The organism is Microcoleus sp. Pol10D4 (assembly GCF_036701555.1).
Classification (GTDB): domain Bacteria; phylum Cyanobacteriota; class Cyanobacteriia; order Cyanobacteriales; family Microcoleaceae; genus Microcoleus.
In genome coordinates, this window is the sequence record NZ_JAUBRA010000003.1 from 5,001 (window position 1) to 119,399 (window position 114,399).

Genomic DNA, 114,399 nt, shown 5'->3' on the forward strand with positions numbered 1-114,399 from the left:
CGTTAAATCGTCCTCCCACTGCTTGTAAGCTAACGGTTTCATGTTCTATTTCACTCCCCTTCCGGGGTTCTTTTCACCTTTCCCTCGCGGTACTGGTTCACTATCGGTCACACAGTAGTATTTAGCCTTACGAGATGGTCCTCGCTGATTCACACGGGATTTCACGGGCCCCGTGCTACTCGGGATACAGTCACGCTCTTTTCTACTTTCGACTACAGGACTTTCACCTTCTCTGGTGCAGCTTTCAACTGCTTTGTCTAGCTTGAAGATACGTTAATTGACTGTCCCACGACCCCAGAAGTAAAAACCTCTGGTTTAGGCTGTTTCCCGTTCGCTCACCACTACTTGGGAAATCGCTATTGCTTTCTCTTCCTCCAGCTACTAAGATGTTTCAATTCGCTGGGTTCGCTGCTATCAGTCTATGTATTCAACTGATGCTTACTGGGTTGCCCCATTCGGACATCTCCGGATCAATGCTTGCTTCCAGCTCCCCGGAGCTTATCGTCGGTCGCCACGTCCTTCTTCGCCTCTGTGTGCCTAGGTATCCACCGTTAGCCCTTTGTAACTTGACCACTTGATTTTTTCATGGTGGTCGCTTGTCAGATACTCCGATTGCTCGGATGACTGACACGCTTTGATGACTTAATTTCTATGCAGTTTTCAAGGTTCTGACTAGAGTTCTAGACTCCAGCATTCCGACTTCTTTTTTGAGCTTCTTTGACAAAGTTAGTCTGGGTGCTGATTTCTATTTATTTGAGTTTTTTGTGTTGGTTATAGTTAGTGAGAGTGGAGGTAAGCGGACTCGAACCGCTGACTTCCTGCGTGCAAGGCAGGCGCTCTACCAACTGAGCTATACCCCCACTAAGCAAGTTCTGATTTTGATTTTATGAGTCCTGAATTCATCTAAGATGATCCATTACTCATTACTGACAATTCATCACTTTTTTCCAGGTGGGCCATCCTGGATTTGAACCAGGGACCTCACCCTTATCAGGGGTGCGCTCTAACCAACTGAGCTAATAGCCCGCGAGTTCCGAACCAGTTAATAGTTTGAAAGCTTTGACATCTATTCCTCGAACGACCAGGGATAACTGACAACGACCTATTGTTTAGGTTCGGTCGACTATCAGATGGTCTCCCTAAAAGGAGGTGATCCAGCCACACCTTCCGGTACGGCTACCTTGTTACGACTTCACCCCAGTCATCAGCCCTGCCTTCGGCATCCTCCTCCTCGAAAGGTTAGAGTAATGACTTCGGGCGTGGCCAACTTCCATGGTGTGACGGGCGGTGTGTACAAGGCCCGGGAACGGATTCACCGCAGTATGCTGACCTGCGATTACTAGCGATTCCGCCTTCATGCAGGCGAGTTGCAGCCTGCAATCTGAACTGAGGCAGGGTTTACGGGATTAGCTCGCCCTCGCGGGTTGGCTGCCCTCTGTCCCTACCATTGTAGTACGTGTGTAGCCCAGGACGTAAGGGGCATGCTGACTTGACGTCATCCCCACCTTCCTCCGGTTTGTCACCGGCAGTCTGTTTAGAGTGCCCAACTTAATGATGGCAACTAAACACGAGGGTTGCGCTCGTTGCGGGACTTAACCCAACATCTCACGACACGAGCTGACGACAGCCATGCACCACCTGTGTTCGCGCTCCCGAAGGCACTCCTCTGTTTCCAGAAGATTCGCGACATGTCAAGTCCTGGTAAGGTTCTTCGCGTTGCATCGAATTAAACCACATACTCCACCGCTTGTGCGGGCCCCCGTCAATTCCTTTGAGTTTCACACTTGCGTGCGTACTCCCCAGGCGGGATACTTAACGCGTTAGCTACGGCACTGTCCGGGTCGATACAGACAACACCTAGTATCCATCGTTTACGGCTAGGACTACTGGGGTATCTAATCCCATTCGCTCCCCTAGCTTTCGTCCCTGAGTGTCAGTTATGGTCCAGCAGAGCGCCTTCGCCACCGATGTTCTTCCTGATCTCTACGCATTTCACCGCTACACCAGGAATTCCCTCTGCCCCTACCATACTCTAGCTGTTCAGTTTCCACTGCCTTTCCGAAGTTAAGCCCCGGTCTTTGACAGCAGACTTGAACTGCCACCTGCGGACGCTTTACGCCCAATCATTCCGGATAACGCTTGCATCCTCCGTCTTACCGCGGCTGCTGGCACGGAGTTAGCCGATGCTGATTCCTCTGGTACCGTCAGGTTGCTTTCACAACTTTCTTCCCAGAGAAAAGGGGTTTACAACCCAAGAGCCTTCTTCCCCCACGCGGTCTTGCTCCGTCAGGCTTTCGCCCATTGCGGAAAATTCCCCACTGCTGCCTCCCGTAGGAGTCTGGGCCGTGTCTCAGTCCCAGTGTGGCTGATCGTCCTCTCAGACCAGCTACCGATCGTCGCCTTGGTGGGCTCTTACCCCTCCAACTAGCTAATCGGACGCGAGCTCATCTTCAGGCTATAAATATTTTCCCTTTCGGTACATCGGGGCTTAGCAGTCGTTTCCAACTGTTGTCTCCGTCCTGAAGGCAGATTCTCACGCGTTACTCACCCGTCCGCCACTAAGTATTTCTACTCCGTTCGACTTGCATGTGTTAAGCAGACCGCCAGCGTTCATCCTGAGCCAGGATCAAACTCTCCGTGTTGGATTGTTCTTTTAAGGCTCGTCAAGTTCTTTCCACTCAGCACAAATGCTAGTTTTTTTCCCTTGACTTTTTTCTCGTTGTTTGCGATATTAAGTATTAGCTCTCGCTTTTACTCTCTATCTTGATTTTTTTGACGAGGTTAATAGTGCTTTAAGCTTTCAAACTATTCTTTTTTCTAGGTTCAGTTTCTTGCCTTTTGTTCGTGGTTCAGTGAACCGCTTCCCTTCTGGCGCTTTATTAATGTATCAACTCTCCCCAGGGTTGTCAAGCGTTTTGCGAAAATATTTTTGACTTTTTTTTAAAGCTATACACACCAAGGCTTTCGACACTTATTGTCGGCTCCGGTATCCTCTGCCTCACTCCTCTTTAGGGATTGAGTCTGCTTTTTGACCCAGAAATACGCTTTGGACCGGGACTCTCCGGCGAATCGGTAGAATATTTGCACATATAGATGTTCTATATAGAGATGGTCTATATATATGTGTTCGATCGCCCGCTCATGAAAAAACCTGCCCCTCGCCCTAGTGCCTTGTTCGTTACCTGCGCTTCACTGCTGATGGCTTGCACTCAGACGAACACTCCCCAGACATCGACTACATTATCTCCAGGTACTTCGCCCTCTCCGGGAACTTCGCCACAGGGTTCGGCTGCGGGGAACTCTACCGCTATTCCCGTTGGGGTTGGGGTGGCGCAAACTAGCAATGTGGCTTTACTCGGTCAGGAACAGGTGGCTGGGGCAAAAATTGCTGAGAAGTATTTCAACGATAAGGGCGGTGTGGATGGGACGCCGATTAAACTGGTGTTCCAAGATACGGGTGGAGATGAACAAGGGGCGATCAATGCCTTCAATACTCTGATTAATCAGGATAAGGTGGTGGGTATTGTGGGCCCAACTCTCTCGCAGCAGGCTTTTAGTGCCGATCCGATCGCCGATCGCGCAAAAATTCCCGTACTCGGACCATCCAACACCGCTAAAGGCATTCCCCAGATTGGCGATTATGTGGCTAGAGTCTCGGCGCCTGTCGCCGTGGTAGCACCTAATGCGGTTAAGGCGGCCCTGAAGCAAAATCCCAATATTAAGAAAGTAGCCGTGTTTTTTGCTCAGAATGATGCTTTTAGCAAATCTGAGACTGAAACTTTTCAGACAACGGTTAAAGATATGGGACTGGAATTGGCAACAGTCCAAAAATTCTTGACTACTGATACAGATTTCCAATCTCAAGCCACTAATGCGATCAATGTCAAGCCCGATTTGATAATTATTTCTGGGTTGGCCGCAGATGGAGGCAATTTAATTAAGCAGTTGCGGGAGTTGGGCTACAAAGGCGTTATCATTGGGGGCAACGGTCTGAATACTTCCAATGTATTTTCGGTTTGCAAGGCTCTTTGCGAGGGGGTCTTAATTGCCCAAGCATACAGCCCGGAATATCAGAATGAGATTAATAAGGCTTTTCGTGATGCTTATCGCGCTCAATTTAAGAAGGAACCTCCTCAGTTTAGCGCTCAAGCTTTTACTGGCGTACAAGTTTTTGTTGAGTCATTAAAAGAAATTAATGCTAAGTCTAAGGTTAGCCAAAAGCCTTTGGCAGAATTGCGTACAAATTTGAATCAGCAGTTGTTGAGTGGAAAGTACGATACGCCTTTGGGGGAAATTTCTTTTACGCCTGAAGGTGAAATCAATCAGAAAGAGTTTTATGTGGCACAGATAAAAATGGATGCTGATGGTAATAACGGTAAATTTGAGTTTTTGAAATGAAGTCAGTCACGACACAGATACACGGATGAGTTATTGAGTGTGAGTCTGAAGTCTCCCCCCCGGCTCCCCCTTGGGGGGAAGTCAGAAGTCAGAGTAAAAATTGTATGTTTTTTGTTGTAGAATGATTTCGGTGTGAGGCTCAATTCTTAACTGGTGATGGACTTAACTCTGTTTCTGCAACAATTTTTGAATGGTTTATCGATCGGCAGCGTGTATGCTATTTTTGCCCTGGGATACACCCTAGTGTTTTCTATTCTCGGAATTATTAATTTTGCTCACGGTGCAGTGTTTACTTTGGGTGCTTATTTCACTTATGCGCTGATGGGCGGTGCTTTTGGTTTTAACGGGTTGTTGGCTAATGCGAGAATTCCCGTACAGTTTCCTTTTGCTGTGGCCATAATTTTGGGCAGTACGCTGGCTGGTTTGGTGGGAGTAATTGTTGAAAGAGTTGCTTTTTTGCCTTTGCGCCGCAGAAACTCAGATCCTCTGCTGACGGTGGTTTCTAGTTTGGGGGCGGCGGTGGCGATCGCCAATATCATCCAGTATCTTGTCGGTGCTGAAATTTACACTTTTCCTACTAATACTTACGGCAATTTGCCGGCAGCTATTAACTTTGGTACGGCAGATAAACAGATTCCTATTCGCACTGTTCAAATACTGATTTTTGGCGTAGCTATTGCGATTGTTAGTCTTCTAACTTACTTAATAAATTTCACTAAATTTGGTAAAGCAATGCAGGCGGTGGCTGAAGATGCTACTACTTCTAGTCTGTTGGGTATTGATACTGACAGATATATTGTTTTGACGTTTTTTGTGAGCAGTTTTCTGGCTGGTTTGGCGGGGAGTTTGGTGGGTTCTAGTGTGAGTATTGCTGGGCCGTATTTTGGTATTGCTTTTGGTTTGAAGGGTTTGGCGGTGATTGTACTTGGTGGATTAGGGAGTATTCCTGGGGCTGTTTTGGGTGGGTTTTTAATTGGTTTGGTGGAGGCTTTCGTACCGGGGGATTTTTCGGCTTATAAGGATGCTGTGGCTTTTGCTATATTGTTTATTATGCTGTTGGTTAGGCCGCAGGGTTTGTTTGGACGACGTTTGATTCAAAAAGTGTAGAATTATTTGCCATAACTCTAGTGCCTCAGTTGCTAAATGGATATTATATGAAATTAGAAGTTCCATTAATTGTAAGCGATCGCCTTTTGTTGCGATTAGCAAATCAAGACGATATCTGCGAAATTATTAAATTTTATAGTGAAAATCAAAAGTTTTTTACTCCCTGGCACCGACATTGGGCGGAGGACTTTTTAACGGAAAGTTATTGGCAAAAACAAGTAGAGAAAGATTTCCAAGGATTTGAGTCTGACAAATCTTTAAAGCTGTGGATTTTTGATAAGGCTAATCCTGAGTATCTTCTCGGCAACGTTAACTTTGATAATTTTGTACGAGGTGCCGGTCAGTTTTGCTTTTTGGGATATAATCTGGCAGAAGCGCAACAAGGTAAAGGTTATATAACGGAAGCTGTGCGAGTTGCAATTCAATATGTTTTTGGAGAGTTAAATTTACATCGCATTATAGCAAATTATATACCTCACAATCAGCGTAGCGGTAATCTACTTAAAAGATTAGGATTTATGGTAGAAGGTTACTCTAGAGACTATTTGTTGATAAATGGTCGGTGGGAAGACCATATTCAGACTAGCTTAATCAATCCAAATTGGAAACCAAGCTAACCCGATTTTCCTTAATAAATTCTAATCTAAAATATCTAAAATCAAATGGCTACATTTTTTACTACTTATGGGTTTCTGATTGTCTCGATGTTGCTGGGTGCAATGTTGGGAATGTCACTGTATTTGCCTCTAATGACTGGACAGTTGTCTCTGGCTAGCCCTGGTTTTTATGCTTTAGGCGGGTATATTGCGGCGATTTTGTCTACAACGGTGTTTCAACAGACAGGGGGTTTGTTTCCTCTGCCATTGTTGTTATTGGAGATGATAATTGCAGGGGCTGTTTCGGGGTTGCTGGGGATTTTAGTGGGAATTCCGGCCCTGCGGTTAAGTGGCATTTATTTGGCGATCGCAACTATTGCTTTTGTGGAAATTTTGCGGGTTTTATCGCTGAATTTAGATATCACTGGCGGGGCTGTGGGGATTTTTGGGATTCCGCAACCGTTTGCGACGCCGATCGAGTATTTGTGGATTGTACTACCTTTACTGTTGGTAAGTATGGCGATTGTGTATCGGCTGGAACGGATTCGGGTGGGGCGGGCTTTTGCTGCAATCCGCGCTGATGAGTTGGCGGCTGATGCGATCGGCATTAACCCAACTTTTTATAAGGTTTTGGCTTTCACGTTAGGTGCTGTTTTAGCTGGGGTTGTGGGTGCAGTTAGCGCTCATTTCCTGAATACTTGGAACGCCCGTCAAGGTACTTTTGATGCTAGTATTATTTACTTGACTTCTGTGTTGATTGGTGGTAGCCGAACGTTTCTGGGAGCAGTTTTGGGTGGGATGGTGTTTACTGCTTTGCCGGAGGTTTTGAGGGGAATGGCGACTATTCAGGGATTGCCGCTTTGGTTGGCACAATTTCTGCGGGATGGACGGTTAATTATTTTTGGGTTGCTAATTGTTTTGGGGACGATATTTTTTCCGCAAGGTTTGGTGACGCCGGAGTTGTTGAAGAGGTGGAGGAAGGGCGATCGTACTTCTGTTTAAAATTCATAAATCATCTGGAGTTAGGGAAAAAATCCCGCGCCATAAAACTTTTTATACAAAATTATTAGTCAATAAAGACAAAAATCCTTACTAAAAACGCTTTTGATTGCGGGCAATTAAACCAACGTCATATTCTGCCAAATCTTAATACTTTTGTCACTGCTGCCGCTAGCCATAAACTCTCCTTCCGGGCTAAAATTAACAGAATAGACCGAGTTATTATGACCCGCAATATTACAAATTTCTTGACCGTCTTTCACTCGCCAAATCTTGATAGTTTGATTGCTGCTGCTAGCCAGAATCTCGCCATCTGGACTAAAAGCAATAGAATCAACATACCAAGAATGTCCTGCGATAGTTAAAACTTCTTGCCAATCTTTGACCCACCAAATCTTAATAGTATTATCGTGGCTGCCGCTAGCCAAAAACTCTCCATTGGGACTGAAAGCTATGCAGCGAACGGAGTCTGTATGACCTGTAAGTGTGCGAATTAGCTTCCCATCTTTAACTCGCCAAATCTTGATTGTTCTGTCCCAACTGCAACTAGCAATAGTTTCACCATCAGGGCTAAAAGCAACAAAATAAACTAAATTAGTGTGACCCGCAAGGGTGCGAACTTCTTGCCCGTCTTTGACGCGCCAAATCTTGATTGTTTTGTCCCAACTGCTGCTAGCAATCAGAGTTCCATCTGGACTGAAAGCTGCGCCGTAAACTGAGTTACTGTGACCAATCAGGGTGCGGATTTCTTGTCCATCTTTCATCCGCCAAAGTTTGACAGTTTTGTCGTGGCTGCTGCTGGCTAGCATTAGTCCGTCCGGGCTGAAAGCTACTGTATAAACCGAGTTAGCGTGTCCTGTGAGGGTGACAATTTCTTGCCCGTCTTCAACACGCCACAGCTTGATTGTTTTGTCATCGCTGCCGCTGGCTACAACTTCTCCGTTGGGGCTGAAAGCAACAGAGTAAATTAAGTTTTTGTGACCTGTTAGGGTGTGAATACATTGCCAGTTATAGGTTTGCTGTTGGGGCGGGGTGGGAGTTTTTCCGGGTTTAACTAACTTGGAATTTGTTTGAGGAATTGCTAGATCGATCGCAATTTGGGGATTAATTTCTTTTAATACTTCAACAGCCGTTTGATAGCGGCGGTTAGTAGCATTGGCAATCATTTTGTCTAAAATTTTCCCTAGTTGTTCACTCACGGGGTTGTTAGCCAAATACTGTCGCCATATCCAGGAATCTTCACCAGGATCGAACAGGTCAAAAGGGGAAACTTGAGTTAGCAAATACAAACAAGTTACACCTAAACTGTACAAATCGCTGGTAAAAAATGCTTTGCCTCTAGCTTGTTCGGGGGCGATGTATTCGGGGCTGCCGATGCTGGTTCCTGTTTTGAGTAATGCTGTACCTGTAGCAATTTTGGCGGCGCCAAAGTCTACTAGAACTAATTGTTTGTCGGCGCGGCGGATGATGTTTCCGGGTTTGATGTCTCGGTGAATAACGTTGTGGGAATGGATGAAGTGAAGGACGGGTAATAAGCTATTGAGTAAGTCTTGAATTTGATTTTCTGTAAATCTGCCTTCTGTTTCTACAATTTGTGCTAAATTTTGCCCGTCGATAAATTCTTGGACTACATATTGTCTGCTGTCTTGGATGGAATAGGCTAATAGTTCGGGAATTTGAGGGTGTTTGCCCAATTCGTCTAATCGCATTGCTTCTTGTTCAAAAAGTTCGGCTGCTTTTTTGCTGTTGCGATTGCTTGCTGATGGGATGAGTGGGGTTTCTGGGGGTAAAAATTGTTTGATGACGCAGCGGGGTTTTGAGGGTTTGTCTTCGTCAACGGCGAGGAATGTTCTACCAAAACCGCCTTGTCCGATCGCCTTTATAGCCCGGTAGCGATCGCGCAGCAGCAGTTTTGAACGGCAATTTCGACAAATTTTAGCGGCGGGAGGGTTTTGTGGCTTGGAACAGTTGGGATTTAGGCAGTAACTCATTCGATTTTAGATTTTGGATTTTAGATTTTGGATTTTAACTTTTTGAATATTTCCACAGCGCAGTAAATATTATACCTCTTGCACAAGTCACACTCCTATCGACTTGTAGGGTGCGTCAGACGAATTTCTAGGATGATTATCTAGGATGTATGTTCTGACGCACCTTACTATATATGCCAGTTGCGTCAGTTCTGTTTTAGAAGTTCCACATAACGGGGTTATCGTCTAAATGATCGGTGACTTTTCGCCCGATCGCGTCAATTTCTTTTAATTCCTCTTCACTCAATTTTACCTCAGCAGCTTTAGCATTTTCGGCTGCTTGTTCCCCGTCGCGCGCGCCGACAATGGCATTTGTTTGTGGCTGGGAAATCAACCAGGCTAAAGCTAAGTTGCCCAAGCTTGTCTGGTGGCGATCGGCAATTGGCCTGAGTTGATTTAATGCTGTTTGCACTCGGTCGTAATTTTCTTTGATGAACAGCTTATTTTTGGCGCGGTGGTCGCCTTCTTCAAACTTGTGTTCTGGCCCGAATTTACCTGTCAATATTCCTTGAGCTAGAGATGAATAGGCAATGATGGAGATATGATTGTCCACACAATAGGACATAGCATCTTTTTCTACCCAGCGCCAAAACAGAGAATAGGGCGGTTGCAAGCTGTCGATGCGTCCGTATTGGGCGGCTTCTTCTATTTGGGCACGGGAGAAGTTGGAAACGCCGATCGCCCGAATTTTTCCCTGTTCTTTTAACTTGTTCAGGGCGTCCATTGTGTCTGCAATTGGCACTAACTCGGAATTCCAAGTGCCAGCGGGCCAGTGGATTTGGTAAAGGTCGATATAATCGGTGTTGAGGTTTTTTAGCGATCGATCGCAGGCTTCGATTACCAAATCGGGTTTCAGGTGGTTGGCGAAAACTTTGCTAGCATAAACTACTTGCGATCGCACATCTGAAAGTGCTTGACCGATAATTTGTTCCGAATGCCCTTCTCCGTAAACCTCAGCCGTATCAAAGGTGGTAATACCTGCCTCAAAAGCGGCGCGCATTGCTTTGACAGTTTCAGCATCCTCAATTCCCACCCACATCCGCTTGCCAGCTTGCCAAGTCCCCATAATTATCGGGGTAATCTGAATTTGTGATGTCCCCAATTGTCGCTTTTCCATAACCTAAGTCCTCATTAAATTTTTTAGTATTTACCCTCAAGCTCTCTAATTTTAACAGAGAAAAGTTGGGTAGTCATGCACAGTAATGCTATTGTTTTATTCTGCAATAAATAGTGATGTACAAAGTTAAAAATTTAAAAGGCGAGCATTTCAATGAAAGCAGCCGAACTAGAAATTGAAGTTAGGAGTCAGGAGCCAGGAGAAAAGCTTCAGAAGTAAGAAGCCAGAATAAGTGTTTTTACAAATATGAGATGCTCCTCTTATGGTAGTCTAAAACTACCTTGTAAAGCAAGAATTTAATACTCTAAAATCATTTTGGCATTTTGTGTTGCTTGAGAACTTTAGCGGGACTAATAAATGAAATGCCCTGAGAAAAAGAGGTACTGATCATGACAGCTTCAATGACAGGCTCATAAACCGTTTTTTCTGCAACCCACTCCACAATAAAGTTGGCACCTGAGCCTCCACTTGTATCATTTGCTGCAATGAAAAAGTGTGTAGAAGCAAGCGGCTTGAGTTCTACAGGACTCTTAATATCCTGCCTAATCAATTTCCCATCGCTATCGTAGTAACGCACAGAAGTGATAATAATCGAATTTGTCAAATCCGTATTGCGAATACTGAGCGTGGCTGACAACTCCATCACCTCATCCTGGCTATTGTAGTGATAAATATGCGAGTAAATAGGGACATATACGGTTTGTCCCATCACAACTTTTGTTTTATCTAACGTGACCGATCTCAGTGAGGTTTCACGTTTTGTATCAGGTTGTTGCCTTTGTGAGGTTGTCTGCTCAGAACAAGAGGTAATGACGATCGCGGCGATCGCCCAACCAACCCAGAAATCATGTTTCAGCTTCATCGGCATTCATCCAAATACACCACATACATTGCAGTTACGTCTAAAGCAGAGTGCACCTTCTATCTCGTTTGAGGCGGCTTAGTGATAAGGTTTGAGCGGCAGTTCAATCTGAAACGTTGAGCCTTTGCCCACTTCACTCGTCACATGAATTTTTCCACCATGGGCCTGGACAATCTGTTGGACGATCGCTAACCCCAGCCCAAAGCCTCCACTCTCCTGCGAGCGATCGGTGTCCACCCGATAGAAGCGATCGAAAATATAGGGTAAGTCCGCTTCTGAAATACCGATTCCCGTATCGATTATCTGAATAACTGCCAAATTGGAATGAAGAACTAGGCGTATCTTTACAGTTCCGCCAACGGGAGTATATTTACAGGCATTGTAAAGCAAGTTTTCGACTACTTGCCGCAGCAAATCAGGATCGGCCAATAATTCAATCCGTTGTGCCGATGATTCGCAGGTGAGTTTGATATTTTGGGGTTCTGCAAGTGCGACAAACTGGGTTGCTAAATTGCTCAGCAACTCGTTGAGATTGATTAACTTGAGCGATTCCGGCGCAAGTCGCCCTTGATGACGAGCCAACAGCAGTAAATTATTCACCAGCGCTCCCATTGATTTTGCGCTATCTACAATGTTTTGTAAGGAAGGATGGTAACGTGAATCATCACCCGCGATCAGCAACCCAAGCTGGGCATTAGTGAGAATGGCAGACAGGGGCGATCGCAACTCGTGAGAGGCATCGGCTGTAAAGCGCTGAAGCTGCTGATAGGCTTGCCGAATCGGTTGCATGGCCAGCCCACTGAGAAACCAACCTGTGAGGGCAATTAAGCCCAGTGTCAGGGGGACAGCGAGAGTTAGCACAATCTGAAGCTCAGTGAGCCTGTTTTGAGTTTCTGTCAGGGGAGTTGCAACCTGAAGATGACCGAGTACCCCTGTTCTACCTTCAACGGGTAATGTCACCTGACGCAGCCAGATTCCTTTTCCCAAAAGTGGATCGGTCGATCGAACTGTGAGATAACCAAAGGGCGTATTTAACTGATCGGCAGGAGAATTCCCAAAAAAACGAACTAGCCGCCCTTGTGCGTTATACCAGCGCACGTAAATCAGATCTTCCGCAAGGGGATGGGAACCACTACCTAACAAGGAAACATGACTCAGATCGACCTGGTTCTGGTTTTGGCGAACTTCATAATGCACGCTGGCAGCCATGATTCGAGTTTTGTCATACAGCAGTCGATCGAGCGCCTCTAGTTTATCTTTTACCTCAATCTGATAAATCACCCCAGCAAACAGCACAAGAATGCTTCCCATTGAGAGGGTGAACCAACGAGCCAGATTGCGACGACTTTGATTAAACATGACTTGGCTTTCCAATCATCACTTGAGAGGGGAAGTGAGGCGATAACCCATACCGTAAATGCTCTCAATCCAGTCTCCGGCTCCTACAGCCTGCAAGCGTTGGCGGAGTTTGCGAATGAGAACCGCGATCGCATTGCTCTCTGGTTCAGTCCCCCATTCCCACACGCCTTGTTGAATCTGATTCCGAGTCAAAACCTGTCGGGGATGACGCATAAAATACTCCAACAACTGAAACTCTCGACTGGAGAGGGAAACGGTTGCACCTTGTCGCTCAACAGTAAGAGTATCGAGGTGGAGGTGCAGATCCTCAAGGCTGAGCGTATCTCCTTGCCAAAGGGGCGATCGCCGTCTTAATGCCCGCACTCGTGCCATGAATTCAACCAAGTCGATCGGTTTCACCAGGTAATCATCTGCACCTGCGTCTAACCCGGTCACTTTTTCCGGCGTGGTATCTCTTGCGGTGATCATCAAAATCGGCGCTGTTTTCCCTGCCGATCGATATTGACGACAGAGGTTTACCCCACTGATATGTGGCAACATCCAGTCCAAAATCAACAAATCATATTCTTTTTCTGATAACAGCCACTGTGCCGTCTCTCCATCTTTTACCCCATCCACGCTATGCCCTGCTTGAGACAGCACTGTTTGAAGTGGCATCAGTTGCTTTGGATCGTCCTCCACGAGCAAAACTCTCATATCTCTGATCGCCTCCTTCGCAGCTTGCAGTTTTCAGAATTATTAGAGTTTGAGGTGATTCGCGCATCTTCTTTAAGCTAGATTTTAGGAGCAAGTTCTATTAAAGTGCCAATAGATATTATTAGCCTCAGAAGGGATGGGAAAGAATAGCGGATGATTAGACGTTGGCTAAAAGCATCAGGCGCAGAGTTTTGGTTGCCATTGCCGTTTGTGGCGATCGCGTTTTGGGTTAGCTCCAGTTTCCTAATGGCTCAAGAATTACAAAAACCCCAGATCGCAAATAATAAACTTCAGGCAGATACCCAGCTTAAAGCAACGGTGTCTGTCAATATATTGCTGATCAACGCGGTGATTAACCGAAAACAAGGAACCACCCAGGTTGCGGTAGAAACGGCAGAACCGATTTTGAAGCGATTGGAATTAGAATTGCCAATGACTGACGCAACCCAGATAGAGGCAGCGATCGCCCAAGAACTCCAGTTATCACGTCAAAATGTTCGCCAGTTAGTTCGTTACGAAATTGTTGAATAAGTTTATTGTTTCAATATTGCGATCGCATCCAGTCAAATAAGGTTGTTAAATTTATAGGTTTTCTCGCTGCGATCGAGCAATTCCTCAAGCAGCAAGAAGCGTCCAATACTCTTGCTGCTTGAGGATTAAAACTACTGAGTAACGATTTCGTTATTGATGGAAACATTCGCTGCAGTTTGCCGAGCAATTTGTTCTGCCAATGCTTTTTGTTCTGCCGTTTGAACGCGCCCTGTTAACACAATCGAATTATCCCGATCGTCTGCGTCCAAATCGAATTGCTTGAGGGTAATATCGGAGTCTAAAGCCTCTTCTACGCGATCGGCAATATCGTCAATGTCTTGATTCTGAGGCGTCTGTGCGGTCGTGGTTGCAGGCACTGGAGTGGTTGGAACAGTCGTATTTCCAGTGGCAGTTGTGGGAGCAGAAGTAGATGGGACAGTTGTCTGTGGAGTATTGGGGGGGGTGCAAGCACCTAAACCCAAAACTGCAACTGTGCTGACGCTGATTCCTTGCACCAATAGCTTTAATAATTGCATATTCTTTGTTTGTTTTGTTTGTTGTGAAACGCAATTTTGCCCATAAACCTCAGCATGAAGTTTTTGAGCTTTCAAATTAACAAGTAAATGTACCATAGTTCATCTATCAAAAGTAATGCTTTTGACAACCCTATTAATAAAAGGCAACAATCAATCAAATCCAGTGAACTAAGGTTGGCAATTCTATAAGTTATCTTAATCGGTTCTCTGCCTCAGTATAGGAAGCAAATGTGATCCAAATATGATTAACAGAAATCAGTCCATCACTTTTGGCTCACATTCATCAATAACGCTAGAAACAAGACGAAATAACAGATAAGCACTTGGCTTGACAAGAAACGTTAAGCTGTTCAGCATTTAAATTTTTTGCCTGAAAGCCAGGGTGCAAGGAGTCTAGGGTTCAAAAATCCCAATTTAAATGCGTATCAGCTTATGACTGCAACCAATGTAGAAAAATTAGTAGAACACTCTTGGCACCACCTCTCTGTCGAGAAAGTGGCTCAGATTTTAGAGACTGACCTGGAAATAGGTCTATCTTCTGAGGTGTCAGCCGAACGGCGCGAGATCCTCGGCCCCAATCAACTAACGGCTCAGAAGCAGCAAAGTGCCTGGTTGCGATTTTTTCAGCAACTGAATCAGCCGCTAATCTACATTTTGTTAGCTGCTGGGATAGTAACAGCATTTCTGAAAGAGTGGATTGATTCAGGGGTAATTTTTGGGGTTGCTCTGACGAATGCCACCATTGGTTTCGTTCAAGAGTCAAAGGCAGAGAATGCGATCGCCGCTTTAGCAAAATCTGTTGCAACTGAGGCAACCATTCTCCGCAATGGTCAAAAGCAAGTGGTTTCATCCAGTGAACTGGTTCCTGGCGATCTCGTCTTGCTGTCTTCAGGGGATAAAGTGTCTGCAGATCTACGGCTGATCGAAGTCCGTGACTTACAGGTCGATGAGTCAGCGTTAACGGGAGAATCTGTCCCGGTTCAGAAGCAATCCCAGGCGCTAGAGGCAGACGCTGCACTGGCCGAGCGCACGAATATGGCGTATACCGGAAGCCTGGTAACGTTTGGACAGGGACGCGGACTGGTCGTCAGCATTGGTGACATGACCGAGACCGGACACATCTCCCAACTCATGCAGCAAAGTACCACACTGGAAACCCCACTGAGTCGCAAAATTGACAAATTTAGCAAAACCTTGCTCTATGTCATTTTAGGTTTGGCTGCCTTCACCTTTGCTGCAGGCATTGCCCAGAGATTTTCTTGGGTTGAGGTGTTCAAGGCATCTGTGGCGCTTGCGGTCAGCGCGATTCCTGAAGGCTTACCCGCGATTTTAACGGTGACACTGGCGATCGGGGTTTCCCAAATGGCAAAGCAGCACGCCATTATTCGCAAACTTCCGGCAATTGAGACACTCGGCAGCACCACCGTGATTTGTTCCGACAAAACTGGAACCTTGACTGAGAATCAAATGACAGTTCAAGAGATTGATGCCGGTGGAAAGCGATATCGGGTTAGCGGTGGAGGATATGCACCAGACGGGGAAATTTCTGTAAATGGACATTCCGTTGACTTGACGAACGCACCTGCCTTATATGAATGCCTGCAAGCAGGATTGTTGTGCAACGATTCGCATCTAGAAGTGCAAGACGGGAACTGGACTGTAGTCGGTAGTCCAACGGAAGGGGCGCTGGTTGCGGTAGCCCAAAAAGCGGGGTTAATTACTGAGAAACTGGAGGAATCGCTTTCCCGGCTCGATACACTGCCGTTTGAATCTCAGTTTCAATACATGGCAACCTTACACGACGATCGCCCACAACGGTTGATTTATGTCAAGGGTTCGATCGAGGCAATTCTCAAACGGTGTCGCCAGATGCTCGATGAAGAGGGAGAGGCGAGATCCCTCAACCCCGCGCCGATCGAGCAAACAGTGGACAGAATGGCGAAAAAAGGGTTACGAGTTCTGGCACTTGCCAAGAAAGTTGTACCCGCTTCTCAATCTTCAATTGAGCATTCTGATATTGAGGAAGGGTTAACTTTTGTGGGTCTGCAAGGCATGATCGACCCGCCTCGCCCCGAAGCGATTCAAGCGATTCAAGCCTGTCGGTCTGCGGGAATTCAAGTCAAGATGATTACGGGCGACCATGCCAAAACAGCAGCAGCAATCGCGCAACAAATGGGACTAAATCAAACCCAAGAGGCTCCCGTTTTTACAGGTCAAGAACTCGCTCAAATGAATCAGCAGCAATTAGCCAATGCTGTTGAACAAAGCTGTGTATTTGCTCGTGTCGCACCAGAGCAAAAGCTCCGTATTGTCGAAGCACTTCAGTCTAAGGGTGAGATTGTGGCGATGACTGGAGATGGAGTTAATGATGCTCCTGCCCTGAAGCAAGCTGACATTGGGATAGCGATGGGTATTACAGGCACCGAAGTTACAAAAGAAGCAGCGGATATGCTGTTGACAAACGACAACTTTGCTTCGATCGAGAAAGCAGTTAAGGAAGGGCGCACGGTTTATAAGAATCTGCTGCGGGCGATCGCCTTCATCCTGCCCGTGAATGGTGGAGAGTCCATGACCATCTTGATTGCCGTACTTCTGGCAACCCCACTACCCATTTTGCCAGTACAAATTCTCTGGCTGAATATGGTCAGTTCAGTTGCATTGAGCTTACCGTTGGCATTTGAGCCGCCCTCTCCCAATGTCATGCAACAGCCGCCTCGACCTGCCAATGAACCGCTTCTGTCTCGTAGGCTGACTGCTCGGATTCTGACAGTTTCGGTATTTAACTGGATTGCGATCTTTGGGATGTTTGAATGGATCGTCCAAACCACAGGCAATGAAGCTCTAGCCCGGACGATGGCAATTCAAGCATTGGTGGCGGCCGAAGCTTTTTACCTGTTAAGCATCAGTCGCTTCGTTCCGGCGATCGTCGCCAAACTACGCGGTAAAGATGAATCAGTTAGCTATGCTGTAGCGATCGGCATTGGGGCTATTTTCATTCTCCAATTCCTGTTTAGCCAATGGGGCATGATGAATCTGTTATTCAACACTGAAGCTTTGAACACAATCCAAGGCTTAATTTGTATCGGATTCGGACTGCCAATGATTGCTTTGTCAGCTTTGCTAAAGCGTTTTGCACCTTTGAACTAAGCGGTTTTTGTGATGCAGTCATTGCAAGCGACTTTACACACTATTTACCAACTTTGTAGCGTTGAATATTGAATATTTCTCATGAATTACCCAAATCTCAAACGTGCTAGCGGCCTCTTTACTAATCATCGAAACGCAAAGCAGGCGCTAGTTGAGCTAAAAAGCAGGGGCTTCCCCATGCACAAGATCTCAGTGATTGCTAAACCTTCTGACAATGATGATTTGGACTCTCTGGGCGTGCAGCAAATTTTAATGACAAGAGCAGCAGGCGCACAAGTAGGCGCAATCTTAGGCAGCATACGACTAGGTTCAGTAGCCTTAATTGTTGGACTCAGCAGCCTGCTAATTCCCGGTATTGGTCAGGCAGTAGCGGTGGAAAGCATTTTAGCAACTTTCTTTGGAAGTGGGATTGCTGCAACTGCTGGCGGTCTATATGGCGCACTTCAAGGATGGTTGGTGCCAGAAGAACAAGCAAGAATGTACAATGACAGATTTAGCCAGGGAGATTATTTGCTCGTCATAGAGGCAATAGAAAATGAGATCGTGATTGCTGAACCTGTCCTTAAACGTTGGGAGATTCTGACGTGGCGTGTCTGTGATGCTACCTAAATTCAAGGTCAGAAAGGAGGATTACCTTCGAGGAATTTAGTCCCGCAAAACATAACCTCTAAAACCACTTAAAAATGTGACGATCGATGATTTTGGGCAATCGCTATCCTATTCCTGACATACGGATAGACAACTTCCAGTACCCGCCGATTCGGCAACCGCGATCGGGTCGGCAACACTTCAGAAGAGACTGTTAAAAACATTAAATACCAGCACAATTAAGAGCAATTAGCATCCTGTAAGGGTTTGGAAATCATCCAGATCTACAAAAAAAATTGCACTTTAAAAACGCTCAGATCGCCGAACCAAACCAAAAATGCTGTTTCAGCTTCATCGGCATTCATCCAAATAAACCATATAAATTGCAGTTACGCCTACAGCATAGTGAACCGTCTCCTGTAGACTAAAACCGTAGTTAATCTGTCAATTTCTGTGAGGAAAACGAGTTTATGACAGGAGTATCGGTGATCGAGTCGATTGTAGCGCAACCAACTCCCTTGGGCAGCGATCCTGCTACAAATAGCCAAACAGCAGGAGTTATTTCTGAATTGGTCATCATCTTGATCATTCTGCTGCTGATTGCAACTGTTGTGGCACTCGTAACCCAACGGTTGCGAATTCCCTATGTGACGGGCTTAGTGTTAGCAGGCTTGCCCATTACGGAGGTATTGTCACGTCGAATTGGTTTAGACCCCTCTTTAGTATTAAATCTTTTCCTACCAATTCTGATTTTTGAAGCAGCTATCAATACTGATATCAGCCGTCTCCGCAGCACCTTTAAGCCGATCGCCCTGCTGGCGGGCCCAGGCTCGATCTTATCTTCAGCAATTATTGCTGTTCTGGTTAAATTTGGGCTAGGACTAGACTGGATTCCGGCGTTGCTGATCGGAGTCATTCTGGCAAACACTGATACAGTCTCAATGATCGCGGTTTTTAAAGAGATTCGTGTGCCTTCCCGGCTATCCACCATCGTGGAAGGAGAAACCCTGTTCAATGATGCGGCTGCCCTGGTTTCATTCAATTTGATTCTAGTCGTTTATGCTACAGGTTCTCTTACCGTCGTAGGAGGACTTAAGGAACTGCTCGTGGTTGCCTTGGGTGGGGGACTCGTGGGTGTCATCTTAGGTTACTTGAGTCTGCCGATATTTGTTCGATTAAATGACCCGTTGAGTAGTCTCTTGCTGACCGTGGCGCTGGCGTTAGGAACATTCCAAATCGGGCAATTTTTGGGGGTATCCGGTGCGGTGGCGGTGGTGATCGCCGGACTTATTTTTGGCAATCTGGGGCTTTCTCGCACTACATCAGCCTCGGATCGAATTACGCTACTGAGCTTCTGGGAGTACGCTGGTTTTGGGGTCAATACATTTATTTTTCTGCTGATCGGCATTGAGATTAACCCGCTGACACTGTGGAGAATTTTGCCATCCATTCTGTTCGTTATTTTGGCGTATCAACTGGCACGGATTCTCTCGGTATATCTGTTGTTAGCGGCGCTGCGGTGGTTCGATCGTCCGATTCCCCTGCGCTGGCAACACGTTCTGTTTCTGGGAAACATCAAAGGCTCACTCTCGATGGCACTGGCGCTTAGTATTCCTCTGGGATTGACAGGACGAGATAACATCATTGCGCTGGTTTTCGGTGCAGTTTTATTCTCCTTGGTAGGACAGGGATTAAGTTTACCCTGGCTGGTAAAACGGTTACAAATCAGCCGTGTTTCTGATGTAATGCAGGAAGCTGGGCAGTTACAGATTCAGTTGATTGCTTCCAAAGCGGCTCAAGATGAGCTAGATAGTTTGCTGAAATCTGGCGTGTTGCCGAAGGCAGTTTACGAAGAGTTATGGGCATCGTATCAAGCACGAGTAGCACAGTCTGAGCGAGTGCTGCGCGATCTCTACAATCAACATCGGGCCGGGCAAGTACAGGACGATCGCAGCGGGCTAGATACGATTCGGCGGCGATTGCTTCTAGCAGAAAAAGGAGCAGTTAGCGATGCCCTCCGCAAGCGAATTGTCCCAGAGGATCTGGTTCATCCTTACATCAAAGATTTGGATGAGAAACTTCTAACGTTGGCAGATGACTAGCGCGAATGCCGAGGTAATCAATCATCTGGTGAACTAGCTCTGGACGGGTGACGACCAAGATGGTAGAGCCTGCTTCAAGAACTGTATGACCGTTCGGAATCTCCAGATTGGCGCAGGCATGGCATTGATAACCAATAATCAGCGAACCTTTTGGAAAACGAGGGTCTTGAGCAATTTGAGCAACGGTGCGACCTGCCACCTTGCAATCGCCTGGAACTGGCAGCTTTAATACCTCGACTTGCCCGTGTTCAAAGTGCATCATAGATTCGATTTGGGGATATTCAATCGCATTCGCCATTGATGCAACTGCCAAATCAATCGTACTGATGATGTGACTGGCCCCGGCAAGTCGATAGGCTTCCAGGAATTCGCGATCGCGCATTCGCACCACAATATGGGAAATGCCATAGCTTCTGGATAGGGTGATCAGCGCTAAATTCAGTGCATCATCCCTGAGTGCTGCAACGACTGCGTTTGCTTGTTTAATTCCCGCTTCCAGAAGAACCGTTGTACTCACCGCACTGCCTTCAAATGCCATTACTCCGATTTTTTCACGAGCAAAGCGACAGGCCAGCGGGTCGGCATCGATGATGGCAACCGTATGACCGACTTTTAATAGCTGCTGGGCTAAACCCAGCCCCATCATTCCTGCTCCACCAATTAATACATACATGACTATTTGTCACCCCAAGAATGAACTTTACAAATTTATCCCTATGAGTGAGATTGTTTTTGGTTTCTATCAGTTTAATCGGCTTGTGGGGTGGCTTTTACCGGGCTTACTTATTACCTGTTCCACACTTAGTTTAATCTGCTTGTGGGGTTGGCATGGGAGCCAGCCCCTCAAGTGATTTTCCTCAGTTAAGTATGCAGCGGGAACCTTACATAATCTTAGGCACTTTGAAAAACTCCCCATCGCGATCGGGAGCTCCCTCCAAAATACTTTCTCCCTTAGCAAAGGGTTGCAAATCGTCCGATCGCATTACATTACTGACATCGATCGCCCGCGTTGTCGGCTGCACCTTACTCGTATCCAGTTCACTCAACTGCTCGAAATAATCCAAAATACCGTTAAGTTGACCAGTAAACTGCTCTTCTTCTTCCGGCGTTAATTCCAATCTCGCTAAATTCGCTACTTTCCGAACTTCTTCTCTGTCAATCATAAAAATTGGGAATTGGGAATTGGGAATGGGGAATTGGGAATTGGGCATAGGGAATGGGGAATTGGGAATTGGGCATAGGGAATTGGTTATTTGTTATTAAAGAAACGACTAACTACCAAATATTAACTACTAACTATGCCCCATGCCCCATGCCCCATGCCCCATGCCCATCCTAGTTAAAAATACACATCAATTTGCGATCGGCCTGTCGTCTTCAGCCAATTTTGTACCTCAATGTAATTGTTTGGGGCCAAGCGAATAGCCTCTTTCCAATAATCTGCAGCTTTATCAAACAGCCCTTCCGCCCCTTCAATATTGCCAGCTTCCTTTTCCTTTTCTCCTTGATAGTGGTAAATTACAGCAATATTATTCAGTGCTTGTGGCATTCTCGGATTGAGATCCAAAGCCTCGCTGTAATATTCCAAAGCTTTATCGTGTTCGCCGTTGCTAGTATGGATCAGTCCCATATTGTACAAGACATAACTGCGATCGTAAGGATCTTCCTCCAGCTTCAGCGCTTCATGATAATTGTCCAACGCTTCAGCATATTCGCCATCTGCTTGAGCTGACATACCATCCCGGTAATAAGCAAAAGCTTCCTTAGCCTGCTTTTTTGCCGGCATAATCTTTAGGATGATATCAGCCATTACCGTGAAACTTTTGTCAATAAAGTTATCGTTGCGTTGAGTTCTTGGCATATGCGATTCTTTGGCTAGTGGCTAATCAGAAAAATTAGCCTGTAAAGTTTTCCTATTAATAATTGCGCCACTATTGTAGTGGGCCGTTGTGTTGAGAGCGCTAAAAGGTTTAGTCGATCGCACCTGCGAACCTTAAAACACGCCCTTGGGTTTAACACCCGCGCAAGCTCTATCTATTTTATATAAGTCTTGCAAGACTGGCAAAAAAACTAGATTTCTTTAACATATCTCTGGCACTCTACACAAAACTTACACAAACCCGCGCCGAAGGGAAAACTTCTGCTGGAGGGTGCAGGGGCAATCCTCTCCTCTTTGATGGCTTACCTTCGGATTGCTTTGGTAACGCCAACGGGCGATGATTGCACACCGTACCCTACTAACTGTACCCATAATCCCCCCTCCTTGACCCTCAGAGCCAACAAACAAATAACCTGCCGAAGAGAAATTCAATCACAAAGTTTTATTAAGCTATCCGAGTTTAGCCCATACTTAAAAGTTATTCGGCAAAACACTAGCAATATTTTGCCCAAAAGTCAATCGATTTTAGATTTTAGATTTTAGATTTTAGCATTGACCCCACGGATAAATTCGGGGGGCAAGTTTCTCGGATACAGGTTTTTTATTTCTGGGTCCTGAGTCTCCGAAGGAATGAATCCGGGGGCTTGTATCCTGGATGCTTGATTGTCAAGGGCAGCCTCAAAAAAAATCAGAAAGTCGATCGCCAAAACCAGCTCGAATTCCCGCAATATATAATAAAAATAACCGGGTAATTTTCACAGAGAGAAACCTATGGCTCCGAATCCCACCATTATGCAAGCCGTCGAACAACTTGGCTACCGCGTTACGGTTGGAGACGTGGCGGCAAAAGCTGGATTAGATGTCAATTTTGCCCAGCGAGAACTGTTAACCCTCGCCTCCGAAACAGGCGGCAACCTCCAAGTAGCAGAATCCGGCGACATTGCCTACCTATTTCCCAAGAACTTTCGAGATATTTTGCGAAACAAATTCTTGCGATTGCAGTTGCAGGAATGGTGGCAAAAAATCTGGCGAGTTTTATTTTACCTGATTCGGATATCTTTTGGCATAGTGCTGGTAGCTTCCATCCTCTTAATTTTTGTTGCTATCACTATTTTAATCTCCAGTTTACTCTCCAGCAGCGACAGCAATAACGGGGGAGGAGGAGACGGTGGTAGCGGGGGCGGCAGCGGCGGCGGCTTTTCGTTTTTTCCCTACTTCTGGAACGACTTAAGCGGGATATTTTACTGGAACCACGACCAACGATACCACCAGCAGCGATCGCGCTTAACTGGCCAAAAGCCCGAGATTAGTTTTCTGGAAGCAGTTTTCTCCTTTCTCTTTGGAGACGGCAATCCCAATCACAATCTAGAAGAGCGCAAGTGGAGCGATATTGCCGCCGCAATTCGCAACAACCGAGGCGCCGTCGCCGCCGAACAAATTGCTCCATATCTAGATAATCTCGGACAAGGATACGCCCGAGAATACGAAGAATATATGTTACCGGCTCTCGCCCGTTTTGACGGCCGTCCCGAAGTCAGCCCCGAAGGGCAAATAATTTACCATTTTCCGCAATTGCAAACCACAGCCGTCCAGAAAAATCCTCAACCAGTAGCAGCTTATTTGCGAGAAATGCTGTGGCGTTTCAGCAACGCCAGTTCCGGCAAAATCATGCTGGCAGCAGGGTTAGGAGCTGTTAATCTTGTCGGTGCATTAGTTTTGGGTAATCTATTAACTAATAATTTAATTGCCGGTGGATTTATCGGTTTCGTCAGCGCTGTTTATCCCATAATCCTGATTTACGGCGTCGGATTTCTCGCCATTCCTTTAATTCGCTACTTCTGGATTCAGTGGAAAAATAGCCGGATAGAATCCCGCAATCAAGAGCGTCAGCAGCGAGCAATGTTATTAAACGAACCCGATGCCAACTTGCTCAAAAAACTGACCTACGCCCGGGAATTTGCAGCAGAAAACGTTCTGACTGGAGAAGACTTAGCTTATACAACAGAAACAGAATTAACCCAACAAGAACTAGAACAGTCAGGCAAAATAGATGCGGAATGGCAGCGCCGGATTGGTCGCTCGGACAACTTGTAATACTAATGAAAAAAAACAGTTTTTTGTTGTTAAGTTAGGTTGCACTAAAATCTTGCACCCTTTTCAAGAATAGACAGGATGCCAGTTCCACAATAAAATATCTTTGTTGGGGAACGGGCTTTTACCTTATTGCTAATAATTGTGGAAAATATCAATCTTTATTGATGTCAGAAGTTTTTATACTCCGAGTTTTATTAAATAAGCTTAGGGCGTTTAAAAATCAAACAATTTTGGTCATATTTCGAGTCGTGATCCAGAGCCACAAGTTCCCATCCTTCCTCCCCCAAATGGTTGACAAATTGATGCAGCGAGCCTTGTTTCCAATCTCGCTGTTCTTCACCGTTTACATATAAACTAATCAGCTTGTTTCCAAAAGGATACATATTCGCATCCACAAATAAATACTCCCACTTTTGCATAGCAATCCTTAATGTAGTTAGTCATTAGTCATTAGTCATTAGTCATTAGTCATTAGTCATTAGTCATTAGTCATTAGTCATTAGTCATTAGTCATTCCCAATTCCCAATTCCCAATTCCCAATTCCCAATACTTCGGCCACGCGATTCCTGGCCTGCCACTACGCGGTTCCTGAGCGTAGTAGAAGGGCCGTACAAGTTCCCAATTCCCAATTCCCTGTATTCAAGACACGGAAGTCACGGATACAGGAATAGCTGTTTTTCCCTTCTTCCTTCTTCCTTCTTCCTCCTTCCTTCTTCCTTCTTCCTTCTTCCTTCTTCCTTCTTCCTTCTTCCTTCCCCTTGACATCCGTTACATCCGTTGCCGAACTTTCTTGCCCATTCCCAGCAGTTACTGGACTGCAATTCTAGCCAAAGTAGTACCTCGGTAATAGTGCAACAAAATCTGCTGGTAGCCGTATCCCTGTCTGGCCAAATTGTAGGCCCCCCACTGACTCATTCCAACAGCATGGCCGAAACCTTTGCCCGCAACTTGAAAACCGGTAGGAGCTTGGCCACTGTTCCTTGGGTTCCCACCGCCCCCATACTGAGGAATCACGGTAAACCGCGTACTCCTCAAATTTAAAACCCGGCGTAAATCTGCGCCAGTCATGACTCTAGAACCGCCATCTCCAACTACTTTCATCCTCAAAACGCTGCCGTAAGCGGTAGTGCGTTCTGGCTTCATCGAGATCACATTGCCCACGCCAGAAATCTTACTGCTGATTTGAGCGCGAGAAAAATTTTCTTTCCATTGGTAAACCGGCGCCCCTTGGTCGAAGTCAGGAACAGCACGCAGGTAAGGCAGGGGTTCTGTCCAAACATCTTCGACATTTTCAGTATGTCCCCCAGACGCAGAGTGGAAAGCGGCTAAAATAATTTGACCGTTGTAGGCCAGAACTTGACCAGCGGTTGCATCGACTGCGGAATAAGTGCCAGAAGATTCTGTTTGCAGTCCTTTGTAAACCTGCGAAGACTGAGTGTTGTCCACGTCGTAAAGGTCGGTTTCGCTTTTGAGGCGCTGGTGGATAGCGTAGGAACGGGCGGCGACTGCTTGGGCTTTCAAAGCCTCTTGAGGCCAATTGCCACTCATTTCGGCGCCGAGAACGCTGTAGAGATATTTTTCGATATCGACGTAGTTGATGGCAGTCAAGCCTCCTTTTTGGGGAACGAGAAGCGTGCGTCCCCGATACCAATGATCGCCAATCCAAACATAACCGTTCCCCGTCGGCTCGATCCAAACTTGGTTGGCGGCCCAGCGACCAATTGCTACTGTTCCCGATCGAAATTGAGCCGACTGAGAACTATTTGCCGACAGTTCGCCCAAATTGCGCCCGCTACCGTCGCGGATTGCGGCCTTAGTAGAACTGCCGACTTTTATCTGACTTGCCCCGTCTTGTACCGCCACTCGCAAGATCAGCGCGGCCTGTGCTGGGGCTACCATTGCCAGCCAAAACAACAGCGAAATCCAAAAGTAGCGTTTTTTTAATGTCGAAAAAACGGAACCAAAAAATACTCCTGACTGCATTTGAAAATTTTCCTCCTGTGCTGTATGAGTTTAAGAATTTTTAAGGGAAGGCAAGGGAAAAAGGAAGGGGAACGGAAGAAACAAAACGTTAGAATTGGGTGGATCGCTCTGTACGCTTGTCAAAAATGATTTTAGCGAAGAGATGTTCGCAGGAACAGCGATTTATCTCGGTTCCTGCCTGCGACTATTTCCTATATGTCGGATTTGTCGCACTCTGGATATATGTAACATATTTTTTAAGACTTAATTGAGGTGATTTGACTCTTGCAGATTACATTTCTCGGAACTAGCTCCGGCGTACCCACGCGATCGCGCAACGTTTCCAGCATCGCCCTGCGCTTGCCCCAGCGAGCGGAACTCTGGCTGTTTGACTGTGGCGAAGGAACTCAGCACCAGTTTCTCCGCAGCGACCTAAAAGTCAGCCAACTAAGCCGCATTTTCATCACTCACCTGCACGGCGACCATATTTTCGGCTTAATGGGTTTGCTGGCTAGCTGCGGTTTGGCGGGGAATGTCAAGCGCATCGATCTTTACGGGCCTCCGGGACTTGAAGAATATTTGCAAGCTGGTGTTCGGTATTCTCAAACTCATTTTTCTTACCCGGTTAAGGTACACAAAATTCACGAGGGAGTCATCTATGAAGATGACGAATATATTGTTAGCTGCGGTCCTTTGAAGCACCGAGTTACTGCTTTTGGTTATCGAGTAACTGAGAAAGACCGTCCGGGACATTTTGATGTAGAAAAAGCGAAGGCTGTGGGTATTCCTTCCGGGCCTGTTTACGGTCAATTAAAACAAGGAAAGACGGTAAAGTTAGAGGACGGGCGACAGTTTAAAGGTACTGATTTTTGCGGCCCGGATCAAGTCGGGCGGAAGTTTGTTTATTGTACTGACACGGTTTTTTGTGACGGGGCCGTGGAATTAGCGAAGGATGCTGATTTGTTGGTGCATGAAGCTACTTTTGCTCATCAAGATGCTCAAATGGCATTTGATCGCCTGCATTCAACTTCCACAATGGCGGCTCAAGTTGCTTTGATCGCTGGGGCGAAACAGCTAATTATGACGCATTTTAGCCCGCGTTACGCTCCGGGGAATGCGATCGTCCTGGATGATTTGCTCAAGGAAGCGCAGGCTATTTTTCCGAATACGAAAATGGCCTATGACTTTTTGACTTATGAAGTGCCGCGGCCTGTTTAAAACGAGGGTTAATTTGATCTGAGATGTGACAGCTTTTTCAATAAGGGCGATCGGGCGGGATCTGGGGTCCAACCCCCTACTCCCGACAAAAACATTAACCTCTTGTGGAACAGGCATCTTGCCTGTTGCTGAAATTAATCCAACAAAAACATTAATCTATTGTGGAACAGGCATCTTGCCTGTTATGCTCTGCAATTGTCAATAAGCACCGATACCTGAGCTGCGCCCTCGCTCACATTCACCAACTTCAATCTAAAATCTAAAATCTAAAATCCAAAATCGGTCGCTCGCCCGCAGCGACGGCCCAGGAGAGCCAATGGTTGCTACAATCGGAAAAGGTATATGTTGTGGCTAACACTACAGCCCGTAACCCTGAAAGCTAATAGCTAAATTATTAAAAATCTGCCTCTCCTGCCATGTTTAAAAATCTGCTAGGCGATCCCAACGCGCGCAAACTGAGAAAATTTCAGCCTTGGGTAGCTGATATCAATATTTTGGAAGAAGACTTCCGCGCACTCTCAGACGACGGCCTCAGAGGAAAAACGGCCGAGTTTCAACAACGTCTGGCAAAAGCTAAATCTCTCAACGAAGAAAAAGAGATCCTAGACGAAATCTTGCCGGAAGCTTTTGCAGTGGTGCGGGAAGCGGGACAGCGGGTTTTGGGGCTGCGCCACTTTGATGTCCAACTCCTCGGGGGCATTATCCTGCACAAAGGCCAAATTGCCGAAATGAAAACCGGTGAGGGCAAAACTCTCGTGGCGACGCTGCCGGCTTACCTCAACGCCCTCAACGGTAAAGGCGTACACATCATCACTGTCAACGATTATCTCGCAAGACGGGACGCGGAATGGATGGGACAGGTACACCGCTTCCTGGGATTGACTGTGGGACTGATTCAGCAGGGCATGGATCAGGTGGAACGAAAGAAAAATTATAGCTGCGATATTACCTACGCCACTAACAGCGAAGTCGGCTTTGATTATTTGCGCGACAACATGGCTACTGTCATGGAAGATGTAGTGCAGCGTCCTTTTAATTTCTGTGTGATTGACGAGGTTGACTCGGTGCTGATTGATGAAGCACGGACGCCTTTAATTATTTCCGGCCAGGTGGAACGCCCCAGTGAGAAGTATATACGGGCGGCTGAGGTAGCTGCTGCTCTGAGAAAGGAAAATGAAGAACATTACGAGGTTGACGAAAAGGCTCGGAATGTGCTATTGACCGATGAAGGGTTTGGTGAAGCGGAGCGGTTGTTGGGTGTTACGGATTTGTACGACCCGGCTGATCCTTGGGCGCATTACATTTTTAATGCGATTAAGGCGAAGGAATTGTTTATTAAGGATATTAACTACATCGTCAATCCCGATCGCGAAGTCGTGATTGTGGATGAGTTTACCGGCCGGGTGATGCCGGGACGCCGCTGGAGTGACGGTTTGCACCAGGCGATCGAAGCGAAGGAACGGGCGGAAATTCAGCCGGAAACTCAGACGCTGGCGACGATTACTTATCAGAATTTCTTTTTGCTTTATCCGAAGCTGTCGGGGATGACTGGGACGGCAAAGACTGAAGAGACAGAGTTTGAGAAGATTTACAATCTGGAAGTGACGCTGATTCCCACTAACCGCATTACCAGCCGGACAGACCTTTCGGATATGGTTTACAAGGCGGAGGCTGGGAAGTGGAATGCGATCGCCCAAGACTGCGCGGAAATGCACGAGATCGGTCGGCCGGTGCTGGTGGGCACTACGAGCGTGGAAAAGTCGGAGTTGCTGTCGCGGCTGCTGCTGGAGAGGAAAATTCCTCACAATTTGCTCAATGCTAAACCGGAAAATGTGGAGCGGGAATCGGAAATTATCGCTCAAGCCGGACGCAAAGGCGCTGTGACGATCGCCACAAACATGGCGGGACGCGGTACTGATATTATTTTGGGCGGTAATTCTGAGTACATGGCGCGCCTGAAGTTGCGGGAGTATTTTATGCCCCGGATCGTGCAACCCGAAGATGACGAGGGGTTTTCGGTGGTGCAAGTACCGGGTATTAGTGGTCGCTCCGCACCTCAAGGTTTTGATCCGACTAAGAAAAAGGTAAAGTCTTGGAAAGCTTCGGCGCAGATTTTCCCGACGGAACTATCGAACAATGCCAAACAAATGCTCGTGGCGGCCGTGGAATTGGCGGTGAAGGAGTACGGCGCGCGATCGCTCTCGGAATTGCAAGCCGATGATATCGTGGCTATAGCTTCGGAAAAAGCGCCGACAAAAGACCCGGTAATTCAAAATTTGCGGGAAGCTTACAATTTAACTCGCAGCGAATACGATGCTTTTACCAGCACCGAACATGATGAAGTCGTGCAGTTGGGAGGCTTGCACGTCATCGGTACGGAACGCCACGAATCGCGCCGAATCGACAATCAGTTGCGCGGCCGGGCGGGACGCCAAGGAGACCCGGGTTCTACGCGGTTTTTCTTGAGTTTGGAAGACAATTTGCTCAGGATTTTCGGCGGCGAACGGGTTGCCGGTTTGATGAAGGCTTTCGGTGTTGACGAAGATATGCCGATCGAATCTAAAATGCTGACTGGTTCCCTCGAAGGCGCTCAGAAAAAAGTCGAAACCTACTATTACGATATCCGCAAGCAGGTATTTGAATACGACGAAGTGATGAACAATCAGCGTCGAGCAATCTATGCGGAACGTCGCCGAGTATTGGAAGGTTTGGATTCCAAAGAACAGGTAATTAGATATGCCGAACAGACGATGGACGACATCGTGGGAGCATACATCAATCCCGATTTACCTTCGGAAGAATGGGAACTCGACAAACTTGTGAGCAAGGTGAAGGAATTTGTTTATCTGCTCGCTGACATGACACCGGATCAGCTAGAAGATTTGTCCGTTGAGGAAATTAAAACATTCCTGCACGAACAAGTCCGCAATGCTTACGACATAAAAGAAGCGGAAGTTAATGCAATCCGAGCTGAATTGATGCGAGATGCGGAACGGTTCTTTATTTTGCAGCAAATTGATACTTTGTGGCGGGAACACTTGCAACAAATGGATGCTTTGCGCGAGTCTGTAGGGCTGCGCGGTTACGGCCAGAAAGACCCGTTAATCGAGTACAAAACTGAAGGTTACGAGCTGTTCTTGGACATGATGACTGATATCCGCCGCAATGTGGTTTATTCGCTGTTCCAATTCCAGCCGCAGCCGGCAATGCAAGTTTCGCCAGAGATGGTTTGAAAATAGTTAACTGTTGACTGTTGACTGTTGACTGTTGACTGTTGCTGGTTCCCAGGCTCTTCCTAGGAACCAGTTGATTTTACACCGCCCGTATTATGGAAGAAGAATAAAAGAAAACCAAATACAGATATTCGCATTGAAATATTGTATAACCTGCAATTATGCCAACTATTTTACGAATAGGCCCTTACCGACTTTACTTTTACAGCCATGAACCAAATGAACCACCTCATGTTCATATTGACAGAGACAAATCATCGGTTAAATTTTGGTTGGAGCCAGTCAGTTTAGGAAACAACCTTGGTTTTAGTGCTAAAGAACTTCGTAAAATAGAGTCGGTAGTACAAGAAAATAAACAAACGCTATTGGAGGCTTGGTATGGGTATTTTGGCGATTCGAGCGGACGAGAGAGTTAAGCACATTCATTTTACAGAAGAAACCATTAGTGTTGATTTGATGGATGGACGAATCATTACCGTGCCTTTAATTTGGTATCCAAGATTGTTTCATGCAACGCCTGATCAAAGGGAAAAATGGGAAGTATGTGGAGGAGGCTATGGCATTCACTGGGAAGAAATTGATGAAGACCTCAGTACAGAAGGAATGCTGCGAGGTGCACCGGCTCCGAGGCCTAAAATTACTCATTAATTTCGATCGCTAGTTCACTTCTAAGCTTTCATAATATAGCCTTTTTCATGTAAGAGATAGAGCAGGTATTTAAGCGAGATTTGAGATTAAACCCAATCTTCTTGATCGCTTTTTTGTTTCCTGTAAACCTCACCTGTGGCGTGAATTTTACGGGTTTTTTCGTAAAGAGTTTCTTCGGTATGATTCCATTTTTGCAAGACTTTTTTTAAGTCTAATTGAATATCTCTAGCACCGGGAAAGCCTCGGTAGCGAATTATTAATCTTGCTAATTCCGATAAATTGTAGTCGGTTGCTTCTCCTGCTAATAAAGTATTGACACTGGCTCGATCGCGCTTGTATTGCGGATGCTGCTGATCTTGTTTTTTTTCTACTGAATCCATACTATTTTATGTTTCCCAATCATCTAAAAATGTTGCTACAAGCAACCGCAAAAAAAAAGCGCGGACCTAAATAACTATCATGAATAGACTCTTAAATCCGCGCCTCATAAACGGTTTGATTCGGGTATCATAACTGTCAACTGTTAACTGTCAACTGTTCAGTCATTCCCAGAAATTTTTGTGTTTGTTCAGTAATACCAAATAGTCGATCGCCGTGACAAAAGATTTCCCAGGCACGAATTCCCATAAAACCAATACCTGCAACCGCCAAGGGCATCGCTGCTGCACCTAAAAGCGCAGCAATGGGGGGAAATATCATGCACAGTGTTAACAGAATGCCAGTAATAACACCACCAGCAATCCCAGCTTTGGCGGTGGCGGTGGCAACTTGTTCGACTAACTCTGACTGGGTAATTTTGCCTTCCACGCACAATAGCGAGTTTTCTAAGATAGAAAATATTAACTCAATTACTGCTGCGGCGATCGCCCCTTTCATTGCAGCCCCAACGATTTCCGCAACTGCTGCTTTAAACGCTGCATCCGCTAAAACTTGCTTAGCGACTGCTAATTCTGCAGCAGTCATGTCTTTACCACCGCGAGCACGATTTACCCAAAAATATTCAAAAATCCCGTTAGCAGCTTCACTTGGGCCTCCATTGACGTGGGCTTGGATGTGACTCCAATCTTTATCTTGACAGAAGTTGCGAATTGCTTCTGGGCCTTGGGCACGAATTTGGGCGGGTATGGATTCAAATACTTTTGCTGCTTCTTGCACATCTCGCATTCCGTCACGCATCCCAGCCCTAGCAAATTTGGATTGCAGATTTCTTGGCAGGTTCTCAAAACGGATGTTATGTGCTATTTTAAAAGCTTCTTGAGTGGCGATCGCCCCGGCACTAACAATTGAACTTGGCGCTGATTGTCCCCACGCCGTTAATACAGTTGCACTTTCCTCAACTTTAGCAGCGATTTCGTTGGCTAAGTTTTGGGTATCGGCAACAGCTTTTTGTACTTTAGCCGTTAGGAATTCGAGCGGATTCTGGTTAATTTCCATTTCGATCCAGCTTGCATCGTTAATGATTGAATTATTCCGACTATAGCATTCCTATTCAGTAAGTGTGATTTTTTACTAAATTGCTTCTACCTTCTAACTCCGGCTGTAAATTAAGAGCTTTTTTTTGATAAAATAAACCTTCATTGATTCGACCTTGCTCTTCCAAACTTTTGCCTAAATTCCAATAAGCGACGGCTAGATCGGGTTGAATAACAATAGATTTTTGATAGTAAGTTATGGCGTCATCGAGCTGACCTTGTTTGTAAAACATACTGCCCAAATTAACATATGCTTCGACAAAATTAGGGTCGAATTCGATCGCCTTTGAGTATGCACGAATCGCCGCGTCTATTTTGTCTTGGGCTTGCAGGATATTGCCTATAGTTTTGTAGGCGGCGGCGAAATTGGGTTGCTGGCGAAGTGCTTGGTAACAGGAGGCGATCGCCTCGGCAAATTTTTGTTGAGCATAGTAAACTTCAGCGATCTTGTTGAGCGCGATCGCACTATCCGCTTGAATGGCTAGTAATTTTTGATATTGAGCGATCGCCTCGTCAAGTTTTCCTGATTTCTGGAGGCTGTCGCCTGCGGACAAATACTGCTCTGCTAACTCGGAATTTACGCTCATAGATTTTACTTTAACAGCCGACACTACTTTACCACAAGTGTTAGTTAGCAACCGCGATTTCTAGGAAAATTATGGCTATTAGAGAGTTTAAATTTGTTTCTCTACCGGAATGCGGAAAAAAATAGTATGATTATTTTGAACCAGCATCAACGCTAATTGCAGAGGAAATCTCATGGCATCACTAGCAGGAAAAGTGGCAATAGTGACTGGTGCATCGCGGGGAATTGGACGCGCGATCGCCCTCCGATTATCCCAAGAAGGCGCATCAGTTGTCGTCAACTACGCCAGAGGCGCAGAGCAGGCTAAAGATGTCGTGTCAGCAATTGAAGCAGCAGGCGGCAAAGCATTAGCCGTGCAAGCCGATGTCAGCAAAACCGCAGAAATTCGCGATTTGTTCGATCGCACTCTGGAAACCTATTCACAAGTCGATATTTTAGTCAATAATGCGGGAGTAATTCTTTACAAACCTGTAGCGGAAGTTACCGAAGCAGAGTTTGATAATCTTTTTGCAATTAACGTCAAAGGTACGTTTTTTGCTTGTCAAGAAGCTGCTAAACGGATGGCAGACGGAGGAAGAATTGTCAATTTTTCCAGTTCGACAACGGTGATGCTACTGCCAACTTACGGGGCTTACGTGGCGACAAAAGGCGCGGTGGAACAGCTAACTCGATCGCTGGCGAAGGAATTGGGCGATCGCCAAATTACAGTTAATGTGATTTCTCCGGGCCCAACGGATACAGAACTTTTTACAGTCGGCAAAACCGCCGAACAAATACAAAGATTTACTCAAATGGCTGCTTTGGGAAGACTCGGAAAAGTTGAAGACATTGCCGATGTGACGGCTTTTTTGTGCAGCGAACAAGCCCGGTGGATTACCGGACAAAATATCCGCGTTAACGGCGGGACTGCCTAAATATATACTTTAGTCAGCTTGGAGTGGATAAAAGTTTGTACACCAGCAGCGATTTCAATCGCCGATTATCATAATCCCCAACCAAAATTAAAGATTCTGGTTGGGGATTCTAATAATTTTATAGCGCGGACAATCGAACAAATTAAGGAGACAGCCGCCACACCTTAATCGTGTCGTCAAAACTGCCGCTGATCAGAGTTTTGTCTTGAGGATTAAAAGCCAATTCCACCCAAGTAGAATGACCCTTCAGCGTGCCCGTCATTTCGCCCGAACCCATCCGCCACAGCTTGATAGTCCCGCTCAAATCGGCGCTGGCTAGCTTGTCTCCGTCGGGACTGAAAGCCAAGGACTTAACCTTGTCGGAATGGCCGATCAAAGTCCGCAGCAGATAACCGTTGGGCTGCCCGGACTGATTATTGGGGCTGATATCCCACAACTTCACCGTCTTGTCCCAACTGCCGCTGGCGAGAGTTTGACCGTCCGGGCTGATGGCCAGAGACCAAACTCCCTCGGAATGACCCGAAAGAGTTTCTTTCAATTCCCCAGTCTGCCAGTTCCACAGGCTGATCTTACCGTCGCTGCTGCCGATCGCCAAGGTTTCTTGATCGGGACTGAAAGCCACCGACTGCACCTCGTCAAAAACCCGCTTAAGAGTTTCCAACTCAGTCCCGCCTTCGACTTGCCACAGCTTCAAAGTTTTGTCCTTACCGACACTGGCTACGGTTTTGCTGTCGGGACTGAAAACCACCGAGAACACGCCGTCTTGGTGTCCGTCCAAAGTCTGAATTAACCGGCCAGAATAGAAATTCCACAATTTAATCGTACCGTCAACGCCGCCGCTGGCGATCGTCCTGCCGTCGGGACTGACGGCCACCGACCACACAGGCCCCAAATGTCCTGCTAAAACCTTGAGCAGCTTGCCGTGACGCTTGTGCAGCAGGTGAATTGTGCCGTCGTTGTTCCCGCTGACAATCACGCGACCCTTGGGAGCGACTGCTACCGCCCAAACCGGGTTTTTGTCTTGATCCGCCAGAGTCCGCACTGCTGGCCGTGACTGCGATGCCTGACCCCGGAAATCCTGCATCGGGGGCGGATTGAACCGAATTTCGGGAATGCTAGAAACAGGCTCAGAAGAAGTGAAAGCCTGCGGTGCTGGAGATGGCAAGCGAGAACCCAGCACTACGGACAGCAGGGCAACCGTACTTGCTCCCCACATGGCCAAAGTCCACTTGGGTTTGCTGAGAATCACGTCTACCGGTGCCGGGCCGTATTTCATGTCTGTGAGAATAGCCTCGGTTGATCGATAGCGTTTTGATGGTTCTCGCTGCACCATTTTATCCAGAATGCGGCCGAGTCGCGCCGAAACTGGTACTTTCAAATAATGCCTCCAAGCCCAACTCTCGGCTTTGATGTCAAACAAATCAAAGGGCGACATTCCCGTTAACAAGTGAATGCAAGTGACGCCCAAACTGTAGATGTCGCTGCTCTTAATCGCTTTGCCTTTAATTTGTTCCGGGGCCGCGTATTCCGCAGAACCTGTCACCGTTTCTGTTTTGAGCGGCCCGCTGTTTGCCGGAATTGCCGCGCCGAAATCGACTAAAACTAGCCCAGAGGCACTTTCCTGAGACACGGAATGTAAATCCTCTTTCCCTGCCAAAGCTGGGGATGCTTGGGGAGTTTTCCGGTGAATAATATTGGACGGTTTGATATCTCCGTGAATCAGTTGATTTTCGTGAACAAATTGCAGGACTGGCAACAATTCGCTCAGCAGATACCAAATTTGAATTTCTTTAACAACGCCTTTTTCTGAAAGCCGATCGGCTAAATTGCGACCTTCGATGTATTCTTGCACCAAATACTGGCAACCTTCGAGTTCAAAAGATGCCCGCAGTTTCGGTATTTGGGGATGTTTGCCCAACTCATCGAGAACTGAGGCTGAGCCGAGAAATGTCCGGTTTAGCTGGTTTTGACCGTCTGCGGCTGCTGATCCGCAGAACTGTTGAATGACGCAGCGGGGCTGCGAAGGTTGGTCTTCATCGACTGCTAAGAAGGTGCGGCAAGTGAGACTTTGACCGAGGGTGTGAAAGACTCGGTAGCGACCTTTTAGCAGCAAATTCGACTCGCAACTTTTGCAGACTGTCGCGCGATCTAGATTTTGGGGGTTCTGGCAATGGGGATTGATGCAGTAACTCATTTATCTTTCCGCTGGAGACCCCCGTCCGACATGGTTGCTGGTGGGGGAGGAAAGCGGGGCGGTGCGTGCCGCTTCCTGTGGACAAACTAAATAATTAATTGGAATCTTTGCTTGATCATAATTGTTTCCCAGATTTTCGCCACAATTGCTGCCGTCGATCGCGCGTAAATTATTGCTGACTTTCCTGCGAGCGAGGTTTAATAGGTTGATCGTACCGAGCTCATTCGAGCGATCGGCGGGATTCGCTGTTACCGAATTACGTTATACTGTCATTGCGAATACTTTCAGTGCGCTCGCACCAAATCAATCGCGAGATCTTGTCAAATATCCGCGATTCTTTGTTCAATGGAGTGAATCTAAAAGTTCAAAATTCCCATCTCAAATCGACTAACAGATTAAAACTTAGGCAACTTTCGTCCAACTAACTACTAACTTTTAGCTATTACTTATGCCTTTAATTCGCGTTCCCAAATCTTGGGAAATTCTCGAACCCCAAATTACCCCAGAAACAGCCTTTCTCAACCGTCGCCGCTTCATGACAAATTTAATTGGTGCCGGCGTGACAGCTTCGCTGCTGCCGCTGACAGGCTGCCAAAGCAATACTAGCTCAAAAACTGCTCTGGATCAAAGCTCAACCCAAGCATATTCGGGCTTGAGCCGGAATCCCGACTTTGCGAAAGTCGATCGAGCGATTACCGACGAAGCCTTAGCTACAAAATACAACAATTTTTACGAATACGGCGGCACAAAATCTATTTGGCAAGCCGCTCAAGCTTTGCCAACAGAAAACTGGAAAGTAGAAGTAGGCGGTTTAGTAAAAAATCCCCGCACTTATGATATTGACGACCTCAACAAAAAATTTCCTATCGAAGAACGAGTTTATCGATTTCGCTGTGTAGAAGCCTGGGCGATGGTAGTTCCTTGGGTCGGATTTCCCATGAAATTACTGATGGCTGATGTCGAACCGCAATCGAAGGCTAAATTCGTTCGCTTTACCTCATTTTACGACCCCAAAATTACTCCCGGCCCCGGTTTGATGTCGCAATTTTATCCTTGGCCGTACACCGAAGGCCTACGAATTGAAGAAATGGCCAACGATTTAGCATTTTTTGCCACAGGCTTGTACGGCCGACAATTACCTAAGCAAAATGGTGCGCCACTGCGCCAAGTGATTCCTTGGAAATACGGTTTTAAGGGCGCAAAGTCGATCGTAAAAATTGAATTTGTCGAACAACAGCCAGCCACTTTTTGGAATACAGTCGGTCCTAACGAATACGCCTTTGAAGCAAATGTCGAACCCGACAAACCTCACCCCAGATGGTCGCAGGCCAGCGAACGCATAGTCGGTCCCGGTAGCAGTTGGTCGTGGGAAACTCGACCAACTTTGCCCTATAACGGTTATGGCGAATATGTGGCGAGTTTGTACAGTTAATTGACGGATTTCCCCTCGTTTCCCCTCGTTTCTAGGCTCTGCCTAGGAACGCAGATCAGGAGGCTCTGCCTCCCTATTCCCCCGAGGCTGAGCCTCGGATTCAGGCATTCCCAGGCAGAGCCTGGGAACGAGAAAAAATATTTTATTACCGTCTACAATAAAAATTGATGAAGCTACCAAGGAATGGTTAAATGGTAACAACAACATCAACTCCCGTAGAGCAGCAAACTACCCCAGAAAACCGCGTTATTTTAAAAGGTGTCAGTTGGTCAACTTTTAAAGCATTGCTGGCAGATGTTGGGGACGATAGAGCTTGGAGAATTGCTTACGATGGAGGAGTATTAGAAATCAGGATGCCACATCTAGAACATGAAGTTCCGAAAGGACTGATAGAAAGCTTTATTGAAGCTACAGCAGACGAGCTAGAAATCGAAGTGATGAAAGCTGGTTCTCTGACTCTGGAACGGGAAGATTTAACTCGTGCTGTCGAACCTGATACTTGTTTCTACATTCAAAATGAAGCCAGCGTCAGAGGTAAAAGAGATATCAACCTCCCAAATGACCCGCCGCCGGATTTAGCTATCGAGTCGGATTACACGAATTCATCTGTGAATAAGTTTACACTTTATGCTGCAATTGGCGTGCCCGAAATTTGGAGGTATCGCCGGGAATCTCTGCAAGTTTATCAACTTGTACAAGGGAAATATGAAGTGTGCGAGATCAGTTTAGCTTTTCCCTTATTACCCGTTGCCGAAATTCCGGGTTTCATCGAACAAAGCAGAACAGTCGGACAGCGGGCGGCTGTGCGTTTGTTTCGGCAAAGAATTAGAGAGATTTTACTCAGTCAAAGTTAACGTAAAAATCCCACTTACTTTAGTTAAAAAACTAGCAAGTCCCTTTAAATTACATCAGCGTTAATCAGCGTGCATCTGCGGTTAAAAAATCTTTAATTTAGACATAAAATCAATTAATAAACTCCTGCACTCTCTGCCAAACTCGCTCCAATAAATCAGGCGTGCTAACATCAAACCATTCAATTTCAGGATAGGCCCGAAACCAGGTGCGCTGTCTCTTGGCAAATTGCCGCGTGTGCAAAATTGTTAATTCTTTGGCTTCTTCCAGCTTAATATCGCCAGCCAAATATTGTTTCATTTCCTGATAACCCAGTGTGTTCAATAGTGGCAAGTCGCAGCCGTATTTTTTACACAAATATTCTACTTCAGCAATCCAACCGCGTTCTAGCATTTGTTCTGTGCGCTGTTTGATACGATCGACCAAAACATCAATATCACAATCCAACCCAATTTGTAAAATAGGATAATTGGGAGGATTTTCGCCCTGCTGTTCCGATATAGGGCGACCAGTGACATAAAATACTTCCAGTGCTCTTAAAGTTCTTACTGGGTCATTGAGGTGAATTTTCTTAGCGGCAGAGCGATCAACTTGCTGCAACATCGCGTAACATTGAGATTGTCCGAGTTCCGCAAGTTGCGATCGCAATTCGGGCATCGGTGCTACCCTCGGAATTTTCAAACCCCTGACTACAGACTTAATATATAAGCCCGTCCCTCCCACCAACAACAGGGGGGGAGAAACAGGAAAATCGACAGCAGCAATGAAATTTTGAGCTTGTTGCTGGTAATCTGCTAGTGTCAGAGTTTCTGTGGGATCGTAGATGTCAATTAAGTGATGCGGTACACAGGCGCGATCGACCGCCGTCGGTTTTGCGGTTCCGATGTCAAATTCGCGGTACACTTGACGCGAGTCCGCACTCAGGATCGAGGATTGCAGCCGCCCCGCCAAAGCCAAAGCCACTCCCGACTTCCCCGTCGCCGTCGCCCCGCAAATCGTAATTAATCTAGGCATAAGCTGTCGCACATTTCCCTATAAAAACTCTCAAATCCTCTCCTATCAATGCTTTCCCCTGTCTCCATTCACTGATTCACCGCGATCGGCCTGGGCAGTCCTCAACCAATCTCAAAACTATTCCCCTCCCTCCCCACGATAAATTTCCCTTCAGAAAGCCCTAGCATCGCCTTTAACGGTTTTGTGCTATAATTTTAGGAGTTTTCCCATTTTAGAAGCTTTCGGGGCTTTAGGCCTCATTATTGGAGCTATTTTTGTATGACCAGCAGCTACAGCGCCGACCAGATTCAAGTTCTCGAAGGTCTCGAAGCAGTCCGTAAACGGCCGGGGATGTACATCGGTACCACCGGCCCGCGAGGACTCCACCATCTAGTTTACGAGGTTGTGGACAATTCCATAGATGAGGCGCTGGCTGGCCACTGCACTCACATCGAGATTGACATCAACGCCGATGGTTCCGTTACCGTGACAGACGACGGCCGGGGTATTCCGACCGGCATCGTTGCCAAGACTGGCAAATCGGGAATAGAAACAGTAATGACTGTACTTCACGCCGGCGGTAAATTTGGCGGTGGTGGCTACAAGGTTTCGGGAGGATTGCACGGTGTAGGTATTTCTGTTGTTAACGCCCTGTCCGAGTGGGTAGAAGTGACAGTTTGGCGCGACCAAAAAGAACATTTACAGCGCTACGAAAGAGGCAATCCAGTTACTGAACTTAATGCCAAGCCCAACAAAGGCACTCGCACCGGCACTTCAGTTTCTTTCTTGCCAGATACTCAAATATTTAGCACAGGCATTGAGTTTGATTACACTACACTCGCCGGGCGCTTGCGAGAATTGGGTTACTTGAATGCGGGCGTGAGAATTACGTTTAGCGACCACCGTTTGGAACTGCTCAAAAGTAGCGAACCTCGCATCGAAACATACTGTTATGAGGGCGGAATCAAGGAATATATTGCCTACATGAACCGCGAAAAGCAGCCTCTGCACGAAGAAGTGATTTACGTGCAAGGAGAACGCAACAACGTGCAGATAGAAGTGGCTTTGCAGTGGTGCGTCGATGCTTTTAGCGACAATGTTCTCGGTTTTGCTAACAACATTCGGACGATCGACGGTGGCACGCACTTAGAAGGTTTGAAGGCTGTTTTGACGCGGACGATGAATTCGATCGCCCGCAAGCGCAACAAAATCAAAGAAAACGAGCCTAACCTCGCCGGCGAAAACGTTCGCGAAGGTTTGACAGCAGTGATTTCGGTCAAAGTCCCAGACCCGGAATTTGAAGGCCAAACTAAAACTAAACTGGGCAATACCGAAGTCCGGGGAATTGTCGATTCCTTGGTAGGCGAAGTATTGACAGAATATTTAGAGTTTCGCCCCCAAGTAGCCGACGCTATTTTGGAAAAAGCAATTCAGGCATTTAAGGCCGCTGAAGCAGCCCGTCGTGCCCGCGATTTAGTCCGCCGCAAATCAGTCTTAGAATCGTCTCCTTTGCCTGGAAAATTAGCGGACTGTAGCTCCAGAGACCCCGCCCTGTCTGAGATATACCTGGTCGAGGGCGATTCCGCGGGGGGCTGTTTTTTTTCGTCTCAAGAAATAAAATTAGCTGACGGTACGACAAAAACTATCAAACAGATAGTTGACGAACAAGCAGAAGGCAAAGAACACTTTTGCTACACCATTCGCGAGAGTGGAAACATCGGGTTTGAGCGAATAACTAATGCTCGGATGACTAAAGCAAATGCTGAAGTTGTCAAACTGACATTAGACAATGGGGAGACAATAACTTGCACTCCCGACCATCCATTCATGTTGCGGGATGGCACTTACAAAGCAGCCGCCATGCTGACACCGGAAGATTCATTAATGCCGTTCCACAGCAAGTTGTCGGAAAAAACCAAACAGGGTCAGGGACTTAACGGTTACGAAATGGTTTGGAATCCCAACAGTGATAAGTGGATTTACACCCATCTTTTAGCGGATTTCTACAACCTGAAACACGGCGTTTATCTCGCATCTGACGGCAATCACCGCCATCACGTTGACTTTAACAAACTCAACAACAATCCGACAAATATTCAGCGATTGCCTGCTGAGGATCACTTGGCTCTTCACCGCGCGAACCTTGAGAAAACCTTGCACAGGCCCGATGTCATTGAAAAGAGCCGTCAAGCTCACATGACCGATGAATTTCGGGCGATGATGAAAGAGCGGATGCGGCAGCCCGAAACGCGACAAATTCTTTCAGAACAGGCGAAAGCTCAGTGGGAAGATGAAGAGTATAAAGCTTACATGACGAGCAAGTGGCGGGAGTTTTACGATACTGATGAAACTTATCGCCAGCAGAATAATGAACTGCTGAACCAAGCCCAGCAAGAGTATTGGAGTTCCGAAGAAAACCGTTTGGCTCAGTCGGAACGGGTTCGCAATCATTTTGCTAACAATCCTGAAGCGCGGCAGACTAATTCGCAATTTGCGAAAGAGCAGTGGCAAGATGAGAATTTGTTGGACTGGCGGCGCGAAAAAACTAAGGAACAGTGGACGCCGGAGTTTCGCCAGAAACGTAAAGAAGCTTTGAACGAAACTTATTACCGCAAAACTCTTGAAGCTTTGAAGGCTGTTGAGATGAAAATGGGGTGGATTGATGTTGATTATTACAATATCTACCGCCGCACGAAAAAAGATAAGTGTTTGTTGAAGTATGAGAGTTTTTGCGATCGCTACTTTAATGGTGATGCACTATATGCTCGCCAAGCGGTTCGGAATTACAACCACCGGGTTGTCAAGATCGAACATTTGGAGGAGCGGTACGATGTCTACGACATCGAAGTGCCCAACAGTCACAACTTTGCATTAGGGGCGGGAATTTTTGTCCATAACAGTGCCAAACAAGGGCGCGATCGCCAATTCCAAGCAATCCTGCCTTTGCGCGGTAAAATTCTCAACATTGAGAAAACCGACGATGCCAAAATCTACAAAAATAACGAAATTCAATCGTTAATTACAGCCCTGGGTTTGGGCATCAAAGGCGAAGAATTCGATCCGGGTCAATTGCGGTATCACCACATCGTAATTATGACTGACGCTGACGTGGATGGTGCCCACATCCGCACGCTATTGCTGACTTTCTTCTACCGCTATCAGCGGGCACTTGTAGAACAAGGTTACATCTATATTGCTTGTCCTCCTCTCTATAAAGTGGAACGGGGACGCAATCATTACTACTGTTACAGCGATCGCGAAATGAACAATCTCATCCGCAATGAATTTCCGGCGAATGCTAACTACACCATTCAGCGGTTCAAAGGTTTGGGTGAAATGATGCCGACACAGTTGTGGGATACGACGATGAACCCAGAAACTCGGACGCTGAAACGGGTGGAAATTGAAGACGCTGCTGAAGCCGATCGCATCTTTACGATCTTAATGGGCGATCGTGTCGCCCCCCGCCGCGAATTCATCGAAACCTACGGCCCCAAACTCAACCTCCTCGACTTGGACATCTAAATTAGCCATTAGTCGTCAGTCGTTAGCTAACAGCTAATAGCTGAGGACTAATGACTAAACTTTTGCGGCCCTGATGCCTTCTGCCCTTTCGGGCGATCGGACATCAGGGCCGTTTAATTTCTCTAGGTTTTGTTATAAAAATTAATACAATCTCTCATCAAATCGATCTAAGGTAAACACTTAGGTAAATTTTAGATTTTTGGCGCATCCATCAACTACCACAAAAATAGAAGGTTGGACAATATAGCATGAGCATCAATTTAGCGACCAAATTGCGTGAGGGAACGAAAAAGTCCCACACAATGGCAGAAAACGTCGGTTTTGTCAAGTGTTTTTTAAAAGGCGTTGTAGAAAAAACTTCTTACCGGAAGTTAGTAGGAAACCTCTACTTTGTCTACTCGGCAATGGAAGAGGAAATGGAACGCCAAAAGCAGCATCCGGTTGTTTCAAAAATTAACTTTTCTGAGTTGAATCGCAAACAAAGCTTAGAGCAAGATTTATTTTACTACTACGGTGCGAATTGGCGGGAACAAGTAGCTCCGTCAGCCGCAGCTAAAGCTTATGTGCAGCGCATTCACGAGATTTCTGCGACCGCACCGGAACTGTTAGTAGCTCACTCTTACACTCGCTACCTTGGCGATTTATCCGGCGGACAAATCCTCAAGGGAATTGCCCAGCGCGGGATGAATCTTTCCGAGGGAGAAGGCACTGCTTTCTATGAATTCCAGGATATTCCTGATGAAAAAGAATTCAAAGCTAACTACCGTCAGGCAATGAACGAACTGCCGATTGACGAAGCAACAGCAGAGAGAATTGTTGACGAAGCTAATGCAGCTTTTGGCATGAACATGAAGATGTTTATGGAGTTAGAAGGCAATTTAATTAAAGCTGTCGGTCAGATGCTTTTCAATACCCTGACGCGGAAGCGCGGTGGCGCCAGTACCGAATTGGCTACTGCTGATTGAGTTAAAGCTCACTGGGGATAATTTGAGCCTCGTTTAAGAGGAAAAACTTAAATCCTGGGGGTTTGATGGCTGCTTTTACAGTCACCAAATCTCCGGGATTTTGCATTGTGGGCGATCGACTTTTTAACTCACAACTCAACACTATCACCTTCCCACCCCGCGATCGGGAGGCTCCTCGTCCGGGACAGGCAAAGAAGTGGGTCTTACTTGCCGCTCCAAATACTTGCTCAAAGCGTAAGCGATATCCCCACGAGTCATCGGTTTCAAAGGATTAATCTTATTAGTTGCCAGATCAATGTTAACAAACCCTTCATAAAGTGCAGTAGCCATAGACTTTCTAGCCCAATTAGGGATTTCGCCTGCATCTGGATAGTTAGCTAAAATTTCGGAAATGCTGGGATCGGGAAATTGAAAAACCCCGTAAGCTTGAGCAAAAATCGCCAAAGCTTCAGCGCGAGTCACCTTTTGATTTGGGAAAAACATTCCGTCGCGATATCCGCTCATCGTTCCCGTTTTCAAAGCAGTTTGAATCGCACTGTAAGCCCAGTAACTTTTCGGTACATCCGGCAATTCCCTATCCGGTTTCTGAGCGGTTTTCCGCCGTTCCAAACCAAAAGTTTTTACTAAAATCATCGCCAAATCGGCGCGACTGACAATGCCATCAGCATTAAAATTACCACTAGCATCTTTATTCATCAATCCTGCACTCACAACCCTATCGATCGGGTCAATTATTTGTTGAGATTGAACCGCCATTGGTACTCCTTGCGCTAGCGCTATCGCCCAAAAAATAATCACTAACTTTTTCACGATTTTAATCCTTTCTGTCGCTAAAACCATCATGAAAACAGCAGTAATATTTTTTATGGTTCCATCGGTATTATTCTGTGGTTTCGGCGGTGCGCGAGATTTGGGGATTATATATTAAAATCAAAGATTGGATTCCGGCAAAGCGCCCTGCATTTTACCCAGCCAATCAATCAAATTATCCAATTGCTTTTGGGCCGTCAAAACCGCCATACCCCGAATAGTAACCTTCCCCTTGCTGTAGACAAAACGAGAGCGCAAATGTTCCGGCAAATTAGCCTTGAGCAAATTCCAAGCAGGCTCTTCCATCGCAGTTTCCAAAACTATGTTCTGCTTATTCTCCGGTTTGATCCGAGAAAAACCGATTTTTTTAGCGATTTGTTTGAGTTCGACAACACGGATAAGTTGCTGGGCTGGCAGAGGAATTGGCCCATAACGATCGCACCAATCAGCCTGAATCTGCTGTAACTCTTCTGAGTTATTAGCAGAAGCCACAGATCGGTAAGCGCTCATCTTTTGATCCAAATCTGCGATGTAATCGGCAGGAATAAATGCCGTCAAAGTGAGGTCGATTTGCGCGTCCTCAACTTTCGGAATTTCCTGACCCTTAATTTCCCGAATAGCCTCCTCTAACATTTCAGCATACAAATCAAAACCGATCGCCTCCATTTGACCCGACTGTTCAGTACCCAAAACATCACCCGAACCACGAATTTCCATATCTCGCACAGCTAACTGATAGCCTGATCCCAACTGCGCGAACTCTTGAATTGCCCGCAGCCGCTGCCTTGCAGCATCAGACAGTTGGTTCTGCTTCGGATAAAACAGCCAAGCATGAGCTTGAATCCCCGCGCGTCCCACCCGTCCCCGCAACTGGTAAAGCTGACCCAAACCAAACTTCTGCGCGTCTTCAATTAAAATGGTATTTACTCGCGGAATATCCAAACCCGACTCAATAATCGTCGTGCACACCAAAATATCGAAATCTGCCGCACTGAAAGTCAGCATGACCGATTCTAATTCCGAAGCATCCATTTGACCGTGGGCGATCGCAATTCTGGCAGACGGAACCATCTCCTGCAACTGAGTGGCCAACTCATCAATCCCCTCAATCCGCGGCACCACATAAAACACCTGGCCGCCCCTGTCCAATTCTTGACGAATTGCCGATCGCACCGTTTCCGGGTTATAGGGAGCCAAATGCGTCTGAATCGGGCGCCTGCTGGGAGGCGGAGTCGAAATCAAACTCATCTCGCGAATCCCCGACAGCGACATATACAAAGTCCGGGGAATCGGCGTTGCTGTCAGAGTCAGAACATCTACCTCTGTTTTGAGAGATTTAATTGCTTCCTTTTGCTTAACTCCAAACCGCTGTTCTTCATCCACCACCAACAAGCCCAAATCCCGAAATTTAATTGCCTTGCTCAAAACAGCTTGAGTACCGACAATCACATCTAATTCCCCAGTCGCCAAACGCTTGTGAATCTCCCGGCGCTCGGTTTCTGTGCGAAAGCGATTGAGCAAACCAACTTCGATCGGATAAGGGGAAAAACGCTCCGAGAGCGTGTGATAGTGCTGTTGGGTCAAAATCGTCGTCGGCGCGAGCAAAGCCACCTGCTTGCCCGCCGTAACAGCCTTAAAAATTGCTCTCAGAGCAACTTCTGTCTTACCAAAACCAACATCGCCGCAGACCAAGCGATCCATCGGTCGATCGCCCTCCATGTCGCGTTTCACATCCTGAGTTGCCTTCAACTGATCCGGGGTTGGTTGGTAAGGAAAAGAATCCTCTAATTCTTGTTGCCAAGGCATATCAGGAGGAAAAGCGTAACCTGTTTGTTTAGCTCTTTTAGCATAAAGATTCAGCAAATCCACTGCCAATTTTTTAACAGCTTTGCGAACCTTTGTTTTAGTTTTTTCCCAAGTTTGACCTGTCAGCTTGTTTAAATCCGGTACTTTATCGCCTACAGTCCGAAACCGCGACAACGAGCCCAATTGATCTGCCGCCACCCTCAGAGTACCGTCAGCGTATTGCAGCACCAAATATTCGCGAGTTTCGCGATCGATCGTCAAGCGTTCTAACTTGAGAAATTTACCCACTCCGTGCTGGCGGTGAACCACATAATCACCAGGGCTTAATTTATTCGGGTCTACTTGCTTAGAAGCAGCGCGGCGGCGCTTGCGGACGTAGCTAAAAGTAGCCAAAGAATGCTGACCGTAAAATTCCCGATCGGTAATTAAAACAATCCGAAAAGTCGGCAGAATAAAACCTTCCAATTCTGCTAAACCGCTGTACTTCAAAGCAACCGGAACGTGCTGCAATTGCAACTTATCGATCGCCAAATAATCGCGCGGATTCACCACAAACTGAGCCGGACAGTCGTGTTCCGACAGCAGAGAAACCGATCGACTCGGTTGAGCAGAAACCAGAAAAATGGTAAAACCCCGATCGCGCTCTTCCCTGAGCATTTGAGACAGCTTCGCAAATTGGTGAGGCATCACCGGCACAGGCCGAGAAGCCAAATTAATCGCAGACGGTAGCTGGTCGCCCTCCGCAGAGCTTTGAAGTTTTTTAGCCGTAGAATCTTCTGCCAATTCTGAAAGTTCTAGCCTCTCGAAAGCTGCGACATCTGCCATAGATTCAGCAAAAGTTCGGTGAATTTTCGGAACTTTCAAATTAGCAATTGGCAACTTTTCTGTTCCCGCCTCAGCAACTGCCGATTCCCGATTGCAATTATTCCACTGTTCCTGTGCATTCTCATACCAGCGGTCGCTGTGACCTTCGCACCCTTGCGGTTCGTCAATAACAACTAAAGTATTTTCTGTCAAATAATCCAACAAAGATGCAGGTTGCTCGAACGCTAAACCCAACAGTCTGCGGACAAATTTTTCGGCTTCATTTTCTGGATCTACAGAGCCTAGTTGGTTAATTTCGTCAATATTTTTTTCAGATAAAACTGCTTTAATAATTGTGTTAAAATTAGTGGGAGTTAAAACTAATCGATCTACCTTATCGAGCGATCGCTGCGAAGATGGATCGAACTCCCGAATTTGCTCCAAATCATCCCCAAACCACTCCAGCCGCACTGGCAACTCCGCCGCTACCGGAAAGACATCGACAATATCGCCCCGGCGACTCCACTGGCCCTCCATTTCCACCAGATTCACCCGATCGTACCCCATCGATACCAGTTGACGATCCAGTATCTTTGAGTCTTGAACCGCACCTCGCTTCAGCGTCAGACAGTAGGGTTCAAAAGCATCCGGTGGGGGCAAGTGAGACTGGAGAGCTCTTTCGGTAGCTACAATCGCGATCGGCTTAGAATTAGCGTTTGTTTCTCGTTTCTCGACCAAATCCGCCAGCACCTGCATTTGTCCCCAAGTCATTTCGTTCTCGTCGGAGTAAGATAGCTCGTAGGGAGAAGCCTCCGAAGTTGGGTAAAAATGCACAGTCTGCCAGCCCATAGCCTCCAGCCCGGCCACCCAGCGGCCGGCTTCTTCTAGAGTTGCCGTCACTACCAGTAAACTACGCCCTTCTTGCTGTGCGAGGGCGGAAGCTACTAAACCTTTGGGCAAACGGGCTACGCCGGACAGTTGCACGTAGCGATGGCGCTTGAGCTTGTTGAGGAGTTCTGTTGCTAGGGGCGATCGCCCCAGGGTACGAATTATTGAAGAGAAAGTCATGCGCTTTTAATTTTAATCCCTGATCGGCGAAGGCTCTTTCCCTTTGCCTGTTAAGGAGATTGTACGACAAACATCCATGATTGTGCCGCTCTGCTGTTGAGGCCTGGGAACTTAACTGGAGATAGATTTCTGCTTTAATATGTCGATCCTGCGATCGTGATCAAGCCAGTTCCGTTAATCTAGTGACAGGTTTAGAAAAAATTTCGATTTTGCGATCGAGATTCGCAGCTTCCAGACCTCTCCTGTGACTGCACCCAAAGACGGATACCCTGCCACGTACTCAAGTTGTGAAGATCGAAAAATTTTAGACATTAGGGAAATCCCCCAGATACTGGCTGCGGAGTCAATCTAAAATCTAAAATCTAAAATCTAAAATCGACTAACCGGGCAGAGCGCTTCGCCGTTACTACCGAAAATTTTAGAAATGTCCCCAAGTACCGATATTCTGATTGTTCTCCTGCTAATTTTCCTCAATGGCTTGTTTGTGATGTCAGAGATGGCCATCATCTCTGTACGCAAGGTGAGACTGCAACAGATGGCCAACCAAGGTTCGATCAATGCCCGTGTAGCCTTGGATCTGGCTAATGCCCCCAATCAGTTCTTGCCGACAGTTCAAATCGGGATTACGATGCTGGCCATTCTGTCGGGCGCTTTCGGAGAAACGACAATTGCTAAAAGGGTAGAGCCTTTGTTACGCATGATTCCGGCCCTCGCGCCTTATGCTCAGACGATAGCCTCAGTAGTAGCAATTTTAACGATCACTTATCTGACCTTAATTATCGGCGAACTCGTGCCAAAGCGGCTGGCGCTTAACAACCCAGAGCCGATCGCCTCAAGCGTAGCAATTCCCATGCGAATGCTCTCAAAAATTGGCGCTCCTGCGGTTTATCTGTTAAGTTATTCCACTGACTTAGTGATGCGACTGATGAGGATATCGCCCTCGACAGAACCGCAAGTTACAGAAGAGGAAATTAAAGTTTTAATCGAGCAAGGAACAGAAGCCGGAACCTTTGAAGAAGCCGAACAAGATATGGTGGAAAGAGTGTTTCGTTTGGGCGATCGGCGAGTCAGCGCCTTAATGACCCCGCGTCCAGATCTTACCTGGCTCGACCTCGACGATTCAGTGGAAGAAAATCGCCAAAAAATGCTCGGCAGTGGTCATTCTCGGTTTCCCGTTTGTCAGGGAGGGCTCGACAACGTTGTCGGTTTAGTACACGTTACTGATATGCTGTCTCGGACTTTAACTGGTCAACCCCTAGATTTAAGCGCTTCTTTACGACGACCGTTATTTGTACCGGAAAGCACGCGGGGTTTAAAAGTATTAGAACTTTTCAAACAATCTAGCAATCAAATTGCCTTGGTAGTAGACGAATACGGCGTCATTCAAGGATTGGTTACAGTCAACGACATTTTAGTCGAACTCGTGGGCGACTTTCCCTCGATTGAAGATGCTGACGAGCCAGAAGCCGTCCAGCGCGAAGACGGTTCTTGGCTATTAGACGGAATGCTAGCAGTCGAAGATTTTTTTGAGATATTTGGAATCGAAGAATTGTCAGCAGAACACAAAGGAAGTTACCACACAATGGGCGGTTTTGTGATTACAAATTTGGGCAAAATTCCCACAGCAGCCGAGCATTTTGAGTGGAACGGTTTGCGCGTGGAAGTAGTCGATATGGACGGGAACCGAGTTGATAAAGTCTTGGTAATGCCGATCGACTCAGCGGGCGATAGACCTAGAACCCAACCAAAAACCTAAAATTTGAACTCACGGGTAAGGTGCGCTAGGCGCACCCTACATCAACCATTCAGCGGATATTTCAGACCTACTTCTTTTTGCTCCTAGGCTGATCTTTCCGCAAAGATTCCAGAATAGAACGGCCCACATAATTGCTAAAAACTACCTCTCCAGCTTGATTGTAGTGGCAGCAGCTATCTACATAAACAGCCTCTTTAGTCTTGTCAAAAACATTGACAGCATTCACTAGATTGATATTATTTTTTTCCAAATTAGGAAACTTTTTGAAAAGAGCCGGATATCCAATTTCCACAGCTTTAGCATAAGGAGTATCCTTGTTAAAAGCAATCTGCTTTTCGGCTTCACCAAACACCCTTTTTGTCTGATAATATTGATTAGGCTGAAGAATATGAAAATAAGGTACATTACTAGCAGACAGAACTTTGTGCATAAAAATTGAACTTTTTGCCCAATTCAACGCCATTTCTTGAAAAGCTACCGAATCCTGTAAAACTGACTTATTAGTATTGATATAAATAACACTGCCACTGTCATCTTTTTGTTGTTTAGTTCGTTCTTTTTCAAACTTAATGACATCGGTTTTATAGTTATTAACTAGATTTTGAACATAAACAGAAGTCAAAGCATCGCACGCAGCTAAAGAGCAGTGTTGCAAACGTTCCAAACCCTGATTAATCCTAGCTTTATTTTCTTGAATTCTGATAGTTGCTTTCATCGCTTTGAGAGAAAGGCTATTATTCGCCAAGCTAGTCAGCGGCAAAATATGCTGAATGCTTGGCATCGCCAAATCGACTTGATTTTTATTGTTTAAGTTAGAAAGTGCTACTTCATTAAAACCATCTATATTCACAACCAGATCCAGTTCTTGTCCTAAAGCCAAAAAATAATTTAGAATTAATAATTGCTGGGGTTGTTTGTAGCCTCCGGTAGCAAAAGACAAAATTACAAATTCTTTATCTTTCAAACCCGGAAGCTGCTTGAGGTATTGAGGTAAAATTTTGTTTTGAACTTCAAACACTCCATAATTAGAAGCCACAGAACCGCCAAAAACTCCGATAATAAATTGATTTTTCTTGGTTTTTTTCAAAGGGTAATCGTAAGGAGATATAAATCCGTAGTTGTTAACCTTAAAACCAGGTCTAAAATCAGCGCTGGGTTTTTGAATAAACCCAAAAAAAGGATGAAACCTTTCAACAATAGACTGATTCAGCCGCACTCCTTCTAAATTAATTCCTAAAGCCGACTTATCTTGCGTCTTTTCCCTAGTATAGAAAAATTGCTTGTGCTTGACAAAATACCATGCCAAGGAGCCAAGTTCCAGGAAAAACAGTAAAAACGCTAAGTTAATCAAAGCAATTTTTAGAAATCCTTGTCCTTTTTTGATAAAGTTTAAATCTTTCATAAATCTCTATTTCGACTCTCTTACTACTTTAATAATAGAACTAGAAACATAGTTTGCCAATACTTCGTCTCCGACTGAATTATAGTGGCAGCAGGCATCTTTGTAAACTGTCTCTTTTGTATTGTCTAAAATATTCACTGCGCTAAAAACATTAACCCCAGCTTTTTGCAAATCACCGACTTTGGACAACAATACCGGATAACCTTTTTTCACACCTTCAATGTAAGGGCTCTTCTGGTCGATCGCGATTTCGTTTTCCTTGGCGGTAAACGCTCGCTTAGTGGGATAATACTGGTTGGGCTGGATAAAGTGAAAATACTTAATCTTTCTACTTGATAAAATTTGATTCATCCCGATCGACGATTGGTACCACATCGATGCCATTTTGTCAAAAGCAGCGGCATCCTGCAAAACAAAGTCAGCTTTGGGAATATATACTATACCGCTATTTGCCGTGTCTGGGTTGGATTGTTTGACGAGCGAATCGTACTTGACAACTGCTTGCTGATAATTGTTGACTAATTGTTTTACCTGTAGCGAGGTGACAGCGTGACACAAAGCAAGTTGACAAGTTTGCAATTTGTCAATACCTGCCTTCAATTGTTTTTTGTTTTCGTTAATTTGCACGATCGAACTCATCGCTTCCGGTGACAAGTTGTTGTTGGCTAAACCAGTCAGAGGCTTTATGTGCTGAACGCTGGGCATTCCTATTTCTACTTGGGCTTTGTTGTTTAAATTTGACAGTGCTACTTCGTTAAAACCGTCAATATTGATGACTAAATCTAACTCTTGACCCAAAGCCAGAAAGTAATTTAAAATTAATAATTGTTGGGGCTGTTTGTAGCCGCCATTGCCAAAATTTAAAACAATAATTTCCTTGTTGGCGAATTCTGGATAAGTCTTCAATTTGTTAGACAATCTGCGAGTTACGTATTCGTCAACTGCAAAATTATTCGCAACTGAACCCCCAAAAACTCCGATAATAACTTGATTTTTATTGGTTTTAACAAACGGATATTCGTACAGTGAAAAAAAGCCTTGTTTGTTGACTTTTAACTTTAATTTTTCATTAGTGAAAGCACCTTGTTTGAGTACATAGCCAAAAAGTGGGTGCAGTCTTTCTACTATAGACTCATCAAGTCTAACGCCGCTCCTTTCAATATCTTCTACTACTTTTTCTTTGGCTTTAGTTCGGGTATAAAAAAACTGCTTTTGGTTGATAAAATAAAAAGCTAGCGACAAAGCTTCCAGACAAATAAAGGCGATCGCCAAATTAACCGCGATTATAATTAATATATTTTTGCCTTTTTTAAGCGCCGTTGAATCTTTCATGAAATTTGACTGATTACGGTTGTATGTTGGGGACTGGAGACTGCTTCAATGTTTCGCACAAATTTCGGTTAATCAGGATACTAGCCAGCCGATGTCCGAGTTCATTCCAGTGACCTCCACATGGTACAGAATTCTCAAAACCGTGGGCGCAGACTTGATATTTTTCAGTGTAACCTTGGATCTGTTCGGATAAATTCAGTACCCGAAAACCCTCGCGCGCGCCCAATTTTTCCAGCCGCCTATCGGGATAAAACAAATCCTGAATGTTGTTCTTTCTCATAAAATTTTTTCGCCTCTGGGCCTCTGGTCTAACTTGCATCGGATCGCCGATTGTCACAAGCAAGAAATCAGCATTTTTCTGCACGACTTCATTCCGCATCGTCACAATCAAACCCTCTGTCACCCTCCAAGCCTCTTCCCAAGCTGCATTTTGAGGTTCCTTGAGGTTCAGGGTACTTAAAGTGGTAAAATCCTCAGACAACTCGCGCTTTTTCCTTTCTAAGTCTACTTTCTTAATGACCTGCAAAATGCGCGAATTGTTGACGAGAAAACTGGGCATCCTGTCTACAAATGAAACTGCTCTTTCGTTGCGATCGATCGGCGCCAGATTGCGAAAAGACATATCCGGCACTAACTTGCCGCTAGCATCATAAGCAAAAAATGGTCGGTAGCGATCGTATTCCAATTGCGGCGAATTGTTAATTATATCATTCCCAATAAAAAAAGCAAGAATTACAATATCAGGATTGTAATCCCACACTTTTTCTCGCAGCATTATCAATTCTTGAGCAGTACCGTAACCCTGCACCCCGAAATTCATGACCTCAACATTTTTGCGTCCCTTAACAGCTTCGCAGTTGCCTAACTTTCGTTCCAATTTTGACCAGAAAGTTTGTTCGACAGGTACGTGAATTGCTTCGGTGAAAGAATCGCCCAAAACCGCGACGCGCAAAGTATTTGGAGGCTTGGCTTTTGTATGTTCACGATCGCGCAAACCCTCGCTATTCACCTGCACAAAACTCGCACCTTCCTCATTCCACTCCCCCGATGCACCAGGTTTCAGCTTCCAGCCCAAATTCGGATCGGAAGTGTGGAAACGAGTTGGCGCTGACTCTACGAAATCTCCTATTTTTGGATAGCCTTCAATCCTCGCTACCCGCAATCCAATTTCACCAATTACCACCCCCATCAATAAACTACAGAGTGTCAAACTTAAATTGACACCCAAATTCTTCAACTTGCTCATTCTTTCAAAACAGCGTGTAAATAAACGGAGCAATTACAGAACCCTGACTCAATACAATCAAAGCTCCCAAAAATACTAAAGTCACAATTAACGGTATCAGCCAATACTTTTGGCGTTCTCTCATAAACGCCCACAAATCTTTGAGAAAATCTAAAGTTGCTTCAAACACTTAAAAAGGACGCTCCATACTAACTTTGGTTCTTGCTTTACTGGGGACGCGGTAAGTATCCATTTTTGGATTCAGTTTTCGCCGCATTGCATCTTCGCCAAACAGGCTTTTGATAACTCCCATCGGCCAAATTATCAGGTAAAAAACTATTCCTAAGACGATCGGCGTTTCGATTTTGTTGAGAATCAGTCCAAAGCGCATCCATGCGTGATAAACGGGATTCAGCGATTTCGGCGCAACCAATCCTAGCAGCACTAGCACTCCGCCGATTGCCCAAGGCCACCAAGGTAGAGAATGCCGCCGCAGTAGAGGTACTGCTAAACCGAACAGCACTGCAATCAAGCCACCAATTAGCAGCCCGAAATCGCGCAAGCCTTTTTTGTCGAGTTTTTTAATTTCGTCGCTCATGGGGAAGAAGGAAGAAGGAAGAAGGAAGAAGGAAGAAGGAAGAGGGAAGAAAGAAGAGGGAAGAAGGAAGAAGGAAGAATGACAATTGCCAACTAACAACTCACAACTGCCCACTGCCAACTTACTAATAATTAATCTAGTTCAAATTCATTTTTCCAAGCATCATCTTGTTTCCAAGGAATTTGTTCGGACTTGGGAAGCAAGTAATTTTCCAAAACCAGATAGTCCATTTCGGTTCGCATGAAACAGCGGTAAGCATCCTCTGGAGTGCAAACAATGGGTTCGCCTCGGACGTTGAAAGAAGTATTTACCACAATAGAACAGCCCGATCGCTTTTCAAAATGGCTGATTAAGTCATAGTAGCGAGGATTGGTTTCTTTGTGAACAGTTTGAATGCGAGCCGAGTAATCGACGTGGGTGACAGCCGGAATCTCCGATCGCGGAATATTGAGCTTTTCAATGCCAAACAACTGCTCTTGTTCGGGAGTCATCGGAATACGGAGACTGGTTTTGACAGGTGCTACTAATAGCATATAAGGGCTAGAATGGTCAATCTCGAAATAATCCGCGACTCGTTCGGCTAAGATTGACGGCGCAAAAGGTCGAAATGATTCCCGATATTTAATTTTCAGGTTCATCACGGACTGCATTTTAGCACTGCGGGGATCGCCAATGATCGATCGACCGCCCAGAGCCCGCGGCCCAAATTCCATCCGCCCTTGGAACCATCCCACCACATTTCCCTGTTCCAAAATTTCCGCCAACTGCGGCATTAATTCGGCATCGTCCAATCGGTGATAGCTAGCTTTGATAGCATCCAAATATTCGAGAATTTCTGCGTCAGTAAACCTCGGCCCCAAATATGAGCCGCGCATTTGATCGTGACAAGTTAAATGAGCAACAGACTTCGCCACAGTTGCCACCGCTGGGTTGGCAGTGAGAACTTCAGTCCTCTCCTCAACCGCTGCGTTTGTAGTGATAAGTTCAGTCTTGAGGGATTCTATACTATCTGCTGTCGAGTTGGCGCTCACAGTGCGAGTTTGTTCGCAATACTGATACCAAATCGCCAAAGCCGCACCCAAAGCACCGCCTGCATCTCCCGCCGCCGGTTGAATCCAAATATCTTTGAAAATACCTTCCCGCAAGAGTCGGCCGTTAGCAACACAGTTGAGAGCAACGCCGCCGGCAAGACAAAGATAATCGACATCCAATTCTTTTTTAACTGTTCTACAAAGCCGCAAAACAACTTCTTCGGTAACAACTTGAATGGAAGCTGCAATGTCCATTTCTCGCTGAGTCAATTTTCCTTCAGCTTGGCGCGGCGGCCCTTCAAATAGTTCGTCAAACTTCTTATTTGTCATGGTTAAGCCAACAGTATAGTTGAAATAATCCATGTTCAAACGGAAAGTTCCGTCATCTTTGAGGTCGATTAAATAGTTGAGAATCTTGTCTACATACTTGGGTTCGCCGTAAGGAGCTAAACCCATCAGTTTGTATTCGCCAGAGTTGACTTTGAAGCCGGTGTAGTAGGTGAAAGCTGAATAAAGCAAACCCAAGGAGTGGGGAAAATCGATTTCCCACTTAGGTGTCAGTTGGTTCCCGTCTCCCAACCAAACCGAGGTTGTGGCCCACTCGCCCACGCCGTCGAGGCACAAAACGGCTGCTTTTTCAAAGGGGCTGGGGAAAAATGCCGATGCTGCGTGGGATTGGTGGTGTTCGGTAAATAGCAGAGATGGCAGTTTATTTGTTTTGCAGTTTGCTATTTCTGCCAGATCTCTTTTGAGCATGGTTTTAAGGTAAAGCTTTTCTTTGAGCCATATCGGCATGGCGGTTAGGAAAGAGCGAAAACCTTGGGGTGCGTAGGCTAAATAGGTTTCGAGAAGGCGCTCGAATTTGACTAAAGGTTTGTCGTAAAAAACTATTTGATCGAGTTCCCGCAAATCTATTTGCGCTTCTTTCAAGCAATAAGCGATCGCATTCTTAGGGAATCTGGCGTCGTGCTTTTTGCGGGAAAATCTTTCTTCCTGCGCTGCTGCTATAATTTCTCCGTCACGAATTAAGGCTGCGGCGCTGTCGTGATAGTACGCCGAGATTCCAAGTATGTTCATCGCTCTCCTCACAAATCGCAATGCGTTTGCTTTTGACTATTTAGAATAGCTAACGATTATAGCTGCTTCAGTGCTGATTGGGAATTGAATTTTGCGATCGCCTCTAATTTTACCTGGATCGATGTCGGTGGGCTGCCCTCGGACGATCGGCTGTTAGAGAGCATTTAAGCTAGCGCCGGCTTATCCTGCGCCCCCAAGCTCTGAAGTAAGTGACGACCGGGAATTGATAAAATTCACCTACCAACCACAGCACAATGCCTAAATGCGACAAAAAAGCTAAGCCTGTCCAAGCTGCGGGCAGCCACGACAACCGGCTGCCGGGAACCGGGGGAAAATAGTAAGCTGAAAGTCCCAGCAAGGTAGTGGGAAGGAAAATTAGACCAACAGCCGCTGCCAAGTAGGGCCATCCGAATTCTACGCCTTCGAGGTGGGCTCCTATCCACTGTTTGCCGTTCCAGTGCCAAGTTACGGGCGGTTGGCGATCGGCCATTTGGAGCGATTGTCTTTCAACGCTTGCGGTATAAATGTGCTGGCAGAAGTTGCAAGCTAGCGCGTCCATCAGTGCTAGGGTGGAAATTTGACCGGTGCGGCACACGGGACAGGGATATGTATCTTGAGGGTTGAAAGGTCGGGTTGATTTTTTGGAAATCTGCATAGATCAGGCTGTTTGTCAAGATAATGAGCGATCTTAACAAAGTACAGAGATTATGGGTTGGCTGATGGCGGTTTTTGTATCTAGATTGTTGGTGAGTTAACAGTTTTTTTTACGCTTACCTGTCCCAAGGGTTAATGCAGTTTCATTGTGCATGATTGGGATTAATTGCGGTGATTGTTGCTGTACCGAATTCTGGCTCCTGCCCAGTGAAGTTTTTCCCTCAAAGTGTTGAAATAAGAATAGTTTTCCCGCAAAATGATAAACTTGGCTTCGCAGTCTGCCCTCCGCACGTCTACGCGCTGTCCTGGCCAAATTGCCGTACCCAAAATCCCGTCTGTCCAAAGTTTGGTACTGAGTTCGTAATCTGCTAAAGGCCAAATGCTGACGACTGAACCGGGCGGCAGGACGATCGCGCGACTGGATAAACTCAAAGGGCAAATCGGAGTAACTGCGATCGCCTCCATTCCTGAGTGCATAATCGGCCCGTTGGCAGATGCAGTGTAGCAAGTCGAACCGGTGGGAGTTGCCACAATTAAACCGTCGCCTTGATATTGATCGACTACTTCGCCGTCAACTTCCATTTCTAGAATACAGCTCGGCATTCGATCGGCTGAAGCAGGTTTGACACACATTTCATTTAGTGCCAAAAATCGATCGCTTTGGGGTTCGAGATTGCTTCTGTTTCCCTCAAAAACTGTTGCCTGCAACATCATCCGCTTCTGCACAGCATACCTATCTTCCGAAAGTCTGTCCCAAATCTCCTCAGTATTTTGGAAATCCTCAAAAGACTCGGTTAAAAAACCCAGATGTCCCCCCACATTCGCTGCCAAAATCGGGATGCCGTCAGCAGCCAAATTCCGCGCGGCAGCTAGGGCCGTACCGTCGCCGCCCAGCACCACCGCTAAATCAATTGGGCTGTTAATAGAAGCTAAAAACACCGGATACGGGTTATCTTTGGGGCCACTGGGCCCCATTAAAACCTGACACCCGCGACTTTCTAATTGGCGGGCACACTGTTCTGCCCACCGCTGGCTGAGGGTATCTCTGGCTTTGTGGGCGATAATTACTTGTTTTAGTTGCACAACCTATCGATTTTAGATTTTAGATTTTAGATTTTCGATTGTTAGATTTTAGAGTGATCTCACAATCTATCGATTTTGGATTTTTGATTGTTAGATTTTAGGCTGAGTGAAATATCTTAAAATGTTCGATCGCACAAATTGATTTTGGACATCAGGTTAGATTTTAAACTATTTTTGAGCATTGCGAGGCAGAGCCTGTGGATCGGCGTTACCAGGATTTGCCTGGTAAAAAGAAAGCCGGGAATAAGAAATATTATGACTGCATTTCCACATCTTCCTTCTTCCTGACATCCGTTACATCCGTTACATCCGTTACATCCGTTACAGAATCCGTTGCCGAACTTCCTTCACCCGTCGCTGCGGCTGGATTTGGGCCGTGGCCAGATAATGCTGGAATCGGCAGCGAGTAGGCTAGAAACTGCGATCGCCCCAAAGCGGTTGAGGTGGCTGGGGTCAACAAAATAGTCATTGCGGCCCGGCCACCGCTGCGACAAGTCGCGGAAAGCGAAGCCTTTTTGCCGGGAGAGTTGCTGCATTCGCTGCCGGAACTGCTGTTCTGCCCGCAGGCGGGTTCCGTCTAAGTAGTCATTGGTGAGGGGCAAATTAACGAAAATCAGGGGAATTTTGCGAGCTTTGGTAAATGCTACAACTGAATTAAAGGCTGTTGCTTGTTTGCCTCCGAGGTTGAAGTTTTCGTAGTCGCGATCGTACTGGCCTGAAACGTAAGCGCGTTGTCGATAATAAGTGTTGGGATTGTACTTGCCCGACATAGCCATGAATCCGTTGGAGTCGATCGAATCTGCCAATTGGTTGAGTTGTCTGATGGCTACTGTTGTCGGCCGCGAGACTGGAATCAATTGTGCTTGAGGGGTTGCTGCATCCGCTGCGATCGGTTTTAACTCATATCTTGCAGCATTCTCAGCAACGGGGAGTTTGCCGATTCCACTAGACAGGAATTGGATTGTGGGTTGGGTGTTAGCAACGGGCAGTTTGCCCGTTCCACTAGACAGGGATTTGATTGTGGGGAATAGGGGATGGGCATCTTGCCCGCCCTTGAAAGGTTGATCTACAGAGGTAAATGCTTTGCGGAAATTGTTGTTAGCGCAGGGCTGCGGGAATCTGTAACACATCGGAATCTCGTTGAATTCATCGGACAGCAGTTCGGGGCGAATGCCTGCTGCTAAAAGTTGGCTGCCTTCAGAATCGACGATCGAATTAAAAGTGCGATCGTCCCGGCCGCTGTTAAATGCCCGCACGCCGTCTGCCCAGATAATCATTTGAGGCAAATGACCGGGCTTCAAAAGCCGCCGCAGTTGAAAGTCAACTACTTGTGCAGTTGCGCCGTTGACTGAAAAGTTAAATACTTTTAAGCCCCGCCGACCTCTTTGGGCCAAAGATTGTTTTAGCTGTTTGGGATCGACGCCCTGCAATGCGCGGGAACTGCCGACAATCAAAACATCTGGTGGGCCGACTGTGGCAACGTAGGATAGGTAAAGTTCGAGTTGTTCGTTGAGTAAATCGCTGCTGAAGCTGACTGTACTGGCTTGCGATCTGGTTGCGCTCGCTTGCTGCTGGGAATAAACCAGGTTTCTCATGTACTCGATTACTTTTTTCTCCGCAAACGCCCGTCTGGGACTGCCGGGGGGAACCGCTTGCATCCAAGCGACGGCCTGCACCCACAGGGCGGCTACTTCGTCCCAGTCTTGTTTTGAATTGGCGGATTGAGCCAAATTAGAAGCTTGGGTGGCAAAGTTAACTGACTCCGTGAAGGCATCGTTTTGCGGGCATGAGGGAACGCTGAGGGATTTTTTGGTTTTGTTGGAGTTTTGAGCTAACAGAGACGTTGGGGACTGCGCTAGGACGGCGGATTCGATCGAACCCGATGGCGCTGCGGAGTTGGGCGGCTTCGTTGACGAACATCCCAAAGTTACGGCTAATACAGCGGCTGCGGCGCAGGTACGTTTTAAGATGCTGGTGCTGATGCTAGCAATGTAGCGGCGAATCATAAAGCTTTCAGCGATCGCGAAACATTACTAGATATTACTCATTATTCGGCGGATCGAGCAATTAGCTCAAACAGATGTTTTAACCATTCAATAAAAATTAAGGCGATCGGGCCATCGCAGCTAAGCACCTGCGCTGTTATTGCTTGTCCCATCGGCATTGCAGGCGTTTTCTGCCATGCCAGCCAAGTGTGGATTAGCGCTTTGGGATGATGAATTAAAGTGTAGCGGTTAAGTCCGGCTTGTTCGAGCTCTTGTAAAATTGCTTCGGCTTTCGGATGCAGGGTGTCGCCAGGGGGGATGAGATAGGCGACAAAATCTTCTAACATTCCAGGAAGTTGATTGTTTGGCATCAACCAAACTCCGACGCGAGGCAAGTATGGATCTGAAGGTGTGCAAACCCAGCCTTCGGGAGGGGGAGATTGGGGGATGTCTCGATAGCCGATCGAACTCAGTTTATCTTTAAGAGATTGCCACCGCCCACTTAAATTGCGATCGGCATCTACCACAATTCCCAAGGTGCGTAAATTCTCTGCTTTCAATCTTTCTGGCAAGCCATTTAGCAGCGCTTCAACTCCTTCTGTACTTCCTTCTCTACCTTCTTCTTGCGGTACTTCGACGGAAAATGTTTCTGGCAGTTGATATTGCTGGCACAAAGCCCAGATTACGTGTCGGTCATTCTTACCTTCTACCAATAACTGTTGAGGTTTTGGTTGAGGAGGTTTTCGTGCTTTTGGCATTAGCGCACCTCGATACTTTGGCGCACTGCAACGGACAATTCATCGGGAGTGTATTCAACTGCACGAATATCATCACCGCGCCGACTCAAGCGAAATAATTTGCCAACAGAACTATCTTCTGACTGTTCTAAGGCTTCTTGAAATGCGGCTATACAATCCCAACTGTGGGTAGTTGCAAAGACTTGAACGTTCAATCGCTGTGCTGTTTCAAATATCAATCGCCACATATCAGTTTGGGTTTGATAGTAAAGACCTGTATCAATTTCATCGACTAGCAAAAAACCATTTTCTGATGATACGGCTGCCATTGCTATATTAATAATTCGTCGCATACCATCTCCCATACTGCCTAGAGGAACTGGGTGAGGCTGGCCCCGAAGTTTAAGCAAAATACCACTATTATAAGTCTGGCGACTCGTGAAACTAATCCGTTCCACATCAGGCTCCAGAATTTGCAATGCTTCTACTACACTTTGTTCTTTCGGTGTGAGTGTTATTCTATCCCACAGTACAGACAGTTGCGCAAAGCTTTTATTAGTGGTTGTTAGAAAATAATTTTGATTGCTGCTCCCTATAGGAAAAACTAACTTAGATGTGTTGCCCAACCGCAAGTAACGCGAATCGCCTATAGTTCCATCAGTACGGATAGGAATTGTTATTTTGGTATACTGTCCGTATGAAACAACTAGCTCACCGAATAAATCTCCACCTGCAACTAAATCCTCTAATCCAGGAAGTGCAAGTTGCTGGGGAATAGGATCAGGCTCAATTTTTAATGAGAGCGGATGCTCTTTTGTAGAGCGGATATGAATAGCCCCATCGAAGTTATTAAGTTGATGACCGTAAAAAATATGTAAAATCTGATAATGATGCTGAGAAACGACTTCGCCATTTCTTTGTCTAGAAGGCTCGACTGTTAGTTCACCTCTGCTTTTTAGCACCTCAAGTAGAAACTGAATGTTTCCTTCATTAACTAATAAATAAATGGCTTCCAAAAAAGTAGTTTTACCGCTATTGTTCTGACCGACTATCAGATTAACCCTAGCTAGCTCGTCGATATGAAAATCTTTAAAACAGCGATAATTTTGGATGGTGAGATCGCGCAACATGGATTCCTCGGATATTAACTATATTGTATCATTTCTCCGTTCAGACTAGAAACCAGTATGAGATTCAATGACTGCTTCGGCTTGCAGGGCGATCGACCTCAATTTATCCAATGTATCCTGGTTCGCACTCTGCCATAACCCCCGCTGACGAGCTTCTAGCAATCTTTCCGCCATATCTCGCAATGCCCAAGGATTGTTTTCTTGAATAAATGTCTGCACTTTCTCATCAAAAATGTAAGCCTCTGCGATTCCTTCATACATAAAATCCTCTACACAATTTGCCGTAGCATCGTAAGCAAACAAAAAATCAACAGTTGCTGCAATTTCAAACGCGCCTTTATAACCGTGTCGCATCGCACCTTCTATCCATTTGGGATTCACAGCCCTGCTGCGGTAAACCCGCGCCATTTCTTCTCGCAGTTGTCGCACTTTCGGATTCTCAGGAATCGAGTTGTCTCCGAAATAGGTTTCAGGATTTTTGCCTTGCAAATTGCGAATGGCGGCCGTCATTCCCCCTTGGAATTGATAATAATCGTCGGAGTCGAGGATGTCGTGTTCGCGGTTGTCTTGGTTTTGCAAAACTATTTGCATTTGGCCGAGGCGTTGTTCAAATGCTTCGGGTGCAGAACACCCCCATTCACTCTGTTTAACTCCTGCTACATCTCCCGGCAAATTTGAGGAACTAGAGGAGGTATAGGCGTAACTGCTCCAATTAATGTAAGCTTTTGCTAAATCGCTGTCGTCTGTCCAGTTTTGAGCTTCAATTATGCCTTGAAGTCCTGCGCCGTAAGCACCGGGTTTTGAGCCAAAGACTCGAAATTGCGATCGCCCTTGCGCCTCTTCCTGACTCAAACCTGTAGATTCCCAATACTGAATCTCTGCTTGAACTTGTGCCGCTAAAGGATTATTTTCTGCCGATTCGTCTAAATCTGCCACCGCTTTTACCGCACTGTCAAACAAATCAATTAAATTAAAAAAAGCATCGCGAAAAAAGCCAGAAATTCGCAAAGTAACATCAACACGCGGCCGCCCCAAAACAGAAACTGGCAAGATTTCAAAATCTACAACCCGGCGAGAAGGGCCATCCCAAACTGGTTGAACTCCTATCAGTGCCAAGGCTTCGGCGATGTCGTCTCCCCCCGTCCGCATGGTGGATGTTCCCCACACTGACAAACCCAAAGTTTTCGGATATTCGCCATTTTCTTGGGTGTATCTTTCGATTAAATTTTCAGCAGCAACTCTGCCAACTCTCCAGGCGGTTTCTGTGGGAATGGCGCGGATATCTACTGAGTAAAAATTGCGACCGGTGGGCAATACATCTGGTCGGCCGCGAGTGGGCGCGCCGGAGGCACCGCTTGGTATGTGCCGCCCATCTAGCCCGCGCAAAAGGTTGGTAATTTCTTGGTTTGTTTGGAGGAGTGAAGGTAAAAGATAGTTATTTATCCAGTGTAATTCTTGTTGGGTTGCTTCTCCTCTTTGGATATTTTTAACCGCCGATGAAAGCGGATTAACGCGGATGTTTTCGATTAAATTATCTACTAATTCAGCGGCTTTTTCTTCGAGTTCTGCTGTTAAATCGCCTGCTGTGCGGTGCTGAATTATCGACGTTGGATCGCAGGTTAAGGGGTCGAAATCGTAGCCTGAGTCTTCTGCTAGGGCGCGGGTTAAGCCCGATCGCCCGTTGGTGGGATGGCGGGCGATCGCAATTATCAAATCTCTCAACTGTCTACCTTCGGGACACTGACCGAAAATGTGCAATCCGTCCCGGATTTGGGATTCTTTGAGTTCGCAAAGATAGCCGTCTGTGCGGGTGATAAATTCTGTAAATTCCGATTTATTTAGTTGTATTCCTAAGTCTTTATCTAAGTTTTCTTTGTTGGTGAGGGCGAGAATGCGATCGCGAATCATGGGCAATCTGGACGGATCTAAACTTTGGGCTTCGCAATACTCATCAATTAAGGTTTCCAACTGCTGCAAAGGCCCGTAGAGTTCGGCGCGAGTCATCGGCGGTGTCAGGTGGTCGATTATCACAGCTTGCGATCGTCTTTTTGCTTGCGAACCTTCTCCCGGATCGTTGACAATGAAGGGATAAAAATTCGGCATCGCGCCTAATGCCACTTCTGGATAACATTTGTTAGACAATGCTATACTTTTACCGGGAAGCCATTCTAAATTGCCGTGTTTTCCGGCATGAATTATAGCGTCAATTCCCAACTTTTCGCGCAACCAATAATAGTAAGCTAGATAATTGTGAGTGGGTTCTAAGTCTGGGGCGTGATAATTTAATGCGGGGTCAATTTCATATCCCCGCGACGGTTGAATTCCTACAAACACATTCCCAAACTGAATCCCCGGAATCGGAAAAGACCTATTGTTACTTATTAAATCTTGTGCATAGCTTCCCGGAAGCCCCCATCTTTTACAAATTCCCTCTTGCACTTCCTGGGGCAAACTCGCAAAATATTCTTCATATTCTGCCAAATCCAAAGATTGATGAACAGGCCGCAATTCGCGTCCTTCCGGGTCATTTGTTACCCCCGAAGTTAACAGTTCAATTAACTCGTTGCCGCTAGCGGGGATGTTTTCAATGTGATAGCCAGCTTGCTGCATAGCTTTGAGGATTTCGACACAGCTAGCGGGCGTATCTAAGCCGACGCCGTTGGCTAAGCGGGCGTTGCGAGTGGGGTAATTTGCCAGAATTATGGCGATGCGTCTGTTGGCGGCTGGGGTTTGTTTCATTTTCACCCAATTCGCGGTTAAATCTCCTACAAATTGAATGCGATCGCCCGCTGCTACATAGCCTACTACATCTGTTTCTAATTCGCTGTTCCAAGTCTGTACCGCTTTAAAAGAAACAGCCCTAGTAATGATTTTTCCGTCTACTTCCGGCAATGCTACATTCATCGCCACATCGCGGGGCGAAAGTCCCTGTAATTCAGTTTCCCACTGTTCCAAACCGCCACCGCTGAAGATTGCTTGCAATACAGGGACATCTAAGGATTTTAAACTATTTTGTTCCGGTTCTTGGCTGCTAAAACCGGAGACTGCAAAACTTGTAGTGTTGAGCAATAATTGAATTGGTTCTGATTCTTTGGGTTGAAAATATTCCAGCAATTCTATTTGCAAATCTGGTTCCCGCAGAGAAGACACAAAGACGGGAACAGGGACTAAGTTTCGCTCTGCTAGAGCTTGACAAAGTGCATCAATTGGTGCTAAGTTTCCTGATAAGTAATGAGCGCGATAAAATAAAATCCCGACTTTAGATTGAGAAGTAATGCCCCCGTGTCCGCAAGTTGGGGACGATTCAATTTGTTTTTTCCAATCATAAATTCCGACGCGGGAAACTGTTTGAGGTAGGGGCGGATTATAAGCAGTTTTTAGGCAAGTATCGGCGGCAAATTTTAGTGCGTTAACAAAGTTTTGGACTCCACCTTCTGTGAAATAGCGCCAAAGTTGATTGACTGCTGACAGCGATACATTGGAATGGCTGATTAAATCGGGGTCGGGACTGTCTTCTCCCGGCATTACAATCAGTGATGCGTTAGTTTTCTGCACAGTTTCCCGCAGAATTTCTAACCCGTAAGACCAATAAGAACGCCCTCCTAAAAGTCTTAAGATTATGACCTCTGCGCTTTCTAAAACTTCCTCGGCATAAGTATCAATTGTTAGTTGTTGCTGCAACTGAAGCAGGTTTACTGCACGCACTTTGGGAAATTTGGCCGGCATTTTGGAGGCGGCGGCTGTGAGAGTTTGAATGTCGGTGTCAGCAGCACTAATAAATACTATTGGTGCTGGGGTTTGCTGAATAAAAATTACTCCTTCTGCTTGAGGGTTCCAACCTCCGGGTGTGGCGGCTATTTTGTGCATTAATTTTTTTATCTTAATAAATAGTGAGAGAAAGTGCGATCGCCTTTACTATAACATGACTTATACATAAATAAAGGCTAGGGCGTGTTTGCCAACCCGGACATTCCCGCCCAACCGAGAGAGGGGGACACGGGGGAACCGCCCCTACATTCGGGGGGAGAATGAGCGTCAAAGTCCCGGAAATATCAACCTATAAACTGATAAATAAAACTCCCAAAATCATTATTCCCGCCCCTAATAATCTTTCTTGAATATCTTTTTCCTTAAAAATGAAATGACCGAACAATACACCCATTAACACGCTAGTACGCTTAATCGCGATCACTTGCACTACCAAAGTTAATGTCAAAGCTTGCATTTGAAAAAGCACTGCAATAGCATTGAAAGACCCCATAGCAGCTAGCATGGGTAATTGTTTGAGAATTTTTTCTCCTGAATTTGGGGTTTTGTACAATAAAACTGGTAGTAGCAAAACAGTGATTGTACCAAACAAAGAGAATACCCAAAAAATAGGGGATGAATTTGTAACTCCTATTTTGTCAAAATTGGAGGCAATACTCCATAGTAATGCGACGATTAACATCAATTTGGGCCCCGGCTTCTCCAGCAGTGCTTTAAATGGGGCTAAATATCCTTTATGTTTCTCTTTTATATTTAATAAATAAGAGCCTGCTACGATTAGTAAAATGCCAATATAGTCAAAAAGTTTTGGATATTCACCGACAATTAACGGTGAAGTTACCAACATGAATAATGGTGTCAAAGCTACCAGCGGTAGTGTCAGGGATAAATCTGATACTTTGATGGCTTTGATGTAGAGGAGGGATGTGACAGCGTTGATGCTACCTCCGATTAATAGAGCGAGCCAAAATTGAGAGTTTAATGGCGGAATTCCTGTATAAAATACCCAGGGAATCAAAAAGATGACTGAAAAAAATGAGAGAGACCAAGCTACAACATATTCGTCACTTTTTTTGAGGTTTTGTTTGCCAAAAACGTCTTTGACGGCTTCAAAGAAAGCGGTCAAGATTCCAAAAATTAACCAAGTCAACCTAAATATGCGCTCCTGACTCGCTCGTCGTTTAGCAAATCCGTTCCAATACCTGTGAGGGTAATATTACCAGCTTCTAGTACGTAACCCCGATCGGCAATTTGCAGTGCTAAACTGGCGTTTTGTTCGACTAAAAGGATTGTAACGCCTGTGGAGCGGAGGTTTTGAATAATTGCAAAAATTTCTTTGACGATCGCAGGTGCTAAGCCTAAACTAGGCTCGTCTAATAATAGCAGCTTCGGGCGACTCATCAGAGCGCGGGCGATCGCCAGCATTTGCTGTTCCCCGCCGCTGAGAGTTCCTGCTAGCTGGCGGCGCCTTTCTGCTAGGCGCGGAAATATCTCAAATTGGCGCTCTAAATCGGCTTTTACGGCCACCGAGTCCGATCGAATATAGGCTCCCAATTCCAAGTTAGTCAACACCGTTTGCTGCGCCAAAACCCGCCGCCCTTCTGGACTGTGGGCGATTCCCAATTTTACAACTTCGTGAGCTTGGCGGCGGCTAATATCGCGCCCGCTATAAATAATTTGTCCTTGTCGCAAATTAACTATTTTAGAAATAGCTCTCAATGTGGTACTTTTGCCCGCACCGTTGGCGCCGATGAGACTTACAACCTCGCCTGCATTAATCATGAGATTAATATTTTGTATGGCTTGAATTCCACCATAATTTACAGAAACATTTTTGAGTTCTAAGAGGATGTTTGGGGTGGTGTTGGATGCGCTGTCGTGCATTTTATGTGGTTTGATTGTTGACAACAAAACTGTCTCTTTTTCCGCAGTCTGCCAGGGGTTTCAACCCTTGACTCCTAGCTGAACTTTTCTTAAGAGGACTGGAAGATTAATGTAAGGCCAACTATTGATTTTACTCGTTTCCCGCCCCAGCCTGGTAAACATTTAGATTCTCTACGTTTCATCTCCCAAATAAGCCTCAATTACCGCCGGGTCATTCCTCACAAAAGCAGGTTCTCCCAAAGCAATAAGCTGACCAAAATGCAAGACAGCAATTCGATCGCACAACCCCATAACTAGCGGTACATGATGCTCGATCAATATTACAGTTAAATTGAATTGTTGGCGTACTTCTCGGATAAATTCGCTTAATTTGTGCTTTTCACTGGGATTCATCCCTGCCGCAGGTTCATCTAACAAGAGTATTTGCGGTTCTAAGGCTAAAGCGCGGGCAATTTCTAAGCGCCTCTGGTCGCCGTAGGGCAAGTTTTTGGCTTGTTCGCCCGCGCGATCGCCCAATCCGACTAAATCCAACAATTCTAAGGCTTTTCGCTGGGTTTTGCGTTCCATTGCGTTAGATGCTGGCAAGCCGAAAACCCCCGCCAGCACCGATAAAACTGGATTTCCCGATCGACTGTGGATGTGTCGGGCGATCGCCACATTTTCCACAGCAGAAAGTTCCCCAAACAACCGGATATTTTGAAAAGTTCTGGCAATACCTTTATTGGCAATCTGATAAGGCTTCAATTGGGAAATATTTTCATTTTGATAAATCAGGTTGCCACTAGAAGCAGGTATCAGTCCAGTCATGAGATTAAATAGAGTTGTCTTGCCCGCACCATTAGGGCCAATCAATCCAAAAATTTCGTGTTTTTCAACTGTAAAAGATACGTTGTTTACAGCAATTAAACCACCAAAACGACGAGTTAATCCTTTGGCTGCTAAAACAGGAGTGCTTGTTGAGAGGGTAAGGGGTTCGGAAATCATAAACACATCATCGAACGAATATAAGAGATCTATAGCAATCCTCGCACCATTTGTGAATTTCTTACTCCCGCTCGATCGGGTTCGGGGAGGGTTAGGGTGGAGTAAAAAAATTACGCTCCTACAAGGATTGCTATAATTATGCCTTAGACTGCCGAATGTTCTTAAAGTGGCGCTTTTTAAGCAGTATTTAGGGCGATCGATTTCACCACGGACAAGCACAAATTTAGAGCGCCCAGAGTCCTGAAACAGTTTGATGAGAATGTATACACAATTATTCAAATGGCTGAGACGGCTCATCAAACACAAGGATTCTAGCCCATGACGAAGCACTACCGACAAAGATTAGCTGCCGTAATTACTCTTTCGTTTCTATCTTTCACATCGTCTTTGCTTTTGACTCGCAATGCTGCGGCTGGAATTAAGGAGGAACCCACAGCTAATCCCAAACAGATTGCCTCCCTCACCGAGAAGTTAAAGAGTAACGATGAAACGGCACTTGATCCAGCTATTAAGCTGTTACGAAAAATAGGTGAACCAGCCATCCCTGATTGGATGGAAGCTTTGCAGGATCAGAATTTGTCAGTCGGCCAGAGTGCTGCTGAGGTTCTAAGACAAATCGGTCTTCCTGCTATTCCTGCCTTTGTCAAAACCTTGAAAGACTCAGATGTGCCGGTTGGTGCAGAAGCTAAAATTGCTGTGCCGCAGCTAATTCTCTTGCTGAAAGACTCCGATGCAACTGTGCGTAGCCGTGCTGACTATGCTTTGGGAAGGATGGGTGCAGAAGCTAAAACTGCTGTGCCACACCTAATTCTCTTGCTGAAAGACTCCGATGCAACTGTGCGTAGCCGTGCAGCCAATGCTTTGGGAAGTATCGGTGCAGAAGCTAAAATTGCACTGCCGCAGCTAATTCTCTTGCTGAAAGACTCCGATGCAAAGGTGCGTAGCCGTGCAGACTATGCTTTGGCAAGGATGCGTGCAGAAGTTAAAACTGCTGTGCCGCAGCTAATTCCCCTGCTTCAAGACTCAGATGTAACTGTGCGTAGTAGTGCAGCCAATGCTTTGGGAAGTATCGGTGCAGAAGCTAAAACTGGACTGCCACAGCTAATTCTCTTGCTGAAAGACTCCAATCCCAATGTGCGTAGTAGTACAGCCTCTGCTTTGAATAAAATCCGTGCAAAAGCTTAAACTGCACTGCCGCAGCTAATTCTTTTGCTGAAAGACTCCAATCCAAATGTGCGTAGTAGTGCAGCCTCTGCTTTGAATAAAATCCGTGCAGAAGCTAAAACTGTTGTGCCGCAGCTAGTGGCTGTTGACAAGGTGGAATTTAGAGTTAAATACTGATAGAATTGGCGCTGATTATAGCAATATGTATATTAGCCAACCCGACCCGGATCTTTGCAAACAAATCTGTGCGTTTGATGAACAAAGTTAGGCTTTTACTTTCGTGAGGCAGGGAGTGGAGGGCGATCGAGCTCGGTATTATTTCAAGAATGGCGTGCCTTCAGCAACTCCCAGAGAAGGTCGGAATTCTAGTATTAGACCGAGGTGGTAACAGAAAGAGGGAAACGAGATGTTTTTAACGTTTCCCTTTGCAAGGTCAGCATTTCAACGGTCTAAAGTTCTGGTTGAGTGACTGCAACTAGCCTTTGTAATCTTACCAGTCGCTTTCCCCAGTCCGTTCCAATCGCCTTGTTAGGTCGCTTTCGACAATCGCTCCTCCCAAGTTGCGACCAAAAAAGCTGCCATTGAACCCGCCAAGTTGACAGCAAGTGCAGCGTGTCGAGGAGAAGGTTTAATAGCATTTTTCCCTTTACCATGAGCATCACTAAGCTTATTACGTAAAGTACCAAGTCCTTGAATCACTCTCTGGCAACCACCAAGAATTTGTTTAAAAACCTCTTCTTGATGTTGTTCAGGAGCCAGATTAAGTTGCTTAGCAGTTTCATAATATAGTTTAGGCAAATCATCTTTATCACTATGAGTAATGCCTGCTTCATCCAAAATGTGTTTACAAACCGATTCGATTAATGTACGCGCCATAGTAATCGCTGCTTCCGGATCTTGATTTCGGCGTTCAAGAGCTTTTTGCCAAGCAATATGAACCTGTTCTGTACCGAAATTGATAAGAATGGCGGAAATATCATCATCTGCTGGTTGAGCCACAATAATATTTTGCTCTAGAGACGCAATCAATGAACCAAATTCTTCCCATATAAACATCCTTCGTTCTTGGTAGGTAACGAACTTTGCTTTAATAAAACCCCAGAATTTTGAGAGTTCGTCGCAATTTCTAACAAATTGAGGAAGGCGCTCTCTGATTGCGCTATCTCTCAATAACTCTAAACGGAGTTTACTGTATTCCCGATCACTGTGTTCGCCACCTGTCGCACAAGCAATAAATATATCTTGGAGTTGGCGTACTGTATCTAAGCGTGTCATCATCGTTTCTAAAAGCTGAATTCTAACCTCAACATTCTAACCTTTACTAACTCAATTTGTCCAATCAACTATCTAGCTTAATATCGTATAGCTTTATTTTCATCTTTTTTGTGATGCCTCACTAACTACAACTATTAAACATGGTGTTCCCAAAGATCGTTATTTAGCAAAAATTTTCGGTACCAAGAATACCGACTTTCTGCCATAACAAAGCACATCGCGCTATAATATTACAATAATATTACAATTACCGTACCGCTTCAATCTCCTCAAGCCGTCTCGCCTGGGTAATCTTATGACGATGTACGAACCGGATTCGCAGCCTTCGCAAACAAAAGTTCTCCCTACGATGTATGATTTACCCAGTGAAGACCCGGAGGAAACCGGTTTGCCTGACGAATTCCACGAGTTTCAACCTGAACTGCTGCGTCTAACCTGCCGCCCCGCCAACCATCCACCCGAACAAATATTTATAGGGACAGACATCAATCTCTACTACGATTCTCACCATTTCAATTGGTACAAAAGACCTGATTGGTTTGTCGTCTTGGGGGTTCCGAGATTCTATCGAGGTGACGAATTGCGCCTCAGCTACGTGATGTGGCAAGAAAATGTCAGTCCTCTGGTAGTAGTGGAACTGCTGTCACCTGGAACTGAAGATGAGGATTTAGAAATTACAGAAGAAGCACGAAATAAACCGCCTACTAAGTGGCGAGTTTACGAAGAGATTTTGCAGATTCCTTACTACTTTGTTTTCAGTCGGTACAACAATCAACTGAGAGTATTTCGTTTGATTGGCAATCGTTACCGCGAACAAGTTTTAACCGAACCCAGATTCTGGATACCGGAATTAGAATTAGGTATAGGTTTGTGGGAAGGTTGTTATCAATGTTGTTCGAGGTTGTGGCTGCGTTGGTACGATGTCCGTGGCGATTGGGTTCTGACTCCAGAGGAGTTTCAAAGACAGCGAGCTGAATTAGAAAGTCAGCGAGCTGAATCACAAAGAGAGCGAGCAAATCGATTAGCCGATCGACTGCGAGCAATGGGCATTAATCCAGATGAGCTGTAAAATTAAGTAGCAGCGCGAAATACTGTCTGCGGTGTCAATAAAAACTTATTAACTAAAAATAACTTATGCCAGACTCTACCTCACTGCGCGATCGCTACCTAGCACTAATCGACAAAATTGTCGAAATCACCCTCAAAGGTCAAATTCGCTCCAAAGAACAAGTTTATCAAATGCTGGTGCAAGACATTAGTACCGGTACTGGCGAAATCTTTGAACGCTGTTTCGGCGAACGCCTTGATGCCTCCGAAAATCAACTCAGAAATGAAAAAGACGAAATCAAACAAGCAAAGGCAAATCGCACCCTCCGAGCTCTCAAAACCATCCAAGGAGAATGGGAACGCTGGCAGAAAGATAACCGCGTCGATCGCGAAATTGCATCCTCAATCCAACAAATCGTTACGGCAGAATCTAACGCCCGCCTTCTGGCATTATTGCAAGTAATCGATCCGAATAAAGAACATCCGCTGACTCTCGCTCAATTGCAACAATTGGCAAAATCCCTACACCAACAAATGCTGCAAACTGCCAATCCCGAAACCGAACAAGATTTGCAGCAAATCACCGCCGGCATCGCTAAAGGTTTAGAATCTTGGCAGCGTTTGGAACCGGAACTTGTGGGCTGGATTTATCAGCCGCAGCAGCTAGGATTTGCTGGTAGTCCCGAACAAAATGGGCCTTGGGCTTTTTGGGCCAAAAAAGTTAATAGTCCCTTTCCCCAGGCTCTTTTGAATACTATAGCGCTCGGTGAATCTATAGTTCAATTCGCAGCCCAGCAATCAAATTTAGATTTAGGCATATTGGTGGAAGTTGCGATTATTTTGCAGTGCTTGCAGCGGGCGTTGGCGACATGGTTTGACAAGCAAGTTTACGATTCCAAAGTGTCAACCAAAGCTTCAATTTCTACTTACATTACTTTTGCGGTCATTTGGAGTCAGCTAGCTAGTGGGTTTAATAATTCTACCAAGAGCGGCGAGCAGTTGGCAAATGCTTGTTTTCAAGTAACTTTGCAAATTTTGCGCGCTTTTTCTCAGCGAGAATACTTTCCGCTTTACGGGGGAATTTTTGCTTCATTTGATGGTAAAGCTCTGCGGCATACTTTGGATTATTTAGACGAACCGCTGCGGCGAGTTGAAGGCACTCAAGCGAAAGCTCGGATTCTGACGCTTTTGGGTTATTCGATGCAGGCGGCTGGGGCTTACGAGCGATCGCTCTTGCTGCACAAACAAGCACTGGAAATTGCCCGTACCGAAGGAGACAAAGCTTGCGAAGTTGCCAATCTCAATCACATCAGCCGCAACTATGTTGCTCAAAAAAATTATCAGGAAGCGATTAATTACAGCCAGCGGGCTTTAATTATGGCACGACAAACGGGAGAGCGACAAGGCGAGGCAAATGCTCTGGCTAATTTGGGTTACAGTGAAGTGTTTCAAGCGCGGCAGTTGGAGGAGGTGGAACCGGAGGTTTACGAGAGTGCGATCGGCTATTTAGAACAAGGTTTGTTGCTATCGGAAAAATTGGGCGATCGCCAAAGTCAAGCTTTTTGTTCCAGCAGTCTCGGTATTGCTAAAATCGCCCTGGAAAATGCTGAAGGCGCGATCGAATATTTGCTCAAAGGTTGGCAAGCGGCTCAATTCTCAGGGGATTTATATTTGCAAGGTCTGAATTTGGCTTACTTGGCTCAAGCTTATTACAGAATCAACTCACTAGAAAAAGCGATATTTGCAGGCAGTTTGGGGATGTATACTTTGGAGCAAATTGGTGCGATGGAGTGGCGTCAATCGGCTGGTTTGTTGACAATTTTGCGGGGTCAAATGGGGGCGGAATCTTTTAAACAATCTTTGGCTAAAAGTCGAGCGAATATCATTCCTGCGATCGGTGTTGATGGGTACGATTACATCCCGGAGTTGCTGGAAAAATATCAGCAATCTATTTAACTCTTTGTGGAACAGGCATCTTGCCTGTTGCTGAGAGGGGTGCAAAATGTAAGTTTTAACTCACCCAATAGCTGCATTATCAATAAGTCTTTCATGGGCGGGCAGGATACCCAACCCCTACTCCCCACAACCAAATTTAAGTTTTTGTGGAACAGGCAATATGCCTGTTCCGGAATATTTTTATGCACCCCAACCTCCAAATAATTAATGCTCAACTATCACCGGTGTGCCAACTGCGACTTTCTCAAATAAAGCCTGTGCGTCTTTATCAAACATTCTGACGCAGCCGTGAGAAGCCGCCCCCCCAATCGACTCTGGATTCGGAGTACCATGAAAACCAATCACATTCTTGCCATCCGTCCAAAACCCCATCCACCTACTCCCTAAAGGATTATCGGGCCCAGCAGGAATAAGTTCTCCTGTCCAAGGATTTTGCCAAACTGGATCTTTGATCATTTGCATAACTTTAAAATTGCCTGTAGGAGTTTCCCAGCCGCCTTTTCCAACAGCAACCGGGAAACTGGTTTGCACCTTATTTTGTCGGTAAACATAGACGCGGCGTTCTCGCAATTTGAGCACTAAATGCACTTCCTCAATAGGATTTACCGCAGGCTTTTGTTCCTGGGGAATATAAAGAAATGGTTCTCCCAAGGGCGGCAGTTCTGGGGTCTCGATATTCGGCAATTGTGTCTCGGATGTGGGCCGCTGCGCTGCGAGTTCGCTATTACTTGAAGTAGCGGCTGCCACTGGCTGCTGTAGGGCGACCGACAGCGCGGCTGCACTCAAGCTCAGCACAACTAGCTTATTAAATAAAAATTTGCTGTTCACCATTTTTTGTTCGCTAAACTCCTAACCAGCAGTTCCTACAAAGTTTTTATCTAATTATCCGCCAACCGCACCTGTCACAAAATTTTGAGATGGGTTTTTGACGGCAACTACGCTGCACAGTTTTTAGGTAAAATTTCACCACTGATAACTTGTAACTCAACACAAAGCTTAGGCAATAATACTAAAACCACAGGGTTTTTATAAGAGGCTCAGTGGAATTACGCAATAGAAGGTCGTGAGAAAACCCGGTTTATGCGTAAATATTCCAAGAACATGATTAAATTCTACCTCCAACTAATTTGATTTTTTAGCCATGACCGACTGGCGATTAAGTATTCAAACTATGGCGCTGCTGTATCCGGCAAGCACAATCTGTCTTTGGGTAGAGTTACCCCCAGCAACAGTTAGGTTGGCGGAAAAAAACTGCTAAGGTCGATCGAATAAACTAAATATATCACGTCAACACTCTAGAGATGCAAACCGCTGAACTTGTTGTAAATCGGGAACTTATGATGTAAACTTTAGTCTTTCAATACTTGTTCGATAATCTTTTTTTGAGATTGTCATAAATTTCCTACTCTGGGGATTAAACTGGATTAGGTATAGAGGTTGGGACTTTCGTGCAGCGGAAGCAAACCCGACCCTGAATAGCAGTTAATGTGAGGTTTCAATGCGTCTTCAGAACATCAAATTATTGACAGGTGCAACACTGTCGGTGGTAATTTCGGCGGTCTCAGTACATCCTGCGATGGCTAACCCTGCAACTCAAATAGCCCAAACGCAGACCACCACAACAGCAAACACTAGAACCATTACCGGTTTTGTCAAAAGTATTGTCGGCGATGTAGTAACAATTCGCGAAGAAAACGCGCCGTACAGGACTCTCAGGATTCAAAGATGCGTCCTGAGAATTATTGGCCTGGTACCGGGAATGAAAGTCAGAGCCACCGTCGCCGGCTCTCAGATACAAAATATCGCCGTGATCCCCGATTATAAGGTGGTAGCCACAACGGTTGCTCGTCCCGCAACCCCAGCACCGGCACCGCGTCCGGCTCCAGAACCGCCACCGCGTCCGGCTCCTCGTCCGGCTCCGGCTCCGGCTCCGATTCCGGCTCCCCGTCCAATTCCGGCTCCCCGTCCGGCTCCGGCTCCTGTGAGAGGACTTTGGTAGAGCTAGGTTATACCATTTTCGATTTTTGATTTTTGATTTTCGATGGGAATGACCAAAAGCAATGTGGTCACCAGCCGCGTGATTCATTCGGGGAGCGAGAAAAAAGCTCGAATCCAAATCGCCAGCCCCCGGATTTATCAGTGGGGTCGCTTTCTTCAATCTAAAATCTAAAATCTGAAATCTAAAATCGATTGACTGATGAAGCTCAAGGTTTGGAGTACGGGCCTACACTTGCATTCTTTTGTTGCAACTGGTATGAGTTAGCGCAATTAAGTCACCGCGTGCGCGGTGGCTTCGCTGTTTAATAGCAGTTAGAATAATAGAATTGTCCAGCAATTATTGAGAAATCGCTGCTATGTATTACCTGCGTTTCTTGCTGCTAATTCTGCTGTTGCCGATGATTGCGTGCGATCGAGCTACAGATGCGATCGCCCCTGCTGTGGGCGACAACGGCCCCGTGTCCCAAATTCCCTCCCGTGCACCCCTGACAAATGTTGGGACAAATCAAATTATACCGACCAAACCGCTTTCGCCGCAGCCCATCCGCATTGTTGCAACTTCTTTGCCGCAGCCAGGAGCCAGCGAAAGCGCCTCAAAACCTCCTCAAGTAATACCGATTCCCGCATCGCCAGTGCTGCGAGTGCCTCCTGGCTTTGTCGTCAACGTTTTTGCTGACAATTTAGACGCTCCCCGATGGCTGGCTTTGACCCCGACAGGCGATGTTTTGGTAACAGAAACCCGGCAGAATCGGATTACGCTGTTGCGAGATGCCAACGGCGACGGGGTTGCTGAGGTTCGCAAGACTTTTGCCAGTGCCCAAAACGGGTTAAATATTCCCTTTGGTATGGCTTTTGCCGATCGCTATTTTTTCCTCGGAAATACCGATGAAGTTCGACGATTTCCCTACACAAAAGGGCAGGAACAATTGACCGGTACTGGTCAAAAAATTGCCGATTTACCGGGCGGTGGCTACAACCAACACTGGACGCGAAATGTTGTCGTTTCCCCCGACAAGAGCAAGCTTTTCGTCTCAGTTGGATCGCAGTCTAATGCCGATGTCGAACCGCTGCCGAGGGCGTCTGTTCAAGTGATGAATTTGGACGGCAAGAACCAGCAAATTTTTGCTTCGGGTTTGCGAAATCCGGTGGGATTGGATTTTCACCCAAAAACCAATCAACTCTACACGACAGTCAACGAACGCGACGGTTTGGGAGATGATTTGGTGCCGGATTACTTGACAAGAATTCGTCAAGGCGAGTTTTACGGCTGGCCTTACACTTATTTTAAGCCGAATTTGCTCGACCCGCGCCACGCTAGAAATGGCAATAGCGATCGACCTGATTTAGCGGCTAAAACATTAATGCCGGACGTGCTGTTTCAGGCGCACTCGGCGGCTTTGGGGCTTCAGTTTTACGACGGCAAAACGTTTCCCAAAAGATTCCTAAATGGGGCGTTTGTGGCGTTTCGCGGCAGTTGGAATCGCAACGCTGGAACTGGTTATAAAATCGTGTTTGTACCTTTTAATGCGGCGAACGGACGCCCTCAAGGTTATTATGAGGATTTTCTGACTGGTTTTCTCACAGATCCGTCGGGCCCGAAAACTTGGGGGCGGCCGGTTGGTTTGCTGGTTTTACCTGACGGGAGTTTGCTATTTACTGAGGAAGCGAACAACCGGATTTATCGGGTGCAGTATCGCGGCTGAGGATTGGGCGATCTATTCGATACCGACTTTTTCAAGAAGTCGGGCATCTGGTTTTTTAGTCAGATTCAAACCTTGCTAAGTTGAGATTCGCCGGAAATTTTTTGAAAAATTAATAACCTATCTTCTTCCGCAGTTTCGCGATTTAAATCAGACAGTTCGTAATAGGAATCTGTTTCTGGCAAGTAGATTGCCGGTAAATTTTCAGGCAGGATTAAATAAGTATTTTTCACCTGTAAATCATTGTCTATATCTAATGAATATAGAAATCCGTCAACAGGATTTACAATTAACTCGTGCAATGAAACTTGTCCCTCTATGTAAAGCTTGAGAGTTAGTTGTGCAACTCTGAAAACCAACCAGCGATTGTACAAATTATCTACATCGCACCAAGAATAAAGATAGCTATCGCCGTATTCATTCTCAAAAAGCGATAGCAGGGGGCCGTCGAAATACTCTAAAGTGACTATGCTTCTGAGAGTTAGAGGAAACTTACTTAGTTTAAATCCTATTAATTGTTCCATTTTTTTGTACCTTACAATAAACAAGATGTTATTACAAATTTTGCTGCTAAATCAGCAGTAGCAAATTCATGTAGGCTCAAGTGACCGTTATCATCTATTTTGGAGACAACTCCATCTGTCTTGTCGATCGATCCTGCTGCTATGTGAGTCCCCAGAGAATCGCGCAGTTTTTTTCTTTTTTTTGTTAGTTTTAAATAACGTTTTTCGGCATTTTCCCTGGTATCAAATAATGATAGCGCATAACCTTGACATCTGGTTGCTTCAGTTGCTGGTTGTAAGTTGCGCTGCGGAGTTATTATCAGCACTGGTTTAAAGTTATTAATAGATCGTTCATCATTGGGTTCAAATACAAATCTAAAAGCCAGCATTTCTTTAGGTTCATAGTCCTGTGGCGGGCATAGAGTTGAAAGCTTATCTATATATTCTTGGTGTTTGAAACACATATTGATAATTTTAGTAGCCGATTTGATTGGAAATTTTAAATGTTAGCCGAAAAGCGCTATTTTTTATATCAATTGTAATCCCTGCTTTTTGCTGTAAAATTAGTGGGTATTCCTCTTAACTATAGTATTTTTAAGTCTGTACAGCAAATAACCTAAAAATGTGGCGATCGCGCTTTAAAATCCCGAACCGGGTTGTCTCAGAAACTCTGCTTCTTCCGGGGTTGTTTCGCGTCCGAGAATTTGATTGCGGTGGGGAAATCTCCCAAAACGCTGGATTATTTCTAAATGCTGCATCGCGTATTCAATGAATGAATCGCTGTCAGGTTCGCCGCTGAGTTGGCGAAATAGTTCCACGGATTTTTGCTGGTTTTCTAAGTTTTCGCTGTGTTGAAAAGGGAGATAAACAAATAATTTTTGTACAGTTAGCAATTCGCGATCGAAGTTATGATTAACAGCATATTCGGCGGTGGCTAAAGCTTTGTTGTCTGTGGCGAATGCTTGGGGCGTTCCGCGAAACATATTACGCGGAAATTGATCTAACAGTAGAATTAATGCTAGGAAGTTGTCGGGGGAATCGTGCCATGAGTCGAGTTTACCGGAGGCGGCTAGTTCGTATTGTGGCAGAAAGCGCGATCGCACTTCTGCATCAAAATCCGCATTTTTTTCAAACCATTTCTTGTGGACTTTGCCAAACTCAGGAGAGTGCGATCGACCGAACCAAAAATCTAAAACTTCATTCATTAGCAATCTAGTATGCGATTGATTGTTGATTAAAGCTTCTGTGTCTGTAGTTGCACAAAATGCGCTATCTGTCCAACTACAAACCGCAGCGATTAATGATTAGCAATGATGACTTAGGAACCTTTGCTGTCGGGTGCTTAAATTTACGAATTAGCAAACAGTCTGTCCCAAGTTTTGCCTCCCACAACTCCGTCTACAGGAATATGAGATTGCCGCTGAAATTTCTTCACTGCTGTGAGAGTTGTCGGCCCGAACACGCCATCAATTGCGATCGGGTGTGGGGACAAGCCCCGCGCGTTCAACAACTTTTGCAGTTTCTTCACATCTGCCCCTCTCGATCCGTGTTTTAAAATCCTTTTGTGGTGTCTGACTTCGGGTTCGTGGCAATCATTAGTGGGGCAAATTGTGCTGCCCGCTGTATAGTTTGCTGCATTGGCGCCAGTCAAAACTAATAAGCCCAGAACTGCTACTAAATAATAAAAAGTCGGCTGCGAAGGCTTAGGCTTAGGCGGAGGCGGAGGCGGGGGAGGGGGCGGTTTTGGCTTGCATTCTAGTGAAATAGTACCAGTACAAACTTGTTCGGACATACTTTCCCTGTTAATTTTCTCAAGCGTTTTTTGCAAGTTTGACGATTGTTAGAGGGTGAGAAACCGGGTTTATAGGATGGGGGCATCCAATCTGGATTGACCAGGTTTCTGGCAACAGTCAACCGACATTCTACAATATAAGTGGCTTTACTGCAAAATCTCCGATCGTGCAAGTTAAATTTTGTTGCTGTTTGGTAGCAGCAAAGGTAACAATTACTTCGCAGGCAACTGCAACCGTCAGCATTACCAAGTTTCGCGCCAGCGGGTAATCGCAAACGTCATCATTCGCCGCTGAAGGAACCCGATAGTCTTGGTTCCAAATTATTTCGGAGTAATCGGCAGCTAATCCGACGTGCACGCAGGGAAGGGAGGCACTCGCACAGTAATCCTTGACTGCTTGTCGCCCGACACTGTTATCAAAAGTATCGATGACTGTGGCGCTATTGGCCAGCAGCCGATCGGCATTTGCGGGTGTCAATTCTTTTGAGTGCGCCTCAATGCTGACTCCCAAAGCGCGGTAGAGGTTGTTGGCGAGAATTTTGGCTTTGAATGCGCCGATGTCCGATCGATAATAGGGTTGAGTGGAAAGGTTGCGTTCCTCGATGCGATCGCGATCGATGACTTTTAACTGACAAAAGCCCGATCGCGCCAGACTTTCTGTAATATTCGCACCCAAAGCGCCCGCGCCACACACCGTTACCGGGAAATTTTTGATCAGCGACATCACTGCGGCACTTCTGTAAAGTTGTTCGTGAAAAAATATACTCATGGTAATCAAGAATTAGCGATTTTCGACGACTCCAACCAATGAATGCAAGTCGAAGTCTTTGTCCAATCCGCTGAGACAAATCCCCGCACTCATAACTGTCAAGTCATTTTTGGCGATCGCAGAAGTGTGATGTTCTCCGGTTCCGCTAGTCCATTCAACCAGCCAATAATTTTCGCGATCAAAAAAATCCCGCAATTCACCGCCGCCCATTTTCAACGCTCGCTGCAAGCGCTTTTCTTCCCGCACTTTTGGATATAAATCTTTAATATTTCGGGACACCAATTCGTAAACAGTTCGCATTTCCGGTGTCATCCCTTTAAAACGAACTTCTTGAGGGAAAATCAACTTTTTTAAAGCTGCTTTTAACTCCTCAGAGGGCAGTGGATCGGCGCGCCTGTCAATCTCTTCAAACCACAAACAATGACCATCCCAGCGCGCAACAATCGGCTCAAACTGCGAACCTTCTGTTACTAAATGCACTGGTACGGGTTTCGCAACACCCGTGCGCTGTTTAGCATCCGATTCGTTAACAGGATAAGCCAGCCACGTTTGCCCTTGCAGCAGGCAAACCAAGTGCAAGCGAACGGGGAGGAGGAGTTGCAAATACTCTGCCACTTGCGGCAAACTCGGCTCCTCAATTACCGCAGCAATTTTCTCATTTACTGGCGCAAAAATAGCCCATCCTTCAAAGTTGCGTGGCTGCGGTTGAAAAGTATAAACCATTGAGCTAACCCTTGTCCGCACGCTCCCCCCGGGTAGGCAAGGAGCCAGGAATTGCGTATCGAGTAAGTGCCCTTCTTTGGCCGCAAGTTGGCTGAGGATTTTGCGAATATCTGCCACTGAATTGACCTCCTTCATCTTACTTTTTGTTACCGAAGAAACTCTTAGTTTAAGAAAATATAAAGATTACTCAACACTATTGACAGGAATTAATTTCCTAATCTAATATTGAGCGAACCTCGCAACTTAACCTTGTAAATATCTTAAGTAAATATGCTGCAAAAGCTTTTTTCTAAGTGGGTTGTAGTCACAGCTTTGACACTTCCTCTTTTTGGCTCAGTCCAGGTAGCTAAAGCTCAGGATACCTATGGAGCTACTGCTTATTCTCCGACTTCTGACGCCACTGGTATTAGCTGGGATCATGCTACGGAGAAAGAAGCACTAAACGCAGCAGTAGCCGTCTGCAATGAACAAAGCGGAGGTGCGAACGACTGCGAACCCCTGACATCTAATAGTAATAATTGTGGAGCGATCGCAGTAGGCAAAGGAGGAGCTGGTGCGGGCTGGGGCGACGATCAAGCCGCAGCAGAAGCTCAAGCTCTTGCAGGTTGCAGCGAACTAGATGGCGGTAACTGTAAAGTGCAGCTTTCAGCTTGCAACAACTAATTAAACTGATAAAAATCGGTGGAACAGGTGTATATGTTGGCTGCTAAAACAGCTTAAAAAATAGTAAATGTATGGTGTGCAATGCACACCATACCAAATACAACTCAGCTAAAATTAGGGTACGCAATGCACACCCTACGCAGTTAATCTCCTACTTCGGAAGTAACTGCATCAGGTGGCAGCAAACTTTCTAATCTATCTTTAGACCAGTATTCAGTAGGGTAAGCAAGTGCAATAATATCAGAGAGTCGAATCAGCCACGTAACTTGTCCGTAAGCATCGATATTTTCCGCCTGTTCGTTAGGAGGAACTATCACCAAAAGTTCTGCAAACTCCCCGAACAAATTAATCGGGATGCCGCCGAAACTGCTATTATTTGTTTTAATCCAAACTTTACTGCCTCGATCGAGAGCTTCTTGGAGTCGCTGGCAGAGCAAACTGGATTTTTTGACCTGGGATTTTTTGGCTTTCGACTTTTTTCCCATAGTTTTAAGAAGTTAAAGTAGTTGTATTGTGGGTTGCACAGTGAGTTGCACAGTTCGTTAGACAGTGGGTTGCACAGTGGGTTGAGATTTAGCGTGATCCTCTTCGTTGGCGTAGCCCCCGTAGGGGCGGGCTTTCCTTCGGATCGCTTCGCTAACGCTAACGCGGTTTGGTATTGAAACGGACAAAACGAAAAAGGGCGATCGCCCCGTCGCTACCCCATTACTCTAGTCTATAAGAAAGTGCTGTACTGCGATCGTAATAACAATTTAATCGCAAAATCGGGAAATAACACCAGTTCAATAAAAATCTGACTCTCGCCAAGCTTCAAACCCTTAATTCATCAGTGATTCCCAATCTAAAATTTAAAATCTAAAATCTAAAATGGTATCACCTGCGGTGGCACTGTTACAAAGTCAGTCAACGATCCCCGTGTTTCTACTGTGTCCAAATGCAGTATAATCGGCGGAATCTTCCCCAATCGTTTAAGTAAAACAATGGACTGGCGAAAGCTCATTAATGCAAACCCGAAAGCTTCAACAAGTCAACCAGCAGCGCCAGAAACTCGATTATCTGTAGAATTTTTGCTGGGGCTCTTTGCGGCAGGATGGACACAACAGCAAGTGTTAGAGAAATATCCCGCACTGACTTCGGAAAAGTTGCGCGCTGCTTTGGCTGGTGCGGATTCCCAGTTAGTCTCCTCCATCGCTAATCCAGAATTACAAGAAATTATCGCTCAAACTACAGAATAATTTAAAATAGGGAAAACGGTTTCGGTTGAGGATGAAAAAAATCGAAATTTTAACAGCCTCACAGCTTTCTGGAATTCCAAATATTTTTTGCAATTGAGCAAGAAATCCCTAACCCACCCTCACCAATATCAATAGACCAGCACGCGGTAGTAACTTTAACAATGCCCTGTACGTTTGTAACAATCAAGGCTTGATTTGTGATACGGGGTTTGAACCCGCTTGGTTATGGCCTCTCAACCGTACCGTCCAACTTAACCCTGTTGGGGGTTGTGCTCGCTTCTATTGCATTGGCTACCAACTTGCTCAATCGATAAGTTCAGTATTCCAGTTTGCTTGCTGTATTTTAGTATCTAACTCCCGATACTGTCTAGACATTCGATCGATTTGCGTTTGCACTTCACCAACGTCGATCGTACTAAAAAATTTGACTTCAGATCGAGTATAGCGGTCTTGCCTCAAAGCGCTTGCGTCAACTAAAGAATTGTAAATGCCGCGCTTAAGCGCGAGAGCATCTCTGTTAGCTAAAGCATCCGATAAAGTCACTCCATCTTCCAGAGTTGTCAGCGAATTAGTCTTGTTAATTTTCTTAATTAAGTCTTCCAGTTCTTGCACCCCTGCATCTAATTCGCTAATTAGTGCTTGGGGATTTTCTGGAGGTTCTTCTCCTTCCTGTACTTTAGCACTTCTTATCAATCTGGCTCGCAGTTGTTCCATTCTTTTTTGACAGTCAGCTCTTAAAATTAAAGCTTCAGCTAGTTTCATAGCGTCTTGTCCTTCCGATTTTGGTCAATTGTAACTATATAATAAGTAAGGTGCGGAGTACGCACCCTACATCTTATTTATCATCCCTCACAGGCAGCGACGTATCCATAATTTCCATCAACAATTCCAGCCGCGAAGGACGGCTCAACATCGGCACTAAATTCGGCAAGGAGTAGTAATCACCGGAAAACGTAAAGGTTTCCACCGATACTTGTTTGTCCTTTAAGTGCTTCTCAACATCTTCGCACCAATCACCAACTCGCACAATCAGAACATCAGGAATTACTCCCAAACTGCGGCAGTAATTCGGGTAAGAATCCACGAAGTAAGGTGAAGAGTTTTCGCCTTCATCTGTTACGAGGATAAATTGATCGACAACTTGCTTCTTAATTCGCATTGCTTCCACCGCGCAACCGCAACTTGTGCCACCGCCAGCGTGGATGTGCTTGAAAGCGCGTTCCCAGTCTGTCAATTCGCTGCCGTTTGCTTGCACTGGATACGGCATCGTGTCAAAGGCGTAGACAAACAGTGCAGCGTCGGAAATGCCGGAAATCAAGGCAGCTAGACGCTTACCGATTTCGATCGCACTTTCCATCGAACCAGACTTGTCAATCAACAAACCGGTTGCTTTCGCAATCTTGCCGCGCTTCTTCACCTGTTCGTTTGTCACCGCTTCCAGCTTCGCCGCCGTTGCTGCGTCGAAGTTTGTGCCCGCGCCCGCCACACTCGCTTTGTAAGCAGAAACCCGATCGCACTTTGCGGCTTCATCCAGCTTCGAGTCAATCAACTGCTTGACTTCCGCGTGATCCATCGCGCCCCGCGACTGAATCGATTTCAAATTGTTGATGACTTCCTGCGGCGACATCGAGTTAATCAGCGCAGCCAAAACCGTGGGCGTTAGCTGTCTGATCGCACCAACTGCGATCGTATACGGAATCTTGTACTCAACAATCAAATTCGCCTGTTCCGCAGGTGTCGCCGCCTTTGCTAACTGCTTCAAAACGAATGCCAGAGAGTCTTCCGGCGGATTGTCTTTAAACAGGATAGCATTAGCGCGATCGCTCGGCTTGACGTGCAGCGTTGCGTACAAATGCTTCATCGCCTTGCGGTTGCGGATGGCGGCGCGATCGAAAAACTGTGCATTCTTTTCCCGCGATTTCAGATAGCGAGTAACAGCAGTGCGCGCGCTGCGGGGCACCTTGTTCTGGTGCCGCTTCATAAAGTCCACAATCCGCGAAACCTCGTAGGGAGGGAACTCTTGCAGCATCATAAAACCGGCATCTCGGTGTTCCGTCAGCGCCGAAGTCAGCAAATTTCCGGCAAAAACTTCCTTGTGATCTCGCACGTCGCCGTGACGTTGATACCACACTGCTAAATGACCATAAAAAATGGGGTCTAATTCGATAATTAACTTGTGAATTTCTGCCACCTTTTCCAGTTGACGGTGAGGAGTTGTGAGCAGACTGTTGAGCATTTCCACACGTAAATCCCGTTCTGCTGCATTCATATTCATTGCTGTCACCTAATATTTTGCACCTATTCCCTTAGTCCGCCAGGGATTGAAATCCCTGGCTCAAAGATTAAGTCCTCTTAAGAGGACTGAAATGCGTGTTTAAAAATGTATTTTCTGTGATTAAAAACCAACAAAAACAAATAGCTAAAGTCCTCTTTAGAGGACTTTAGCTATTAGACAGGGATTGAAATCCCTGGCGGACTATTTCGGAGTCTAGTGACTTTAAATCAGGTTCAACCCAGCTAGTTCGAGCTTCCGAAGACATCAACCGATCGCGCGTGTAGTAGCGAAATGGTAAAGTGCGTGAAGCGGAGCTATCTTGTAGGGAATCGGCATATTTGGCAATCAAACCGTTAGCCAAATGTACGATCGAGCTATTTTGGCTTTCATCGGCGAGATATCGGCGAATAATTCGCACCCAAAACAGCGTTAGCGTTTCGTGATATCCACTGTTTTTTGTGGTTTCAATTCCTTGAACCGAGTTGTAACGTTTAATGCCATTGCGAATCGCATTTATCGCTTCTTGCTCCGAGTCATAACACAGATACCACAGGGCAACGGTTAAATGTGCTTTGTGCGTCCATTGACTTCGCGACAGGTTGCCTTCTTGGAAGGCATGAATGAGACTGTCTATCTCCTTGGCTGATCGGTAAATTGCCAGTCTTTTTCTCATGGCTAATACCCAATTTATTTTTGAGGACGGAAGTCTTCAATATAAACAGGATTACTTAATTATTATCCTGAATTAACAACAAGAGTTTATAGCGCCTAAACGGTCACTTCGCGCAAGTCAAGAAAGCCGTTGGCACATACGCAGGAGTTGAACCCGCGACCGTTTCTTTTTAAGAGAAATGCTCTACCAATGAGCTAGTATGTAGGCTTCCTTTGTTGGGGCGCGAAGTGGAACTTTTAAGCGCCGGATAGATATAAAAAATTCAGCTATAAAAGGCAGCGCACAAGTCAGAGAAGCTTTAGCCTCGCGGCAAGTAGGAATTGAACCTACAATTCGATTTTAAGTCGAACGTATCCAGTTTGTAAGCTTCTTTTGTTGGGGTGCGCTGCCTAATACGTGCTTTAAGTGAATTTCTAGCCGTAAACAGCTTCTGGGCGGACAATTAAATCGCCGCTGGGACGGCGATCCAGAACGTAAGACTCGAAGCGATCGCCTTTGACATCAAAATGATTTGCCAGACGTTCCTTAATAGCCTTGTCGCTCATTCCTGCCGTGATACCCAGTTGGTTTTCCGCCAGATCGTAGGAACGTCCTTCAAAACGAATGTGAACCATTACCGATACCTCCTAGAGCAATTTTGGATTTGGGATTAGTAGCTTATCTGCTCTCGACTTTGGCTTTTTGTGAGACTTAGCAAATTGCCAGTATCGGTAAAGATTCACGAAATCTGATAATCTTTACTGAAAGAAGCGCCGTTCTAAATGATAAGCTTGTTTGATTCTGCGGATTTTATCAGCCTTTTTGGTTGATTGAAATCTGGCTGAACTTGTCTGTTCTGAATCCGCATCAAATTCGTTGAAATTAGACTGATTTCGTACAATATCTGACTCGAACAGAGTCAGTTTGTAACCGAACAGTCTCGTATAAAGTAACAACATGACAATCGAGTCTATGTTACAAGACTTTCAAATTGATGTTCCTTGAAATTTTGAGCAATATTTAGTTGTCAAGGTTCAGAATTTGCACGAAAAATACAGGTTTTTGCTTGTCCTGCGCTTTCCATATTTATATACTACATTTGTGCTACACAGGTGTCAAGGGGGTAGCAAAAGTTTTTTAGATAAAACTTACACGAGTGGCGAGAAACCGGGTTTTTTCACGAAAATATTTCGTTGCTACCCGCATATCCGGTAAAAAACCGGGTTTCTTGGGTCGGAGTGCGTAAGTCCTGAGATATTGCACCATTCTCAATAAGCTTTTTATGAATAGGCAAGATGCCTGTTCCACAAAGAGTGAATTTTCTTGTGGAACAGGCATCTTGCCTGTTCGTGAGGATGGTGCAAGATGTGAGTAAGTCCCTATCAATTAAATATCCTTAACATAAGAAATGCTCTTGCGAATATTGTGAAAGCCTACTGATTCGTAAAGCCGCAGCGCACCGCAGGAATTTTCAGCATCGACGCCGAGAATAGCAGTCTCGACACCGGCAGCTTTGAGTCGATGCAAACCAGCCAGCAACATTGCTCGTCCCAATCCAATTTTGCGGAAGCCGCGCCGCGTACCGAGAACACAAATCCAGCCTTCGTTTCTGCCGGTGCGATCGTTTTCATCGGGGTTAATTTCGCAGTAGCAAAAAGCGGCAAAAGTGCCGTCTGCTGCAACAGCGATCGAATCTAGCTCGTTTCTATAATTGGGTAGAGTTGAATAGTAATTGGATTTCTCTACTGTAAAATCGTGGTGGTTCCAGTGGTCGATAAACGACTGGTTGAACATTTCTACCCAAGCTTCCGCATCCTGTTCGCAGGAGACTTGACGCAGCAAGAAACCTTCGGGAAATTGCGGTTCTGGGATTTGTTCACAGAGCGATCGCGCCATGCGGAAAAAATAGCGATCGGCCCTGAAACCGCAACTTGCGAGCACAGAAATGCGATCGCAATCCTCAGCGCGAGCCCAAGATCGCAGCTTCACGGGCGCGCTCCGCATCGTAGACACCTCGCGCATCCGCACTTCACCCCAGGCGATCGCGGCTGCTTCCACGTCGCCCGATCGCGCGTCGGGGCGGACCCGAAACGACAGCCAACCGTCAATTACTTCCCCAGGCTCAGAAACTGACAACTGAGCAAAACCGATTAATTTTCCCTCCGCATCTTCCCAAAGGCAGATATCGCGCGCTACATCTAGGGAAGGTTCGTTAAATTCTTGTTGTAGTTCCGAGATGGAAGTGCCTTCATCGAGCCGATCGACTTCTTCGCAAGTATTGATTAAATTGGCGATCGCATCTAAATCGCGATCGCCCGCATAGCAGCGCGCCGAGAGATTGGCCATCATAGCTAATCACCATTTCCTGTTGTTATTCAGTTTAAAAATAGCTTGGGCGATCGCACTTTTATCGATCGGATGAGCCGAGCGGTCGATCGGCATTAAAAATCCGACAACGCAAACACCCCGACGCATCGAACCGCTACAGCACTTGACTGCACTCGTGAGCGCCAAATGGGCGAAGAACGACATACTACAGACAGTTTAAAGCCTCAAAGCCTTGTGAATAGTAGGTTATTGGGGATGGGAGTAGAAGGACTTGAACCTTCGACCTTGAGATTAAGAGTCACCTGCTCTAACCAACTGAGCTATACTCCCGCATCTCGAATAGTATAACATACTATTTTAATTTTCGCATATTTCACCTTTTTTATTAAGTTGTTTGGTGACTGCGTGCTTCGGAATGTAACTCATAGATCCGATCGCTCCTTTGGTTAGAGATTTGCGCTCGACCTTTTTATTTGTTAGCGGACTGTTTCGCAGCAGCAGCCATTTTATCGCGCTGCGCCCGCATCCCTACAGACGATCGCAGCAAGGTGCGATCGGTACTCAAAAGGAGATAAGCTGGTGTCAACTAAATATGACTGCTGCTAATGCCTGAACAAGAGGAAGGTTCCAAAACCATAAAAGTTACAATGCCCAACCGAATCCATCAAAAGCTGAAGAAGCTGTCTGACGAGTCAGGAATATCCATGTCTAAACTGATGCTCCTGGCAACTATCAACGAATATAAGCTGATTGACGATAAACTTACCCCTGACTAGCCCCATTTAGTACCCTCTCTTTCCCCATTGTGCTATCCTTCAGGAAAATAGTCAACCCTGGAGGTGTGCTTGTGACCCAAGATGAACTCGAAGCCCTTGTCGATGAACTCGGCTTAGTGTCAGTCGTCAGCCTGCTGGCAAATATCTGCTACAACAAAGCCCGACAAACCTTGTGCCTGAAGGGACAAGGGGCTACTCCTTATACCGCTTGGAACAGCAACGGCTTCTTGCTGAAGCAGTTGATGACCAGACTGCGGCCGATCGGCAGCTACGATCGCGATTTAGACCTCAAGAACAACTGAGGTTCTGAGGTTCAACCCGTGCAAGTGCGTAAAGCATTGGTTTTAATCGGTTAACAGCCGAGTATGTATGCTTTAACTGTTAGGGCACGGGTTGAAACTCTTCGATTTGGACTTGAACCTTGAATGGAGAGGACGGGACTCGAACCCGCATCGATCGGCAGCAACTTTCAGGAAACGCGCTTCCTTACTACCCGCAAGCAGATGAGAACTGCCCCCATCTCGGACTGTTAATTCCTTTCAGTGCCTCCGCAACCCGCTGCCAGTTTGCATTTTCAGGGAACATCGCCAAGCAACTTTTTACCCTACTCAACAAACCCGATCGTCCTTTTGGGAGCCGCTTTTCCAAAGTTTTTACGGTGCCATTCCACTTAGGCGACCTCCCCATAATTTTGCTCGCTGTATGATAGTAAATCTCGTGAAAATAATTAACCCTCATCCTCCATAATTTATATAAAATCATAAGAAATCCACCGAGGAGGTACTGCCCCTCCTATCCCCGCGTTATCAGCACGGTGTCTCGCTTTTCGACTTCCGGTGGTTAAAAGGAAGATGAAGGAATCGAACCCTTACAGTTACCTGTACCCCAGTTTTCAAGACTGGTTGCCAACCATTTAGCGGCATCTTCCAAGGGGTGTCTGACGGGGATTGAACCCGCTATTACTGGTTCCACAAACCAGCGCCGCGACCGCTTTGGCTTCAGACACCGCAGTGGAATCAAGGAGAATCGAACTCCTAACCTCTTGCGTGCAAAGCAAGCGCTCTACCAATTGAGCTATGACCCCGGGTAAAAGATTCACCTGTCGAGTAAATCTAAAATCTAAAATCTAAAATCTAAAAGCGACTTCAGACACCACAAGTGGAGTCAAAAAGAATCGAACTCCTGGCCTCTTGCGTGCAAAGCAAGCGCTCTACCAATTGAGCTATGACCCCGCGTAAAAGATTCACCTGTGGAGTAAATCTAAAATCTAAAATCTAAAATTGGTGTGGTGGATTGCGATCGGATTTGAACCGATATCTTTCTAACAGCCAGTTAGATGCTTTACCAATTAAGCTACGAACCCCAGGGAGCAGGAGCGGTAGGACTCGAACCCACAACATTCGAGGTAGAAGCTCGACACTCTATCCAGTTGAGTTACACTCCCGTATTTTTTGTTGATTTGTGCGATTCCCTATGGGATAGCTGCGCTTCACGCACTTTCCGTGCAAGTTATCAGAGCATTGCGTTTTCTCAGTTACTAGAGGGACTCCGCCGATGAGTTACTACACACTCTTTAAAGGATGGCTACCTTTAAGCCAACCTGCCGGGTTCAATGCACTCCTCGTTCTCAAACGCCCGCTGAATTTGACAGCGTTACCTTTCCTCTCGTACTAAAGTATGTAGGCTCCAAAGATTGGGACACGCAAAGGGCGATCGCTCTTAATATAAAAAATTATCCATTCAATGGAATCAACCTCCTTAAATTAAAGTAAAAACAACGAGAGTGGCAGGACTTGAACCCACAACATCCGCGTCCGAAGCGCGGCGCTCTATCCATTGAGCTACACTCCCATATTGGTAGTCCTGACAGGATTTGAACCTGCAACATCTTGCTTGTAAGGCAAACGCTCTACCATCGAAGCTCAGGACTAGAAAAGCGGATGATGGGACTCGAACCCATGCGCTGAGAATGGCATACTCAGATGCTAGCCTTTACATCACACCCACAAACCGATTTTGGATTGGAAATTTGAGATTTGGGATTGAAAAAACCTCTCGTTTAGCCAAGCGGATAACGAGGCTCGAACTCGTGCCTAGAGTTTGGAAGACTCGAATGCTACCGTTACACCATATCCGCAATTGTGGGGCTGGTGATAGGAATTGAACCTACAACCGACTGATTACAAATCAGTTGCTCTGCCTAATTGAGCTACACCAGCACGCCAAGCAGATGGCGAGATTTGAACTCGCAAGAAAGCTTTACAAGAACCTCATGTTGCCCATTACATCACACCTGCATTTTTGGTGGCGGGGGCAGGAGTTGAACCTGCTATTAAGAGGCTTATGAGACCTCCAAGCCTACCCAGGCTACTTCACCCGCGATGTCACCAAATACCCCTGACTGGCATCGAACCAGCACTAACTAGATCCTAAATCTAGCGCCTCTACCGATTGGGCTACAGGGGCAAAACCGATTTGAGATTTGAGATTTGAGATTTGAGATTGAATAAAACCTCATACCCCTGACAGGCCTCGAACCTGCAAAAAACACTCGTTCTGAGCGAGTGATGTTTTCCAATTACATCACAGGGGTAAAGTCGGGATGGTTGGATTTGAACCAACGACTCCATGCTCCCAAAGCATGGCTTCTGGCCGCTGAATTACATCCCGTTCATGCTCCTAGTGAGACTCGAACTCACACTCAAAATAAAACAGATTTTAAGTCTGCCGCGTCTGCCAATTCCGCCACAGGAGCAAGTAGAAACTTAGTTAAAAATTTGGTACTCCTGGTGAGATTTGAACTCACACAACACAATTTTTGAAATTGCGGCCTCTGCCAATTGGGCTACAGGAGTGTAATTGATCTGCTTGGGTAATAGCAGAACTGGGAAGGCAGGGATCGAACCTGCATTTTGCCGCTTTCAAAGAGCGGTGCCATACCGATTAGGCGACTTCCCAATAATTGGGTGCCGGGGTAGGCTTTGAAACTACAGAAACTCCTATTTCAGAGATAGGCGACTTTAGCAATTTGTCTACCCGGCAATTAAAAAAATGGCTGCCCCAGTAGGACTCGAACCTACAACCTAGCGGTTAACAACCGCTTGCTCTACCATTGAGCTATAAGGCAACGCAATCCCCCAAGTCAGTATCGAACTGACGACCTCTTGTTCTTCAGACAAGCGCTCTACCAACTGAGCTATCGGGGGAAAACGGAGAAGGAGGGATTTGAACCCTCGACGGCTGTTAAACCGCTCTTTCTTAGCAGGAAAGCGCCTTAAGCCACTCGGCCACCTCTCCTCAGCGAGCGAGAACGGAGGGATTTGAACCCTCAATCTTCAGTTTTATTAACTGATATGTTATCCGGCTACACTACGTTCTCAAAATTGCAACTGCGGATTAAATGCAGTTACAAATGGGTCGGGCTGGAATTGAACCAGCAACGCTTTAAGCTACTGTTTTACAGACAGCTACCCACGCCAATAGGAGGGCCGACCCAAGATAGAAATTTTGGTAGGTCGTCGAGGAATTGAACCTCGATCCATCCGCTTAAAAGGCGGCTGCAAAACCATTCTGCCAACGACCCACGAGAAGTGCTGACGGGAGTTGAACCCGCAATCACTTGGGTGAAAACCAAGCGGCTTAAACCATTTGCCTACAGCACTATAAATTGGCACAGGAACTGAGATTTGAACTCAGAATGCTGGTTTTGGAGACCAGAGTGTTGCCAGTTACACCATCCCTGCTTTTGGTGGCAGCGGCGGGATTTGCACCCGCATTGACCAAGGTATGAACTTGGCGCTTTACGATTAAGCTACGCTGCAATTTCACTTTCGTTTCGTTCTTTTTCAAAGTTAAAAATTTCAATTAAAAGACTGTTAGTTTAATCTTTTAATTTCTAATTTTTAATTTCTGATAGGGAACAGAGGTTAGGGCGGGATTTGAACCCGCGAAAATCGGTTTTGCAGACCGACGCTTTGAGCCACTCAGCCACCTAACCTGGGAGTCCCGACGAGGTTTGCACTCGCAATCTTCACGCCAGAGGGGGAGACGGCTTGACTTTTGCCTACGGGACTTTGACGGGAGTAACGAGACTTGAACTCGCAACCTTTCGCTCGACAGGCGACTGCTCTGACCGGTTGAGCTATACCCCCGCGAAAATGAACAATATTGTGTCCTTGAATTACTCAAGTTGGGACGGGGTGGCGGTTGATTCCGCGTACTACAACCCGATCGGGCTATTGTTGCCGGAGTCTACACCGCCAATGTCCACAATTATGTGACACGATTAACTTCCTATTCTGTTTTCAAGGTTCATATTGCTCGTGGGGTAAGGCTTTGAAGCTCTTTCCCCTTCGCCATACATTTATACTACGTTGCGTATTACAAGACTGTCAAGGGGGTAATACAACTTTTTTTGAAATTGGGTTTTTTAAAGGGGTGTCGATCGCTCCAACCAACCCTATGAATCCCCCAAAATCCTTATAAATCAAGAGATTTGGTGGCTAAACAGATGTTGTGGCGTAAGGTAAATCTGATGCGGAAACTGTACTACACTCCAATTTCTCTGAATTCTCGCCGTCGCGCGAGGTGGCACTTCTGGAAAATGCGATAATCAGCTTTTAGATATCAAATACTACAAATCAAACGTTGTCTGAATTGCCCTTAACTCCCGTGCCCGCAAGCCCAGAACCCGATCGCCCAAACCTCCCTCACTGGCTACACTCGTTGGATACCTGTCCAAGTACCAACAGTTGGGCGATCGGCCGCGCGGCCGGGCTCCACCACGGAGATGCAGTATTTACCAAGCGACAAACCAGCGGGCGCGGCCAACACGGGCGCACCTGGCACGCCCCAAGCGGTGTCTTGACTGTTAGTTTTGTCCTCGAAAACCTCAACCCCACTCTGTTGCCAGGACTCAGTTTAGCAGCGGGTTTAGCTGTGATTTACGCGATCGAAGATTTGGTTCCCGACTGTCGCGATATGCTGCGCCTGAAATGGCCAAACGATGTCTGGATCGATCGCCACAAATTAGCCGGAATTCTCTGCGAAGCCACTTCCGGCAATGCTTTGGGCAAAACTCGCGCCGTTGTGGGAATTGGACTCAACCGCTGCGTAGATTTCGCGGCTGCGGGATTGGATGAAAGGGATCTCGGTAATGCGGTAAGCTTGCATTCTATTGCTAGTACAGTACCGGATGAACTGTGTTTGCTCGATCGACTGCGGCACTATTTACTCGAACTAGCCGATATGTTTTCTACCACAGACAAGCCAGCCTCCAAGTCCGGTTTAGCGCTACTTTTGCCGGAATTGCGCCGCCGCGATGCGTTGATTGGCTGCCCGGTGGCGATCGAACTTGCTTCGGAAACCATCTGCGGAGAAGCAGCGGGCATTGACGGATGCGGCCGCTTGTTAGTGTGTTTGGCGGGCGATCGAATACAAGCCTTTACCTCCGGGCGAGTTCGATTAATTCAAGAGGAAGAAGTCATTAGTCAGTAGTCAGTAGTCAGTAGTCAGTAGTCATTAGTCATATCCTGTCGATTACCCGCAATCAGGTAGGGGCGGGTTCACCAACAATACCTGCCAATAATTGACCATCTCAAAAACCCGCCCCGACCGGGATATTATGGTTAATCGATCGGACATGATATTAGTCAGTAGTCATTAGTCATTAGGGAAAATGCCCAATTAACAATTCCCAATTACCAATTACCAATTCCCAATTCCCAATTCCCAATTTTAATTGATCACCTCAAATACTACCAATCTGCTCAGCCACAGCGGTTGATTGGCCTCCACACCTTCGGGACGACCCTTAGTAGAAGCAACTTGTATTCTGTTGCCATTTATCCCTTGTCTAACCAAAATATTTTTCACATTTGTCGCCCTTTCCAGTGCCAACTTTTGATTTTCTACCGGAGTGCTTTTAAAATCGCTGTAGCCAACTATCCTTAAATTCTTCGTGCGATTTTTCTCCATATATTCCTTGACTTTGCTAAGCTTTTGTGCTACGTCTTTCGCCTGCAAACTTGCCGAACCTGCACCGAAATACACGCGAACTGGCATTATTATCTTTGGTGGCGGTGGAGTTCCTATTATCACTGTATTTGTTACAGACTTCACCCCCGGAATTTTCTCAAAAGCTTGAGTTATTTTCTGAGCATCTGGCACTTTGCTTACCCTGCCTGCAATGGCGACTTTTCCCTCTGCATAGCGAGCGGAGATATTAATGCTTTCTACTTTATTCAAAAGAGCTGCTGTCCGCTTGACATCGGCTTCGACTAAAACCGGATCTGGAGGTACTTCAACGGCTATAATTTTATTTTCAATTCTTGATTGGGGAGCCGCTTGCTGAGCGATTTTTTCCGCTTTCGATCGCAGATTTTGATTCGGCACTCGTCCCGAAATCTCCAATACTCTATCTTTAACATCAGCCACGAGGCGATAAACGGATAAATCGGGAGCAGATTGTAATGCTAAATTTGTATCTGCTTCTAAGCTCGCTGCAACTGAGCTGCGGTATTGATGAATTCCCCAAGGTAGGCCAATTAAACCTAACGCTGCCAAACCGATCGTGGGTAAAATTGGACGTTTACGAGATTTAACTTTTACCTCTGTATCGATTAATTTTTGCAATTTCGAGTTTATTTCGGGTGGCACAGTGGCTGGATCGCCGTTAAATGACTGAATTTGAACTCCGTATTCTTGAACAATATTGTTGAATATCGATCGCATTTTATACTTAAACCACTGGCGGGTTTCTCCTTGCATCACTACTGCCAGATAACACGAACCCGCAACTTCCAATACTATGGTAGATGTGCCGTATTCTATAGCATCAATCTCTGCAATATTTCCTGACTGAGATATACAATCGTTGACAAAAGCCCGAATAGCAGTCAGCATCCCCGCTACCATATCTGATTCTAGCTGTTCGCGTTCAGACTTCTGCACTGCTGAAATTACTAAGCCCGATCCTGCTTGAATTAAAAAGACAGCTTTCACACTCAGTGGTGTTGTTTCTTTCATCAGCAATTCTGCTTCAGAAATGCCCTGCAATTTGGCTTTGATTTTGCGACTAATTCCCTCTGGACTTAAAGCTGATTCTAGTTTTTCATTAATCTCCCCCATCATCTCGGCGATGTATTTTAAAATCGTGCTGCCGATGATGGGATAAAGTGCATCCGACATTGCTTCTCGCTTGAGATGAATTTGCTGTTTGATAGCAGCGGCCATTTCCGGCGCGATCGCCATTGCAATTTCATCCGGCGATTCACTCATTCTGTGGCTGATTCCCACAGTCAGAGCCGGCGATATGGCTACTCCCATCGATTGTCTGTTTTCTCTGGTTTTCGTATTAATTATTTCATCAATTATCGGACTTATGGTTTCGACAAATGATTGTCTCGACTCATTAATGGTTTGGAGCATCATTTCGGGAAACATGATTTTAATTCGGGCGAGTAATTCTTCCCGATCGCCTCCCCATTCCGCATCAGTAATTTTGCGATCGAGTTCCCCTACTTTATCGTTGAGTCTGTAATTATAACTTACAACTTCATCTAACAATGGTAAAATAGATTCGATGACCGACTTTTGTAGTTGGGCGTGATGGCTAACCATCAGCTCGTCAATCAAAGGTTTCAGTAAATCTGTAAACAAGTCTGTGGATTCATAAATTCGGTGTTCGATCGCCACAATCTGTTGTTCGATCTTCCCCAGTCTTTGATCGATCCTTTTATTCTGAATGATGGCATCTACAGCCGGGGCGATCGCAGATTCTATCTCTAGCTTTGCTTCCCCGATGTTTCGGGACAGCATTTCTACAATCACTGGCATTATTCTTGCCATCAACCCTTCTATCTCGGCTAAAACTTGCTGCTGAACTTCGACAATCTTAGTTTCATTATTTAATATTTGTGCTGCAATACCGCTGTTTTGAATAGCCGTGTTGACACCAGGTGCGATCGCCTCTCTCACCTCTAACTTTGTCTCCTCAATTTTCCGGTTCAGCGACTCAATCATTAACGGCATTAGCCTTGCCATTATATCTTCCGGCTGAGTTTTTTGCTGTCGTTGAAGATTATTTAGTCTACTTTCTACGTCGCTCAATTTGCCTTGAACTTCTCTTTGAAGAATTGCTGATTCTATCAAAGGTTGGATCGTCGCTGCTACTTGTAATTTTGATTCATCGATTTTCTGATTCAGCAAATCAGTTATTGCCGGCATTAGCATCGCCATTATCTCTTCAGGCTTCTGAGTTGGCGACTGTTGCGTAGCCAGTCGGCGTTCGATGATGCTCAATACTTTTTCTTCTATTTCTACCCAAGCTATTCTTACCTGTACTGAGGGGGCAACAGCTTCTACAACCTCTAATTTTAATTCACTAATTTTGCGGTTCAGTAAATCGCTAACTACTGGTACTAGCTGCTTGATTAAATCTTCCGGTTGCTGCTGGTAACGCTGCTGAATATTTGCAACTCTATCTTCAATTCTTACTACCTGTTCTTCAAGTCCGTTTTGATTGTGAATTACTTGATTGACTCTCGGTGCGATCGCCGAAGCTACCTCTAACTTAGACTCCTCTACCTTACGGTTTAGCAGATCTCCCACTACTGGCATCAGCCGTTGGATTAAGTGTTCTGTATTCGGCAGGGGTTGCTGGTTAAAGTTAGCAATTTGATTTTCCCAATCTGCTAATTTAGCCTCCAACTCGATGCGATTAATTTTATTATTGTTTGCGAGGTCGATCGCCTTTTTTAATTCAGACTTCAACTCCTCTAATTCTTCTCTCACCAACTCAGGAATTAACGGTTTCAGTAAAATCATCAACTCTTCTGGTTGAGACATCAGCTTCTCAAAATTTTCTAACCTTTGTTCCACGCTCAAAACATTACTGTAAAATTCCGGCAAATCCCTTTCAAACAGTAGTTGTTGCAACTGCTTAAACTGCTCAACTGCTTGTTCTAATTCTTCCTCCGACTGCCGATTATTTTTGGCTACCTTCCCGGCCATAGATAAATCGGGTTCCTCATTATTGTTTTCTCGTCTTTGAGATGGAATCTCTTCCTCGTTAGTTAATACTTCCGGTACAATACTCGGTGATTCGATCCGAAAAGATAATTGTTTGCGCCGATTTTCCTCATCCTCTAATCGCTGAACAGACTTTTCCGAAAGCGGTAATTTCAGTTCGCTTGGCTCTTTTTTGGATTTCTTCAATAACTGAAATTCAGTCAATATGGTTAGCAATTCCTGAAGTTGCTCTCCAGCCTTAGAACTTGCCAGAGTTGCATCAGAAACCTCTTTTTCTGACTGATATATTTTGCCTGAATTATCATTAAATGCTGCCATACTGCGCTACCAAAAGGTGATTTTAATCGACCGAATAAAATTGCCAGCTTGCTTGCCGCCTCACCCCAGCGAAAATCAATAGGAATGACACAATTTTTCCGAGTGTCTGGCGTACTAAAGCTATCGCCCTATTTTAACTGCTGTTCTGCGACTAGCCAACTGGGCCGCCAACTGCAATGCTGCCTTCATGCTGGAGGCATCTGCAATCCCTTGACCTACAATATCAAAAGCTGTGCCGTGATCGGGAGATGTGCGGACAAAAGGCAAGCCAATTGTAGTGTTGACTGCTTTATCGAAAGCCATCAATTTTACTGGAATCAACCCCTGGTCGTGGTACATTGCCAAGTAACCGTCGTGAGCTTCTGTGGCTAAACCGTACCAAACTTTAGCCGGTTTTACCCACAGGGTATCGGGGGGGACTGGCCCGTCTAACTGCACTTGAGGAAAGCGATCGCGCTGCGTTTCCAACCAAGGTATCATCCAGTCTTGCTCTTCATTTCCCAGTTTGCCATTTTCGCCGCTGTGAGGATTTAAGCCAGAAATCGCAATTTTCGGTCTTTCCAGCCCAAAATCTTCCCGCAAACAGTCTATCAGTAATTCTAGTTTTTCACTCAGTAATTCTGGACTCAAAGCATCGGGGACTTGACGGAGGGAAATATGTGTGGTAGCGAGTAAAGTTACCAGCGTCCAGCCACTGTGGGGAGATGTGGCGGCAAACAGCATTCCGAACCGCTGCGATTTTGCCCTTTCTGCGAGGAGTTCTGTTTGTCCGGGATAATTGTAACCGGCAGCCTGCCAGCAAGTTTTGGAAATCGGGCCGGTCACGATCGCGGAGAATTCGCCGGCGATGGTACGGGCGATCGCACTTTCCATGTAAGCAAAGCTAGCCGCCCCGCTAGCTGCACTCCCGACACCGGGGACTATTTCGCCCCACTTGCTGTCTGGTTCGATATCAATAATGTTTAATGTTTCGGGATTTGCCGCTTCTGCTGCGAGATTGCTCGATCGCAACATATCGTAAGTTTGCTGCAAAATTCTCTTAGATCCGAAAACCGTCACCATCAAAGCAGCAGCGGGATCTGCCAAGGCCTTGAGAATCACTTCCGGGCCAATTCCCGCCGGATCTCCCAGAGTTACAGCTAGTTTTGATTCCCGATCGAGACTCAAGGCAGTTTTCTCCAACAAAATATAGGAATTTCGGCACTGAAATTTTAGCATTCATGTACCTGGTTGCCCCAAATTATATTATCTTTATTTAATGCGATCGCCCAATTGGACTTATCAAATTATGAATCCTGAAATTTTCAATGCAGCCTTTTTGTCCTTTTCCCTAATTTTCGTGGGTATAGGTGGAGGCTTCCTCCTGCTCAAATTGCAAGGCGGCGAAGAATAAGTTTTTTCAACAAATCCTTCAGAAGCCTTATACCTTCTGCCTTCTAGAGTCTACTTGCTGCCGAAAGCAAGCCTTCTGGCGAATATCTCAAGCCTAAAATGAGAAAATTTCAGGTTTTTGTTAAGTTTTTTATATAAACTTAACAAAAACCTGATACCATCTTATTGAAAGTTTAAGATTCATAATTAATCCCTAGATGACTTTATTGATTTTAGGTGCCACCGGCACTCTCGGCCGCCAGATAGCCCGCCGCGCCCTAGACGAGGGCTACCAGGTGCGCTGTTTAGTCAGAAGTTACAGAAAAGCTGCCTTTTTGAAAGAATGGGGCGCTGAACTCGTACCGGGGAACCTTTGCCAGCCAGACAGTCTGCCTCCGGCCCTAGAAGGCGTCACTGCTATTATCGATGCAGCAACAGCGAGTGCAGCCGATTCTGTCAGCATCAAAAGAGTAGACTGGGACGGAAAAGTATCGCTGATCCAAGCAGCAGCAGCAGCAGGCATCAAGCGTTACATATTCTTTTCCTTTCTCGACGCGGAGAAATATCCCCAAGTCCCCTTGTTGGAAATCAAGCGCTGTACCGAATTGTTCTTAGCAGAATCCGGTTTAGACTATACAATCTTGAGACCTTGCGGCTTTTTGCAAGGACTCCTGAGCCTGTATGCAATGCCGATTTTGGACAATCAGGCAGTCTGGCTGCCCAACAAGCCATCAGCCCTTGCCTACATGAACACTCAGGACGTTGCTAAATTTGCCGTCCGAGCCCTTTCCGTTCCCGAAACCGAGAAAAAAAGCTTTCCGGTGGTGGGAAATCGCGCTTGGGATGCTGAAGAAATCGTGCGGTTGTGCGAACGGCTGTCAGGGAAGCAAGCCAAAATTACGCGCACCCCAGACGCCTTGTTGCAGGCTACTCGTCAATTTGCTAAGTTCTTTCAGTGGAGTTGGAACGTAGCTGACAGATTGGCTTTTTCAGAAGTTTTGGCAGCCGGAAAACCCTTGAAAGCTCCGATGGATGATGTTTACAGTGTCTTCGGAATCGATCCCAAAGAAACTACTACTTTGGAGTCTTATCTGGAAGAATACTTTAATCTGATTCTGAAGAAGCTCAAGGAAATAGAGTACGAGCAGCTTAAAACTAAAAAACGGAGTAAACAAAAAATGCCCTTTACATTTTAAAGTGCCGAAAGCTGGGATTATATACAACGACGTTAAACCTGTGGCTTGTCGCATCGCCGCAGAGTTGGAAGACAAGCTGACTGCCCGCGGCTGGGAGGTTTGCTCGGTTTCTGGTTCCGGAGGAATTCTGGGCTATTCTAGCCCCGATCGCCCCCTGTGCCACAACCCGATCGACCAACTCGTCCCCCCCGGTTTTGACAGCGACATGGAGTTTGCAGTGGTTTTGGGCGGCGACGGTACGGTGCTGTCGGCATTTCGCCAAGTAGCTCCTATTGGAGTGCCGCTGCTGACTGTCAATACCGGTCACATGGGCTTTTTAACAGAAACTTACCTGAACTTGCTGCCGCAAGTTTTGGAAAAGGTAATCGCCGGAGAATACGAAATAGAAGAAAGATCAATGCTGGCGGTGAGGTTGTTTCGAGAAAACGACTGCCTCTGGGAAGCCCTTTGTCTCAATGAAATGGTGCTGCACCGGGAACCGCTGACTTGTATGTGTCATTTTGAAGTGGCGATCGGTCAGCACGCCTCTATTGACATTGCCGCAGATGGGGTAATTATCTCGACTCCCACGGGATCGACAGCTTACGCCCTTTCTGCGGGTGGGCCTGTGATCATTCCCGGAGTGCCGGTGCTGCAGTTGCTGCCTATTTGCCCGCATTCAATGGCTTCGAGGGCTTTGGTGTTTTCCAACACCGAGCCGATCAAGATTTTGCCGGCGAGTCCAAACCGCCTGGTAATGGTGGTAGACGGTAACGGCGGATGTTACGTTTTGCCCGAAGATTGGGTTCATGTCGAGCGAGCTCCGTACCCAGCCCGCTTTATTCGGGTGCAATCTTTTGAGTTTTTCCACATTTTGCGGGAAAAATTGGGCTGGGGCTTGCCTCACATTGCTAAACCGAGTTCGGTTGAGTTGCCTTGATAGTTGTTGGTAATGAGCGGAGGGCTAAAGTCCCCTCACTTCGGCTACGCTCAGTACGTCGCCTTTTAGGGCGGCTTTTTCTTTGTTTTTGGGCAGGATAAAGTTTGATCGGAATCTCCTACGGAATCCTTAATTCTCGATCGAGATTCCGAATCATCTCCAAACTCAGGCAGCGTTTATGATAGATGTATTCTCGTACTTCTGGGAGTTTAAACCATGTCTCTCGCTGAGTTAATTCCTTTGGTGAACAATCTGAGCCAGTCAGACAAATTATCACTCTTCAAACTCCTAGCCGCACAAATCCCAGACGCTGAATTACAAGTCATCTTTTCTGCATCAGAGTATCCAGTTCGATCGCTCTACGATGCAACGGAAGCGGCAAACATTATGATGCAGATGATTCGAGACGATCGAGAGGCATCTACTCATGCCTAGTTCGATCGAGTTTCCCTTTTCTGACGATGAAGCATTACCCACGATTCCCATCACTCTGAGTCATGCAGGCTTTTCTGTCTCGGCGAATGCACTGCTAGATACTGGGTCTGCGGTCAATCTATTACCTTATGACATTGGGCTGCAATTGGGTGCAATTTGGGAGGAACAAACTGTCCGCTTGCCATTGGCTGGAAATCTGGCAAGCGTTGAGGCGCGGGGTGTATTTGTAGATGTTCAAATTGGGAATCTGGAACCCGTTCGCCTAGCATTTGCCTGGGCGCAAGCTTCTCAGATTCCCTTAATTCTCGGGCAAACCAACTTCTTTCGAGAATTTGATGTTTGTTTTGTGCGATCACGAGGCACGATCGAAATTATTCGCTTCTAATAAGCATCGATGCAGAACTCGGAGTTTTATTTAGCTTAACTCTCGATCGAGCTTCCGAATCATCTCCAAAGTCAGGCTGCGTTTACGAGATAACGGCTGAGTTAGACCGCAGGGCAACCGCATGAAATTTTCGGCAACGTAGCAATAAGGGTTTCAGACTTCACTGAGACACTTTTCTTCTCATTAAAAGATGACAGATGAGAATATTCTCAATAATTTGGGCGAAAAGTCAACAAAATTATTTTTATGCGGTTGCCCTGGTTATACCCGTTTGATGGTAAGCTGGGGCTACCTATACCTATAATATATAAAGTCAAGCCTAATGTGGCATTGGGATCAAGGGCGTTTAGCCTATTTTCAATTCGACGCTCTTCGGCAAATTGCAGGTTTTGTCAAAGCAAACGATTTCAAAACAGCAAATCGTGCTCAGCTTTTGGCTGAAACTGGATTGACTTTTCAAGCACCACCAACGCATAGCCCGTGGCGCAATTACTCTCGTATTTTGAAAATTTGTCTTCTTGTCAGCGAAATTAATGGAGTCGCTCAACCTACACCTGTCGCCGATGTTTTGTCTCAAGCTGGAGTGGTAACTTGTGATGAATACCTGCATTTTTTGGTAAGCGCGTTCACTGAACCTTCTCCTGCTTTGAAGGATTGGCGACCGGATGCAAATTTTCGCTATTCATTGCTATTTTCGCTCAAGTATCTTTTAACGAAGGTTGCTATCGGGCAAGGTTCGATTACAAGTTTAGATGAAATTATCGGCGCTTATAAAATGAGCGGTTTTGATGGCAGCGAAGACGACGAAGAGTTTATTTCAATTATGAGAACTGATTCGTCGTATAAAAATTCTGGTAGATCTGTACCAAGTGAGCTACGGCGACAAGCACTAGAAAGCCTGAAAGTCATTTCGCAGATTTCATACTTGCACATAAGAAGTGGTGAAATAATTGTGACTCTTAACCGGGAAGACGCGCTCAATATCTTCAAAGATTTATTTGAGATTTCAGGACCTCGTGCAAATGATAGAGAGGCAGAAATACAAAGATTGGCTTCGTTATTTAGAGACGGTAGCACGAACATCACTTTCGATTATCCGAATACGATTGTCGAAGAAGTTGTGGAAAGCGGTTTTCGGGAAGGTAGTAAAGTCAAGAAAACCCACGTTACAATCGAACGTAACACGCGACTTCGGAAAGAATTTTTCCTCGTGCATCCGACGGCAACTTGTGATGTTTGCAGCCTCGATACGGCAAAAACTTATCCGTGGACAGAACGAATTGTAGACTTGCATCATCTCTTGCCGCTTTCTTCGGGAACGAGAGTTGAAGCCACTGGCACGACTTTCGATGACCTCGTTCCAGTCTGTCCGAATTGCCATCGCGCAATTCACCGATTTTATGATGTGTGGCTTGACCGCAACAATAAAAAGGATTTCAAAGATACGAGAGAAGCCCGTGCCGTTTATCAGGAAATGAAACATGAATTTTCTGGTTTGATAATATGATAGTTAAGACATCTAAGCAAAAAAACGCTCACTTGCAAGAACAATTCAGAATACTTAAAAAATCTGAAAGTACCAACACACCGCTTGTTGATATTTTAAGAGGCGCAGGCTGGACGTATGAAGATTTGATTTATGAGGAATCGAAAGCCAAAATCTGGACAGGACCTGCTCCGCTCAATTTGAATGAAGTAAAATTTTTGGCTCAAGAAATTCCGGTAGTAAGTTTCTTTGCTGGTTGCGGTGGAATGGATTTGGGCTTGGAAGCATCTGGCTACAAGCACTTGGCAGCGTTTGAGATTAACGAACTCTTTTGTAAAACGCTTCGGCGGAATCGTCCGAAATGGAATGTGTTCGGACCTCCAACGCATTCGGGCGATGTTTCAAAATTTGAGGAAATCGCCGAAACCCTCGGACAAATAATATCTGCGCCATTTGAAGGTTTGTTTGTCGGTGGTCCTCCATGTCAACCGTTTTCAATCGCCGCCAATCAACGGTTTTCCAAATCCGGCGAAAATTTTAAAAGAGTTGGTTTTTTACACGAAAAGAACGGCAATTTACTTTTTGACTTTCTGAGGCTTATTATCACATTTATGCCGAAGTCCTTTGTGATTGAAAATGTTCCGGGATTAAGAGATATTGATGGCGGAATACAATTAAAAGCAGTGATTGAAGAATTATCTCTAAACGGTTATCAAGTGGAAGAACCGTTTGTTCTCAACGCGGCGCATTACGGCATTCCACAGCAAAGACTTCGCTTATTCGTGGTCGGTTCGCGCACGAGCAAAACATTTAAGTATCCCGTTCCTTCTCTGGAAACGGTCGGCGCGGGAAGTGTTTTGAACGATTACTATCCCGAATTATCCAACAACGAAACACGAGAACATAAAGCCGAATCAATTCTACGATATATGCGGTTAGGTTACGGACAGCGAGACCAACTTGGACGAGTTGATAGACTTGACCCGTTGTTACCGTCGAAAACAGTTATCGCTGGGGGAACAAAAGGTGGTGGACGTTCGCACTTACATCCCGAAATTCCTCGTACATTAAGTGTCCGGGAATGCGCTCACCTCCAAACATTTCCGAAAGATTATATTTTTATGGGTGCATCGGCACGACAATTTACTCAAGTCGGCAATGCCGTCCCGCCGATATTAGCGGCGCAGATAGGAAACAGTCTTGCAGAAAGTTACTTCTAAATACTCTGCGTCATAGTTTTGCCACGCACCTATTAGAAGCCGGTTACGATATTCGCACCGTACAAGAGTTACTCGGACACAAAGACGTGCCAATAACGATGATTTATACTCATGTATTAAATCGAGGTGGACGGGGTGTGAAAAGTTTACTTGATGGGTGAAAGAGAGTCGATCGCACACTGGGGCGATCGCACAAATCGAGGCATTCATCAGAACTTCTTCACGCACGAATAACTGTAACCGTTCGCCCCATTGGTGTCAGATGAATTTCAGTATTCAGTCGTTCTTCTAATTCGAGCGCATTCTCGCGTCGATCGAATATCACCAACCACCCTTCATCTTCTCCCAATCGAGCCAAATATCCATCTAACTGTTCCAACCCTTTACTCAACGGATCGACTTTCCGAGTCCGCCAAACCTTCAGTTCAATTCCCAATGTTACCTCACCATAATGCAAACATAAATCCATTCTGTCGCGTCCGATCGCATATTCTCTCTCCAATGTTCCCCCACCATTAATCACCCGATGCAGAAACGCCATTAACACCAAATGCGGTGCAATTTCGGGATAAGATGCACTTTTGAGTAACGGTTCGCCATGCTGTAGCCAAAATTCCAGAAAAGTTTTGAGTAACGCTTGCGTGTCTAATTTGCCTTCATGAGTCAACCAACTCGGTGCAATTTGCGGCAGAGAAGCCATTGGCGTTACGGTGAGCACGCGGGGCAACACTTCGCGATAAATTGGGTTAGCGATCGTCAATCCACCCTGAACATCCATCTTACACAAACCCAAATCGATTAAAAACTGAATATCATCATTGGGGATATTGCCCAGTTCCAAACCCGCCAACATCGGCTCGATAATGGCTTTGACTCGATTTTCTCTGAGTCGTTCTGCCAAACTATCTAAATGCGTATCTTGCCGTTTTATTAAAATTTCTTTAGCTGATAAAATATGTTCGGGTGTAATTTCTATAGATTCATCTGTCACTAATTCTTCTACAATTTCCTTAGCTAAAGCATTCACTAACCAAGGTTGTCCCTGAGTCAGCTCAAAAGCTAAGGCTACGGCTTCAGGTGTAAAAACTTGTCCGGTATCTTGGGTATGTTGCGCGTAGAGTTCGGCGACTTCTGAGGCATTAAAATCTCTGAGAGTAATCGATCGCACTTTAATATTAAACGGACTGGATGTATTGAGTCGATCGCTTCCCCCCGCAGCCACTTTGTAATCGCGAACATCCCGCAAACCAATTAAACCCACCGATTGCGGAAACGCTTTCGGGCGATTGGGATAACCATCGCGCAGTTGTCGCAGCATAGAAATCAAGGCTTGGTCTTGCAATGCGTCGATTTCGTCGATCAAAATGACCAAAGGACGAGGAGAAAATTGTGCCCAAGCTTGTAAAGCAGCCCGAATTTTCTGTCCCGACTGTATGCTTGTCCAGTCTGGCGGTTGCAGTTCGGGTGGGAGACGGAAGGAAATGTTGTCTCGCCAAGCGCCCAGAATGGCCTCTTCTGCACCGCCGATATCTTGACTGAAGGGTGCGCCGACTTCAGCCGAAACCATGACGGCGGTGTATTGTCCGCTTTCGGTGAGTTGTTTGGCTAACGCCAGCATAGCGGTGGTTTTCCCCACTTGCCGGGGTGCATGGATGACGAAATAGCTTTGCTGAGCAATCAGTCGCTCTAAATTCGGGAGGCGACGGGTGGCAGGAAGCAGATAGTGAATGTCATCGCGGCACGGGCCAGCAGTATTGAACCAACGTGGCATAGGTCAACTGGGGCGAATGGGGCTGCTCTCAGTTTACTGTACTGTTATTGGAATGGCGTTCTAGTTGTTAAGCGGGGGTTTGTAGCGACTCTCCGAGCCCGATGAAACTCTCTATGAGCGAAAGTCGTGCTCGATTCTTGATTCATAGAACAGAAGAACCCCAACTGCCAACTGCCAAAGTTTCACTCTTCAACGCGATCGCCCAATTCGGCTAAACGGGTGCGGGACTGCCACCACTTCGGCTGCACTTTGACAAATAACTCCAAATATACTTTACCTTCAATTAACTTTTGAATCTGTTCTCGCGTCGCACTGCCGATCGACTGTAAGCGGAAACGATATAACTCAAATGAGTGACACTCCAATGTGTGAACTCACACAAGTGTCACTATAAAAAGCGACTGTGAAGCCATCAAAGACAGCAGTTATACCTGAAATATCAAATGAAAACACTCGAATGCACAGAGGATTCCCATCATGTTTACAGAAGAAAAAACTCTCAATAATCAAGCTATGGCTCTCGTCGCCGATACTACTTCTCAATCAACTCTTGCAGTTGCTCAAGCCTCTGAACTGATGAAACCCACTTTAAAGCGGGGTTCTACTGGTCAAGCCGTCAAGGAACTGCAACAGCTTTTATATCATTGGGGATATTATTACGGTTTTTCGATCGATGGTATTTTCGACACCTATGTTGAAGACGCCGTCAAAGACTATCAACACCGCGTCTTTTTACCTGAAGATGGGATTGTCAGTCCTCTAACCTGGCAAGCACTATACTCTGGTGCACCTGTGAATATGCCGACTCTCATGAATGGTAGTTCAGGTAATGCTGTCAAAATTGTTCAGAATGTCTTGAAATTGAATGGATACTATTTCGGTTTTGTTGACGGATACTTCGGGGTTATGACCAAAGTAGCGGCGATCCAGTTCCAAACGATTAAGGGTTTACCAGCCGATGGAATTGTCGGGCCGAGAACTTGGCACGCTTTGAGCAAGTTACCGCACTAAACAACGGTCTATCTCACTTGTATAGGACTTACGTGCCGACTCTAATTGTAGGGTGTGAAACGCGCACCTTACAACTACAGGTAGTGTAGTTTCTCAGTTATTGCGTAAGTCCTGTTAGTTAAGCTTTAATCATTTATGAGGTTAATCAAATGACACATTCTGCTATCCTTGAAGCTACAGCAAATTCGGCAGAAAACGGACAAGAGCTGGCTGAATTTTTGCAGGAAAATAATGGACACTACTCGGCAATGCGAGCGATGAGTTTTATTGCACTGATTGCAGCAATTGGGTTTGGCGCAATCACAATAACTAGCAAGAATGCTGATGGCAAATACATTACAACTTCTTTTTTAGTTGCTGCTTTTGCACCAAAAGCTGTTCAAAAATTTGCCGAACGTCCTTAAAGAGTTGACTGTTGACAGTTGACTGTTGCGGGCGGAGTTTTTAGGACAATGATTTAAACTGAACTTCGGCCTACGAGGGGAAGTTCAGTTGTAAAATCTCTCAACGATCGCCCTTATTTGCTCCATCAGTTCGCTTTACTCTTCAACGCGATAGCCCAATTCCGCCAAACGGGTGCGGGACTGCCGCCATTTCGGCTGCACCTTGACAAATAACTCCAAATATACTTTGCCTTCAATTAACTTTTGAATCTGTTCCCGGGCCGCACTGCCGATCGACTTGAGCATACTGCCGCTTTTACCGATTAAAATACCTTTTTGGGAATCGCGTTCGACGTGAATTGTCGCCAGAATGCGCGTAATTTTTGCTTCTTCTTGAACTATGTCGATCGCGATTGCTACCGAATGCGGCACTTCTTCCCGCGTCAGCAGCAAAATCTGTTCCCGAATCAATTCGCCCATAATAAAGCGTTCCGGCTGGTCAGTCACCAAATCGGGCGGATAATAATAAGGCCCAACCTCCAAATGTTCGATTAACAATTGTTGCAGCGGCTCGACACCCTCGCCCGTGAGAGCGGAAAATTTCACTACAGGCCACTCAGGATTGACAATTTGCTCGTAAGTTCGATCGATCAACACGGAATCCTCCGGTTGTTCGTCCAACTTATTCATCCCCAAAATCACCGGAACTTTGCAATTGCTGAGAATTTCGACAATATATCGATCGCCCCCTCCCGATTCCACCGAACCATCCACCACAAACAGCACCACATCCACCGACTGAATGGCGGTGCGGGCATTCTGCACCAAAACCTTGCCCAATTGGTGATGTGGCTTGTGAATTCCGGGAGTATCTACAAAAATAATTTGTGCTTCCGGTGTCGTTAGGATGCCCCGCAGCCTGTTACGTGTCGTCTGAGACACCGGCGAAGTAATCGCAATTTTCTGCCCCACCAACTGATTCATCAGCGTTGATTTTCCGACATTTGGGCGTCCGACTATACCCACAAAGCCCGATTTGTAACCCGCCGGAGCCGCGGGAACACCCATAATGTCCGATACGTCGATAAATTTACTATCTTCCACTAAAATCACCTATTTTCAAGCCCCTTCTCTGTCTATTGTCGCCTGAAAATACTCAAACGGCCATCGATGCACTCTAGCATCTTTCTCGCCCTGGTATAGCGCGCACCACTCAAAGCTCGATCGAGCCGCAAACCAGTGTTAAAACGTGATATGCGATCGGCAAAACTTGATATCTGAGACAAAATTTGATAAAGTTCCAATGACATCGATCGAAAATGAATCATTCTGGTAAAACCGACTCCCCAATGCTGTAACAACTTCAGATGTGTAAATATCTAACTCAACTGAAACTCTTCTACAGTTTGTCAGGTCAGCCAGTTTTAACATTTTTGAGAATGTTTGGTAATAAATTAGGTAAGTTGAACTCAAACTAAAAAGCTCAATATCATCAGGCGCTTTCTCAATAAAAGCAACTGTTTTTAGAGCCTACCTAATTAGTGCTAATCGTCATAAAGTTGAGGAGATGAATCGAATGAAATCGAAATTATTTTGGAGTTGCTGCACCGTTTTGGTAGCAAGCTTGCCTATTCCCGCATTGGCTCAAACAAGCCCTCCCACCAGCCCTCAAGCAGGTATTGACTACAAGGGTGGCTCGAAGAATTACCAGTTGGTACCGGGCAGAATCCAGGACAGAACCTTGCCCAGAGCCTTTGACTTTCCAATTATTACGAATGTTGGTACTGACACTAGCATCACCTCGGATTTCCTAATTACCGATCAGTTTCGCGCCCCAGCGGGTCGTACAGAATACACCGGAGCTCTCACCGCCTGGGCAACATCAATCAGAGAATGTCTGGCCAAACAACCACTCTTGATTCGAGCCAGCACTAAGAACCCGATTCAGATTAATGGTAGAGTAGGCACGATTGTCAGAAACGCAAATAACCGTGCAGTTTGCAAATAAGCCAGCAATATCACGGCGGCTAAATTGACCGTAATTGCTGTAAGGGCGGGTTCACCAATATCTCCCATGCAAGCATCGATACAGTAAACCCGTCACCGCAGCGATATTGGGGTCAATCGAGGCCAGTTGATATAACTTCCGCTATCTTAAAGATAAAAACTAGAGAGTGTTTTTGAACAAAAAGAGCAATAGAAAACCTATTGCTCTTTTTGTTGGCGAAATTTCAATTAATATCTATTAGGACTAATATGATATCGGCTGAAACGACATCATATAAGAGGTTTGTAGTGAGGAATGCAAGTCCTTATCAAAGTTTAAGGACTTGCATTCCTCACTGCAAACGAGATAATTACGCAGAAACCAGATTTTTTCCAAAAAATCCCGTGGAACCGGAGGGATATGGATTTTAACACCCGGTTTATGGAAGTTTGTCTGCGTAATTCACGATTTAGGAGCGCAAAATTCATGTGTACTCAGTAAAATTTCGCCATAATCAGGAATCCAAGCTAGCCACTCTTCTTCCGAACATTCACACAACAGCCACGCTTCGTCAAAGCTGAATGCGGTTGGCGGATTGAACAATTTAACCCACATAGAAGGAGTTAATTTTGGTGCAGGTACGGCGCAGCCAAATTTTTCCCAGTCGCGGACAGTGAAGCTTCCGGGCGTTGGTTGGGATTGCCAAGTACGAATATCTGTTTGCAGTTGCATAATTACTCCTGTCTAGCTAAGAGTCTGCACCAGGGCGTGGTTGAAACAACCCAGAGCGAAGGCGCAGATAAATTTTGATTATGTAGTCTATGTTACCGAATTATATAGGCGAATGTGTAAGGTTGTAGCAAAAATTTACAATCGAGAGGAAAAAACTGGCTCAAAGCTGAAAAGGTCGATCGGCTATTGTTGCGCTCGCTAACAATCGGCTACCATAGCAAAAAATATCTAATATATTTCAAAAATTCCGACATGAACCAAACTGCAAAATCCCAGTGGAAAACTCTAGACCGCTTTGTAGAAATCAATTCTCATTGGGTAAAACTAATCGCGGAACATCTCGAAACAACCGAAGGAAAAACAGTAGAATATTGGCGAGTAGAAAGAGCAGATTCAGTTGTAATCTTGACCATTCAAGCTGACAAATTGCTGTTTCCCTCACCCATGTATCGCCCCGGCGTGGCAGAAGCAACCTTGGATTTTCCCGGCGGTCGCGTACCAGCCGAATCCACGCCAGCAGTAGCCGTTCCAGCTATAATCAAGAAAGAATTAGGTGTGACAGAAAGTGCGATCGCCCGCATCGAACCGATCAACACCATTGGCTGGGCAATAAACAGTTCCTTCTCCAATCAAAAACTCTACGGTTTTGTTGCAGAATTGCACCCTACAGCAATAGTAAAACCCGAACTTATCGGTGCTGAATATCCTGTAACCCCAGACGGAATTCGCGACTTGCTTAAAAAATTAACTTGCCTCCAGTGTCGAGCCTTACTGCTAGAATGGCAAAATCAAGTTGATTTTAGATTTTAGATTTTAGATTTTAGATTTTGGATTGTCCCGTGACGCTAGCTAATTGACGATTTATTAAAACGAAAATCACCGAAACTAATTATGCCTCTCAATAATGAAGTTGCTGTCGAATGCCTCGACGTGACATATCGCCTCAACCGCAGGCATTTAGTAGACCAACTCAATTTCAAAGTGCTGCAAGGAGAAGTTTTAGTATTGCTGGGACGCAGCGGGAGTGGCAAAACTACCACCATGAAATTGATTAACAATTTACTAACGCCAAGCAGCGGCGAAGTTCTTGTCATGGGAAAACCAACAACTCAGTGGAACCCAATTCAACTGCGCCGAAAAATTGGTTATGTAATTCAAGAAATTGGTTTATTTCCACATTTTACCGTCGAGCAAAACGTCGGTTTAGTGCCAAAATTGGAAAGTTGGGAGGGCGATCGTATTCAATCTCGCGTCCGGCAACTGTTAGAATTAGTCAACCTCGACCCCCAGCACTTCGCCAAACGCTATCCCCATCAGTTATCCGGCGGACAGCGGCAGCGGGTAGGCGTCGCTAGAGCACTGGCGGCTGACCCTCCGATATTGTTAATGGACGAACCGTTTGGTGCTTTAGACCCCATTACTCGTCTGGAATTGCAGCGAGAATTCGGTCAATTGCAGCAGCAACTCGGCAAAACTGTGATTTTTGTGACTCACGGCATTCAAGAAGCTTTTTTGTTAGCTTCTAGAATTGGTTTGATGCAAGACGGACGGTTGATTGAATTGGGTTCGCCCGATGATTTTATGAAATCTCAGCATCCAGAAGCGCGCGCATTTATTGACTGTTTGCAAGTAGCTAGATTTCAATGATTTAGCAAAAAATTGATAATATAGTTTGAGTAACTAAGCTGATAATCAAACGATGCACAGTCTTTACGAGACAGACTTCTATGCTTGGACGCAAGAACAAGCCAAGTTACTTCGCAAGTGTCAGTGGAGTCAACTTGACTTGCCAAATTTAATTGAGGAGATTGAATCTTTGGGCAAACAGGAACGTCAAGAACTTAGAAATCGTTTAAGCATTTTGCTGGGACATTTGCTGAAGTGGCAATATCAGCCCCAGCAGCGCAGCCGTAGCTGGCTGTCTATAATTCGAGTGCAGCGGCGGGACACTCAGAGACTGATACAAGATAACCCAAGTCTGAAACCTTACTTGCAAGAAGTTTTCCAAGAAGCTTATCAAAACGGTAGAGATTTGGCAGTAGGAGAAACGGATTTACCTCTCAAAACTTTTCCTCCAAACTGCCTTTACAGCTTAAAGGAAATTCTGGACTCTCGGTTCTATCCTGGTG

At 45.8% G+C, this 114,399-nt stretch carries 102 protein-coding genes, 31 tRNA genes, 2 rRNA genes and 1 pseudogene (2 of these 136 running past the window's edge); 46 read left to right on the plus strand and 90 right to left on the minus strand.

Translation table 11 applies throughout. The features are described 5' to 3' along the window. The 4 genes from QUA36_RS02445 to QUA36_RS02460 form a co-directional block, all read right to left on the minus strand. A 23S ribosomal RNA gene (locus QUA36_RS02445) occupies positions 1–572 on the minus strand; it reaches 2,331 nt to the left of the window's first position. A 215-nt stretch (positions 573–787) separates the two neighbouring features. Continuing rightward, a tRNA-Ala gene (locus QUA36_RS02450) sits at positions 788–860 on the minus strand. 92 nt (positions 861–952) lie between these two features. Next, positions 953–1,026, minus strand: a tRNA-Ile gene (locus tag QUA36_RS02455). 116 nt (positions 1,027–1,142) lie between these two features. Beyond that, positions 1,143–2,642 (minus strand): 16S ribosomal RNA (locus tag QUA36_RS02460). The 16S and 23S rRNA genes sit together here with 2 tRNA genes alongside, the layout of an rRNA operon. A gap of 499 nt (positions 2,643–3,141) precedes the next feature. Here QUA36_RS02460 and QUA36_RS02465 point away from each other — a divergent pair. The 4 genes from QUA36_RS02465 to QUA36_RS02480 all read left to right on the plus strand — a co-directional run bounded on the left by QUA36_RS02465 (position 3,142) and on the right by QUA36_RS02480 (position 7,103). After that, on the plus strand, positions 3,142–4,398 hold the full coding sequence (locus tag QUA36_RS02465) for an ABC transporter substrate-binding protein (protein WP_333455356.1): 1,257 nt from the start codon (positions 3,142–3,144) through the stop codon (positions 4,396–4,398). 156 nt (positions 4,399–4,554) lie between these two features. Continuing rightward, a complete protein-coding gene (locus QUA36_RS02470; RefSeq protein WP_333164615.1) occupies positions 4,555–5,505 on the plus strand; it encodes a branched-chain amino acid ABC transporter permease in 951 nt (316 codons plus the stop codon). Positions 5,506–5,552: 47 nt separating this feature from the next. Then, positions 5,553–6,122, plus strand: a complete 570-nt coding sequence (locus QUA36_RS02475; protein WP_333455358.1) for a GNAT family N-acetyltransferase — start codon at positions 5,553–5,555, stop codon at positions 6,120–6,122. 45 nt (positions 6,123–6,167) lie between these two features. After that, complete coding sequence (locus tag QUA36_RS02480) at positions 6,168–7,103, plus strand: branched-chain amino acid ABC transporter permease (RefSeq protein WP_194009930.1); 936 nt, start codon at positions 6,168–6,170, stop codon at positions 7,101–7,103. Positions 7,104–7,219: 116 nt separating this feature from the next. Here QUA36_RS02480 and QUA36_RS02485 read toward each other — a convergent pair whose 3' ends face one another. The 5 genes from QUA36_RS02485 to rppA all read right to left on the minus strand — a co-directional run bounded on the left by QUA36_RS02485 (position 7,220) and on the right by rppA (position 13,164). After that, positions 7,220–9,091, minus strand: a complete 1,872-nt coding sequence (locus tag QUA36_RS02485) for a serine/threonine-protein kinase (protein WP_333455360.1) — start codon at positions 9,089–9,091, stop codon at positions 7,220–7,222. A gap of 196 nt (positions 9,092–9,287) precedes the next feature. Beyond that, positions 9,288–10,247, minus strand: coding sequence for an aldo/keto reductase (locus QUA36_RS02490; RefSeq protein ID WP_333455362.1), 960 nt, complete (start codon positions 10,245–10,247; stop codon positions 9,288–9,290). A 310-nt stretch (positions 10,248–10,557) separates the two neighbouring features. Next, the gene (locus QUA36_RS02495) at positions 10,558–11,109 is read right to left on the minus strand and encodes a DUF3124 domain-containing protein (protein ID WP_333164516.1); all 552 of its coding nucleotides are present in this window, start codon (positions 11,107–11,109) and stop codon (positions 10,558–10,560) included. Positions 11,110–11,187: 78 nt separating this feature from the next. Further along, positions 11,188–12,468, minus strand: a complete 1,281-nt coding sequence (locus tag QUA36_RS02500; RefSeq protein ID WP_333455364.1) for a HAMP domain-containing sensor histidine kinase — start codon at positions 12,466–12,468, stop codon at positions 11,188–11,190. Between the two features lie 18 nt (positions 12,469–12,486). Continuing rightward, on the minus strand, positions 12,487–13,164 hold the full coding sequence (rppA, locus tag QUA36_RS02505; protein ID WP_333164521.1) for a two-component system response regulator RppA: 678 nt from the start codon (positions 13,162–13,164) through the stop codon (positions 12,487–12,489). A 153-nt stretch (positions 13,165–13,317) separates the two neighbouring features. Between rppA and QUA36_RS02510 the strand changes: the two genes are divergently transcribed. Next, positions 13,318–13,695 carry a hypothetical protein gene (locus QUA36_RS02510; RefSeq protein WP_333453167.1) on the plus strand — a complete coding sequence of 126 codons (378 nt, stop codon included), beginning with the start codon at positions 13,318–13,320 and terminating at the stop codon, positions 13,693–13,695. A 131-nt stretch (positions 13,696–13,826) separates the two neighbouring features. On the opposite strand, the gene QUA36_RS02515 is transcribed toward QUA36_RS02510, so the two are convergent. Then, complete coding sequence (locus QUA36_RS02515; protein ID WP_333455366.1) at positions 13,827–14,327, minus strand: BON domain-containing protein; 501 nt, start codon at positions 14,325–14,327, stop codon at positions 13,827–13,829. A 336-nt stretch (positions 14,328–14,663) separates the two neighbouring features. Between QUA36_RS02515 and QUA36_RS02520 the strand changes: the two genes are divergently transcribed. The 3 genes from QUA36_RS02520 to QUA36_RS02530 all read left to right on the plus strand — a co-directional run bounded on the left by QUA36_RS02520 (position 14,664) and on the right by QUA36_RS02530 (position 20,068). Next, complete coding sequence (locus tag QUA36_RS02520; RefSeq protein ID WP_333455367.1) at positions 14,664–17,378, plus strand: cation-transporting P-type ATPase; 2,715 nt, start codon at positions 14,664–14,666, stop codon at positions 17,376–17,378. A 177-nt stretch (positions 17,379–17,555) separates the two neighbouring features. Then, on the plus strand, positions 17,556–17,987 hold the full coding sequence (locus QUA36_RS02525) for a hypothetical protein (protein ID WP_333455369.1): 432 nt from the start codon (positions 17,556–17,558) through the stop codon (positions 17,985–17,987). A gap of 449 nt (positions 17,988–18,436) precedes the next feature. Next, entirely contained in the window at positions 18,437–20,068 is a 1,632-nt protein-coding gene (locus QUA36_RS02530) for a sodium:proton antiporter (protein ID WP_333455371.1), read from the plus strand. On the opposite strand, the gene QUA36_RS02535 is transcribed toward QUA36_RS02530, so the two are convergent. The 3 genes from QUA36_RS02535 to QUA36_RS02545 all read right to left on the minus strand — a co-directional run bounded on the left by QUA36_RS02535 (position 20,025) and on the right by QUA36_RS02545 (position 21,929). Next, positions 20,025–20,741, minus strand: a complete 717-nt coding sequence (locus QUA36_RS02535) for a TrkA family potassium uptake protein (protein ID WP_333164536.1) — start codon at positions 20,739–20,741, stop codon at positions 20,025–20,027. The genes QUA36_RS02530 and QUA36_RS02535 overlap by 44 nt on opposite strands. Positions 20,742–20,949: 208 nt before the next feature. Continuing rightward, positions 20,950–21,231 (minus strand): Asp-tRNA(Asn)/Glu-tRNA(Gln) amidotransferase subunit GatC, encoded by a 282-nt coding sequence (gene gatC, locus QUA36_RS02540; protein WP_006635952.1) that lies wholly within the window; start codon positions 21,229–21,231, stop codon positions 20,950–20,952. Between the two features lie 176 nt (positions 21,232–21,407). Continuing rightward, positions 21,408–21,929 carry a photosystem I assembly protein Ycf3 gene (locus tag QUA36_RS02545; RefSeq protein WP_333039118.1) on the minus strand — a complete coding sequence of 174 codons (522 nt, stop codon included), beginning with the start codon at positions 21,927–21,929 and terminating at the stop codon, positions 21,408–21,410. Positions 21,930–22,718: 789 nt separating this feature from the next. Between QUA36_RS02545 and QUA36_RS02550 the strand changes: the two genes are divergently transcribed. Then, entirely contained in the window at positions 22,719–24,041 is a 1,323-nt protein-coding gene (locus QUA36_RS02550) for a hypothetical protein (protein ID WP_333455373.1), read from the plus strand. Between the two features lie 194 nt (positions 24,042–24,235). Here QUA36_RS02550 and QUA36_RS02555 read toward each other — a convergent pair whose 3' ends face one another. The 3 genes from QUA36_RS02555 to QUA36_RS02565 all read right to left on the minus strand — a co-directional run bounded on the left by QUA36_RS02555 (position 24,236) and on the right by QUA36_RS02565 (position 26,025). Continuing rightward, entirely contained in the window at positions 24,236–24,460 is a 225-nt protein-coding gene (locus QUA36_RS02555; protein WP_333145441.1) for a hypothetical protein, read from the minus strand. Between the two features lie 235 nt (positions 24,461–24,695). Beyond that, entirely contained in the window at positions 24,696–24,863 is a 168-nt protein-coding gene (locus QUA36_RS02560; RefSeq protein ID WP_333455375.1) for a hypothetical protein, read from the minus strand. Then, positions 24,850–26,025: a SpoIID/LytB domain-containing protein gene (locus QUA36_RS02565; protein WP_333164542.1), complete on the minus strand. Its 1,176-nt coding sequence runs from the start codon at positions 26,023–26,025 to the stop codon at positions 24,850–24,852. The genes QUA36_RS02560 and QUA36_RS02565 overlap by 14 nt, the downstream gene beginning before the upstream one ends. A 264-nt stretch (positions 26,026–26,289) precedes the next feature. Between QUA36_RS02565 and QUA36_RS02570 the strand changes: the two genes are divergently transcribed. The 4 genes from QUA36_RS02570 (at position 26,290) to QUA36_RS02585 (ending at position 31,103) form a co-directional block, all read left to right on the plus strand. Then, positions 26,290–27,222 (plus strand): ribonuclease Z, encoded by a 933-nt coding sequence (locus QUA36_RS02570; RefSeq protein ID WP_333452927.1) that lies wholly within the window; start codon positions 26,290–26,292, stop codon positions 27,220–27,222. A 416-nt stretch (positions 27,223–27,638) separates the two neighbouring features. After that, on the plus strand, positions 27,639–30,455 hold the full coding sequence (gene secA, locus QUA36_RS02575; RefSeq protein WP_333164547.1) for a preprotein translocase subunit SecA: 2,817 nt from the start codon (positions 27,639–27,641) through the stop codon (positions 30,453–30,455). 161 nt (positions 30,456–30,616) lie between these two features. Next, positions 30,617–30,871 carry a DUF4160 domain-containing protein gene (locus tag QUA36_RS02580; protein ID WP_333164549.1) on the plus strand — a complete coding sequence of 85 codons (255 nt, stop codon included), beginning with the start codon at positions 30,617–30,619 and terminating at the stop codon, positions 30,869–30,871. Next, complete coding sequence (locus tag QUA36_RS02585; RefSeq protein ID WP_333108088.1) at positions 30,834–31,103, plus strand: DUF2442 domain-containing protein; 270 nt, start codon at positions 30,834–30,836, stop codon at positions 31,101–31,103. Before QUA36_RS02580 ends, QUA36_RS02585 begins: the two co-directional genes overlap by 38 nt. 86 nt (positions 31,104–31,189) lie before the next feature. Here the strand turns inward: QUA36_RS02585 and QUA36_RS02590 are convergent, their stop codons facing one another. The 3 genes from QUA36_RS02590 to QUA36_RS02600 all read right to left on the minus strand — a co-directional run bounded on the left by QUA36_RS02590 (position 31,190) and on the right by QUA36_RS02600 (position 33,162). Continuing rightward, positions 31,190–31,483, minus strand: a complete 294-nt coding sequence (locus tag QUA36_RS02590; protein WP_333455377.1) for a DUF3288 family protein — start codon at positions 31,481–31,483, stop codon at positions 31,190–31,192. 136 nt (positions 31,484–31,619) lie between these two features. Further along, a complete protein-coding gene (locus tag QUA36_RS02595; RefSeq protein ID WP_333455379.1) occupies positions 31,620–32,537 on the minus strand; it encodes a hypothetical protein in 918 nt (305 codons plus the stop codon). 55 nt (positions 32,538–32,592) lie between these two features. Then, on the minus strand, positions 32,593–33,162 hold the full coding sequence (locus QUA36_RS02600) for a tetratricopeptide repeat protein (protein ID WP_333452921.1): 570 nt from the start codon (positions 33,160–33,162) through the stop codon (positions 32,593–32,595). Positions 33,163–33,334: 172 nt separating this feature from the next. Here QUA36_RS02600 and QUA36_RS02605 point away from each other — a divergent pair, with 172 nt between their 5' ends. Next, a complete protein-coding gene (locus QUA36_RS02605) occupies positions 33,335–34,075 on the plus strand; it encodes an SDR family oxidoreductase (protein WP_333452919.1) in 741 nt (246 codons plus the stop codon). 142 nt (positions 34,076–34,217) lie between these two features. Here the strand turns inward: QUA36_RS02605 and QUA36_RS02610 are convergent, their stop codons facing one another. Next, positions 34,218–36,269, minus strand: a complete 2,052-nt coding sequence (locus QUA36_RS02610) for a serine/threonine-protein kinase (RefSeq protein WP_333455382.1) — start codon at positions 36,267–36,269, stop codon at positions 34,218–34,220. Between the two features lie 448 nt (positions 36,270–36,717). Between QUA36_RS02610 and msrP the strand changes: the two genes are divergently transcribed. Next, positions 36,718–37,701, plus strand: coding sequence for a protein-methionine-sulfoxide reductase catalytic subunit MsrP (msrP, locus tag QUA36_RS02615; protein WP_333164562.1), 984 nt, complete (start codon positions 36,718–36,720; stop codon positions 37,699–37,701). Between the two features lie 191 nt (positions 37,702–37,892). Further along, a complete protein-coding gene (locus tag QUA36_RS02620) occupies positions 37,893–38,555 on the plus strand; it encodes a Uma2 family endonuclease (protein ID WP_333455384.1) in 663 nt (220 codons plus the stop codon). A 109-nt stretch (positions 38,556–38,664) separates the two neighbouring features. Here the strand turns inward: QUA36_RS02620 and miaA are convergent, their stop codons facing one another. Further along, entirely contained in the window at positions 38,665–39,567 is a 903-nt protein-coding gene (gene miaA / locus QUA36_RS02625) for a tRNA (adenosine(37)-N6)-dimethylallyltransferase MiaA (protein WP_333455386.1), read from the minus strand. A gap of 258 nt (positions 39,568–39,825) precedes the next feature. Here miaA and gyrB point away from each other — a divergent pair, with 258 nt between their 5' ends. Together gyrB and QUA36_RS02635 are read left to right on the plus strand one after the other, a co-directional pair. Next, positions 39,826–43,071 carry a DNA topoisomerase (ATP-hydrolyzing) subunit B gene (gene gyrB, locus QUA36_RS02630; protein WP_333455388.1) on the plus strand — a complete coding sequence of 1,082 codons (3,246 nt, stop codon included), beginning with the start codon at positions 39,826–39,828 and terminating at the stop codon, positions 43,069–43,071. Between the two features lie 248 nt (positions 43,072–43,319). Further along, entirely contained in the window at positions 43,320–44,036 is a 717-nt protein-coding gene (locus QUA36_RS02635; RefSeq protein ID WP_333164570.1) for a heme oxygenase (biliverdin-producing), read from the plus strand. Positions 44,037–44,180: 144 nt separating this feature from the next. Here the strand turns inward: QUA36_RS02635 and QUA36_RS02640 are convergent, their stop codons facing one another. Both QUA36_RS02640 and mfd read right to left on the minus strand, forming a co-directional pair. Then, the gene (locus QUA36_RS02640) at positions 44,181–44,846 is read right to left on the minus strand and encodes an S-layer homology domain-containing protein (protein WP_333455390.1); all 666 of its coding nucleotides are present in this window, start codon (positions 44,844–44,846) and stop codon (positions 44,181–44,183) included. A gap of 120 nt (positions 44,847–44,966) precedes the next feature. Beyond that, positions 44,967–48,524, minus strand: coding sequence for a transcription-repair coupling factor (gene mfd, locus QUA36_RS02645; protein WP_333455392.1), 3,558 nt, complete (start codon positions 48,522–48,524; stop codon positions 44,967–44,969). 424 nt (positions 48,525–48,948) lie between these two features. Here mfd and QUA36_RS02650 point away from each other — a divergent pair, with 424 nt between their 5' ends. Beyond that, entirely contained in the window at positions 48,949–50,280 is a 1,332-nt protein-coding gene (locus QUA36_RS02650; RefSeq protein ID WP_333164579.1) for a hemolysin family protein, read from the plus strand. 67 nt (positions 50,281–50,347) lie between these two features. Here QUA36_RS02650 and QUA36_RS02655 read toward each other — a convergent pair whose 3' ends face one another. The 15 genes from QUA36_RS02655 to QUA36_RS02725 all read right to left on the minus strand — a co-directional run bounded on the left by QUA36_RS02655 (position 50,348) and on the right by QUA36_RS02725 (position 69,170). Then, on the minus strand, positions 50,348–51,682 hold the full coding sequence (locus tag QUA36_RS02655; RefSeq protein WP_333455394.1) for a hypothetical protein: 1,335 nt from the start codon (positions 51,680–51,682) through the stop codon (positions 50,348–50,350). 6 nt (positions 51,683–51,688) lie between these two features. Then, positions 51,689–53,014: a hypothetical protein gene (locus QUA36_RS02660; protein ID WP_333455396.1), complete on the minus strand. Its 1,326-nt coding sequence runs from the start codon at positions 53,012–53,014 to the stop codon at positions 51,689–51,691. 13 nt (positions 53,015–53,027) lie between these two features. Then, the gene (locus tag QUA36_RS02665; RefSeq protein ID WP_333164584.1) at positions 53,028–54,260 is read right to left on the minus strand and encodes an SGNH/GDSL hydrolase family protein; all 1,233 of its coding nucleotides are present in this window, start codon (positions 54,258–54,260) and stop codon (positions 53,028–53,030) included. 4 nt (positions 54,261–54,264) lie between these two features. Then, a complete protein-coding gene (locus tag QUA36_RS02670; protein ID WP_193973035.1) occupies positions 54,265–54,429 on the minus strand; it encodes a DUF5989 family protein in 165 nt (54 codons plus the stop codon). After that, complete coding sequence (locus tag QUA36_RS02675) at positions 54,430–54,837, minus strand: SxtJ family membrane protein (protein ID WP_333164587.1); 408 nt, start codon at positions 54,835–54,837, stop codon at positions 54,430–54,432. Positions 54,838–54,968: 131 nt separating this feature from the next. Next, the gene (locus QUA36_RS02680; RefSeq protein WP_333455399.1) at positions 54,969–56,945 is read right to left on the minus strand and encodes a carbamoyltransferase; all 1,977 of its coding nucleotides are present in this window, start codon (positions 56,943–56,945) and stop codon (positions 54,969–54,971) included. Between the two features lie 169 nt (positions 56,946–57,114). Then, a complete protein-coding gene (locus QUA36_RS02685; protein ID WP_333455401.1) occupies positions 57,115–57,600 on the minus strand; it encodes a hypothetical protein in 486 nt (161 codons plus the stop codon). 161 nt (positions 57,601–57,761) lie between these two features. Further along, positions 57,762–58,682, minus strand: a complete 921-nt coding sequence (locus tag QUA36_RS02690; protein WP_333164594.1) for an NAD(+) kinase — start codon at positions 58,680–58,682, stop codon at positions 57,762–57,764. A gap of 347 nt (positions 58,683–59,029) precedes the next feature. Then, on the minus strand, positions 59,030–60,688 hold the full coding sequence (locus tag QUA36_RS02695; protein ID WP_333455403.1) for a hypothetical protein: 1,659 nt from the start codon (positions 60,686–60,688) through the stop codon (positions 59,030–59,032). A 41-nt stretch (positions 60,689–60,729) separates the two neighbouring features. Beyond that, on the minus strand, positions 60,730–61,425 hold the full coding sequence (locus QUA36_RS02700) for a DUF3226 domain-containing protein (RefSeq protein ID WP_333372583.1): 696 nt from the start codon (positions 61,423–61,425) through the stop codon (positions 60,730–60,732). Further along, positions 61,425–62,534 (minus strand): AAA family ATPase, encoded by a 1,110-nt coding sequence (locus QUA36_RS02705; protein ID WP_333164602.1) that lies wholly within the window; start codon positions 62,532–62,534, stop codon positions 61,425–61,427. The genes QUA36_RS02700 and QUA36_RS02705 overlap by 1 nt, the downstream gene beginning before the upstream one ends. A 45-nt stretch (positions 62,535–62,579) precedes the next feature. Beyond that, positions 62,580–66,401 (minus strand): cobaltochelatase subunit CobN, encoded by a 3,822-nt coding sequence (cobN, locus tag QUA36_RS02710; RefSeq protein ID WP_333455405.1) that lies wholly within the window; start codon positions 66,399–66,401, stop codon positions 62,580–62,582. A gap of 190 nt (positions 66,402–66,591) precedes the next feature. Then, a complete protein-coding gene (locus QUA36_RS02715; protein WP_333164606.1) occupies positions 66,592–67,452 on the minus strand; it encodes an EamA family transporter in 861 nt (286 codons plus the stop codon). Further along, positions 67,449–68,186 (minus strand): ABC transporter ATP-binding protein, encoded by a 738-nt coding sequence (locus tag QUA36_RS02720; protein WP_333164609.1) that lies wholly within the window; start codon positions 68,184–68,186, stop codon positions 67,449–67,451. Before QUA36_RS02720 ends, QUA36_RS02715 begins: the two co-directional genes overlap by 4 nt. 171 nt (positions 68,187–68,357) lie before the next feature. Beyond that, positions 68,358–69,170, minus strand: coding sequence for an ABC transporter ATP-binding protein (locus tag QUA36_RS02725; RefSeq protein WP_333164612.1), 813 nt, complete (start codon positions 69,168–69,170; stop codon positions 68,358–68,360). Between the two features lie 318 nt (positions 69,171–69,488). Between QUA36_RS02725 and QUA36_RS02730 the strand changes: the two genes are divergently transcribed. Both QUA36_RS02730 and QUA36_RS02735 read left to right on the plus strand, forming a co-directional pair. Beyond that, the gene (locus tag QUA36_RS02730) at positions 69,489–70,355 is read left to right on the plus strand and encodes a HEAT repeat domain-containing protein (protein WP_333455407.1); all 867 of its coding nucleotides are present in this window, start codon (positions 69,489–69,491) and stop codon (positions 70,353–70,355) included. An 18-nt stretch (positions 70,356–70,373) separates the two neighbouring features. After that, complete coding sequence (locus tag QUA36_RS02735) at positions 70,374–70,511, plus strand: hypothetical protein (RefSeq protein ID WP_333455572.1); 138 nt, start codon at positions 70,374–70,376, stop codon at positions 70,509–70,511. 351 nt (positions 70,512–70,862) lie between these two features. Here QUA36_RS02735 and QUA36_RS02740 read toward each other — a convergent pair whose 3' ends face one another. Further along, positions 70,863–71,612 carry an abortive infection family protein gene (locus QUA36_RS02740; protein WP_333455410.1) on the minus strand — a complete coding sequence of 250 codons (750 nt, stop codon included), beginning with the start codon at positions 71,610–71,612 and terminating at the stop codon, positions 70,863–70,865. A 292-nt stretch (positions 71,613–71,904) separates the two neighbouring features. On the opposite strand from QUA36_RS02740, the gene QUA36_RS02745 reads away from it, so the two are divergent. Together QUA36_RS02745 and QUA36_RS02750 are read left to right on the plus strand one after the other, a co-directional pair. Further along, positions 71,905–72,678, plus strand: a complete 774-nt coding sequence (locus tag QUA36_RS02745) for a Uma2 family endonuclease (RefSeq protein WP_333455411.1) — start codon at positions 71,905–71,907, stop codon at positions 72,676–72,678. Positions 72,679–72,743: 65 nt separating this feature from the next. Further along, positions 72,744–74,612: a tetratricopeptide repeat protein gene (locus tag QUA36_RS02750; RefSeq protein ID WP_333168227.1), complete on the plus strand. Its 1,869-nt coding sequence runs from the start codon at positions 72,744–72,746 to the stop codon at positions 74,610–74,612. A 204-nt stretch (positions 74,613–74,816) separates the two neighbouring features. Here the strand turns inward: QUA36_RS02750 and QUA36_RS02755 are convergent, their stop codons facing one another. After that, positions 74,817–75,443, minus strand: a complete 627-nt coding sequence (locus tag QUA36_RS02755) for a L,D-transpeptidase (RefSeq protein ID WP_333373102.1) — start codon at positions 75,441–75,443, stop codon at positions 74,817–74,819. Between the two features lie 667 nt (positions 75,444–76,110). Between QUA36_RS02755 and QUA36_RS02760 the strand changes: the two genes are divergently transcribed. Both QUA36_RS02760 and QUA36_RS02765 read left to right on the plus strand, forming a co-directional pair. Beyond that, positions 76,111–76,611, plus strand: a complete 501-nt coding sequence (locus QUA36_RS02760; protein WP_333455413.1) for an autotransporter — start codon at positions 76,111–76,113, stop codon at positions 76,609–76,611. Between the two features lie 355 nt (positions 76,612–76,966). Beyond that, a complete protein-coding gene (locus tag QUA36_RS02765; protein WP_333455415.1) occupies positions 76,967–78,313 on the plus strand; it encodes a sorbosone dehydrogenase family protein in 1,347 nt (448 codons plus the stop codon). A 65-nt stretch (positions 78,314–78,378) separates the two neighbouring features. Here the strand turns inward: QUA36_RS02765 and QUA36_RS02770 are convergent, their stop codons facing one another. From QUA36_RS02770 to QUA36_RS02795, 6 genes are all read right to left on the minus strand, one after another. Next, positions 78,379–78,834 carry a DUF6575 domain-containing protein gene (locus QUA36_RS02770; RefSeq protein ID WP_333454062.1) on the minus strand — a complete coding sequence of 152 codons (456 nt, stop codon included), beginning with the start codon at positions 78,832–78,834 and terminating at the stop codon, positions 78,379–78,381. A gap of 11 nt (positions 78,835–78,845) precedes the next feature. After that, a complete protein-coding gene (locus QUA36_RS02775) occupies positions 78,846–79,277 on the minus strand; it encodes a hypothetical protein (protein WP_333455417.1) in 432 nt (143 codons plus the stop codon). A gap of 174 nt (positions 79,278–79,451) precedes the next feature. After that, positions 79,452–80,018 (minus strand): DUF924 family protein, encoded by a 567-nt coding sequence (locus tag QUA36_RS02780; RefSeq protein WP_333455419.1) that lies wholly within the window; start codon positions 80,016–80,018, stop codon positions 79,452–79,454. A 143-nt stretch (positions 80,019–80,161) separates the two neighbouring features. Then, positions 80,162–80,605, minus strand: coding sequence for a peptidoglycan-binding domain-containing protein (locus QUA36_RS02785; RefSeq protein ID WP_333344282.1), 444 nt, complete (start codon positions 80,603–80,605; stop codon positions 80,162–80,164). Positions 80,606–80,735: 130 nt separating this feature from the next. Beyond that, a complete protein-coding gene (locus QUA36_RS02790; RefSeq protein WP_333455421.1) occupies positions 80,736–81,374 on the minus strand; it encodes a ThiF family adenylyltransferase in 639 nt (212 codons plus the stop codon). 12 nt (positions 81,375–81,386) lie between these two features. Further along, on the minus strand, positions 81,387–82,214 hold the full coding sequence (locus tag QUA36_RS02795) for a hypothetical protein (protein WP_333455423.1): 828 nt from the start codon (positions 82,212–82,214) through the stop codon (positions 81,387–81,389). A 153-nt stretch (positions 82,215–82,367) separates the two neighbouring features. Between QUA36_RS02795 and QUA36_RS02800 the strand changes: the two genes are divergently transcribed. Further along, positions 82,368–82,760: a DUF4189 domain-containing protein gene (locus QUA36_RS02800; RefSeq protein WP_333233171.1), complete on the plus strand. Its 393-nt coding sequence runs from the start codon at positions 82,368–82,370 to the stop codon at positions 82,758–82,760. Between the two features lie 143 nt (positions 82,761–82,903). On the opposite strand, the gene QUA36_RS02805 is transcribed toward QUA36_RS02800, so the two are convergent. Further along, on the minus strand, positions 82,904–83,245 hold the full coding sequence (locus QUA36_RS02805; RefSeq protein ID WP_015174354.1) for a hypothetical protein: 342 nt from the start codon (positions 83,243–83,245) through the stop codon (positions 82,904–82,906). A gap of 495 nt (positions 83,246–83,740) precedes the next feature. Here QUA36_RS02805 and QUA36_RS02810 point away from each other — a divergent pair, with 495 nt between their 5' ends. Then, entirely contained in the window at positions 83,741–83,995 is a 255-nt protein-coding gene (locus QUA36_RS02810) for a DUF433 domain-containing protein (RefSeq protein ID WP_333455425.1), read from the plus strand. 303 nt (positions 83,996–84,298) lie between these two features. Here QUA36_RS02810 and QUA36_RS02815 read toward each other — a convergent pair whose 3' ends face one another. The 9 genes from QUA36_RS02815 to QUA36_RS02855 all read right to left on the minus strand — a co-directional run bounded on the left by QUA36_RS02815 (position 84,299) and on the right by QUA36_RS02855 (position 89,580). Beyond that, positions 84,299–84,757 carry a DIP1984 family protein gene (locus QUA36_RS02815; protein WP_333455427.1) on the minus strand — a complete coding sequence of 153 codons (459 nt, stop codon included), beginning with the start codon at positions 84,755–84,757 and terminating at the stop codon, positions 84,299–84,301. Between the two features lie 73 nt (positions 84,758–84,830). Further along, complete coding sequence (locus QUA36_RS02820; protein WP_333455429.1) at positions 84,831–86,270, minus strand: hypothetical protein; 1,440 nt, start codon at positions 86,268–86,270, stop codon at positions 84,831–84,833. 166 nt (positions 86,271–86,436) lie between these two features. After that, the gene (locus QUA36_RS02825) at positions 86,437–86,943 is read right to left on the minus strand and encodes a hypothetical protein (protein ID WP_333455431.1); all 507 of its coding nucleotides are present in this window, start codon (positions 86,941–86,943) and stop codon (positions 86,437–86,439) included. Between the two features lie 130 nt (positions 86,944–87,073). Continuing rightward, positions 87,074–87,146, minus strand: a tRNA-Leu gene (locus QUA36_RS02830). Positions 87,147–87,356: 210 nt separating this feature from the next. Continuing rightward, positions 87,357–87,557: a hypothetical protein gene (locus QUA36_RS02835; RefSeq protein WP_333231866.1), complete on the minus strand. Its 201-nt coding sequence runs from the start codon at positions 87,555–87,557 to the stop codon at positions 87,357–87,359. 123 nt (positions 87,558–87,680) lie between these two features. After that, complete coding sequence (locus QUA36_RS02840) at positions 87,681–87,881, minus strand: radical SAM protein (RefSeq protein WP_333455433.1); 201 nt, start codon at positions 87,879–87,881, stop codon at positions 87,681–87,683. A 427-nt stretch (positions 87,882–88,308) separates the two neighbouring features. Further along, positions 88,309–89,271: a GNAT family N-acetyltransferase gene (locus QUA36_RS02845; RefSeq protein ID WP_333455435.1), complete on the minus strand. Its 963-nt coding sequence runs from the start codon at positions 89,269–89,271 to the stop codon at positions 88,309–88,311. A gap of 6 nt (positions 89,272–89,277) precedes the next feature. Next, on the minus strand, positions 89,278–89,454 hold the full coding sequence (locus QUA36_RS02850; RefSeq protein WP_333455437.1) for a hypothetical protein: 177 nt from the start codon (positions 89,452–89,454) through the stop codon (positions 89,278–89,280). A 52-nt stretch (positions 89,455–89,506) separates the two neighbouring features. Then, a tRNA-Lys gene (locus QUA36_RS02855) sits at positions 89,507–89,580 on the minus strand. A 124-nt stretch (positions 89,581–89,704) separates the two neighbouring features. Here QUA36_RS02855 and QUA36_RS02860 point away from each other — a divergent pair. From QUA36_RS02860 to QUA36_RS02875, 4 genes are all read left to right on the plus strand, one after another. Beyond that, positions 89,705–89,863 carry a hypothetical protein gene (locus QUA36_RS02860; protein WP_333455439.1) on the plus strand — a complete coding sequence of 53 codons (159 nt, stop codon included), beginning with the start codon at positions 89,705–89,707 and terminating at the stop codon, positions 89,861–89,863. Next, positions 89,856–90,026 (plus strand): hypothetical protein, encoded by a 171-nt coding sequence (locus QUA36_RS02865; protein WP_332954368.1) that lies wholly within the window; start codon positions 89,856–89,858, stop codon positions 90,024–90,026. Before QUA36_RS02860 ends, QUA36_RS02865 begins: the two co-directional genes overlap by 8 nt. A gap of 71 nt (positions 90,027–90,097) precedes the next feature. Continuing rightward, a complete protein-coding gene (locus QUA36_RS02870) occupies positions 90,098–90,328 on the plus strand; it encodes a hypothetical protein (RefSeq protein ID WP_333455441.1) in 231 nt (76 codons plus the stop codon). 119 nt (positions 90,329–90,447) lie between these two features. Further along, the gene (locus QUA36_RS02875) at positions 90,448–90,732 is read left to right on the plus strand and encodes a hypothetical protein (RefSeq protein ID WP_333455443.1); all 285 of its coding nucleotides are present in this window, start codon (positions 90,448–90,450) and stop codon (positions 90,730–90,732) included. A gap of 139 nt (positions 90,733–90,871) precedes the next feature. On the opposite strand, the gene QUA36_RS02880 is transcribed toward QUA36_RS02875, so the two are convergent. From QUA36_RS02880 to QUA36_RS03010, 27 genes are all read right to left on the minus strand, one after another. After that, positions 90,872–90,954: transfer RNA gene (locus QUA36_RS02880), tRNA-Ser, on the minus strand. Positions 90,955–90,958: 4 nt separating this feature from the next. Continuing rightward, positions 90,959–91,032: transfer RNA gene (locus QUA36_RS02885), tRNA-His, on the minus strand. Between the two features lie 5 nt (positions 91,033–91,037). Then, positions 91,038–91,110, minus strand: a tRNA-Ala gene (locus QUA36_RS02890). Between the two features lie 75 nt (positions 91,111–91,185). Next, positions 91,186–91,258: transfer RNA gene (locus tag QUA36_RS02895), tRNA-Ala, on the minus strand. 54 nt (positions 91,259–91,312) lie between these two features. After that, a tRNA-Ala gene (locus QUA36_RS02900) sits at positions 91,313–91,389 on the minus strand. A 7-nt stretch (positions 91,390–91,396) separates the two neighbouring features. Next, positions 91,397–91,470 (minus strand) — tRNA-Arg (locus QUA36_RS02905). A 334-nt stretch (positions 91,471–91,804) separates the two neighbouring features. Beyond that, positions 91,805–91,877: transfer RNA gene (locus QUA36_RS02910), tRNA-Arg, on the minus strand. 4 nt (positions 91,878–91,881) lie between these two features. Continuing rightward, positions 91,882–91,956: transfer RNA gene (locus QUA36_RS02915), tRNA-Val, on the minus strand. Between the two features lie 136 nt (positions 91,957–92,092). Further along, a tRNA-Gly gene (locus tag QUA36_RS02920) sits at positions 92,093–92,163 on the minus strand. A gap of 5 nt (positions 92,164–92,168) precedes the next feature. Then, positions 92,169–92,245: transfer RNA gene (locus tag QUA36_RS02925), tRNA-Thr, on the minus strand. Positions 92,246–92,251: 6 nt separating this feature from the next. After that, positions 92,252–92,323 (minus strand) — tRNA-Thr (locus QUA36_RS02930). Between the two features lie 95 nt (positions 92,324–92,418). Further along, positions 92,419–92,492: transfer RNA gene (locus QUA36_RS02935), tRNA-Leu, on the minus strand. Positions 92,493–92,623: 131 nt separating this feature from the next. Beyond that, positions 92,624–92,696: transfer RNA gene (locus QUA36_RS02940), tRNA-Pro, on the minus strand. A 4-nt stretch (positions 92,697–92,700) separates the two neighbouring features. Further along, positions 92,701–92,781, minus strand: a tRNA-Leu gene (locus tag QUA36_RS02945). A 23-nt stretch (positions 92,782–92,804) separates the two neighbouring features. Beyond that, positions 92,805–92,881 (minus strand) — tRNA-Leu (locus QUA36_RS02950). Positions 92,882–92,910: 29 nt separating this feature from the next. Then, positions 92,911–92,984: transfer RNA gene (locus QUA36_RS02955), tRNA-Gln, on the minus strand. Between the two features lie 94 nt (positions 92,985–93,078). Next, a tRNA-Asn gene (locus tag QUA36_RS02960) sits at positions 93,079–93,153 on the minus strand. Between the two features lie 6 nt (positions 93,154–93,159). Beyond that, a tRNA-Phe gene (locus tag QUA36_RS02965) sits at positions 93,160–93,232 on the minus strand. 4 nt (positions 93,233–93,236) lie between these two features. Continuing rightward, positions 93,237–93,323, minus strand: a tRNA-Ser gene (locus QUA36_RS02970). A gap of 8 nt (positions 93,324–93,331) precedes the next feature. Beyond that, a tRNA-Tyr gene (locus QUA36_RS02975) sits at positions 93,332–93,405 on the minus strand. A gap of 34 nt (positions 93,406–93,439) precedes the next feature. Beyond that, positions 93,440–93,521 (minus strand) — tRNA-Tyr (locus tag QUA36_RS02980). 13 nt (positions 93,522–93,534) lie between these two features. Beyond that, positions 93,535–93,609, minus strand: a tRNA-Lys gene (locus tag QUA36_RS02985). A 5-nt stretch (positions 93,610–93,614) separates the two neighbouring features. Then, positions 93,615–93,688: transfer RNA gene (locus tag QUA36_RS02990), tRNA-Glu, on the minus strand. A 6-nt stretch (positions 93,689–93,694) separates the two neighbouring features. Continuing rightward, positions 93,695–93,769: transfer RNA gene (locus QUA36_RS02995), tRNA-Trp, on the minus strand. 3 nt (positions 93,770–93,772) lie between these two features. Continuing rightward, positions 93,773–93,847: transfer RNA gene (locus QUA36_RS03000), tRNA-Met, on the minus strand. 102 nt (positions 93,848–93,949) lie between these two features. Beyond that, a tRNA-Cys gene (locus QUA36_RS03005) sits at positions 93,950–94,023 on the minus strand. A gap of 80 nt (positions 94,024–94,103) precedes the next feature. Beyond that, positions 94,104–94,177 (minus strand) — tRNA-Asp (locus QUA36_RS03010). 496 nt (positions 94,178–94,673) lie between these two features. Between QUA36_RS03010 and QUA36_RS03015 the strand changes: the two genes are divergently transcribed. After that, positions 94,674–95,522 (plus strand): biotin--[acetyl-CoA-carboxylase] ligase, encoded by an 849-nt coding sequence (locus tag QUA36_RS03015; protein ID WP_333455445.1) that lies wholly within the window; start codon positions 94,674–94,676, stop codon positions 95,520–95,522. Between the two features lie 240 nt (positions 95,523–95,762). Here QUA36_RS03015 and QUA36_RS03020 read toward each other — a convergent pair whose 3' ends face one another. Both QUA36_RS03020 and pdxA read right to left on the minus strand, forming a co-directional pair. Next, positions 95,763–99,374, minus strand: coding sequence for an OmpA family protein (locus tag QUA36_RS03020; protein ID WP_333455447.1), 3,612 nt, complete (start codon positions 99,372–99,374; stop codon positions 95,763–95,765). Positions 99,375–99,494: 120 nt separating this feature from the next. Further along, positions 99,495–100,592: a 4-hydroxythreonine-4-phosphate dehydrogenase PdxA gene (pdxA, locus tag QUA36_RS03025; RefSeq protein ID WP_333455449.1), complete on the minus strand. Its 1,098-nt coding sequence runs from the start codon at positions 100,590–100,592 to the stop codon at positions 99,495–99,497. Positions 100,593–100,662: 70 nt separating this feature from the next. On the opposite strand from pdxA, the gene petM reads away from it, so the two are divergent. The 8 genes from petM to QUA36_RS03065 all read left to right on the plus strand — a co-directional run bounded on the left by petM (position 100,663) and on the right by QUA36_RS03065 (position 106,547). Then, positions 100,663–100,767 carry a cytochrome b6-f complex subunit PetM gene (gene petM / locus QUA36_RS03030; RefSeq protein WP_172189541.1) on the plus strand — a complete coding sequence of 35 codons (105 nt, stop codon included), beginning with the start codon at positions 100,663–100,665 and terminating at the stop codon, positions 100,765–100,767. Between the two features lie 196 nt (positions 100,768–100,963). Next, positions 100,964–101,941: an NmrA family NAD(P)-binding protein gene (locus QUA36_RS03035; protein WP_333373020.1), complete on the plus strand. Its 978-nt coding sequence runs from the start codon at positions 100,964–100,966 to the stop codon at positions 101,939–101,941. A gap of 1 nt (position 101,942) precedes the next feature. Further along, complete coding sequence (locus QUA36_RS03040; protein WP_333455451.1) at positions 101,943–102,860, plus strand: NAD(+) kinase; 918 nt, start codon at positions 101,943–101,945, stop codon at positions 102,858–102,860. Positions 102,861–103,076: 216 nt separating this feature from the next. Further along, entirely contained in the window at positions 103,077–103,295 is a 219-nt protein-coding gene (locus tag QUA36_RS03045; RefSeq protein WP_333258839.1) for a hypothetical protein, read from the plus strand. After that, a complete protein-coding gene (locus QUA36_RS03050) occupies positions 103,288–103,680 on the plus strand; it encodes an aspartyl protease family protein (protein WP_333455453.1) in 393 nt (130 codons plus the stop codon). Before QUA36_RS03045 ends, QUA36_RS03050 begins: the two co-directional genes overlap by 8 nt. Positions 103,681–104,002: 322 nt before the next feature. Continuing rightward, positions 104,003–105,187: a hypothetical protein gene (locus QUA36_RS03055; RefSeq protein ID WP_333455455.1), complete on the plus strand. Its 1,185-nt coding sequence runs from the start codon at positions 104,003–104,005 to the stop codon at positions 105,185–105,187. Further along, the gene (locus QUA36_RS03060; protein WP_333455457.1) at positions 105,184–106,386 is read left to right on the plus strand and encodes a DNA (cytosine-5-)-methyltransferase; all 1,203 of its coding nucleotides are present in this window, start codon (positions 105,184–105,186) and stop codon (positions 106,384–106,386) included. The genes QUA36_RS03055 and QUA36_RS03060 overlap by 4 nt, the downstream gene beginning before the upstream one ends. Before the next feature lie 5 nt (positions 106,387–106,391). Beyond that, positions 106,392–106,547: a tyrosine-type recombinase/integrase gene (locus tag QUA36_RS03065; RefSeq protein WP_445301412.1), complete on the plus strand. Its 156-nt coding sequence runs from the start codon at positions 106,392–106,394 to the stop codon at positions 106,545–106,547. A gap of 59 nt (positions 106,548–106,606) precedes the next feature. On the opposite strand, the gene QUA36_RS03070 is transcribed toward QUA36_RS03065, so the two are convergent. Together QUA36_RS03070 and QUA36_RS03075 are read right to left on the minus strand one after the other, a co-directional pair. Beyond that, entirely contained in the window at positions 106,607–108,157 is a 1,551-nt protein-coding gene (locus tag QUA36_RS03070; RefSeq protein WP_333455459.1) for an ATP-binding protein, read from the minus strand. A gap of 182 nt (positions 108,158–108,339) precedes the next feature. Further along, a pseudogene (locus tag QUA36_RS03075) lies at positions 108,340–108,486 on the minus strand (GTPase Era); the annotation flags it as partial. A gap of 148 nt (positions 108,487–108,634) precedes the next feature. Between QUA36_RS03075 and QUA36_RS03080 the strand changes: the two are divergent. Both QUA36_RS03080 and QUA36_RS03085 read left to right on the plus strand, forming a co-directional pair. Then, entirely contained in the window at positions 108,635–109,168 is a 534-nt protein-coding gene (locus tag QUA36_RS03080) for a peptidoglycan-binding protein (protein WP_333165475.1), read from the plus strand. A gap of 149 nt (positions 109,169–109,317) precedes the next feature. Then, a complete protein-coding gene (locus QUA36_RS03085) occupies positions 109,318–109,572 on the plus strand; it encodes a hypothetical protein (protein WP_333165471.1) in 255 nt (84 codons plus the stop codon). A gap of 135 nt (positions 109,573–109,707) precedes the next feature. Here QUA36_RS03085 and era read toward each other — a convergent pair whose 3' ends face one another. Beyond that, entirely contained in the window at positions 109,708–110,619 is a 912-nt protein-coding gene (gene era, locus QUA36_RS03090; RefSeq protein WP_199292477.1) for a GTPase Era, read from the minus strand. A gap of 68 nt (positions 110,620–110,687) precedes the next feature. After that, complete coding sequence (locus QUA36_RS03095; RefSeq protein WP_333455462.1) at positions 110,688–110,861, minus strand: hypothetical protein; 174 nt, start codon at positions 110,859–110,861, stop codon at positions 110,688–110,690. 266 nt (positions 110,862–111,127) lie between these two features. Between QUA36_RS03095 and QUA36_RS03100 the strand changes: the two genes are divergently transcribed. Beyond that, on the plus strand, positions 111,128–111,559 hold the full coding sequence (locus QUA36_RS03100; RefSeq protein WP_333165466.1) for a hypothetical protein: 432 nt from the start codon (positions 111,128–111,130) through the stop codon (positions 111,557–111,559). A gap of 441 nt (positions 111,560–112,000) precedes the next feature. On the opposite strand, the gene QUA36_RS03105 is transcribed toward QUA36_RS03100, so the two are convergent. Then, the gene (locus tag QUA36_RS03105; protein ID WP_333454646.1) at positions 112,001–112,270 is read right to left on the minus strand and encodes a hypothetical protein; all 270 of its coding nucleotides are present in this window, start codon (positions 112,268–112,270) and stop codon (positions 112,001–112,003) included. 252 nt (positions 112,271–112,522) lie between these two features. Between QUA36_RS03105 and QUA36_RS03110 the strand changes: the two genes are divergently transcribed. From QUA36_RS03110 to QUA36_RS03120, 3 genes are all read left to right on the plus strand, one after another. Then, the gene (locus tag QUA36_RS03110) at positions 112,523–113,080 is read left to right on the plus strand and encodes an NUDIX hydrolase (protein ID WP_333455465.1); all 558 of its coding nucleotides are present in this window, start codon (positions 112,523–112,525) and stop codon (positions 113,078–113,080) included. Positions 113,081–113,161: 81 nt separating this feature from the next. Next, positions 113,162–113,917, plus strand: coding sequence for an ATP-binding cassette domain-containing protein (locus tag QUA36_RS03115; RefSeq protein ID WP_333455467.1), 756 nt, complete (start codon positions 113,162–113,164; stop codon positions 113,915–113,917). A gap of 52 nt (positions 113,918–113,969) precedes the next feature. Further along, positions 113,970–114,399, plus strand: partial view of a DUF29 domain-containing protein gene (locus QUA36_RS03120; RefSeq protein ID WP_333455469.1) — the 5' portion only. Its footprint extends 32 nt past the window's final position; 430 of the gene's 462 nt are visible here — the first part of the coding sequence; it begins with the start codon at positions 113,970–113,972; its stop codon lies beyond the right edge, outside the window.

Excerpts from the sequence above, each read along its gene's own strand:
- QUA36_RS02805 (WP_015174354.1), bottom strand. The coding sequence starts at position 83,245 with ATGGGAAAAAAGTCGAAAGCCAAAAAATCCCAGGTCAAAAAATCCAGT.
- QUA36_RS03105 (WP_333454646.1), bottom strand. The coding sequence starts at position 112,270 with ATGCAACTGCAAACAGATATTCGTACTTGGCAATCCCAACCAACGCCC.
- QUA36_RS03035 (WP_333373020.1), top strand. The coding sequence starts at position 100,964 with ATGACTTTATTGATTTTAGGTGCCACCGGCACTCTCGGCCGCCAGATA.
- QUA36_RS02535 (WP_333164536.1), bottom strand. The coding sequence starts at position 20,741 with ATGTATGTATTAATTGGTGGAGCAGGAATGATGGGGCTGGGTTTAGCC.
- QUA36_RS02530 (WP_333455371.1), top strand. The coding sequence starts at position 18,437 with ATGACAGGAGTATCGGTGATCGAGTCGATTGTAGCGCAACCAACTCCC.
- QUA36_RS02770 (WP_333454062.1), bottom strand. The coding sequence starts at position 78,834 with ATGGAACAATTAATAGGATTTAAACTAAGTAAGTTTCCTCTAACTCTC.
- QUA36_RS02610 (WP_333455382.1), bottom strand. The coding sequence starts at position 36,269 with ATGAGTTACTGCATCAATCCCCATTGCCAGAACCCCCAAAATCTAGAT.
- QUA36_RS02525 (WP_333455369.1), top strand. The coding sequence starts at position 17,556 with ATGCACAAGATCTCAGTGATTGCTAAACCTTCTGACAATGATGATTTG.
- QUA36_RS03080 (WP_333165475.1), top strand. The coding sequence starts at position 108,635 with ATGTTTACAGAAGAAAAAACTCTCAATAATCAAGCTATGGCTCTCGTC.
- QUA36_RS02815 (WP_333455427.1), bottom strand. The coding sequence starts at position 84,757 with ATGAAACTAGCTGAAGCTTTAATTTTAAGAGCTGACTGTCAAAAAAGA.
- gatC (WP_006635952.1), bottom strand. The coding sequence starts at position 21,231 with ATGATTGACAGAGAAGAAGTTCGGAAAGTAGCGAATTTAGCGAGATTG.
- QUA36_RS02685 (WP_333455401.1), bottom strand. The coding sequence starts at position 57,600 with ATGCAGATTTCCAAAAAATCAACCCGACCTTTCAACCCTCAAGATACA.
- QUA36_RS02480 (WP_194009930.1), top strand. The coding sequence starts at position 6,168 with ATGGCTACATTTTTTACTACTTATGGGTTTCTGATTGTCTCGATGTTG.
- QUA36_RS02825 (WP_333455431.1), bottom strand. The coding sequence starts at position 86,943 with ATGAGAAAAAGACTGGCAATTTACCGATCAGCCAAGGAGATAGACAGT.
- QUA36_RS02750 (WP_333168227.1), top strand. The coding sequence starts at position 72,744 with ATGCCAGACTCTACCTCACTGCGCGATCGCTACCTAGCACTAATCGAC.
- cobN (WP_333455405.1), bottom strand. The coding sequence starts at position 66,401 with ATGCACAAAATAGCCGCCACACCCGGAGGTTGGAACCCTCAAGCAGAA.
- QUA36_RS03055 (WP_333455455.1), top strand. The coding sequence starts at position 104,003 with ATGTGGCATTGGGATCAAGGGCGTTTAGCCTATTTTCAATTCGACGCT.
- QUA36_RS02705 (WP_333164602.1), bottom strand. The coding sequence starts at position 62,534 with ATGTTGCGCGATCTCACCATCCAAAATTATCGCTGTTTTAAAGATTTT.
- QUA36_RS02490 (WP_333455362.1), bottom strand. The coding sequence starts at position 10,247 with ATGGAAAAGCGACAATTGGGGACATCACAAATTCAGATTACCCCGATA.
- QUA36_RS03100 (WP_333165466.1), top strand. The coding sequence starts at position 111,128 with ATGAAATCGAAATTATTTTGGAGTTGCTGCACCGTTTTGGTAGCAAGC.
- QUA36_RS02605 (WP_333452919.1), top strand. The coding sequence starts at position 33,335 with ATGGCATCACTAGCAGGAAAAGTGGCAATAGTGACTGGTGCATCGCGG.
- QUA36_RS02775 (WP_333455417.1), bottom strand. The coding sequence starts at position 79,277 with ATGTGTTTCAAACACCAAGAATATATAGATAAGCTTTCAACTCTATGC.
- QUA36_RS02655 (WP_333455394.1), bottom strand. The coding sequence starts at position 51,682 with ATGAAAGATTTAAACTTTATCAAAAAAGGACAAGGATTTCTAAAAATT.
- era (WP_199292477.1), bottom strand. The coding sequence starts at position 110,619 with ATGGGTGTTCCCGCGGCTCCGGCGGGTTACAAATCGGGCTTTGTGGGT.
- miaA (WP_333455386.1), bottom strand. The coding sequence starts at position 39,567 with ATGCCTAGATTAATTACGATTTGCGGGGCGACGGCGACGGGGAAGTCG.
- QUA36_RS02820 (WP_333455429.1), bottom strand. The coding sequence starts at position 86,270 with ATGAATATGAATGCAGCAGAACGGGATTTACGTGTGGAAATGCTCAAC.
- QUA36_RS02680 (WP_333455399.1), bottom strand. The coding sequence starts at position 56,945 with ATGAACATACTTGGAATCTCGGCGTACTATCACGACAGCGCCGCAGCC.
- QUA36_RS02760 (WP_333455413.1), top strand. The coding sequence starts at position 76,111 with ATGCGTCTTCAGAACATCAAATTATTGACAGGTGCAACACTGTCGGTG.
- QUA36_RS02465 (WP_333455356.1), top strand. The coding sequence starts at position 3,142 with ATGAAAAAACCTGCCCCTCGCCCTAGTGCCTTGTTCGTTACCTGCGCT.
- QUA36_RS02470 (WP_333164615.1), top strand. The coding sequence starts at position 4,555 with ATGGACTTAACTCTGTTTCTGCAACAATTTTTGAATGGTTTATCGATC.
- QUA36_RS02620 (WP_333455384.1), top strand. The coding sequence starts at position 37,893 with ATGGTAACAACAACATCAACTCCCGTAGAGCAGCAAACTACCCCAGAA.
- QUA36_RS02565 (WP_333164542.1), bottom strand. The coding sequence starts at position 26,025 with ATGCAGTCAGGAGTATTTTTTGGTTCCGTTTTTTCGACATTAAAAAAA.
- QUA36_RS03115 (WP_333455467.1), top strand. The coding sequence starts at position 113,162 with ATGCCTCTCAATAATGAAGTTGCTGTCGAATGCCTCGACGTGACATAT.
- QUA36_RS02840 (WP_333455433.1), bottom strand. The coding sequence starts at position 87,881 with ATGTTGTTACTTTATACGAGACTGTTCGGTTACAAACTGACTCTGTTC.
- QUA36_RS02745 (WP_333455411.1), top strand. The coding sequence starts at position 71,905 with ATGACGATGTACGAACCGGATTCGCAGCCTTCGCAAACAAAAGTTCTC.
- secA (WP_333164547.1), top strand. The coding sequence starts at position 27,639 with ATGTTTAAAAATCTGCTAGGCGATCCCAACGCGCGCAAACTGAGAAAA.
- QUA36_RS02695 (WP_333455403.1), bottom strand. The coding sequence starts at position 60,688 with ATGATTCGCCGCTACATTGCTAGCATCAGCACCAGCATCTTAAAACGT.
- QUA36_RS02765 (WP_333455415.1), top strand. The coding sequence starts at position 76,967 with ATGTATTACCTGCGTTTCTTGCTGCTAATTCTGCTGTTGCCGATGATT.
- QUA36_RS02730 (WP_333455407.1), top strand. The coding sequence starts at position 69,489 with ATGACGAAGCACTACCGACAAAGATTAGCTGCCGTAATTACTCTTTCG.
- QUA36_RS02835 (WP_333231866.1), bottom strand. The coding sequence starts at position 87,557 with ATGGTTCACATTCGTTTTGAAGGACGTTCCTACGATCTGGCGGAAAAC.
- QUA36_RS02665 (WP_333164584.1), bottom strand. The coding sequence starts at position 54,260 with ATGAGCAAGTTGAAGAATTTGGGTGTCAATTTAAGTTTGACACTCTGT.
- QUA36_RS03020 (WP_333455447.1), bottom strand. The coding sequence starts at position 99,374 with ATGGCAGCATTTAATGATAATTCAGGCAAAATATATCAGTCAGAAAAA.
- QUA36_RS02700 (WP_333372583.1), bottom strand. The coding sequence starts at position 61,425 with ATGCCAAAAGCACGAAAACCTCCTCAACCAAAACCTCAACAGTTATTG.
- pdxA (WP_333455449.1), bottom strand. The coding sequence starts at position 100,592 with ATGCTAAAATTTCAGTGCCGAAATTCCTATATTTTGTTGGAGAAAACT.
- QUA36_RS02635 (WP_333164570.1), top strand. The coding sequence starts at position 43,320 with ATGAGCATCAATTTAGCGACCAAATTGCGTGAGGGAACGAAAAAGTCC.
- QUA36_RS02740 (WP_333455410.1), bottom strand. The coding sequence starts at position 71,612 with ATGATGACACGCTTAGATACAGTACGCCAACTCCAAGATATATTTATT.
- QUA36_RS02780 (WP_333455419.1), bottom strand. The coding sequence starts at position 80,018 with ATGAATGAAGTTTTAGATTTTTGGTTCGGTCGATCGCACTCTCCTGAG.
- QUA36_RS03045 (WP_333258839.1), top strand. The coding sequence starts at position 103,077 with ATGTCTCTCGCTGAGTTAATTCCTTTGGTGAACAATCTGAGCCAGTCA.
- QUA36_RS02550 (WP_333455373.1), top strand. The coding sequence starts at position 22,719 with ATGGCTCCGAATCCCACCATTATGCAAGCCGTCGAACAACTTGGCTAC.
- QUA36_RS02510 (WP_333453167.1), top strand. The coding sequence starts at position 13,318 with ATGATTAGACGTTGGCTAAAAGCATCAGGCGCAGAGTTTTGGTTGCCA.
- rppA (WP_333164521.1), bottom strand. The coding sequence starts at position 13,164 with ATGAGAGTTTTGCTCGTGGAGGACGATCCAAAGCAACTGATGCCACTT.
- QUA36_RS02785 (WP_333344282.1), bottom strand. The coding sequence starts at position 80,605 with ATGTCCGAACAAGTTTGTACTGGTACTATTTCACTAGAATGCAAGCCA.
- QUA36_RS02595 (WP_333455379.1), bottom strand. The coding sequence starts at position 32,537 with ATGGAAATTAACCAGAATCCGCTCGAATTCCTAACGGCTAAAGTACAA.
- QUA36_RS02585 (WP_333108088.1), top strand. The coding sequence starts at position 30,834 with ATGGGTATTTTGGCGATTCGAGCGGACGAGAGAGTTAAGCACATTCAT.
- QUA36_RS02850 (WP_333455437.1), bottom strand. The coding sequence starts at position 89,454 with ATGTCGTTCTTCGCCCATTTGGCGCTCACGAGTGCAGTCAAGTGCTGT.
- QUA36_RS02800 (WP_333233171.1), top strand. The coding sequence starts at position 82,368 with ATGCTGCAAAAGCTTTTTTCTAAGTGGGTTGTAGTCACAGCTTTGACA.
- QUA36_RS02475 (WP_333455358.1), top strand. The coding sequence starts at position 5,553 with ATGAAATTAGAAGTTCCATTAATTGTAAGCGATCGCCTTTTGTTGCGA.
- QUA36_RS02660 (WP_333455396.1), bottom strand. The coding sequence starts at position 53,014 with ATGAAAGATTCAACGGCGCTTAAAAAAGGCAAAAATATATTAATTATA.
- QUA36_RS02865 (WP_332954368.1), top strand. The coding sequence starts at position 89,856 with ATGCCTGAACAAGAGGAAGGTTCCAAAACCATAAAAGTTACAATGCCC.
- QUA36_RS02580 (WP_333164549.1), top strand. The coding sequence starts at position 30,617 with ATGCCAACTATTTTACGAATAGGCCCTTACCGACTTTACTTTTACAGC.
- QUA36_RS02720 (WP_333164609.1), bottom strand. The coding sequence starts at position 68,186 with ATGCACGACAGCGCATCCAACACCACCCCAAACATCCTCTTAGAACTC.
- msrP (WP_333164562.1), top strand. The coding sequence starts at position 36,718 with ATGCCTTTAATTCGCGTTCCCAAATCTTGGGAAATTCTCGAACCCCAA.
- QUA36_RS02725 (WP_333164612.1), bottom strand. The coding sequence starts at position 69,170 with ATGATTTCCGAACCCCTTACCCTCTCAACAAGCACTCCTGTTTTAGCA.
- petM (WP_172189541.1), top strand. The coding sequence starts at position 100,663 with ATGAATCCTGAAATTTTCAATGCAGCCTTTTTGTCCTTTTCCCTAATT.
- QUA36_RS02555 (WP_333145441.1), bottom strand. The coding sequence starts at position 24,460 with ATGCAAAAGTGGGAGTATTTATTTGTGGATGCGAATATGTATCCTTTT.
- QUA36_RS02755 (WP_333373102.1), bottom strand. The coding sequence starts at position 75,443 with ATGGTGAACAGCAAATTTTTATTTAATAAGCTAGTTGTGCTGAGCTTG.
- QUA36_RS02500 (WP_333455364.1), bottom strand. The coding sequence starts at position 12,468 with ATGTTTAATCAAAGTCGTCGCAATCTGGCTCGTTGGTTCACCCTCTCA.
- QUA36_RS03085 (WP_333165471.1), top strand. The coding sequence starts at position 109,318 with ATGACACATTCTGCTATCCTTGAAGCTACAGCAAATTCGGCAGAAAAC.
- QUA36_RS02520 (WP_333455367.1), top strand. The coding sequence starts at position 14,664 with ATGACTGCAACCAATGTAGAAAAATTAGTAGAACACTCTTGGCACCAC.
- QUA36_RS03095 (WP_333455462.1), bottom strand. The coding sequence starts at position 110,861 with ATGTCATTGGAACTTTATCAAATTTTGTCTCAGATATCAAGTTTTGCC.
- mfd (WP_333455392.1), bottom strand. The coding sequence starts at position 48,524 with ATGACTTTCTCTTCAATAATTCGTACCCTGGGGCGATCGCCCCTAGCA.
- QUA36_RS02675 (WP_333164587.1), bottom strand. The coding sequence starts at position 54,837 with ATGAGCGACGAAATTAAAAAACTCGACAAAAAAGGCTTGCGCGATTTC.
- QUA36_RS03070 (WP_333455459.1), bottom strand. The coding sequence starts at position 108,157 with ATGCCACGTTGGTTCAATACTGCTGGCCCGTGCCGCGATGACATTCAC.
- gyrB (WP_333455388.1), top strand. The coding sequence starts at position 39,826 with ATGACCAGCAGCTACAGCGCCGACCAGATTCAAGTTCTCGAAGGTCTC.
- QUA36_RS03050 (WP_333455453.1), top strand. The coding sequence starts at position 103,288 with ATGCCTAGTTCGATCGAGTTTCCCTTTTCTGACGATGAAGCATTACCC.
- QUA36_RS02845 (WP_333455435.1), bottom strand. The coding sequence starts at position 89,271 with ATGATGGCCAATCTCTCGGCGCGCTGCTATGCGGGCGATCGCGATTTA.
- QUA36_RS02590 (WP_333455377.1), bottom strand. The coding sequence starts at position 31,483 with ATGGATTCAGTAGAAAAAAAACAAGATCAGCAGCATCCGCAATACAAG.
- QUA36_RS02515 (WP_333455366.1), bottom strand. The coding sequence starts at position 14,327 with ATGGTACATTTACTTGTTAATTTGAAAGCTCAAAAACTTCATGCTGAG.
- QUA36_RS02790 (WP_333455421.1), bottom strand. The coding sequence starts at position 81,374 with ATGAGTATATTTTTTCACGAACAACTTTACAGAAGTGCCGCAGTGATG.
- QUA36_RS02545 (WP_333039118.1), bottom strand. The coding sequence starts at position 21,929 with ATGCCAAGAACTCAACGCAACGATAACTTTATTGACAAAAGTTTCACG.
- QUA36_RS02495 (WP_333164516.1), bottom strand. The coding sequence starts at position 11,109 with ATGAAGCTGAAACATGATTTCTGGGTTGGTTGGGCGATCGCCGCGATC.
- QUA36_RS02485 (WP_333455360.1), bottom strand. The coding sequence starts at position 9,091 with ATGAGTTACTGCCTAAATCCCAACTGTTCCAAGCCACAAAACCCTCCC.
- QUA36_RS02650 (WP_333164579.1), top strand. The coding sequence starts at position 48,949 with ATGTCCCCAAGTACCGATATTCTGATTGTTCTCCTGCTAATTTTCCTC.
- QUA36_RS03110 (WP_333455465.1), top strand. The coding sequence starts at position 112,523 with ATGAACCAAACTGCAAAATCCCAGTGGAAAACTCTAGACCGCTTTGTA.
- QUA36_RS02810 (WP_333455425.1), top strand. The coding sequence starts at position 83,741 with ATGGACTGGCGAAAGCTCATTAATGCAAACCCGAAAGCTTCAACAAGT.
- QUA36_RS02600 (WP_333452921.1), bottom strand. The coding sequence starts at position 33,162 with ATGAGCGTAAATTCCGAGTTAGCAGAGCAGTATTTGTCCGCAGGCGAC.
- QUA36_RS03060 (WP_333455457.1), top strand. The coding sequence starts at position 105,184 with ATGATAGTTAAGACATCTAAGCAAAAAAACGCTCACTTGCAAGAACAA.